Source organism: Sphingobacterium cavernae (assembly GCF_008520265.1).
Taxonomy (GTDB): Bacteria; Bacteroidota; Bacteroidia; order Sphingobacteriales; family Sphingobacteriaceae; genus Sphingobacterium; species Sphingobacterium cavernae.
The window spans coordinates 57,672-173,014 of the sequence record NZ_VIQM01000054.1 but is presented as its reverse complement, the minus strand read 5'-3'; the positions used below and the strand labels follow the sequence as shown (position 1 = coordinate 173,014).

The 115,343-nt window shown below is 35.7% G+C and carries 88 protein-coding genes, 1 tRNA gene and 3 pseudogenes (2 of these 92 cut by a window edge); 49 read left to right on the top strand and 43 right to left on the bottom strand.

All coding sequences use genetic code 11. The features are described 5' to 3' along the window. The 8 genes from FLS47_RS11150 to FLS47_RS11115 form a co-directional block, all read right to left on the bottom strand. Positions 1 to 672, bottom strand: partial view of a family 20 glycosylhydrolase gene (locus FLS47_RS11150; RefSeq protein WP_223225242.1) — the 5' end (the start) only. Its footprint begins 1,284 nt before the window's first position; only the first 672 of its 1,956 coding nucleotides appear in the window; its start codon is at positions 670 to 672; its stop codon lies off the left edge, out of view. Continuing rightward, positions 620 to 1,852: an AGE family epimerase/isomerase gene (locus FLS47_RS11145; protein WP_149914443.1), complete on the bottom strand. Its 1,233-nt coding sequence runs from the start codon at positions 1,850 to 1,852 to the stop codon at positions 620 to 622. The genes FLS47_RS11150 and FLS47_RS11145 overlap by 53 nt, the downstream gene beginning before the upstream one ends. Position 1,853: 1 nt before the next feature. Beyond that, positions 1,854 to 3,923, bottom strand: a complete 2,070-nt coding sequence (locus FLS47_RS11140) for a GDSL-type esterase/lipase family protein (RefSeq protein WP_149914442.1) — start codon at positions 3,921 to 3,923, stop codon at positions 1,854 to 1,856. Then, positions 3,907 to 5,133, bottom strand: a complete 1,227-nt coding sequence (locus FLS47_RS11135; RefSeq protein WP_149914441.1) for an MFS transporter — start codon at positions 5,131 to 5,133, stop codon at positions 3,907 to 3,909. The genes FLS47_RS11140 and FLS47_RS11135 overlap by 17 nt, the downstream gene beginning before the upstream one ends. Before the next feature lie 21 nt (positions 5,134 to 5,154). Continuing rightward, positions 5,155 to 6,279: a hypothetical protein gene (locus FLS47_RS11130; protein ID WP_149914440.1), complete on the bottom strand. Its 1,125-nt coding sequence runs from the start codon at positions 6,277 to 6,279 to the stop codon at positions 5,155 to 5,157. Continuing rightward, entirely contained in the window at positions 6,279 to 7,202 is a 924-nt protein-coding gene (locus FLS47_RS11125) for a dihydrodipicolinate synthase family protein (RefSeq protein WP_149914439.1), read from the bottom strand. The genes FLS47_RS11130 and FLS47_RS11125 overlap by 1 nt, the downstream gene beginning before the upstream one ends. Positions 7,203 to 7,281: 79 nt before the next feature. Beyond that, positions 7,282 to 8,859, bottom strand: coding sequence for a RagB/SusD family nutrient uptake outer membrane protein (locus FLS47_RS11120; RefSeq protein ID WP_149914438.1), 1,578 nt, complete (start codon positions 8,857 to 8,859; stop codon positions 7,282 to 7,284). Between the two features lie 10 nt (positions 8,860 to 8,869). Next, positions 8,870 to 12,133 carry a SusC/RagA family TonB-linked outer membrane protein gene (locus tag FLS47_RS11115; protein ID WP_149914437.1) on the bottom strand — a complete coding sequence of 1,088 codons (3,264 nt, stop codon included), beginning with the start codon at positions 12,131 to 12,133 and terminating at the stop codon, positions 8,870 to 8,872. Positions 12,134 to 12,266: 133 nt separating this feature from the next. Between FLS47_RS11115 and FLS47_RS11110 the strand changes: the two genes are divergently transcribed. From FLS47_RS11110 to FLS47_RS11090, 5 genes are all read left to right on the top strand, one after another. Continuing rightward, on the top strand, positions 12,267 to 12,980 hold the full coding sequence (locus FLS47_RS11110) for a FadR/GntR family transcriptional regulator (protein WP_149914436.1): 714 nt from the start codon (positions 12,267 to 12,269) through the stop codon (positions 12,978 to 12,980). A 156-nt stretch (positions 12,981 to 13,136) separates the two neighbouring features. Then, complete coding sequence (locus FLS47_RS11105; protein WP_149914435.1) at positions 13,137 to 14,228, top strand: MBL fold metallo-hydrolase; 1,092 nt, start codon at positions 13,137 to 13,139, stop codon at positions 14,226 to 14,228. Between the two features lie 95 nt (positions 14,229 to 14,323). Then, on the top strand, positions 14,324 to 14,911 hold the full coding sequence (locus FLS47_RS11100; protein WP_149914434.1) for a YceI family protein: 588 nt from the start codon (positions 14,324 to 14,326) through the stop codon (positions 14,909 to 14,911). A gap of 134 nt (positions 14,912 to 15,045) precedes the next feature. Beyond that, a complete protein-coding gene (locus tag FLS47_RS11095; RefSeq protein WP_149914433.1) occupies positions 15,046 to 17,190 on the top strand; it encodes an FUSC family protein in 2,145 nt (714 codons plus the stop codon). Beyond that, positions 17,190 to 18,164 carry a YpdA family putative bacillithiol disulfide reductase gene (locus FLS47_RS11090; protein WP_223225241.1) on the top strand — a complete coding sequence of 325 codons (975 nt, stop codon included), beginning with the start codon at positions 17,190 to 17,192 and terminating at the stop codon, positions 18,162 to 18,164. Before FLS47_RS11095 ends, FLS47_RS11090 begins: the two co-directional genes overlap by 1 nt. Here FLS47_RS11090 and FLS47_RS11085 read toward each other — a convergent pair. Further along, the gene (locus FLS47_RS11085; RefSeq protein WP_149914432.1) at positions 18,161 to 18,769 is read right to left on the bottom strand and encodes a TetR/AcrR family transcriptional regulator; all 609 of its coding nucleotides are present in this window, start codon (positions 18,767 to 18,769) and stop codon (positions 18,161 to 18,163) included. The genes FLS47_RS11090 and FLS47_RS11085 overlap by 4 nt on opposite strands. Positions 18,770 to 18,885: 116 nt before the next feature. Between FLS47_RS11085 and murB the strand changes: the two genes are divergently transcribed. From murB to FLS47_RS11070, 3 genes are all read left to right on the top strand, one after another. Next, positions 18,886 to 19,896, top strand: coding sequence for a UDP-N-acetylmuramate dehydrogenase (gene murB, locus FLS47_RS11080; RefSeq protein ID WP_149914431.1), 1,011 nt, complete (start codon positions 18,886 to 18,888; stop codon positions 19,894 to 19,896). A gap of 223 nt (positions 19,897 to 20,119) precedes the next feature. After that, positions 20,120 to 20,626 carry an RNA polymerase sigma factor gene (locus FLS47_RS11075; RefSeq protein ID WP_149914430.1) on the top strand — a complete coding sequence of 169 codons (507 nt, stop codon included), beginning with the start codon at positions 20,120 to 20,122 and terminating at the stop codon, positions 20,624 to 20,626. Between the two features lie 21 nt (positions 20,627 to 20,647). Continuing rightward, positions 20,648 to 20,890 (top strand): cytochrome b5 domain-containing protein, encoded by a 243-nt coding sequence (locus tag FLS47_RS11070; RefSeq protein ID WP_149914429.1) that lies wholly within the window; start codon positions 20,648 to 20,650, stop codon positions 20,888 to 20,890. Here FLS47_RS11070 and FLS47_RS11065 read toward each other — a convergent pair. The 4 genes and pseudogenes from FLS47_RS11065 to FLS47_RS11050 form a co-directional block, all read right to left on the bottom strand. Continuing rightward, positions 20,884 to 22,005, bottom strand: a pseudogene (locus FLS47_RS11065) (IS1634 family transposase); the annotation flags it as partial. The gene FLS47_RS11070 and the pseudogene FLS47_RS11065 sit on opposite strands and share 7 nt — an antisense overlap. 177 nt (positions 22,006 to 22,182) lie before the next feature. After that, complete coding sequence (locus tag FLS47_RS11060; protein ID WP_149914427.1) at positions 22,183 to 23,028, bottom strand: IS3 family transposase; 846 nt, start codon at positions 23,026 to 23,028, stop codon at positions 22,183 to 22,185. Next, the gene (locus FLS47_RS11055) at positions 23,025 to 23,303 is read right to left on the bottom strand and encodes a transposase (protein ID WP_149914426.1); all 279 of its coding nucleotides are present in this window, start codon (positions 23,301 to 23,303) and stop codon (positions 23,025 to 23,027) included. Before FLS47_RS11055 ends, FLS47_RS11060 begins: the two co-directional genes overlap by 4 nt. 53 nt (positions 23,304 to 23,356) lie before the next feature. Further along, positions 23,357 to 23,776 (bottom strand): annotated as a pseudogene (locus FLS47_RS11050) (IS1634 family transposase); the annotation flags it as partial. Positions 23,777 to 23,888: 112 nt separating this feature from the next. On the opposite strand from FLS47_RS11050, the pseudogene FLS47_RS18550 reads away from it, so the two are divergent. Both FLS47_RS18550 and FLS47_RS11040 read left to right on the top strand, forming a co-directional pair. Further along, a pseudogene (locus tag FLS47_RS18550) lies at positions 23,889 to 23,981 on the top strand (RNA polymerase sigma factor); the annotation flags it as partial. 21 nt (positions 23,982 to 24,002) lie between these two features. Further along, complete coding sequence (locus tag FLS47_RS11040; protein ID WP_149914424.1) at positions 24,003 to 24,245, top strand: cytochrome b5 domain-containing protein; 243 nt, start codon at positions 24,003 to 24,005, stop codon at positions 24,243 to 24,245. A 34-nt stretch (positions 24,246 to 24,279) separates the two neighbouring features. Here FLS47_RS11040 and FLS47_RS11035 read toward each other — a convergent pair whose 3' ends face one another. From FLS47_RS11035 to guaB, 7 genes are all read right to left on the bottom strand, one after another. Then, complete coding sequence (locus FLS47_RS11035) at positions 24,280 to 25,194, bottom strand: PfkB family carbohydrate kinase (protein ID WP_149914423.1); 915 nt, start codon at positions 25,192 to 25,194, stop codon at positions 24,280 to 24,282. 59 nt (positions 25,195 to 25,253) lie between these two features. Next, a tRNA-Asn gene (locus FLS47_RS11030) sits at positions 25,254 to 25,327 on the bottom strand. Positions 25,328 to 25,447: 120 nt separating this feature from the next. Further along, positions 25,448 to 27,142, bottom strand: a complete 1,695-nt coding sequence (gene asnB, locus FLS47_RS11025; protein WP_149914422.1) for an asparagine synthase B — start codon at positions 27,140 to 27,142, stop codon at positions 25,448 to 25,450. A 239-nt stretch (positions 27,143 to 27,381) separates the two neighbouring features. Continuing rightward, entirely contained in the window at positions 27,382 to 27,936 is a 555-nt protein-coding gene (locus FLS47_RS11020) for a hypothetical protein (RefSeq protein WP_149914421.1), read from the bottom strand. 70 nt (positions 27,937 to 28,006) lie between these two features. Then, positions 28,007 to 30,583, bottom strand: coding sequence for a phosphoenolpyruvate carboxylase (locus tag FLS47_RS11015; RefSeq protein WP_149914420.1), 2,577 nt, complete (start codon positions 30,581 to 30,583; stop codon positions 28,007 to 28,009). A gap of 174 nt (positions 30,584 to 30,757) precedes the next feature. Next, positions 30,758 to 30,874: a 30S ribosomal protein THX gene (locus tag FLS47_RS11010; protein ID WP_149914419.1), complete on the bottom strand. Its 117-nt coding sequence runs from the start codon at positions 30,872 to 30,874 to the stop codon at positions 30,758 to 30,760. A 126-nt stretch (positions 30,875 to 31,000) separates the two neighbouring features. Then, the gene (guaB, locus tag FLS47_RS11005; protein WP_149914418.1) at positions 31,001 to 32,476 is read right to left on the bottom strand and encodes an IMP dehydrogenase; all 1,476 of its coding nucleotides are present in this window, start codon (positions 32,474 to 32,476) and stop codon (positions 31,001 to 31,003) included. 307 nt (positions 32,477 to 32,783) lie between these two features. On the opposite strand from guaB, the gene FLS47_RS11000 reads away from it, so the two are divergent. The 5 genes from FLS47_RS11000 (at position 32,784) to FLS47_RS10980 (ending at position 38,665) form a co-directional block, all read left to right on the top strand. Next, entirely contained in the window at positions 32,784 to 33,260 is a 477-nt protein-coding gene (locus tag FLS47_RS11000) for a hypothetical protein (RefSeq protein ID WP_149914417.1), read from the top strand. A gap of 217 nt (positions 33,261 to 33,477) precedes the next feature. After that, positions 33,478 to 36,465: a protein translocase subunit SecDF gene (secDF, locus tag FLS47_RS10995; RefSeq protein ID WP_149914416.1), complete on the top strand. Its 2,988-nt coding sequence runs from the start codon at positions 33,478 to 33,480 to the stop codon at positions 36,463 to 36,465. A 133-nt stretch (positions 36,466 to 36,598) separates the two neighbouring features. Beyond that, positions 36,599 to 37,231 carry a peroxiredoxin family protein gene (locus tag FLS47_RS10990; protein ID WP_223225240.1) on the top strand — a complete coding sequence of 211 codons (633 nt, stop codon included), beginning with the start codon at positions 36,599 to 36,601 and terminating at the stop codon, positions 37,229 to 37,231. A 4-nt stretch (positions 37,232 to 37,235) separates the two neighbouring features. Continuing rightward, positions 37,236 to 38,234 carry a type I glyceraldehyde-3-phosphate dehydrogenase gene (gene gap, locus FLS47_RS10985; RefSeq protein ID WP_188347416.1) on the top strand — a complete coding sequence of 333 codons (999 nt, stop codon included), beginning with the start codon at positions 37,236 to 37,238 and terminating at the stop codon, positions 38,232 to 38,234. Beyond that, entirely contained in the window at positions 38,231 to 38,665 is a 435-nt protein-coding gene (locus tag FLS47_RS10980; protein ID WP_149914414.1) for a GNAT family N-acetyltransferase, read from the top strand. The genes gap and FLS47_RS10980 overlap by 4 nt, the downstream gene beginning before the upstream one ends. Positions 38,666 to 39,047: 382 nt before the next feature. On the opposite strand, the gene FLS47_RS10975 is transcribed toward FLS47_RS10980, so the two are convergent. From FLS47_RS10975 to proS, 4 genes are all read right to left on the bottom strand, one after another. Further along, on the bottom strand, positions 39,048 to 39,830 hold the full coding sequence (locus FLS47_RS10975; RefSeq protein WP_149914413.1) for a TIGR02757 family protein: 783 nt from the start codon (positions 39,828 to 39,830) through the stop codon (positions 39,048 to 39,050). 1 nt (position 39,831) lies between these two features. Beyond that, complete coding sequence (locus tag FLS47_RS10970; protein ID WP_149914412.1) at positions 39,832 to 40,659, bottom strand: DUF3658 domain-containing protein; 828 nt, start codon at positions 40,657 to 40,659, stop codon at positions 39,832 to 39,834. 9 nt (positions 40,660 to 40,668) lie between these two features. Continuing rightward, positions 40,669 to 41,442: an NAD-dependent epimerase/dehydratase family protein gene (locus FLS47_RS10965; RefSeq protein ID WP_149914411.1), complete on the bottom strand. Its 774-nt coding sequence runs from the start codon at positions 41,440 to 41,442 to the stop codon at positions 40,669 to 40,671. 97 nt (positions 41,443 to 41,539) lie between these two features. Next, positions 41,540 to 43,012, bottom strand: a complete 1,473-nt coding sequence (gene proS / locus FLS47_RS10960) for a proline--tRNA ligase (RefSeq protein WP_149914410.1) — start codon at positions 43,010 to 43,012, stop codon at positions 41,540 to 41,542. Between the two features lie 171 nt (positions 43,013 to 43,183). Between proS and FLS47_RS10955 the strand changes: the two genes are divergently transcribed. The 3 genes from FLS47_RS10955 to FLS47_RS10945 all read left to right on the top strand — a co-directional run bounded on the left by FLS47_RS10955 (position 43,184) and on the right by FLS47_RS10945 (position 46,779). After that, on the top strand, positions 43,184 to 44,455 hold the full coding sequence (locus FLS47_RS10955) for a hypothetical protein (protein WP_149914409.1): 1,272 nt from the start codon (positions 43,184 to 43,186) through the stop codon (positions 44,453 to 44,455). Positions 44,456 to 44,522: 67 nt separating this feature from the next. Next, a complete protein-coding gene (locus tag FLS47_RS10950) occupies positions 44,523 to 46,082 on the top strand; it encodes a hypothetical protein (RefSeq protein ID WP_149914408.1) in 1,560 nt (519 codons plus the stop codon). Positions 46,083 to 46,182: 100 nt separating this feature from the next. Further along, positions 46,183 to 46,779: a DUF4126 domain-containing protein gene (locus FLS47_RS10945; protein ID WP_149914407.1), complete on the top strand. Its 597-nt coding sequence runs from the start codon at positions 46,183 to 46,185 to the stop codon at positions 46,777 to 46,779. Here the strand turns inward: FLS47_RS10945 and FLS47_RS10940 are convergent. Beyond that, complete coding sequence (locus tag FLS47_RS10940) at positions 46,776 to 48,560, bottom strand: ABC transporter ATP-binding protein (RefSeq protein WP_149914406.1); 1,785 nt, start codon at positions 48,558 to 48,560, stop codon at positions 46,776 to 46,778. The genes FLS47_RS10945 and FLS47_RS10940 overlap by 4 nt on opposite strands. A gap of 45 nt (positions 48,561 to 48,605) precedes the next feature. Continuing rightward, positions 48,606 to 49,367: a DeoR/GlpR family DNA-binding transcription regulator gene (locus tag FLS47_RS10935; RefSeq protein WP_149914405.1), complete on the bottom strand. Its 762-nt coding sequence runs from the start codon at positions 49,365 to 49,367 to the stop codon at positions 48,606 to 48,608. 127 nt (positions 49,368 to 49,494) lie between these two features. Between FLS47_RS10935 and FLS47_RS10930 the strand changes: the two genes are divergently transcribed. The 9 genes from FLS47_RS10930 (at position 49,495) to glpT (ending at position 64,067) form a co-directional block, all read left to right on the top strand. Then, a complete protein-coding gene (locus tag FLS47_RS10930; RefSeq protein WP_149914404.1) occupies positions 49,495 to 51,060 on the top strand; it encodes a glycerol-3-phosphate dehydrogenase/oxidase in 1,566 nt (521 codons plus the stop codon). A 32-nt stretch (positions 51,061 to 51,092) separates the two neighbouring features. Further along, complete coding sequence (glpK, locus tag FLS47_RS10925; RefSeq protein ID WP_149914403.1) at positions 51,093 to 52,595, top strand: glycerol kinase GlpK; 1,503 nt, start codon at positions 51,093 to 51,095, stop codon at positions 52,593 to 52,595. A gap of 26 nt (positions 52,596 to 52,621) precedes the next feature. Further along, positions 52,622 to 53,347: an MIP/aquaporin family protein gene (locus FLS47_RS10920; RefSeq protein WP_149914402.1), complete on the top strand. Its 726-nt coding sequence runs from the start codon at positions 52,622 to 52,624 to the stop codon at positions 53,345 to 53,347. Between the two features lie 123 nt (positions 53,348 to 53,470). Beyond that, positions 53,471 to 56,704 carry a SusC/RagA family TonB-linked outer membrane protein gene (locus tag FLS47_RS10915; protein WP_223225239.1) on the top strand — a complete coding sequence of 1,078 codons (3,234 nt, stop codon included), beginning with the start codon at positions 53,471 to 53,473 and terminating at the stop codon, positions 56,702 to 56,704. 17 nt (positions 56,705 to 56,721) lie between these two features. Then, positions 56,722 to 58,155, top strand: a complete 1,434-nt coding sequence (locus FLS47_RS10910) for a SusD/RagB family nutrient-binding outer membrane lipoprotein (RefSeq protein ID WP_149914401.1) — start codon at positions 56,722 to 56,724, stop codon at positions 58,153 to 58,155. Positions 58,156 to 58,165: 10 nt separating this feature from the next. Beyond that, entirely contained in the window at positions 58,166 to 59,731 is a 1,566-nt protein-coding gene (locus tag FLS47_RS10905; RefSeq protein ID WP_149914400.1) for a DUF5689 domain-containing protein, read from the top strand. 336 nt (positions 59,732 to 60,067) lie between these two features. Then, positions 60,068 to 61,771 (top strand): calcineurin-like phosphoesterase C-terminal domain-containing protein, encoded by a 1,704-nt coding sequence (locus FLS47_RS10900; protein WP_394349525.1) that lies wholly within the window; start codon positions 60,068 to 60,070, stop codon positions 61,769 to 61,771. A gap of 44 nt (positions 61,772 to 61,815) precedes the next feature. After that, on the top strand, positions 61,816 to 62,724 hold the full coding sequence (locus tag FLS47_RS10895; protein ID WP_149914398.1) for a glycerophosphodiester phosphodiesterase family protein: 909 nt from the start codon (positions 61,816 to 61,818) through the stop codon (positions 62,722 to 62,724). A gap of 2 nt (positions 62,725 to 62,726) precedes the next feature. Next, on the top strand, positions 62,727 to 64,067 hold the full coding sequence (gene glpT, locus FLS47_RS10890) for a glycerol-3-phosphate transporter (protein ID WP_149914397.1): 1,341 nt from the start codon (positions 62,727 to 62,729) through the stop codon (positions 64,065 to 64,067). Positions 64,068 to 64,298: 231 nt separating this feature from the next. On the opposite strand, the gene FLS47_RS10885 is transcribed toward glpT, so the two are convergent. Beyond that, positions 64,299 to 65,117 carry a mechanosensitive ion channel family protein gene (locus tag FLS47_RS10885; RefSeq protein WP_149914396.1) on the bottom strand — a complete coding sequence of 273 codons (819 nt, stop codon included), beginning with the start codon at positions 65,115 to 65,117 and terminating at the stop codon, positions 64,299 to 64,301. 85 nt (positions 65,118 to 65,202) lie between these two features. On the opposite strand from FLS47_RS10885, the gene FLS47_RS10880 reads away from it, so the two are divergent. From FLS47_RS10880 to asnA, 3 genes are all read left to right on the top strand, one after another. Further along, positions 65,203 to 66,372: a cysteine desulfurase family protein gene (locus tag FLS47_RS10880; RefSeq protein WP_149914395.1), complete on the top strand. Its 1,170-nt coding sequence runs from the start codon at positions 65,203 to 65,205 to the stop codon at positions 66,370 to 66,372. Positions 66,373 to 66,456: 84 nt separating this feature from the next. Beyond that, on the top strand, positions 66,457 to 66,783 hold the full coding sequence (locus FLS47_RS10875; RefSeq protein ID WP_149914394.1) for a HesB/IscA family protein: 327 nt from the start codon (positions 66,457 to 66,459) through the stop codon (positions 66,781 to 66,783). A 155-nt stretch (positions 66,784 to 66,938) separates the two neighbouring features. Continuing rightward, positions 66,939 to 67,943: an aspartate--ammonia ligase gene (asnA, locus tag FLS47_RS10870; protein WP_149914393.1), complete on the top strand. Its 1,005-nt coding sequence runs from the start codon at positions 66,939 to 66,941 to the stop codon at positions 67,941 to 67,943. 29 nt (positions 67,944 to 67,972) lie between these two features. Here the strand turns inward: asnA and FLS47_RS10865 are convergent, their stop codons facing one another. The 4 genes from FLS47_RS10865 to FLS47_RS10850 all read right to left on the bottom strand — a co-directional run bounded on the left by FLS47_RS10865 (position 67,973) and on the right by FLS47_RS10850 (position 76,028). Beyond that, the gene (locus tag FLS47_RS10865) at positions 67,973 to 69,481 is read right to left on the bottom strand and encodes a bifunctional GNAT family N-acetyltransferase/carbon-nitrogen hydrolase family protein (RefSeq protein ID WP_149914392.1); all 1,509 of its coding nucleotides are present in this window, start codon (positions 69,479 to 69,481) and stop codon (positions 67,973 to 67,975) included. A gap of 122 nt (positions 69,482 to 69,603) precedes the next feature. After that, a complete protein-coding gene (locus FLS47_RS10860; protein WP_149914391.1) occupies positions 69,604 to 72,084 on the bottom strand; it encodes a glutaminase family protein in 2,481 nt (826 codons plus the stop codon). Positions 72,085 to 72,120: 36 nt separating this feature from the next. Then, positions 72,121 to 73,953 carry a glycoside hydrolase family 2 protein gene (locus FLS47_RS10855; RefSeq protein ID WP_149914390.1) on the bottom strand — a complete coding sequence of 611 codons (1,833 nt, stop codon included), beginning with the start codon at positions 73,951 to 73,953 and terminating at the stop codon, positions 72,121 to 72,123. A 29-nt stretch (positions 73,954 to 73,982) separates the two neighbouring features. Further along, positions 73,983 to 76,028: a beta-L-arabinofuranosidase domain-containing protein gene (locus FLS47_RS10850; RefSeq protein ID WP_149914389.1), complete on the bottom strand. Its 2,046-nt coding sequence runs from the start codon at positions 76,026 to 76,028 to the stop codon at positions 73,983 to 73,985. A gap of 226 nt (positions 76,029 to 76,254) precedes the next feature. Between FLS47_RS10850 and FLS47_RS10845 the strand changes: the two genes are divergently transcribed. Then, positions 76,255 to 79,395, top strand: a complete 3,141-nt coding sequence (locus FLS47_RS10845) for a ligand-binding sensor domain-containing protein (RefSeq protein ID WP_149914388.1) — start codon at positions 76,255 to 76,257, stop codon at positions 79,393 to 79,395. A 3-nt stretch (positions 79,396 to 79,398) separates the two neighbouring features. Beyond that, on the top strand, positions 79,399 to 80,184 hold the full coding sequence (locus tag FLS47_RS10840; protein WP_149914387.1) for a response regulator transcription factor: 786 nt from the start codon (positions 79,399 to 79,401) through the stop codon (positions 80,182 to 80,184). Positions 80,185 to 80,200: 16 nt separating this feature from the next. Here FLS47_RS10840 and FLS47_RS10835 read toward each other — a convergent pair whose 3' ends face one another. Then, positions 80,201 to 81,565 (bottom strand): glycoside hydrolase family 76 protein, encoded by a 1,365-nt coding sequence (locus tag FLS47_RS10835; RefSeq protein WP_223225238.1) that lies wholly within the window; start codon positions 81,563 to 81,565, stop codon positions 80,201 to 80,203. Positions 81,566 to 82,016: 451 nt separating this feature from the next. Here FLS47_RS10835 and FLS47_RS10830 point away from each other — a divergent pair, with 451 nt between their 5' ends. From FLS47_RS10830 to FLS47_RS10815, 4 genes are read left to right on the top strand one after another with little or no spacing between them, the layout of a single operon-like run. After that, positions 82,017 to 83,462: an IPT/TIG domain-containing protein gene (locus tag FLS47_RS10830; protein WP_188347415.1), complete on the top strand. Its 1,446-nt coding sequence runs from the start codon at positions 82,017 to 82,019 to the stop codon at positions 83,460 to 83,462. A 60-nt stretch (positions 83,463 to 83,522) separates the two neighbouring features. Further along, a complete protein-coding gene (locus tag FLS47_RS10825; RefSeq protein ID WP_149914385.1) occupies positions 83,523 to 86,645 on the top strand; it encodes a SusC/RagA family TonB-linked outer membrane protein in 3,123 nt (1,040 codons plus the stop codon). A gap of 11 nt (positions 86,646 to 86,656) precedes the next feature. Beyond that, on the top strand, positions 86,657 to 88,708 hold the full coding sequence (locus FLS47_RS10820) for a RagB/SusD family nutrient uptake outer membrane protein (RefSeq protein WP_149914384.1): 2,052 nt from the start codon (positions 86,657 to 86,659) through the stop codon (positions 88,706 to 88,708). Between the two features lie 11 nt (positions 88,709 to 88,719). After that, positions 88,720 to 89,703: a DUF4973 domain-containing protein gene (locus tag FLS47_RS10815; protein ID WP_149914383.1), complete on the top strand. Its 984-nt coding sequence runs from the start codon at positions 88,720 to 88,722 to the stop codon at positions 89,701 to 89,703. 70 nt (positions 89,704 to 89,773) lie between these two features. Here the strand turns inward: FLS47_RS10815 and FLS47_RS10810 are convergent, their stop codons facing one another. Then, entirely contained in the window at positions 89,774 to 90,115 is a 342-nt protein-coding gene (locus tag FLS47_RS10810) for a DUF3467 domain-containing protein (RefSeq protein ID WP_149914382.1), read from the bottom strand. A gap of 24 nt (positions 90,116 to 90,139) precedes the next feature. Next, a complete protein-coding gene (locus tag FLS47_RS10805; protein WP_149914381.1) occupies positions 90,140 to 91,255 on the bottom strand; it encodes a M42 family metallopeptidase in 1,116 nt (371 codons plus the stop codon). Between the two features lie 126 nt (positions 91,256 to 91,381). Between FLS47_RS10805 and lgt the strand changes: the two genes are divergently transcribed. Both lgt and FLS47_RS10795 read left to right on the top strand, forming a co-directional pair. Continuing rightward, positions 91,382 to 92,218 (top strand): prolipoprotein diacylglyceryl transferase, encoded by an 837-nt coding sequence (gene lgt / locus FLS47_RS10800; protein ID WP_149914380.1) that lies wholly within the window; start codon positions 91,382 to 91,384, stop codon positions 92,216 to 92,218. 48 nt (positions 92,219 to 92,266) lie between these two features. Continuing rightward, a complete protein-coding gene (locus FLS47_RS10795; RefSeq protein WP_149914379.1) occupies positions 92,267 to 93,469 on the top strand; it encodes a multidrug effflux MFS transporter in 1,203 nt (400 codons plus the stop codon). 9 nt (positions 93,470 to 93,478) lie between these two features. On the opposite strand, the gene aroQ is transcribed toward FLS47_RS10795, so the two are convergent. After that, positions 93,479 to 93,895 carry a type II 3-dehydroquinate dehydratase gene (aroQ, locus tag FLS47_RS10790; RefSeq protein WP_149914378.1) on the bottom strand — a complete coding sequence of 139 codons (417 nt, stop codon included), beginning with the start codon at positions 93,893 to 93,895 and terminating at the stop codon, positions 93,479 to 93,481. A gap of 36 nt (positions 93,896 to 93,931) precedes the next feature. After that, positions 93,932 to 95,377, bottom strand: coding sequence for a gliding motility protein RemB (locus tag FLS47_RS10785; RefSeq protein WP_223225237.1), 1,446 nt, complete (start codon positions 95,375 to 95,377; stop codon positions 93,932 to 93,934). A gap of 584 nt (positions 95,378 to 95,961) precedes the next feature. Here FLS47_RS10785 and murI point away from each other — a divergent pair. After that, complete coding sequence (murI, locus tag FLS47_RS10780) at positions 95,962 to 96,786, top strand: glutamate racemase (RefSeq protein WP_149914376.1); 825 nt, start codon at positions 95,962 to 95,964, stop codon at positions 96,784 to 96,786. Positions 96,787 to 96,814: 28 nt separating this feature from the next. On the opposite strand, the gene FLS47_RS10775 is transcribed toward murI, so the two are convergent. Together FLS47_RS10775 and FLS47_RS10770 are read right to left on the bottom strand one after the other, a co-directional pair. Next, positions 96,815 to 97,231: a SufE family protein gene (locus tag FLS47_RS10775; RefSeq protein ID WP_149914375.1), complete on the bottom strand. Its 417-nt coding sequence runs from the start codon at positions 97,229 to 97,231 to the stop codon at positions 96,815 to 96,817. Position 97,232: 1 nt separating this feature from the next. Next, positions 97,233 to 98,456 carry an aminotransferase class V-fold PLP-dependent enzyme gene (locus FLS47_RS10770; protein WP_149914374.1) on the bottom strand — a complete coding sequence of 408 codons (1,224 nt, stop codon included), beginning with the start codon at positions 98,454 to 98,456 and terminating at the stop codon, positions 97,233 to 97,235. A 155-nt stretch (positions 98,457 to 98,611) separates the two neighbouring features. Here FLS47_RS10770 and FLS47_RS10765 point away from each other — a divergent pair, with 155 nt between their 5' ends. The 5 genes from FLS47_RS10765 to FLS47_RS10745 all read left to right on the top strand — a co-directional run bounded on the left by FLS47_RS10765 (position 98,612) and on the right by FLS47_RS10745 (position 104,752). Then, on the top strand, positions 98,612 to 99,625 hold the full coding sequence (locus tag FLS47_RS10765) for an acyl-ACP desaturase (protein WP_223225236.1): 1,014 nt from the start codon (positions 98,612 to 98,614) through the stop codon (positions 99,623 to 99,625). A gap of 343 nt (positions 99,626 to 99,968) precedes the next feature. After that, positions 99,969 to 101,279: an NAD(P)/FAD-dependent oxidoreductase gene (locus FLS47_RS10760; protein ID WP_149914373.1), complete on the top strand. Its 1,311-nt coding sequence runs from the start codon at positions 99,969 to 99,971 to the stop codon at positions 101,277 to 101,279. A 101-nt stretch (positions 101,280 to 101,380) separates the two neighbouring features. Beyond that, positions 101,381 to 103,042, top strand: a complete 1,662-nt coding sequence (locus FLS47_RS10755) for a DNA polymerase/3'-5' exonuclease PolX (protein ID WP_149914372.1) — start codon at positions 101,381 to 101,383, stop codon at positions 103,040 to 103,042. Positions 103,043 to 103,051: 9 nt separating this feature from the next. Then, on the top strand, positions 103,052 to 104,026 hold the full coding sequence (locus FLS47_RS10750; protein WP_149914371.1) for a 2-hydroxyacid dehydrogenase: 975 nt from the start codon (positions 103,052 to 103,054) through the stop codon (positions 104,024 to 104,026). An 18-nt stretch (positions 104,027 to 104,044) separates the two neighbouring features. Then, positions 104,045 to 104,752, top strand: coding sequence for a 3-keto-disaccharide hydrolase (locus tag FLS47_RS10745; RefSeq protein ID WP_149914370.1), 708 nt, complete (start codon positions 104,045 to 104,047; stop codon positions 104,750 to 104,752). Between the two features lie 46 nt (positions 104,753 to 104,798). Here the strand turns inward: FLS47_RS10745 and FLS47_RS10740 are convergent, their stop codons facing one another. Further along, complete coding sequence (locus tag FLS47_RS10740) at positions 104,799 to 106,268, bottom strand: glycoside hydrolase family 130 protein (RefSeq protein ID WP_149914369.1); 1,470 nt, start codon at positions 106,266 to 106,268, stop codon at positions 104,799 to 104,801. A gap of 154 nt (positions 106,269 to 106,422) precedes the next feature. Between FLS47_RS10740 and FLS47_RS10735 the strand changes: the two genes are divergently transcribed. After that, a complete protein-coding gene (locus tag FLS47_RS10735; RefSeq protein ID WP_149914368.1) occupies positions 106,423 to 106,773 on the top strand; it encodes a bleomycin resistance protein in 351 nt (116 codons plus the stop codon). 4 nt (positions 106,774 to 106,777) lie between these two features. Here FLS47_RS10735 and FLS47_RS10730 read toward each other — a convergent pair whose 3' ends face one another. Together FLS47_RS10730 and fabV are read right to left on the bottom strand one after the other, a co-directional pair. Next, a complete protein-coding gene (locus FLS47_RS10730) occupies positions 106,778 to 109,312 on the bottom strand; it encodes a TlpA family protein disulfide reductase (RefSeq protein ID WP_149914367.1) in 2,535 nt (844 codons plus the stop codon). A 151-nt stretch (positions 109,313 to 109,463) separates the two neighbouring features. After that, positions 109,464 to 110,666 carry an enoyl-ACP reductase FabV gene (fabV, locus tag FLS47_RS10725; RefSeq protein ID WP_149914366.1) on the bottom strand — a complete coding sequence of 401 codons (1,203 nt, stop codon included), beginning with the start codon at positions 110,664 to 110,666 and terminating at the stop codon, positions 109,464 to 109,466. Between the two features lie 167 nt (positions 110,667 to 110,833). Here fabV and FLS47_RS10720 point away from each other — a divergent pair, with 167 nt between their 5' ends. Continuing rightward, entirely contained in the window at positions 110,834 to 111,241 is a 408-nt protein-coding gene (locus FLS47_RS10720; protein ID WP_188347413.1) for an RDD family protein, read from the top strand. A gap of 40 nt (positions 111,242 to 111,281) precedes the next feature. On the opposite strand, the gene FLS47_RS10715 is transcribed toward FLS47_RS10720, so the two are convergent. Beyond that, entirely contained in the window at positions 111,282 to 111,752 is a 471-nt protein-coding gene (locus FLS47_RS10715) for a Dps family protein (protein ID WP_149914364.1), read from the bottom strand. 12 nt (positions 111,753 to 111,764) lie between these two features. Then, a complete protein-coding gene (locus FLS47_RS10710) occupies positions 111,765 to 112,727 on the bottom strand; it encodes an aldo/keto reductase (RefSeq protein WP_149914363.1) in 963 nt (320 codons plus the stop codon). 77 nt (positions 112,728 to 112,804) lie between these two features. Between FLS47_RS10710 and FLS47_RS10705 the strand changes: the two genes are divergently transcribed. The 3 genes in view from FLS47_RS10705 to FLS47_RS10695 are tightly spaced (at most 47 nt apart) and all read left to right on the top strand, a layout consistent with a single transcriptional unit that may run on beyond the window. Beyond that, a complete protein-coding gene (locus tag FLS47_RS10705) occupies positions 112,805 to 114,562 on the top strand; it encodes an RluA family pseudouridine synthase (RefSeq protein WP_223225235.1) in 1,758 nt (585 codons plus the stop codon). A gap of 47 nt (positions 114,563 to 114,609) precedes the next feature. After that, positions 114,610 to 115,182, top strand: a complete 573-nt coding sequence (locus FLS47_RS10700) for a Crp/Fnr family transcriptional regulator (protein ID WP_149914362.1) — start codon at positions 114,610 to 114,612, stop codon at positions 115,180 to 115,182. Positions 115,183 to 115,189: 7 nt separating this feature from the next. Beyond that, a protein-coding gene (locus tag FLS47_RS10695; protein ID WP_149914361.1) for a pentapeptide repeat-containing protein crosses the window boundary here: on the top strand, positions 115,190 to 115,343 show its start. 413 nt of this gene lie beyond the right edge of the window; only the first 154 of its 567 coding nucleotides appear in the window; its start codon is at positions 115,190 to 115,192; its stop codon lies off the right edge, out of view.

Sequence of the window (115,343 nt, the reverse complement as noted above, 5' to 3'; positions counted from 1 at the left end):
TAAATCTTTGAAATCTTGCTTCGAGTAATACTGACCTTTCCATCGTGTCATTACTGAAGCATCTGTCAAGCCTGGATATTTGTCACTTTGCAATCGCCAAGCAATATCTTCAGTAAAATGAAAATGTAGCACGTTCAACTTGTATTGTGCCATGACATCAATTTGCTCTTTGATCATATCCACAGGTTGGAAATTACGACCGACATCAATCAAATAAGCACGCCATGAAAAAGCCGGCTCATCTTGAATGCTAGCAAATTGAATCTTATGATTCAATACCGAAAATTGTTTTAAGGTTTGAAGTCCATAAAAAATTCCAGCAGCAGTTTTTGCCGTAACATTAATTTCATTACTGCTAATTAGCAAGTTATAACCTTCATCTTTACCTTTTAAATTAGGTTGAATATTTAAAGTAACGGTTGGAATTCGTTTTTTTAGCGGTTTATTTACAATATTTATACCCCAAGATTTAAAAATATTCTTCAGAATTTCGTGCTCAGACGTAAGCGATGAATTGGTCCTTTTAATGTAAACACCATTACTCAAATCCAAGTTTTCTTGTCCCCAAACAGCATGAATAGGCTTGGGGATAATGTTATCTTGTGCTTTTGCAACTCTACTAGTTGCCGTCCAAACAATTACTAGTACAAGTAGATTTATTGCTTTCATCATTATTCAAATATTTCTTTAATAGCATATAACAATACCATTCCTGACGAGGCAAATGAAATGGGCCTTTAAATAAATTACCTTTAGCAGTTTGCGCTACGGAACCATCTCTATGCAAATAGCCAAACCATTCGCCATTTTCTTTATCATGAAAATGTTTATAGGCGTATTCGTGGATTTGTTTGTGCATTGCGGCATATTTCTCATCTTTTGTGATTTCATAAGCGAATAAAGTTGCGATGATAGTCTCATTCTGTGGCCACCAGAATTTCATGTCTTGCCAATATTCCTGCACAGGTTTATCATACACATCTTTGAAATATAAAATACCACCATGCTCAGCGTCCCAGCCTCGCTCCCACATGTAATCCAGCATACGACAGCCAAGATCAATTAACTTCATATCGCTTTTTCGATGTTTTGCCTCATGAAGGATAAACCAAGCGCCTTCTATTGCATGCCCTGGATTCAATGTACGTGCATCGATATGATCAATTATTTCCCCATCTAACCCCACTTGTTCCATCACACAACGGATATCATCTTTTACAAAGTACTTTTCGATACGTTCGATACAGTACGTTATTGTCTCCTCACAGCGATCATCACCTATTGACTCGCGGAGTTGCTGTGATGTATTCAACATAATCATTGGAATACCTATCCCTTGAGTCGGTCTAGTTGATTCAAATTTAGGTTCCATTTGCTTTTCGCCATATAGGTAAGAAAGACAAGTTCCAAAAATTTTTCGCGCCAAATCAGCCGCTTCTACATTTCCTGAAGCTTTAGCATATGCTGCAAAAGCAATGACCGCGAACGTTTCGGAGAAAAAATATCGACGCATACGTATTGGATTTCCTTCTCTATCCACGTGAAAATACATTTTTCCGTTCTCGGCAAAACACTTGTTTTTCAAAAAATCATAACCAATTTTCGCACCATCCAACCATTCTTGTTTTGGTTCAACTGTGTTATACAAAGTAGCTAGCAACCAACATGCACGCCCTTGAATCCAAACCGCTTTGTCTGTATCGATCAAGGTTCCATCTGCATCGCGCATAAGCAGATATCCTCCATGTTCCAAATCATATGAACGTGGGAACCAAAATGGAACGGTATCTTCAAGAAGTTGGTTTTGGTAAAACTTTGCCAAATCTTTTAAATGTTCATCTGTATATTTCATCTCAATCAATTTTTAAATTAAAGGTGGACACAGGTACTGCTGTATCACTTATTAAATTTCCAGTTGTAAATGGCGAATAGCCATATTGGATGTTAATCACATCGTTTAGAATGGGAATTCTCAATGTATTGCCTTCTACACGTGCCGAGCGAACCTCAAGTATAGTACCGTAAACTTCAACAACTTGTAAATCATTGATAGAATCACCATTTGAAAGTTTTAAAGTCTTACAATGATCAAATTCAATAACAATTTCGTTGTCAGCTTTTCTATACGAAATAGGCTGAGGCGAATCAGCAACAATATTTTCATGGTAAGTATGCTGACGTATCAAATTGGCTAATCGCTTTCCAATTATTAATTTATTCTTCGGATGCACATCTGTCAGATGCCCAACGTCAGAACTAATTGCCATATAGCAATTAGAAATATCATTACTAAGCAAACGTTGCGAATCACGAAATACCGACCAAGAAGGTCTATTCATACTAGAGAGTTGCACAAAATAAAATGGTAGATCTTTTCTAAAAACATTACGCCATGATTCTACCATTGTTTTGAACAAGTGTGCATGATGCTCGATATTGTGCGCATTGCTCTCGCCTTGATACCACAGAACACCATTGATTTTTGTATCCTTCCATTTAGTAATTCCAGCTTCGAAATTATAGGCAGGATCGTAAGGGTGACGCTGATGTTTCGTTTTCGAAGCTTCCATATTTTTAGCCCCACGTTCACGACAAAAGTCTTGCACAAAATCAGAAGTTTTCCAAGTATGAATATAAGTCGCAAGTAGATTGTCATGCTCTAAAACCGATCGTGGAATCCAAGATTCTGTATTAGATCCACCTACCGAAATATCAATAATTCCAATGGGAACTTGCTGTGATTTATATAACTCGACAGCTGTCATATACGCTATTGCGGAAAAATTTTGCACAGCGTCTTTAGAAGATTTTTGCCAATTTCCGGAGAAATATTGCAACTCATTAACTTTATCCAATTGCTCTGCATCCCAAACAATATTGGAGGTTTCAATCAAATTTTTATTCTTAAAAACTCTTATTTTTTCAAATGATTGCACCTTATTCAAAATAGAATCCGCACCTAAAGCGTGTTGTAACTCAAAAGCCATATTTGACTGACCTGAAGACAAATAAACATCTCCAAATAACACATCAGTTAATTCAATTTTCGATTTCGTTGTGCGTACTTTGATGCTAAAAGGTCCTCCTGCCGATTGAGCAGGAAGATCTATTTCCCAATTCCCAATTCCATTAGAGATAGTGTGGTATTTTTTGTTTTTAAATTCGATAGTTACAGTTTCATTCGCAGAAGCTTTGCCTCTAATTTTATTGATTACTTTGCGTTGCAATACCATATGATTTCCAAATGTCTCATGCAGCGATAAGGCTTGCTGAATAGGTTTTATATATGGCGCAACATTTTCTGCGATTAATTGCGCTCCTCTACTATTTGGATGCAAATAATCATCAAATAGATCAATACGTGCTGCCAATACAGAATGATTATCAATCAGAGTAGCATTTTGCGCTTTTGCTATTTGCGGAATCAATGCTTGAATTTGATCAAACCAATCTCGCGTTCCTGATAAAAATCGACGATGTCCACTAAAAATTGGTGTCATCGTACAGATGAATACTTCAGCTTTTGGATTGATTTTCCTAAAATTTTTTATCAACTGACTATAATCACCTAAAAATTCATTCTTATAATTTGGCCAATTTCTCGGATCCGTATCATTCAAACCTAAAGCAATAACGATTACATCAGGTCTAAAAGATAAAGCCTTAGTATAAGCTTTGGTTTTGTGGTAAGGATTATGTCCCTTTCTTAACAATGTAGCACCGGAATGTCCAAAATTACCAACCACAAATCCTGATCCCAACAACTTTTGCAATTGTGCGGGATAATTATGTGTTGAATCACTTATACCATACCCTTCAGTGACCGAATCGCCAATAAAAGCTACACGCTTTTGCGCTTTGATAGGTAAAACCAAAGAACAAAAGCTAATTAAAAGCAAGGTAATTTTAACTAGGTTGCTCATTGTATTTAGGACGTAAAACAGATAATTGTATAATCAAGACTACAAACACAATAACAGCTAATAGCGCAAAATCAGAACCTAGATTACCTTCGTCAGCAGAAGCTCCTAGTAAATTAGTAATATATGCCCCAGCAAAGACGCCAACCATGTTCATAATCCCGTAAGCTGTCGCACGATATTTGGCAGATACAAATTGGCAAAGAATAGGCATATTATTCGCATCAAACATCCCAAAACCAAATCCAAACATCAGTCCTGCGCCAACAATTGCCCAAATCGTAGTCCCATAACCAATAAGAAATACGGCAGGAATTGTTAATGCCAAACCTATTGCACTGGTATATATACGACCTCTAATATTTTTTTGAACCCACTTATCCGAAAGAATACCACCGAAAATTACGCCTACAAATGATGAAAATGCGATAGTAATTGTAGATAATGGACCTGCTTTTTCCATTGGAATATTAAGATTGTCGGCAAATAATGTTGGCAACCAGTTTTTCGTAGCCCATCCTGGTAAACTTGGAACTGCGAAATACAAAAGGATTACCCAGAAAGCGATATTGCTAAATAGAATCGGTATACCTTTTAACACGGAAGTGCGATCTTCGGTAATTTTTTCTAGTTTTACGCGAGCTTGTGTCTCGAAAAGTGTAAATACTAAGATTAATGCATAGACAATTCCTACTAAACCAAATAAAATAAACGTGTTCTGCCAAGAGTAATTGGATGCAACAGTAGCTCCAAATCCTCCCAAAGCTTGTCCAAAATACAAGCCTGTCATATGAATACCTACAGCTAATGATCTGGATTTGTCACTGTGATAATCAGCAATCAACGACAATCCTGCAGGAATATATATAGCTTCACTAACGCCCATTACTGCGCGCAGCGCATACAATTGGTCGTACGAAGTCGCAAAGCCCATCAAAAGCGTAACACCTGACCAAACGAATAGACTAGAAATAATCAACCATTTTCTATTCAATTTATCAGCCAATACCCCAGCAACTGGACTCATACAGCCGTATATCCATAAGAATACAGCCATTAGATTGCCAAATACCGCAGCACTTTCAAGCGACACAATATCCATCGCCATAGCTGGACGCATAGTCGATAAAATTTGTCTATCCATATAGTTGAGTAGTGCGACAAACCAAAGTAAGCCGACTACGACCCAAGGATATATTTTACTATTTTTCATAATCAAGGTTTATATGGTCTTTTATTTAATCTTACCCATTAAGATTTGATTGGTTCGAACTCCCGCTCGCACTTCACCGCTTGGAATAATTATGTTACCATTTTTGATAATTGCTGTCGTAGTCACTGGACTTTCTCCTTGCAGTTTATTTGAAGATTTCCAAATTTTGTCTGCTAGATTATAAGTCCATACATTCTTAGAAAATCCTGGATGCGAACGTTGCATATTATTCTTTTTCACTATAAGTTCAGTCTTTTTATTATCGTCAGATTCTAAATTTATAGCACCGATTAATTCTTCTACTTGATGAAAAATGTGGGCATTGTCGCCTCCTATCACTATCAAGTTACCATTGTAAAAACCTCCTGTTCCAGCAGCTAAAGCCTCTGGCAATCTATCTAAAAGTGTTATTTTTTTGGAAGACAGGTTTAATTCGAATACCTCATCGTACATATCACTTTTAGCATTCGTATTCCTTTTGCGCCCACCTATGATATAGATATTTTCTTTTTCATCAGAAGTAATGACAGCATGAGTCAGAGGTTTTGCTAATTCAGCAAATTCTTCCCAATTGGAATTAGCTTCCTCAAACTTTAATCTATATACTTTATTCGAAACTAAATCTGCATTCTCCCCGCCCACAAAATATATGTATTCATTTACTCGAGCGACACCACCATTGGTTAGTTGCTTTGGTAATAATGGTAACTGAACACGTTGAAAAGAATCATTCTCTAAAAAATACCGATACACATCAGCAGTGGCTGTTCCATTTCTTTCTCCACCAACAGAATATATTGAATTTCCAACAGAAATATTAGCGGCATACGCCACACTGTCGCCAAATGACTGCGTATTAGAAACTGTAAAGCCATTATTGTGATCTTGGGTATAGAGGTAAACATCTTTGCTGTATACCTTTTGACCTCCATCCCATGGCATTCCATTAGGAAAGTTTGCTCCGCCAGCAACTACCAATACATCTCCGATAATACCTGTAACTGGCCCTGCTACGCCAATGTGTTCCTTATTATCGACTCCCACAGGCAATTTGCCCGCAATGGTCCAATCTATTTCCAAATTAGTTTCCTTCATATCACATGCCGATACAACCACACAACAAAGCATCCAACCAAGACGACTCATTAGAATTTTGATTTAAAAGTTTCGAAGTCCAAAGTCGCAACATCATCTTTAAATTTTTCAAATGTTTCTGCGCTCATATTTGCTATCGGCAGTCTAAATTCACCACAATCAACGCCGATCAATTTCATATATGCCTTGCCTGTAGCAATTCCACCATACTTACCCAACAAAAGAATCATATCAATTGATTTTTGTTGTAAAGCATTTGCCTCTAGCAAATTACCTTCTTGATAAGCTTTCATTAAATCGTGGTACAATGGTGCTGCATAATTGTAGGTACTTCCGACTGCACCAGTACAACCTAAGACCAATGATGACAACATATTCTCATCTCTACCCCAAAGCATATTGTATTTTCCATTCTCAAAGTTCATACACGACAAGAAATCCATAAAATCTTCGTGTGTATATTTTATTCCTGAGAAGGTTGGAATTTTTCCATCGATTTCTTTCAACAAATCATACATTGCATAATTGCCTCCTGTTAACACAGGAATGTGGTAATAATAGAATGCTGTATTCGGAGCTACGGATGCAATTTCTGCACAACATTTAGCTAATTGGACGACATTTGCAGGCTTAAAATAGTATGGCGATGTAAATGATATAGCATCCGCACCAGCTTCTTCAGATATTCGAGCTAATTCTTTACATTCTTTGATATTGGTTCCTCCCAAGAACATCATCAACGCGAAATCCCCATCTTCTTTGGTTAGGCTTGTCCACGCTCTCAACACCTTAACTTTCTCATCGAAAGTCAAAGAAACACCTTCACCCGTAGAACCACATATAAATGCGCCAGTTACACCATTGGACTTAAGGAGTTGATAGTATGAAGGAATTATATCCAAATTCAACTCTCCAACCTCATTCATTGGAGTAAACGGTGCTGCAATTAAGCCATCAATTTTTTTGTTATTCATATTTATTTAGTCTTTAACATATCCAAAGGCAATATGTCATACATAACAAATATATAACATACTGCCTAACTTACAAAGTTTATGTACCAGAATAACCTGGATTTTGGTCACCTGTTAATGTTGGGTCTGCCGCCATAGTACCAATATCTACTGGCCACAATATCTTGTGCTTTTGTCCTTCTACATTATCCAATACACCCAGTAATGGAATATCTTTACGAAATACTAAAGGTTGTCCATTTGCGTCTTGCATTCTTCTTAAGTCATACCAACGTTTACCTTCAAATACAAATTCCTTTGAACGTTCTCGAAATATTGCAAGCTCATTTGATTCGAAATTCCCATGTACAAACTGCGGTGCTGTTCCATTGTAAGCCCTATTACGTACGAGCATAATTTCATTGGTAGGATCTTCTCCCAATTTATTTTTGATTTCTGCTAATAATAGATGAGCGTCAGACAGTCTATAAACTGGATAATCATCGGCGTAAGTACGCACGCCATTAACAAAAGTTCCTAAGAATTTACGCAATACAGCGGCGCGGTTAGCATCTTTATTGAGATTTAAAAATGTAGTGTTCTTACGTTGATCATTTTGATCATAAGTGTCATACAAATCGATTTTATACTCATAACGTATCAGTGTTCCACTTGACGCAATCTGCAATGGATCATTCGATACTGCTACGCCATTGTGATCAACAAAACCCGTTAAGTTATCAGATTGTTGATATATAAAATTAGCAACTAAGCCATTGGTCGCCTCACCTACCTGATAGCGAATTGCAAAAATAATCTCTGCGTTCCCTTTTGAAGCAGGAACACTGGATGAATTGAATACATTTGCAAAATTACTCTGCAAAGTAAATCTTGGTATTACAGATTCCACCGCAGCTTTGGCTGTTTGTAAATCCGCAGATACATTTGAAGGTGCTGTTCCATCAATGTTTACCTTAGCTGACCACAAATAAACTTCTGTTTTTAGCATTTGTGTAGCTGCTAGCGACCATTGTCCTTTTTGTGCTTTGATCGTGTAATCGTTATTGAACGATTGTGTAGACTTATCAATATCTGCTTTGATAAAGTCTAAGGTTTCTTTTTCTGTTTTCGTTCTTGGTGTATAAGCCTCTTCAGCAGAACTTGGTGTATTGATAGCAACTTTCGGTTCTGTAACAAGTGGCACTCGACCATACGTACGGAACAAATGAAAGTAATAAAAAGCACGCAATCCATATGCTTGACCTAAGAAATATCCCTTTTGGTCATCTGCTAGGTAGGTTGAATTCTCAACTTGATAGATAAAATTATTGATCTGAAAAATTTGAGAATATAAACCCGCCCAAGAACTGTATCCTGGTGAACTCTCACGTATATCTTGTGTGATTAGACCTTGTGAATTTAAAGTAGAAGTCCCCGTAAATCCAGTACCTGTTTTAAATGTTCCTCCTCTAATTTCACCTAAATTCCATATGGTATTTTGAGCGCTTCGCAATTGTGCGTGTAAACCAATCATTGCGCCATTTACTTGATCAGCATTTTTCCAAAAGCTTCCACTAGCGAAATAATCTTCAGGAGCAAGATCTAATTCAAATTGATTACAACTTGTGTTTATTAAAAATGCAGAAGCTATAGCGATTGATAAAAATATTTTTCTCATGGTAATAATCTTAAAATATTAATTGTACACCTAAAATAACAGTTCGTGGTAATGGATAACCTCCACCTCCTTGACCTACACTTCCACTCTCAGCAGAGAATAAAGTATTCTTTGTCCAATAGTGTAGATTTTGACCTGTCAACGAAACATTTAATGCTTCTAACCTACTTTTTTGTAGCAATGAGCTTGGCAATTTATAGGCTATCGATATTTCTCTAAAAGCTAAATAATCACCTTTGTTGTAGAACATACTGCTTTCACGACTTGTATTATTTTTGAAATTTTGGTCTGCCCAGTAATATGTTGGATATTTAGCATTTGGATTTTCTAATGACCAAGTATCATATACGTAGTTTGTAGTATTAAATGTTCCTTGCATCATTCCTGCAAACCACACCTTTGGTCCGTCGTAGGCAACAAATCCTAAAGCATAATCAAATCGTGCACTTAAACTCAAATCTTTCCATCTTGTATTTAAACCAAAACCGCCAGTCCAACGTGGTACAGTTCTACCCTGGTATACACGATCATTGGAGTTAATTATGCCGTCGCCATTCACATCCTTCCACATAACATCACCCAATGCAATTGGGAAATGTAAATTTTTATCACTAACACTCATCGCAGCATATACATCTGGGTGAACTAATGCTCTTGCACCACCTAGATCTTTTATTTTACTAGCGTAATTATCCAAGTCTTCTTGTGTACGAATTATTCCTTCAGCTTGATAAGCGTATGCTACGTTTGGATCTTGACCTTCTTGATTACCCCCTACCCATATCAACTCTTTTGTCGTTGGATCATACACTTGAAAACCTCCTTGACGATTGTTCTCAACACCATTGTATGGAAGCTTCAAAATTTTGTTTGCATTATAAGCTGTATTCCAATTGAATGAAAGATCATAATTTTGCTGACGAAGAATATTATAATTCAAATCAATCTCCACACCTTGATTTTCCATATCGCCATTATTAGTTGTGATACTTGTAAAACCGGCAGATACAGGTAAAACTAATGTTGCAATCTTATCAGAAGTAGTACGATGATAATACGCAAGCGATAAATCCAGTTTATTTAACAAGCGTGCATCAAATCCTACTTCTTTTGTAATCAAACTTTCCCACTTCAAATTTGGAATACTCAAGCTCGTCATTTGATAGCCAATAGTACCGTCATAAGCTGATGTGCCGTACGCACCTTGTAAAGTGTAATTACCAATTCCACCAACATTACCATTCGCACCATAACTTGCTTTTAACTTCAATGTATTCAGCACATTATCAGAGCTCATGAATTCTTTTGCAAAATCCTCATTGTGAACATTCCATCCTACAGAAATACCAGGAAAAGTTCCCCATCTGTTGTTTAACAAGGTAGAATAACCATCACGACGTGCTGTCAATGTCAATAAATAGCGTTGTGCATAATCATAGTTGATACGACCAAAGAATGAATTAATGCGCTGTCTATTATGATAGGAATCGATTCCACGCATATTAGCATCACTCTTCGTTAATCCTAAATCCATGAAGTCGTCTGTAGGTGCTCCAGATCCAGATGCAGAAAACCCTGTACTATACGCGTCGAAAAATTCCCAACCCAACATAGCAGATACATTATGATTATCAGCTAAAATTTTATCATAGCTTAATACAGCATTGTATGTCTGATTGAAAGATTTATCGTATGATGCCGATGATGAACGTGTTCTTACCCAGTTACCAGGACTAGACATATAATCCTTATTAAATCCTTCGTAACTCGTCTGATTGATAAACCAGTTACCACTTGCTCTTAACTTCAAATTGTCCACTAAATTGACTACAAATGCTTGTGACATGGTAAACTTTTGGTTTAGATTGCGACGAATAAATTTATCATCAGTTACTGCAGGATTTCCGTCTTGCCAATCACGTCCCAACAACAATTCTCCATTTGCATTACGTCCACGCATTGTAGGTGGCGCACCAAGTGCCCTAGTCATATAATTACCTTCGCCATTTGCTTGATCTCTCCATTTGGTATGTGCGAAATTCAGACTTGAATTTGATTCCAACCAGGGTTTGATTTTATAATCACCATTCAAAATATAGGTAAGACGATCATAAAAAGAATTTATAGTAGATCCCTGTTGATAATATTTACCTAAGCTCGAATAATATTTACCCTTATCATTTCCACCTGTGAATGCTAAATTATAATCTTGTGTTACAGGACTTTTTTTCAAGGCATAGTCTGTATAATCAAAATTCGTAAAGATTAATTCACGTCCCGTAACAGGATCTATCATGGTTTGCCAACCTTGCTCTAATAACTCTCGATTTGTATCATCTAAGAACATGGTGCTCCACACAGCTGTATTTACTTTATTACCATCAAGAATATTCCCGTTAGCATCTTTATACAAATTTCCTGTTCCAAATGGCCCAACTGAGGTTAATTGATTCAAAGTGTTAGGTAAATATTGACCAGATATTGCAATACCTTTTCTAGACCAATACAAATATTCTTCTGCACTCAAAAATTCAAAAGGAATATTTAGTTTATCCACTCCCGTTTTTGAGCGTAGGGTAATATTAGATAGGCCCTCCTTTCCACGCTTAGTGGTTATCAAAACAACTCCGTTAGCTGCGCGAGCACCATAAATAGCTGTTGCAGAAGCATCTTTCAACACATCAATAGACTCAATATCATCTTGATTGATATCCTGAAAACCAGAACGAATTAATCCATCAACTATGACTAATGGTGAACCTCCGCCTCCATAGGTCGTACCACCTCGCAATACGATATTCGGAACTGCACCAGGTCGTCCAGATGTCTGTTGTACACGTACACCAGGAATGGTACCAGCTAATGCAGATGCAGGGTTCGAACGTACCCCTGTCTCCAGCACTCTTTTATCTAGCCTTGATACAGAACCTGTTAAATTTGATTTCTTAATAGAACCATACCCCAACACATAAACTTCTTCAATTTCTTCGTCATTAACTGATAAGATTACAGTCAAGAAATTTAAATTTTCTACGGATTGAGTTTTTGAAAAGTAGCCGATTGAGCTGATCTTCAGCACATCACCGACTTTCGCAGTGATAGTGAATTCACCACTGCTTCCTGATTTGGTCGTTACTTTCTGACTTTCATTAACAATTGATACTCCCGTTAATGCCTCCCCAAGTTCAGATTGTACCAAACCTTTTAATTCGGTTTGCCCAAAGGCAAAAATTTGCATAAAGCAAAAAGAAAGAAATAATAGAATCTTTCGCATAATTTTTGGTTTTAAAATACAACAATAAAATTATTATGTATTACATAATAAAACAAATGTATAACATAATACTATAATTCCAAATTTTTAATGTAAAAAATTTATATATTTGTTGTTTATTAAGAGATTCATTATGAGTTATTCCACTGCTGATAATAGGGATGTTCTAAAGAACATAGACACTTCGAGTTTAGTAGATAAAGCTGAGCACGCAATTGTTGAATATATCAAAGGCAATAAGCTGAAAGTAGGTGATATATTACCAAAGGAATTAGAACTTACTGAAAAGTTTGGGGTAAGTCGTACTGTAGTTCGTGAAGCACTTTTGCGCCTCAAAAGTATTGGTCTTATAGAATCAAAAAAGCATAAGGGGGCTGTGATTACCAATCCAGATGTTCTTGGATCTTTCAAAAAAGTTTTTCATCCTTCATTATTAGATAATAGCACCTTAAAAGACCTATTTGAAATGCGACTTGCGTTAGAAGTTGGTATAGCTGATTTTATCATCAATAAGATTACGGATCAAGACATCATCGAATTAGAATCCCTCACAGAGGAGATTGTGTCTGGTGATACAGCTTTAGCTTGGAATATAGAGGATGAGAAAAAATTTCACGGAAAACTATACGAAATTTCAGGAAATGGAATGTTATTGGAACTCCAAGAAATGCTGATACCGATTTTTCAATATGTACATCAGTCTGGAATTTTGGATAAGCCTATCATCAAAGGGGAGTTTATTTCCCATAAAGAATTAGTTGAAGTTCTAAAAATGAGAGATGCAGACAAATACCGCAAAGCTATTCGGATACACTTAAATAATCATTTCGCACGCATATTAGCATAAATAAGAAAACCCGTAGGAATAATATTCTACGGGTTTCTTGCTTCTATAAATACTTCCAATCAATTCCAGCTTTCTCTTCCTCTTAATATGACTTTGGGATTAAATAATTTAATCTATTTTAGATTCGTTATGTTAAGAAAAATAATTAAAACCACTATGTTAGTCTTTATACTTCTCCTTGTTATTACCGTTGTAGGAGGATTTCTATATATGCGGTCAGATCGATTTGGCGTGAATGCGGAAGGTGAACGTTTGGCACGTATGCAAAAAGCTCCAAATTATAAAGATGGCGCTTTCGATAATCTAGAATTCACCCCAGCATTAGCTGAGGGCACCTCCTATTCGGATATGCTTCGCGGATTCTTTTTTAGTAAAAAAGTTAGAAATACACCTTCTGTTGCACTCCCTGTAATTAAATCTGATCTAAAAAATCTTCCACTAGATAGTAATTTATATGTGTGGTTTGGGCATTCATCGTATTTCATGCAGTTGGATGGCAAACGAATTTTAGTAGATCCTGTATTTAGTGAATATGCCTCACCTGTCCGTATTAGTGTAAAAGCGTTCCCTTTGACTTACAATTATTCAGCAGATGATTTTACAGAAATAGACATAATGGTGATTACGCATGACCACTGGGATCATTTGGATTATAACACGTTCATGAGTTTGAAAGATAAGGTAAAACATATCGTAACTGGTTTGGGTGTTGCAGCACATTTGGAAAAATGGGGCTATCATGCTAGTCAAATCACCGAACTCTATTGGGGAGAACATGCCAATGTAGATGGACTTAAATTTACTTCTGCTACTGCAAGACATTTCTCCGGACGTACATTTACCCGAAATACGACATTGTGGTCCTCATTTATTTTACAAACTAACTCTAAGAAAATTTACATAGGTGGAGACAGTGGTTATGGGAAACATTTCAAAGATTTAGGTGAAAAATATGGACCTTTTGATTTCGCTATTTTGGAAAATGGACAATACAATCAGATGTGGAAATACATTCATATGATGCCCGAAGAAGTTATTCAAGCATCACACGACCTAAAGGCTACCTACGCCATTCCGGTACATTCTTCCAAATTCCCTTTAGCAAATCACGCTTGGGACGAGCCTCTAATTCGTGTAACTCAGGAAGCCGAAAAACAAAACTTCCCTTTGTTGACACCCAAAATGGGAGAAATCGTATCATTGGACAATTTCAAAAAGTTTCCTAAATGGTGGGAAGGTATTGATTAACCTCAAAACTTATCAATGCAATAATTGTATTTCTTAATATAGATTAAGTTTTGAACTCTTTTAAAAGGTCAACTTTGTCAACAAATCAGAAATACATGAAAACACTATTTAACATTTTATTAGCTTTTGTACTATTTACTAACGTTGCGGTAGCACAAGTAAAATGGTCTGTAGATCCTGCGCACACGAACGCGCGTTTTGAGGTAAAACATTTAGGAATTGCATTTGTAGACGGACAATTCAAAAAATTAGAAGGTAATGTAGAGTCAACTTCTGCTACAGACTTCAACAATTCAAAAATCAATTTCACGATTGATGTAAATAGCATCGATACACGTGTAGAAATGCGTGATGATCACCTGAAATCTGACGATTTCTTCAGTGCAGCGAAATTCCCTACAATGAAATTGGAAAATGCAGTATTAAAAGGCAAAAAAGGAAAATATACGTTGACTGGTGATTTAACAATCCGTGACGTAACGAAAAAAGTAACTTTCAAAGTAGTACAAAACAACGGCATTATTACAGATCCTTGGGGCATGACGAGAGCTGGTTTTACAGCAACTACCTCTATCAATCGTTTCGATTATGGAATTAGTTATGCGGACAAATTACCTACTGGTATATTTGCAGTTGCTACTGAAGTAGAAATCACAATCAACGTTGAAGTTGTAAAAAACTAAATATACTAACTAAACAGGGAAAGCCATCGTATACAAGTACAATGGCTTTTTTGCATTAAAAATATTTCCTTCAGCCAAAAGAAAAAGGTAAATTGTACAGCATAATAAAACAACACATAACACCTCAAAGCCTGATGAAAAAAACACAAGAGTTAAGCAGTTTTTTTTATAGTCAATATTTCGCCGAAGGCATTCGCATCACGCTAGGAACTATCATTCCTGTGATAGTTTGTGCATTTATGGGCGAATTCTTGATGGGTACGTTTATTTCTTTGGGTGCATTAATTGTTGGTTTATCAGACACACCTGGGGCACCGCGACACCGTAAGTGGGGCATGTTTTATTGTACGATTATCGCTATTATAACAATCTTCTCGACTGCTCTCGCAAATGATTACATCTATCTAATGACAGCAGTAATTGCCGTATTCTCATTTGTTTTATCTATGCTTTCGGTTTTCAACACAAGAGCCGCAACCATTGGTATGATGGGTATATTGATAATGCTTATTAATATCGATGCCCAATTTTCATTTGAAAAAGAATTGACTTATCTGGGGCTATTTATAATCGGAGCATTATGGTATATGTTAATTAGCTTTTCGCTAATGCGTGTTAAACCATACAGATTAGCTCAACAAGAGTTATCGGAGACGGTAGTGCAAGTTGCTGATTATTTACGATTGAAAGCTAATTTTTATGATTTAAGAAAAGATGCTGAAGAGAATTATTTAAAACTTATTGAAAAACAAATCGGTGTAAACGAACACCAAGAAAATACACGAGATATTTTATTTCAAAGTAAAAGATCGATAAAGGACACAACAAAGGAAGGTCGCTATTTAACTTTGATATTTAATGAAATGGTCGATCTATTCGAACAAAGCATGACCACTCATTACGATTACAATGAAATCCGCAACAAGTATGCTGAATCGGGAATTCTCACGGAGATAAAAAATATCATAAATAATATCGCACATGAATTAGATAATTTCGCTTACAAACTACATGCGGACAAACGTCCTAAATCACGTTATGATTTTGAAAAGGAGATAGAACATTTACGCCTACGTATCGAAGCATACGATGAAGCAAATAATGTGAATTCTATTCCACTCAAAAAAATTGTAATCAATATCCGTACAATTACAAAACACCTTCAAAATATTTTCAAATACGCAGTTTTTGAATCTGGAGATGTCGCAAAAGAAGAAATTCAACAATCTAATAAATTTGTCAACAGAGATATATTGAATTGGCAAAATTTCAAAGACAACTTGAGTTTACAATCCAGTGTATGTAGGCATGCGCTACGAATGGCTATTGTATTGGCAGGTACATATTTCCTTTTCAATATTTTTAATTATTCGAGTTTCACTACGTATTGGATTCTATTAACGATACTGGTCATCCTCAAGCCTGGATTTGGACTTACCAAGGAAAGGAATTTACAAAGACTTCTTGGTACTATAATCGGTGGTATAATTGGCGGTATTATTTTGATTACTGTACCGGATGTTACTATTCGTTTCGCCATACTTATTGTATTTTTCCTCATTGCCTACAGTCTATTCCGTGTGAATTACATTATGGCGGTCATTTTTATGACGCCTTATGTACTTATTATGTTAAGTTTTACGGGAGTGAATACCTTAGAACTGGCAAAAGAAAGAATTATAGACACCTTTATTGGAGGATCTATTGCCTTTATTTCAAGTTATGTTATTTTCCCAAACTGGGAAAGTTTTCAAATTCGAAAAAATATGTACAGTTTACTTGCGGCAAATTACAATTATTTGGCGCAAGCTATTCAACTTCTTTCCGACAAAAAAATATCCATTATTGATTATAAACTTGCACGTAAAGAAGTGTACATCGCATCTGCAAATATGGGTTCAACTTTCCAAAGGCTTCTTACAGAACCCAAATGGCGCCAGAAAAACACAAAGGATGTCAACAGATTTGTGATATTAAATCATATTTTTTCATCCTACACCGCAACATTGTTGACACAAATTTACAATACAGATTACAAGTATTACACCAATGAGCATGTGAAGCTATTACTGAAATCACTAAATCATTTAGAAAATGCAATTGAAGAGATAGCTTTACCAGAAGATAAAAAAATCGACTATGTTAAATCAATAGAGAAAAATCATTCGGAGCTTACTAACGAAGACACTATATTAATTACCGAACAATTGCAATTTTTGGCTAAAATTTCTGGAGATTTGCAAAAAAATGTATCTACATTAGCTTCCAAAGAGATTTAATGATGAATAGTACAATTTACGATGTTATTATTATTGGTGCTGGGCCTATTGGAATTGCCTGCGGAATCGCTGCAAAAAACAATAATTTATCACATTTAATCATCGAAAAAGGCTGTCTAGTCAATTCTCTATACAATTACCCGATAAACATGACTTTTTTCTCCTCTTCTGAGCGATTGGAGATTGAAGAAATTCCATTTGTCACGACTAATCCTAAACCGAAAAGAGCAGAAGCATTAGAATATTACCGTCGTGTCCACGACAAATATCATTTGAATGCACACCTTTTCGAAGAAGTTCTTACTTGTACTAAAGTTGATGGACTATTCGAAATACATACGAGCAAAGGCACATATCAAGCAAAAAATGTAATCGTTGCAACAGGCTTTTACGATATACCGATGTACTTGAATATTCCTGGTGAAGATTTACCAAAAGTTTCACATTATTATAATGACCCACACTACTATGCAGGACAGCATGTCGTGGTCGTTGGGGCAAGCAATTCATCAATTGATGCAGCTCTAGAAACTTACCGCAAAGGCGCAAAAGTATCTTTGGTTGTCCGTGGAACCGATATAAGTCATCGTGTTAAGTATTGGGTGAGACCAGATATTTTAAACAGAATTGAAGAAGGCGCAATCGATGTTTATTTCCAAAGTCAATTGACAGAAATACGAGAAAGAGAAGTCGTCATCCGTACATTAAATGGCGATAAAACTATCCGGAATGATTTTGTACTAGCACTTACAGGTTATCGACCTAATTTCGAATTACTCAAAAAATTCAATATCAATATACCTGATGTGGACGCGAGGATTCCAGAGCATAATCCCATGACGATGGAAACGAATATAGAAGGTCTTTATCTAGCCGGTGTAGTTTGTGGTGGATTAAATACGCACCTATGGTTTATTGAAAATTCGCGTATACACGCCAAAATGATAGTAAACTCAATATTAGCTAAAGGTTAAGCTTTCAATCCTTGAACAAAAATCGCAGCTAATTTTTTCTGCATTTCTAAGATTTCATCAAACTCACTTTTGTCTGGAATAAAGTCATTTTTAAAGTCCTTCAGCACAGACATTCGCATACCCAAAGTGCTAAAAATAAATATTCTTGCTGTTTCTTCCGCATCAATTGCTTTCAGTTCTTTGGAATCTATTCCACGTTGAAATACCATTTCTATTGCTTTACGTTGACTTTCAAAAGAGTCAATAATTAATTTGTCGAGTTCTGCAGGTAATTCTTTTCGCATCAAAATTGTGTATTCCATTAAGTAGAAATATTTCTTCTTAAAATCCATATTGATGTCCAATACCGTATTAATGCCTTCCAAGACAGTAGAAGTTGCAGCTATTCTGTCTCCCACAAGCAATTGACAATCTTGCATAACATGCTCAAGAACAGCAGCATAAAGACTATTTTTGTCAGGAAAATAATAATACAACAATGCCTTCGAAAAAGATAAGTCTTTTGCAATCTCTGCCATCGTCGTCTTCGCCATTCCGTAATGCGCAAAACGTCGTTTAGCCGTTTCTAAAATTCTCACTCTTTTCTCGTCTGCATTATTAGCCATATTCCAACAATTTTTTTTGGTATTCATTCGCTTGTGCTATCTTTACGGCGAATTAAATGAACTAAATATACTACTTTAATTCATCATTAGCGAGCAAAAAGTCAAATTCGAGAAGCGTGGAAATTCAGAAAAACATTTATTTAAGAGATTACAATACATTTGCCGTGCAAGCTGTAGCATCACAGTTTGTCGATATTCAGGATGAAAGGCAACTTGTTGACTTATATAATTCTGGTATTTTCAAAAATAGATTTTTTGTGCTAGGTGGTGGAAGTAATGTCTTGTTCACTACGGATTTTGAAGGCACAATAATTAAAATCTCAAGTAAAGGAATTCAGCATTTTATTGAAGGTTCAAATATCTATATCACCGCAGCTGGTGGTGAAGTGTGGAATGATTTGATTTGGTATGCTGTCGATCATGATTTTCCAGGAATGGAAAATATGGCTTTAATTCCTGGAACTGTCGGCGCCTCTCCTATCCAAAATATTGGAGCCTATGGCGCTGAGCTCATGGACATCATGTATACTTGTCGTGCTTTTGATACCTTGACCGGAGAATTTAAGACTTTTAATAACAAGGAATGTGGCTTTTCTTACCGTGACAGTATTTTCAAATCAAAATACCGCGGTCGTTATATTATTGTTTCGGTAACTTATAAGCTTAATCTACATACCAAAAGAAATACCTCGTATGGAGCGATCGAAACTGAACTTGCTAAACGAGGAATCCTAAACCCGACTATTAAAGATATTGCTGAAGTTGTTTCTCATATTCGTGTCGAAAAATTGCCCGACCCAAGTACGATAGGAAACGCAGGAAGTTTCTTTAAAAATCCCATTATAAGCAATACCCAATTAGAGGCATTAAAACATTCTCACCCCAACATTGTTAATTATCCAATAGATGAGGAAACAAGTAAAGTCGCAGCGGGCTGGTTAATAGAGCATTGCGGATGGAAAGGCAAAGAAATTGGTGAAGTTGCTATTTGGAAAAATCAAGCCTTGGTAATTACGAATAAAGGAAACGCTACAGGAAATGAAATATATCAGGTTTCACAACAGATCATTGATAGCGTTTTTGATATATTCGATATAAAACTGGAAAGAGAAGTAAATATCCTCTAAGAAAGTTTTCCACATTTCTTAAAAACTTTTTATTATAGCGTTCCAAAAATCGCTATTTAAAATGCCTCTAGGCTATTTTTTAAATTTTTTATTTAATATTAACAAATATTTAATATCTAGCAATAAATTTCTAGCACAGTGTTTGTATAGTTTAAAATGTAACCGTGGTACACGATGTAACATATTGAATACTACTATTTTTTAATTACAAACCTCAAAGGCTATGAAAAGAACAGAGTTTAATACGCTAGTAATCGAACATTCAGATTCATTGAGATCTTATGCAAGAAATTTTACAAGAGATCATGATGATGCTAATGATTTGGTTCAAGATACGTTGCTAAAAGCTGTGACGTATTTCAAAAACTTTAGAGACGGAACTAATCTAAAAGGATGGTTGTACACTATAATGAAGAATACGTTTATAAATAATTATAGACGCATTACCAAATCCAACAGTTTCATTACCAAAGAAGAAGAAATTTCACCAGTAAATTTGGTTCATTCGGCGACTAAAAATCAGGGAGAAAATAAATTTGTATTGGAAGATATAAATTCGGCTCTTTCTGCACTAGCTGAAGATTACTACACACCATTCACGATGTATTTTGAAGGATACAAATACCATGAAATTTCCGAGCACTTAAATATTCCTATTGGAACAGTTAAGACTCGTATCCATGTGGCAAGAAAAGCGATGAAAAAAACACTCTCTACATACAAATACTAATTTGTTTGGTAGTTTTGTAGCATGAGTGATCAAGACTTGACCGTATATACAAAATCGCAGCTAGCTTTACGCAATGGACAAGACAGACCTGAAATTTGGGTTGGATTTAAAGGATATATTTACGATGTATCAGAAAGTAGACTTTGGAAAAAGGGAATGCATTATGAACATTGGGCAGGACAAGATCTGACCGAAGAACTGCAAGATGCACCACATACCGAAACGGTTTTCCTGACTTTGACACTGGGTCACCCAAATCAATGACTTATATTTTCATCTAGTAATGATGCAATTTTTTGTTGCAATGGTGTTATCAATAAAGTTTTATTTAGCGTTTTATTCTTATTTGGTAACCTTATTTTAATGGTTGTAATTGTTTTCGCTATTTCTATAACCTTGTCAACGCTAAGGTCAATTTTTTTTACTTTAATTATTCTTTCTAACTCTTTATATACTTTGTAAGCTACAAAACATATAGCTACATGTGCTTCAATTCTTCTGGGTGTAAAATGAAACATCGGTCGTAATTCGATTGTTCCTTTAGTTACTCGAAAAGCACGTTCTATAACCCATAATCCACAATATTGTTCATAAACCTCAGTAGCGGGGAGATCTGTATTGGTAATATAACTTTTTAGTCCATCCCATTTTTCATCTTCCTTAATCTTCTCTTCGTTAATTTTGACATTTATATCATTTGATAGTTCTAAGAATTTATTGTAGCCTTTTTTATTAACATGGTCTTTGGTTAGTTTGCCTCTACCAAACTCCTTTTTTAGCCTATTTATACCTTTTTCTCTATTATAATGATCTTTTTTTGCTCGCTTTTCCGAATATCCTATAATTATTCGATGATTATTTACTGTGCGCTCGTGAAATACACCTTCTTTTCTCTCTAATGATAATATCCATTCCTTCTCCTTATCCGATACACTTTTTATCCGCCCTCCTAAGATATATTTATAACCAGATGCTTCCAGAAGAGTTAAATTTCGCTTGTTCAATAAACCTGAGTCGGCAACAATAACAAAATCATCTAAATTGTTCTTGCGAATGAAATCATCCACAATGGGAATCATAGTTCTTCCTTCGTATTGTGATCCATTAAAAATCGAATAAGAAAGTGGATAACCATCTCGGCTTACTAATAACCCCAATACTATCTGGGGTTGTGCATGTTTTCCGTCCTTCGAAAATCCCTTTTCTCTTAAATCATCTCCATGATCTGTTTCGAAATATAATGTTGTAACATCATAAAACAGTAAACCGATACTTCCACCTAATATTTTGCGTGTATGTTCTACACTAATTCTTTGAATTTCATCTTCTCTGCTATTATATAGCTTATCCATATATCTATATATCTTTTGATAATGGATTGTGATACTCCCATTTAGTTGGACAACTATTTTCAAACTTAATATATAATCTTCAATTTTTGACTGCACTTGTTGATATTTTTCCTTTTTCAAATCCCCTCCCCAAAGGGATCGAGGGTGTTTGAAAAAGAGGAAAATATTTCATTTATCACCGGCTCAATTTATTGCACTAGCCTTTTACGAGGCCTTTTTTGCAGCATAGAGACTATCTGGAGTCTCATTGTTAATGGAATCATGACGTCGCACCGTGTTATAGAATTGTATATATTCTTTCACTTTCTGATAAAGATCCATCCCTCCATTGGGTGGATTTAGATAGATTTTCTCTCTTTTGAGTGAGCCCCAGAATCTTTCGATATATACATTGTCCAGTGCACGGCCTTTGCCATCCATCGAGATCTGAACTTCAGCATCCTGTAGTGCTTTAACAAAGATACTGGAAGTAAACTGGGAACCCTGATCCGTGTTAAATATTTCTGGCTTTCCATGCGCTGCAATCGTATCAAGCATGATATCTCTGCACCACTCGGCATTCATCGTATTAGAAACTCCCCAGCCCATGATCTTGCGGCTGTAAACGTCGATGATGGCAAACATGTACATAAAACCCCGGAACATGGGGATATAGGTGATGTCAGCCTGCCAAACCTGATTTATTCGTTCTATCTCGAGATTCCTCAGTAGATATGGAAACTTATAATCGGCTTTGTTCGCCCAGCTCAGGTTCTTCTTGGGATATATCGTCTTTAGGTTCATGAGCTTATACAGCCTGCGCACCCGTTTGGAGCTTACCAAATGTCCCAGGTCCTTACGCAGGTGGACTCGCATACGCTCTACGCCGTAAAAAGGACAATCCAGAAACTTGCGGTCTATAGCCTTCATCAATTGCTGGTTGAAGATAGATTCCCCTTTGGGCTTGAAATAATAACTACTATGTGGCAATCCAATCACCTTGCATTGCTGGTGCACACTCATATTCCTGTAGGAAGGGCAAATAAGCCCACGTTTCTCTGATGTGCTCATTTGCCCAAGACTTTTTTTAGGAAATCAACCTGTATCTGTAGCTCTCCGATCTTGGAGTATAATTCTTTCTCCTTGGAGTCATCTTTCCAGGAGGGCTTCTCGGACGTAAACGCAGCTTCTGCATTATCTAGAAATTCCCGCTTCCAAGTATTGATCTGGCTCGCCTGAACTTCGTATTTGGAGGCCAACTCGTGAATGGTTTCCCGTTCCTTAATCGCTTCGATAGCTACTTTAGCCTTGAAGCTTGCACTAAACTTTCTTCGTGATTGTTTCATTTCAAACTGCTAATTTAAACATTTATGCAGTTGTCCAGTATTTGGGGAGTATCATAGATATCCTCATCAAAATGAGCCTTTAAATAAGCTACTGTGCCTGATTTGCTTAAGGGCTGGCTTAATCGAGCTGTAACTAGATGCTTTAAAATGTCGTCGCCTAAATCATTAAAACCGATTGAATTATACACTTTTTCCAAGAGAAGTTGAGTGCCATTGATAAGTACACTTTCGATGTTTGATAAGAAATCATTGACTGCATTCTCTTCTAACTCATCAATATTCGATTGGTCAAATAAATCAATTTCTCCTTTATAGCGTTTAATCCATTGTTTTCCTTTTTGAAATAGTAATTCAACTTCATCAGAATCGCTACTACTACCAATAGTTTTTACTAAATGAGATTTCCCATTACGTTTTTCTAAAATTTGAACGCTGATTACACCACTTGCATTATTTTTTTTACGAACAAACATTATACAATATATAATATTTGCAGCTGGGTCACCCAAAAATCAACAATAAATATTATAAAACCTTATTTTTCAATGAATTAAGAAAATACATAATTAAATGTGTCAAAGTCAGGAGCACTTAAATATTCCTATTGGAACAGTTAAGACTCGTATCCATGTGGCAAGAAAAGCGATGAAAAAAACACTCTCTACATACAAATACTAATTTGTTTGGTAGTTTTGTAGCATGAGTGATCAAGACTTGACCGTATATACAAAATCGCAGCTAGCTTTACGCAATGGACAAGACAGACCTGAAATTTGGGTTGGATTTAAAGGATATATTTACGATGTATCAGAAAGTAGACTTTGGAAAAAGGGAATGCATTATGAACATTGGGCAGGACAAGATCTGACCGAAGAACTGCAAGATGCACCACATACCGAAACGGTTTTTGATAAATTCAAAAAAATAGGGAGAATAGTATAACTATCCTCCCTATTTCATGTATACTGAACACAGATTAACCAATATCAAATTTAGATAATGCTACAAATTGTTGTAAACGTGAAGTGATTTCTTCTTGTGATAAATCCTCTAAACGTGCTGTTCCAAATTTCTCTACACAAAAAGATGCCATTGCCGATCCATAAATAATCGCATTTTTCATATTTGTAAAATTGATTGATTTAACTTTCGCTAAATAACCAATAAATCCACCTGCAAAAGTATCTCCTGCACCAGTAGGATCAAATACATCAGCCAAAGGCAATGCTGGAGCAGAGAAAATTTGGCCTTCGCCAAATAATAAAGCACCGTGCTCACCTTTTTTAATAATTAAGTATTTTGGACCCATTGACAAGATTTTTTCTGAGGCTTTCACCAATGAATATTCCCCAGATAATTGACGTGCTTCTTCATCATTTATCGTCAACACATCAACCTTTTTCAAGACTTTTTTCAAATCCTCTAGCGCTACATCCATCCAAAAATTCATTGTATCAAGCACAACTAACTTTGGCTTATTTTCCAATCGCTCTAACGTATCCAACTGCACTTGTGGTGTCAGGTTACCCAACAATAAATACTCGCAATCTTGGTAAGATGTTGGAATTTTAGGATCAAAATCCGCTAAAACATTTAATTCTGTGATTAATGTATCGCGTGAATTCATATCATTGTGATATTTACCTGACCAAAAGAAAGATTTACCACCAGTTACCACCTCTACACCTTCAACATCAATCCCTTTGGATGTAATGATATCAATATTTTTACCAAAATCATCACCAATAACACTCACCAACTTCACATTGTCATAAAGATAAGATGCTGATAAACCAGCGAAAGTTGCAGCACCACCTATAACCTTATCTGTCTTTCCGAAAGGTGTCTCAATAGCATCGATTGCTACTGTACCTACAATAACTAAACTCATTTAAATTAAGATGAATAGTGTAAACAAAAAAACCGGCAATTAAGCCGGTTTAATTAATGCTCCTGAAGCTGGGCTCGAACCAGCGACCCTCTGATTAACAGTCAGATGCTCTAACCAACTGAGCTATTCAGGAATCATATTAGTAGGTTTCCCTGCCAACGGCACAAAGATAATACATCTATCTAATGATTCAAAAAGAATTTTCAATTTTCTAGTGATCATTATTATAGAAACCTACAAATAATGTAGCATGTTAATTCACTTCTATTTCTGCTTTAGATTTGTCATAACTTTCATTATGTACACTTGCCACTGCACGACCAGAAGGATCATTCAAGTTTTGGAATGATGCATCCCACAACAACGCTTCAGGAGTACTACATGCTACAGATTTCACCGAAGGCACAGTTTTAGCAGCTGCTTCAGATGGGAAATGTGATTCAAAAATTGTACGGTAATAATATTCTTCTTTGTTCTTTGGAGTGTTGATTGGGAATCTTGAGGCAGCTCCTGCAAATTCAGCATCCGATACTTTATTCTCTGCCTGTTCTTTTAACGTATCAATCCAGCTATAGCCTACTCCATCCGAAAACTGTTCTTTTTGACGCCAAGCAATACTTTCTGGTAAGTAATCTTCAAAAGCTTTACGTACAACCCATTTTTCCATACGACCGTTACCAATCATTTTGTCAGCAGGATTCAAACGCATTGCAACATCCATAAATTCTTTATCCAAGAATGGAACACGACCTTCAACACCCCAAGCTGCTAAAGACTTATTTGCACGCAAACAGTCGTATAAATACAACTTTTTCAATTTACGAACAGTTTCTTCGTGGAATTCTTGTGGATTTGGTGCTTTGTGAAAATACAAATACCCACCGAATAACTCATCCGAACCTTCACCTGATAATACCATTTTGATACCCATTGATTTGATGACACGCGACAACAAATACATAGGTGTAGACGCACGTATAGTCGTCACATCATATGTTTCTAAATGATAGATTACATCACGAATCGCATCTAATCCCTCCTGAATAGTGAAGTTGACCTCATGGTGAATTGTACCAATATGATCAGCCGCTTTCTGCGCTGCGATTAAATCTGGAGCACCTTTAAGACCTACAGCGAATGAATGCAGCTGTGGATACCAAGCCTCTTCCTGATCGCCTGATTCAATACGTTTGGAAGCAAATTTCTTTGTGACAGCAGCTATTACGGACGAATCCAAGCCACCAGACAACAATACGCCATAAGGCACATCTGACATCAATTGACGGTGTACAGCGGCCTCTAAAGCATCACGCAATTCATCTATGCTTGTTTCGTTATCTTTTACTGAATCGTATGTTTCCCACTCACGTGAATACCATTTTTGTGGCTCTAAACTTTCTTTGCTGTAAATATAATGTCCCGGAGGAAATTGTTCAATCGTTGTACAAAAACCTTCTAACGATTTCAATTCAGAAGAAACAAAAAACTGTCCTGCATCATCGCGACCATAGTATAATGGAATGATCCCCATATGATCACGCGCTACAAAAAATGAATCTTCTCTTGAATCGTATAATGCAAATCCAAATATACCGTTCAAATCTTCAACGAAACGTGGACCTTTTTCCAAATACAAAGCTAATACAACTTCTGAGTCAGATTGTGTCGCGAAATTATAATGAGGTAATGAATTACGTAATTCTTGGTGGTTATAGATCTCGCCGTTCACTGCTAGCACCACTTTTCCGTCAGGACTATATAAAGGTTGACTACCAGATTTTGGATCAACAATTGCTAAACGCTCATGCGCCAGAATTGCTTTTGACGAACTAAAAATACCAGACCAGTCTGGTCCACGGTGACGAATACGCTTTGACATTTCTAACACCTGGGGTCTTATCTTAGACTCCTCTTGCACTAATTCAAATGCTCCAATAATACCACACATAATTTATATTTTTTCTTTGAGTTATTTCTTAATATTTAACAACACAAAATAACTGCTTTAAAAACAAAAATCATAACATTTTTACATTTTTATTGAAATTTTAACATTTAATAGATGTTTTTTATGAAATTAAAATAATACTATTAGATTTAAGCTATGAAATATGAAAATTTAAAAATTTAACCTACAAAAAAGGCGTCAATTTTATTTGACGCCTTGTTGTAATATTTTTTTAAAGCTTAGTGGTGACCATGAGCTTCTTCTTTACCACCGATTTGAGTATACACTTCTGTTACTGCCTCTAACTGTTCTTTAGCGAATGCTTGAGCATCGACATCTGTATTACGGGATAAGCGTTTTAACTTATCTTTTATTGTAGCCAATTCATGTTGTGCATGATGTACGTAATCAAAATGGTCATGTGCTGCCGTAGCAGTAGAATCCATAGTTGTAGAATCTGATGCTGCATGACCTTGTGGAATTCCTTTGATTGGGAAATCAACTTGCTTAGCAGTAGCTAAAGAATCCAAAGCAGGTAATAATTGCGTATAAAAAGCTTTCACTTTTGACGCAGCCTCTACTGATTTAGCATCTCCTGACTTTTCAGCATATTCTGCAAATTTAACGCCATCTAAAGCAGTCTCACCAATAATTTGAAAGTATGCAAATGCATCACCATCTACTAAAGATGTATGTGTGTATTTCAACTGATTTTCTTTTGCAGTATCATGTACACATGAAGTCATCAATGAACCTGCACAAATAGCCGCAACTAATAAAGTATTAAATTTCATGTTTATTCAATTTATCGAACACAAAAGTATAAAATATATGACAAACTTCTTAAAAGTTTCAGAATTAGTATTATGCTAAATTCCTCCCTGCATTCACCACACCATATATGGTACGACCAATTATCTTTCTATAAATTTCTTGTTGCTCCTCATTTAAATTATTTCCATCAATAGCTCGGATCGCATAATGTTGAATAATTAAAAGCGGCAACACAATCTTTTCTCGCTCCAAAATGGAAGCTCTTTCCACAGGATAATTTTGCATCAACATTTCTGAATTACTCAGTTTCAACAAATATGCTTTTGTTTTTTTGTATTCCTCATGCAACATTGTCCAAAATTCACCAAACTCTTTATCATCTTTCATGTATGCCGTAATGTCAAAATTCGATTTTGTCATAGACATCATACAGTTGTCAATTAACGTGTTGAAGAATCCAGATGTTTGATACAAATTACGAACATAAGACCACATATTATTTTCTTCAGCCCATTCCAACGCACTTCCTACTCCGAAGAAACCAGGAATATTTTGTTTTAGCTGACTCCAAGAAGTCACGAATGAAATTGCGCGTAAATCTTGTAATCTTAACTCTTTGTCCGAATTACGTTTCACCGGCCTACTGCTGATATTGATAGAGGACAACGCTTTTAATGGACTTAATTTTTCCAAATATTTCAAAAACTGTGGATGATTGCGCAACGTCATAAATTTACGATGACTCTCTGCCGCCATATCATCAATCACACTTTTTTGTTTCTCGGTAAGCGTATCACTACTATTTTGTTTGATTTCAGAAATCAATCCTGCATGTAATAATTGCTCTATATTATATTGTGCTGTATCTAACGAACCATATTGACTACTAATCGTTTGTCCTTGAATGGTTAATTGAATGTGTTTGTTTTCAATTTCACCACCCATCGCAGCATAAAAACGTTGAGTCTTACCTCCACCACGTGCTGGAGGACCACCACGACCATCGAAGAACACTAAATCAACATCATATTCACGTGCCAAAGCAGTTAATTCAATTTTAGCTTTGTAAATAGACCAGTTTGCCATCAAATAACCACCATCTTTGGTACTATCAGAGAAACCCAACATGATACTTTGTTTATTTCCTCGTTTTTTAAGATGTGTAGCGTATGCTTTATTGGTGTATAAAGCCTTCATCACACTACGCGCTCTTGACAAGTCATCTACTGTCTCGAATAAAGGAACGAAGTCGATTGTCAACGTATCTTTTTTCCATCCTTGCCACAAGAATAATTGCATCAACCCAAGAATATCAGAAGCTTGTTGGCAGTTTGAAATAATAAAACGCTGTGCTGCACGTTCGCTACCCGATGCTTGAATATCTTTCAGCAAACGAATCACGCCTAATGTATCTTGAACTAATGGATCTGCTTCGCTCGATAACTCAAGATCTTCTTCATTAAACTTGAAAGCTTTTTGTTTGTCTGCCTCTGAGGCGTTTAAATCTTCTGATTTTAAACCTGTTTTAGCATCAAAATTCTCAACTAAATAGCTTACTGTATTTCTCAAAATCGAACTATCCTGACGAATATCTAATGTGGTGAAAAAACAGCCAAATGTATTCACTTTGCGAATCAAATCTTCGACAAGTTCTACGAATAAACCATTATGGTAATTATTCAAGACATCTTTGATATTATTTAGATTCTCTAATATTCTATTCGTTTCATCGACTGGATTTTCAACAGGATTAAAGCTGTTATTGTACAATAATTCTTGCAAATTATCCAAATACTGCTCTACTCCTCGGAACGTAATTCTTCTTTTGACAACTCTAAAATCACGATAATAGCATCTAAAAAGTATAGTACGCAACATTGTCGCAACTTTCCTGGTGCTTTCTACCGTCACGTTAGGGTTTCCATCTCGATCCCCTCCTGGCCAAAAACCCAATTCTATTAATTGCTTCACTTCGTCAGAAGATAGCTCCAACTCATTATCAATCTTGGATTGAATACTCGAAGTAACTTTATAAAAAACATTTTCCAAATACCAAGCTAAACTTGCTGCCTCATCAACAGGAGTTGGTTTTTGCTTTTTAATAAATGGTGTTTTACCCAGTTGTTGCAATAGCAAATTGATATTTGGTATATCATTATTTTTAATTGCTTCAATCAAGTCATTGATTATACCTAACACTTCACCAGGATAAAATTGAGTTGGATGCGCAGTCAACACCAAACGCACTGAAAAATCTTTCAATTTCTCTGCTATACGTTTCTTTAACTTCGGATCCATTTGCGCCAATTTGAAAAGCGAATCCAAACCCGCTGTTTCATCCGTTTTACCTAATGCCTGAAAAGAAGAATCTTCAATCGCATCAAATAATACAACTTGTCTTTCAATATATTGGACTATACGAAACAATAAATCAATACGATCATTCTCTTGTACGTACTGCTCATATTGACCAAAAAAACTATCAATAATATGTTCGGGTGCAAGATGTTGCTCCACACCTTTTTCACAGTGTGCCGCAAAAAATGGCAACAATGTACCTGTATGCTTTACTCTTTGAAATGGAAGTGTTAAAAATAAACTTTTAAATAGATCGAATCTCGTTAAAACCTCATTTTCAAATACGACTTGCTTTTGACTTAATTTCATTATGACTGTTTTAATATCTTGGTGTAGGTATAATTTATACTATTTAGCTCCAAATGTATATAAAATTTATATTTTTTAAAGCTTTTTTTTACGAAAATAAAATTAAAACACAAGTTTTAATGTAAAATTATAATAATCTAGAAACAAGAAAGCAACCTTTAAAAGGTTGCTTTCTTATTCGGATTTCTTAGCGTCATCTTTATTTCGCGAACCCGTTTTACCCGGCCGCTTCTTTCCATAAGAACCCATTATAATTTTTCCACGCGTTGTCTTTTTATCTCCTTTTCCCATAGTAAAATTGAATTAGTGATTATAAACTGATTACTTATTCAACTAATTTAAAAATATTCACCCACAAAACAAATAAAGCCTAGATAAATTCTAGGCTTTATAAAAATATTTGTAAATAAACTAATATTATCCTCTACTATTGTAGTTCGGCGCTTCTTTAGTTATTTGAATGTTGTGAGGATGAGATTCTCTCAAACCCGCACCTGTAATACGTACAAATTGTGCTTCTTTTAGCTTTTCGATGCTTGCGGCACCGCAGTAGCCCATCGATGCTCTCAAACCACCAATGTATTGGTAAACTACCTCAGCTAAAGTGCCTTTATATGGCACTCGACCTACAATTCCTTCAGGAACTAATTTCTTAATATCAGCCTCTACATCTTGGAAATAACGATCCTTTGAACCTTTTTCCATCGCTTCTACAGATCCCATACCACGGTACGATTTGAATTTACGACCTTCTAATAAGATCGTTTCACCTGGAGCTTCTTCCACCCCAGCGAACAACGAACCAGCCATAATTGTATCTGCTCCTGCCGCAATCGCTTTCGCAATATCACCAGTTTGTTTGATACCACCGTCAGCAATCAATGGAACACCTGTCCCTTTTAAAGCTTTAGCTACCTCATATACTGCATATAATTGTGGAACACCTACACCAGCGATAATACGTGTAGTACAGATAGAACCAGGACCAATCCCCACTTTAACACCATCTGCCCCTGCATCAGCTAATGCCTTTGCTGCAACTCCAGTAGCAATATTACCAACGATTACTTGTAAATTTGGAAATTTTGATTTTACTTCTTTTAATTTATTTATTACCCCTAACGAATGTCCATGAGCCGTATCTATGGTAACCACATCAACGCCTGCTGCTACTAAAGCTGTCACACGATCTATAGTGTCCGCAGTCACGCCAACCGCTGCGCCTACTAATAAACGACCATGCTCATCCTTAGCTGCATTAGGATAATGTTTGTATTTTTGAATATCCTTGAAAGTTATCAACCCCTTCAATACGTTATTCTCATCGACTACAGGTAATTTCTCAATTTTATGATTTTGCAAAATTTCTTCTGCTTTAACTAAATCTGTACCAATTGGAGCAACAACTAAATTATCTTTAGTCATCAATTCCTTGATCGCTCTTGACATATCTTTTTGGAAGCGCAGGTCACGATTGGTAACAATCCCAACCAAACGACCTTCAGCATCAATCACTGGGATACCACCAATCTTATGCTCCTTCATGATACTAAAAGCATCACCAACGGTTGCGTTTTCCAATAATGTAACTGGATCTTGAATCATACCGCTTTCTGAGCGCTTAACTTTACGTACTTCAGCCGCTTGTTGCTCAATAGTCATATTTTTATGCAACATACCGATTCCGCCAGCTTGCGCAATCGCAATAGCCAAATCAGATTCAGTTACAGTATCCATTGCAGCAGACACTAAAGGAATATTTAATTTGATTTTGCGCGTAAGATAAGTACTAGTATCTACGTCTCTAGGTAATATTTCTGAATAAGCTGGTATTAATAATACGTCGTCATAAGTAAGACCTTCAGCTACGAATTTTTGTGGATCTAATTGCATGGCAAATACCTTTCTTGGGTTTTCTATTTGCCAGACAAAGATACAAAATTATTTTATAATTGCTAATATATTATATACCACGCATCCTAATTAACAAAAAAATAATATTCAAATGACATGCTCGTGTTTATTCCATTTCAAAATGGATTTAATAGCTTAAAAATACCCAATTCTAAAATATTCTTATTAAGCAAATAAGAATACATCGACTGAAGAATATTTGGCAACATATTTGCTTATTCTCAATAAAAATAACACGAACTCAGGATTAACCTTAGGTTCTTTCTAAAAACAAAAGTTATAGATTATGAAAAAACTATTTTTACCCCTAATCGCAATTGTTGCATTAACTGTAGGAGCTAACGAAGCTAAAGCACAGACACCTTTCAAGTCAGCATTAGGTGTTGTATTTGATGGAAATGATGGCTCGAACGTTGGAGTTCAGTTTAAAACAGCTTTACAAGGTCCTCAAGCACTTCAATTACAAGCAGCATTTAATAATAAATGGGTTTCATTAGGTGCAGATTGGCAATACGAAAGACCTATTAATGGTGCTGAAGGTCTTCACTGGTATGCTGGTGTCGGAGCACAAGTTGGTTTTTGGTCAGGTGACGGAGATGGTCACACATTAATCGGTCTTCGTCCGCAAGTAGGTCTAGAATATAAAATCCCTACAATCCCGATCGCATTGCATTTAGATTATAAACCATATTTAGGTTTAAATCACGATACTGGATTCCATGGCGATGGATTTACATTTGGTGTTAAATATGTTTTAAGATAATAAAACATTTATTTAAAAGGGAATCCTAGGATTCCCTTTTATAATTTTTTTCTCTTTTTCTCTTTTGATAACTATATAGCCCTTACATAGTTAATCTTATATTTCAATTATTCTCTTTCTCTATTTTTTTTATACCTTTGCGAATCTTGGTAAATATTTTTATCATTACATCGTAATAAAAACATAAACTATATCAAATTAATAGACGATTAAGAAAATGCAGAGCAAAGGGCTGATTAAATTTTTGGTAGCCGTACTGACAGTAGCCTGTCTTTATGCGTTATCATTTACATTTGTAACTAGGAAAGTAGAGCGTGATGCACAAGCATACGCTGGTGGAGATATCACCAAAGAAAAAGCATATTTAGATTCTATCGCTGGTGAAGTAGTATATAATTTAGGCGTAGCTAAATTTACCTACAGAGAATGTAAAGCACAAGAGTTGCCACTAGGTCTAGACCTAAAGGGTGGTATGAACGTAACAATGGAAATTTCATTGGATGAGTTGATTCGTAACTTAGCGAATAACACTAAAGATGAAAAATTCAATACAGCGTTAAACACTGCAATTCAAAAGAGCAAATCATCAAACAAATCAGTTGTTGATTTATTTATCGATGAATATAAAGCAACAGGTGCTTCTGCATCATTAGCTTCATTTTTCGCAACTAAAGATAATTCAACATTTATCAACAATAGCAGCTCAGAAGCTGACGTTAAGAAATTCTTACAAGTTGAAGCTGATAACGCAATCCAAAACTCATTTAAAGTATTGCGTACACGTATTGATAAATTTGGTGTTGCATCTCCAAACATTCAAATTCAACAAGGTACTAACCGTATTTTAATTGAATTACCGGGTGTTAACGATGCGGATCGTGTGCGTAAATTATTACAAGGTTCTGCAAAATTAGAATTCTTCGAAACTTACAATAATGTAGAAGTTCACGGTGTTTTGAATAGTATCAACACTACATTAGCGACTTCTTTAAAATCGACAGACAAGGAAGTAGCGAAAACAGATTCTACAGTAGCTGACACTACGAAAAAAGAAAAACTATTAGCTAACCTTGGAGGCAATAAATCTGCATCATCTGATTCATCAGCAGCTCTTGCAAATTTAACAGCACAAAATCCACTATTCAGTGTATTATACCCTGCTGTATACCAAGGACCAACAGGACAACCAGAATTAATTCCTGGACCACTTGTAGGGTCAGCAGCTTTAAAAGATACAGCTAAGGTTAATGCATATTTTGCTAGACCTGAAGTTAAAGCATTGATTCCTGCTAACCTTAAATTACTTTGGGCTGTAAAACCAGAATCTAATGCTGAATCATTATCATTATATGCTATCAAAGTTGGTGCAGGTGAGACAGGTTCTGTATTATCTGGCGATGTTATTACTGATGCTAGAGATGAATTTGACCCACAAACAAATTCTCCTGTAGTAAGTATGAAAATGAATTCATACGGTGCTAAAGAATGGCGTAGAGTAACTGCTAAAGCAGCACAAAAGAAAGAGGCTATTGCAATTGTACTAGATAATGTAGTATACTCAGCCCCTACTGTACAAACTGAAATCGCAGGCGGTAATTCTTCTATTTCTGGAAACTTCACTATTGAAGACACTAAAGATTTAGCAAACGTATTGAAGTCTGGTCGTCTACCGACTACGGCGAAAATCGTAGAAGAAGCAATCGTAGGTCCTTCATTGGGTCAAGCAGCTATTGACGCAGGTCTTAACTCATCTCTTATTGCTGTAGTTGTTGTAATGTTATTTATGGTTGCTTATTACAACCGTGCGGGATGGGCTGCTAACATTGCCGTTATTTTCAACGTATTCTTCTTGATGGGTATTTTGGCTTCGCTGAATGCTGTATTGACTTTACCAGGTATTGCGGGTATCGTATTGACAATGGGTACTGCAGTAGATGCTAACGTACTTATATACGAGCGTATTCGTGAAGAAATCCGTAATGGCAAAAACATTAAGCAAGCTATAGAAGAAGGTTACAAGCACGCGATGTCTTCCATCTTAGACTCACAAATTACTACGTTTTTAGTTGGTGTTGTATTATTCTTCTTTGGATCTGGACCTATCTTAGGTTTTGCTACAACATTAATGGTTGGTATTATTACATCATTATTCACTTCAATCTTTATTTCTCGCTTGATTTTCGAATTCATGTTGACAAGAGAAATGAAAGTAAGCGTTTCTTACCCTTGGTCAGCTAACACTTTACTTGGTGCTAATTATCAGTTTATTAAAAAACGTAAAGTTTATTACATCATATCTTTAGTAGCAGTAGCTATTTCATTGATATCTATATTCACAAAGGGATTCTCGTTAGGGGTAGATTTTCAAGGTGGACGTACATATACTGTTCGTTATGATCAAAATGTTAACTTAGAAGATGTTCGTAAGAACTTAGATGAGGTATTTCAATCTTCTACAGAGGTTAAAACTTTTGGTAGCTCGAATCAAGTACGTGTAACGACTACTTACCATATCGAAGAGACTTCAGATGAAGCGGATGCGGAAGTATTAGCGAAACTAAACTCTGGATTATCTAAAGTATCTGGTAATAACTACGAAATCCTTTCTTCACAGAAAGTAGGTCCTTCGATTGCATCAGATATTACAGAAAGAGCAGGATGGTCAGCGGTTATTGCTATTTTAATTATCGCTGTATACATCTTAGTTCGTTTCCACAAATGGCAATATTCAGCAGGAGCTGCTATCGCGACAATACATGATGGTTTGATCTTGTTAGGATTGTTCTCTATTCTTGACGGTATCGTTCCATTCTCATTGGATATTGATCAACACTTTGTAGCGGCATTCCTTACGGTACTGGGTTACTCTGTGAATGATACAGTGGTTGTGTTTGACCGTATCCGTGAAGATATCAACAAATCCGCTGGCTTACACAAAAGCTTTGGTGAAGTTATCAATAACGCGATTAACACTACTTTAAGCCGTACGATTATCACATCATTAACACTTATTTTCGTGTTAGTTGTATTATTTATTTTTGGTGGTGAAGTTATCCGAGGATTTGCATTTGCTATCTTAGTTGGTATCGTTGTAGGTACATACTCATCTATTATGTTGGCAGCGCCATCTGTATATGATTTAGGTAAAAACAACGCTAATATTGCTAAACCAAGAACAGCAGAAGCTAAAGTTGTAACTCCGTAATTAGGAGATTCTATAAACGAAAACGGGCTATCCAAAAGGTAGCCCGTTTTCGTTTATCACAAATTCATCATAAATAAACTGTAATCCATCAAGACAATATATTTTTTATAGATTTGCGTAAATAACTATTTATATGAAAAAATTGATGCTTTCAACTCTACTACTTAGCACTGTACTTGGATTTTCGAGTTGCTCAAATTCTTCTAATTCGAACACTAATGCGAGTGAAAACGTAGAAAATCATGATGGTCACGATCATGCAGGACACGATCACAGTGCGCACAACCATAGCCCTTCTCAATCAGAACAACAACAAAAAATTGAGGAACTATCTCAAAAATCCCCAGCTCAAATTCTACCTGAATTCAAATTCTATAAAGTAAAATCCGGTATTTCTTTTACAAATCAAGATATTCCAAAAGGAAAAAAAACGGCATTTATTTTATTTGATCCAAACTGTGGACACTGTCAAGTAGAAGCAGGTCAATTAGGCAAAAACTACGATAAACTTAAGAACATCAACATCTATTTCGTTTCCATGAACGATCCTGCTTTGATGGCTAACTTCCTAGATACTTTTGGTAAAGAATTAGGTGGTAAACCAAATGTGGAAGTATTATACGACAGAAATCAAGATTTCATCCAAAAAATACATGTTCCAAAGCAATTCCCTGCGAACTATGTCTATACAGCTGAAGGAAAGTTGCAATCGCATTGGGATGGCGAGAAAAAAATCGATTTTATTATAACAGAATACACTAAATAAGTTGATGAGAATAGCAATAAATGGTTTTGGGCGAATTGGAAGACATACGCTTCGCAATTTGCTCAAAAGAAATTTGCAAAATATTGATGTTGTTGCTATTAATGATTTAACAAGCACATCTACCCTAGCGCATTTGTTTAAGTATGATTCCGTTCACGGACCGTTCGAAGGTGAGGTCACGTTTGATGAAAACCATCTTTATATCGATGCGCACAAAATTTTGGTTACCCAGGAAAAAAGTCCAATAGATTTACCTTGGCAATATCTTCAAGTAGATGTTGTGGTTGAATCTACAGGACATTTTACAACGAAAGAAAAAGCTTCTCAACATATTTCTGCTGGAGCGAAACAAGTTATAATTTCTGCACCCTCACCAGACAGAGAAATTCCAACAGTCGTACTTGGAATCAATGATTCAGACTTTGATTGGACAGCACCAATTTTTTCGAACGCATCTTGTACAACTAATAACGTTGCTCCTTTGGTCAAAATTTTGGATGAAAATTGGGGAATAAAAGACGGATATATCACGACAGTACACTCGATGACAGGTGATCAAAATTTGCATGATGCCCCTCATCGCGATTTACGTCGTGCACGCGCAGCATCATCATCGATTATTCCGACAAGCACGGGAGCTGCTAAAGCTATTACAAATGTATTTTCGCATTTGGAAGGAAAGTTGGGCGGTGCTGGCATTCGTGTACCGGTGTTGAATGGTTCATTGACCGATTTCACCTGTACATTGCGAGAGCAAACTACAGTAGAAGAAATTAATGCCAAATTCAAAGCTGCTTCAATGCACGAATTGAAACAGGTATTATACTACACAGAAGACCCAATAGTTTCAGTTGATATAATTAACAATCCGTATTCCTGTGTTTTTGATGCGCAATTGACGTCAATTGTAGGCGGGCTTGTAAAAGTCGTAGGTTGGTATGATAATGAATTTGGGTATTCGAATAGATTGGTGGACATATTACAAAAATTGAGTCAGCGATGATCCGTTTTATTACGACCGAAGATACTATTCCCCTACGCTCATCCGTGCTTAGAAATGGACTGCCTATCAAAGAATCTTATTTTGATGGGGACAATGATCCTTCAACATTCCACTTAGGCTTCTTTACCGAAGAGAATCAGCTAGTCTGTATTTTGACGTGTAAAAAAGATAACCACGGTAAATTACCTAAGGACGCATATCGTCTGAGAGGTATGGCTACACACCCTGATCATCGACGCAAAGGTTATGCAGCACAACTGTTGCATGCAGCCATCGTGCATATCAAAACCCAACTGCATGTTGATTATTTGTGGTTTAATGCCCGTGTCGATGCATTTCCTTTCTACGAAAGCCATGGTTTTGAATTTATGTCTGAGGAATTTGATATACCCACAGCAGGACCGCATCGCGAAATGTTTAAACTGCTTTAATTTGAAGCTTGTATTTTCTTAATTGATTTTTGTAGAAAATATAAAACAGTTAGAAATACGAGAATTGATAAAGCAAAAATATACAATTTGTATTCTTGATAAAATTCAGGAAAATACCGAATTAAGGATTTCCGAATAATAGATTCTGTGGATCGTGCAACAACGATAAACGTAATAAATAAAGGTATCTCAAATTTTTTAGGAAAATAGCTAGAAGTAATATTGAGCATACTCCATGTAAAATGAAAACATAACAAAATACCCCCTATTACTTGGATGCAATGCATAATTGTGCTTTCGTGCATGCTAAACAGCAAATTATTCACTACAATTAGTAGAAGACTTAACACAAAACACAAAGGTGATTTCAGCATAATTTCAATTACATTTCTTTTTCAACACCTAATCCAAATAAAGCAAAATCGTATTTAACAGGGTCGGTTTTATCTAAAATTAATAAATTATCCGTTAATTCTAGTGCTGCCTTCCATTGTAATTTTTCGGATAAAATTAAATGAAATTTACGTGCCACACGCTCCACATGTACATCGCAAGGACAAACCAATTGTGATGGTGCAATTCTATTCCATATTCCAAAATCAACACCCTTATTATCTACGCGAACCATCCAGCGCAAAAACATATTTAATCGCTTACAAGTAGACTTTTGAGCAGGAGAACTCACATGTTTTTTTGTTCGTAAAGGAAAATCAGGTAAAGAAAAGAAATAGAGTTTGAATTCATTCAAAGATTTTTCTATCGAAATTTCAGTCGATTTCACATTCTCCTGCCCTATTAAGAAAGCTTCTTCCAAGGAATCAAAACGACTGTAGTGATAACGAAAGAATTCTACAAAATAAAGCAGATCCGTATCATTGAACGTACGATGTTTAAAGCCTAATAAAGATCTCAAATCTTCCTCCTTGTGATTCATAATAAAATCATATGGACTTCCGCCCATTCGCTCGATCAGCTCTTTACACTTATTAATAATGGTTTTTCGTTGTCCCCAAGCTAATATCGATGCGATAAAGCCCATAATCTCTATATCCCGCTTCTTACTAAATAGATGCGGAATACAAATCGGATCATTCGCTATAAAATTGGGTTGATTGTACTCAACAACCTTGTTATCTAAAAACTCTTTAAGATTAAAATCTGACATTTTATTTTGCTAAAGCCACTTCAAATATATGTCCATTTCGCTGACCATGCTCTTGATTTCGCATTTGCAACTGACCATCATAGCATAGTTGCTTCAATCTTTCTATTAAAAAATAATCTCCTATTCCATTTGAATTATATCCATTATACATATTACCCATGGTTAATCCAATTACTTTGAAGGAAAACTGAAAATCAGGAATACAGTGTGCTATTAATATTTCATCAAAATATGTAATATCCGATTCTTCTATCTGGTTTTGATTATTTAAAATTCTCAAATTGGAGTTGTTTCTTAAAAACTTCTCCCAACTTTTTTCAAAAAATAGCTTTTCATTATTAGTTATTAATCTAAAATATTGTTTTGCAAGTTGTATGTTCTCCGATGTACAGACATACAATGAAAACAATTTTACATTATATCCTTTATGGCTATTAAAAGGAATATTTTGCCAATCGACTGTGTAAATAGTAATATTTATATCCTTCAAAAAATTTAATATAGCTGCTTTCCATATGTATTCATTACCGTCATCACCTAACCAGATAAAGATAGAATCTCCTGAAGTTATCTCACTTAATTTTACAGCGATATCTTTGCCATTTATTTCCCTGTGAAAATAAAAATCAGTTTCTTGAAAAAATTCTTCAAACCAATTAATACGTTCATTAATTCCTCTTAATGTCTTTAAATCATACAAAGGACCTAATACTAATGTATCTAATAAAGTAATTAATTTAATATTCTCATTTGAAAAATCAATAACATCGCTAATCATTAAATTATTTGATGAATTTTCTCCACAAACGATATGATATTCTTTTGCCATATTATTAAGTTAAAAATTTAACGGTGATTGATGCTTAAAACTATATTTTAATTCCTTAATAATAAGACTACCATCAACTATTTTTTGAAATGAATTCTCAGAATTGAATGATAAGGGTAAGTCAAATCCATATTTTTTAGCGGATGCTAAAATAACTTCTTTTTTAGAAGGATGTTCTGGAGCCACGAGGTTATAAATTGGATGATGCAAATCTGATTCAAATCCCTTTGTGATTAACGTCACTACATCATCTACGTGAATAAAATTCGCGGGTTGATCGCCTGTCGCACAGTTACGGTTCGCAAAATACTTAGCAAAGATTCTATTTTTACCAAATAACCCACCTAGGCGATAAATATGTGAATTTGTCAACTCTACCTTTTGCTCTGCGACTAATAAGCGATCATTCAAATCTTCTTTACAATCTTCATTGAAAATCCCATCCCTATCAGGATAAATTCCTATTGAACTCAAATATATTTGCTTTCGAAATTTTAGGTTAGCGAGGTATTGTCGAACATGTTCAAAACGATTAGATATTTCTTCGACAGAATTCTTAGAACTAGCAGGAACACTGTTTAATATATAATCAAAGTTAGTTAGGAATTCAGAAATAGAAACCTGTTCATCGAAATTCACAATCGCAACATCTAAACCTAATGAAGTAAGATATTCTTTCTTTTCAGCAGATGTACAAGTAACATATACTTCCCAACCTTTTTCTGTATAATATTTCGCTACCTCTTCTCCTAACCAACCACAGCCCAAAATCAATATTCTCATCTAGCTAATTTAAACAAAAAGAGCAAAGAAATTAATCTTTGCTCTCTCGCCTAGTAAAATTTTGAATTTTTATATTCTAATTTTTACTTAATAAAAATTAATATGCTTTTGCAAATAACACTCTTCCTTTGGAAGGTTTTCCAGTGAAAATACATACGCCATCTTCTTCTTGAAAATCCAATGGAATACAACGTGAAGTTGCTTTTGTTTCTTCTTTCACACGCTTCTCTGTTTCTGGCGTACCATCCCAGTGACAAGACACAAAACCACCTTTATTTTCCAATACCTCTTTAAACTCTTCGTATGAGTTTACTTCAGTAATATGTGAATCACGGAAATTCAATGCTTTTTGGAAAATATTCTCTTGGATTTCATCCAATAATGCCACAATATGGCTACCCAAACCTTCTTGAGAAACCGTTTCTTTTGTTTGTGTATCACGACGTGCTAACTCCACCGTACCATTTTGCATATCACGCGAACCAATTGCAACGCGCAAAGGCACACCTTTCAATTCCCATTCTGCAAATTTGAAGCCTGGACGCTGCGTATCACGATCGTCATATTTCACTGAGATATCTTGTCCTTTTAATTCTGCATTCAATTTATGTACGAAAGCATCGATATTCGCTTTTTCTTCTTCAGTTTTGAAAATTGGAACGATTACAACTTGTATCGGAGCTAATTTTGGAGGTAAAACTAAACCTTGATCGTCTGAGTGCGCCATAATCAATGCACCCATCAATCGTGTAGATACACCCCATGAAGTTGCCCATACGTACTCTTGCTTACCTTCTTTTGATGTAAATTTCACATCAAATGCTTTCGCGAAGTTTTGACCTAAGAAATGTGACGTACCAGCTTGCAATGCTTTACCATCCTGCATCAATGCCTCGATAGTATAAGTGTCAAGAGCACCCGCGAAGCGTTCTGATTCTGTTTTACGACCACGAATAACTGGAACAGCTAATGTTTTCTCCGCAAACTCCGAATACACATCCAACATTTGTTGTGCTTCAGCGACTGCTTCTTCCGAAGTAGCATGCGCTGTATGTCCTTCTTGCCATAAAAATTCCGCCGTACGTAAAAATAAACGAGTACGCATTTCCCAACGCACCACATTCGCCCATTGGTTGACCAAAATAGGTAAATCTCTATATGATTCTATCCATCCTCTGTATGTATTCCAAATGATTGTCTCGGAAGTCGGACGAACAATAAGTTCTTCTTCTAATTTTGCATCTTCGTCAACAATGATATTACCGTTACCATCATTTTTAAGGCGGTAGTGTGTTACCACTGCACATTCCGTCGCAAAACCTTCAACATGAGAAGCTTCTTTGGAGAAAAATGACTTGGGAATAAACAAAGGAAAATACGCATTACTATGTCCTGTTTCTTTGAAACGCTTATCCAAAATAGCTTGCATACGCTCCCAAATAGCATAACCATAAGGTTTGATCACCATACAACCTCTCACCGCAGAATACTCTGCCAAATCCGCCTTGATAACCAGATCATTATACCATTGTGAATAATCTTCACTACGACTTGTTATTCCTTTACTCATTTGCTTATACTATGACTTATAATCAGAAAATATATGTTAAAAAAGTATATATTCTCGTGCTGTAAAAATTTATTTATATTTTTGATTAAGGGTATTAAACCTTTGCTAAAATTCGCGTCTAAGATAATAAAAAGACGTTGATTATCTACAACAACTAGCGAGAAAGATATTATGAAAACGAATAGATTAGTATTTGGTAGTTTGGCATTAACGATAGCTGTGGCTATTAGTTCTTGTTCGACAAGTAAGCAAATCGCTTACAAGGACGACATGTACAACAATCGCCAAGCGAATGTTGATCAGCCGTATCAAAGTCCGGATTATTATTATACGGACGAACAATATGCACAGCAAAATAACGATTATTATGCAGACGAATACTCTGATGAAGAATATTACGAGGATGATTATAGTGACTTAGAATATGCAAATCGTATTAATAGATTTTATTATTCATCTCCTGGATTTTCTTATTACGATCCTTTCTTTGATCCGTGGTACGGGTATAATTTAGGTTATGGAGGCTTTGGATTAGGATGGTCTAATTGGGGTTGGGGTTCTCGCTGGTCAATGGGTTTTGGCTGGGGTTATCCGTATTCTCACTTTGGATATAATTGGGGTTGGGGTAATCCATATTACTCATACGGCTACGGTTGGGGACATCCTTTTGGATATGGTTCGTTTTGGGGGCATAACTCCTACTACAATGCATGGGGACACCCATACTACGGCTATGGCTATGGAGGAGGTATAGGTAGTGGATACACTTCACGTTCTACATATGCATCCGTACGTTCTACTAATCGTGGACTATACGACTCACGCTCCAGCAGCAGATCGACAGACCGCAGAACAAATAATTCTGTATCGCGCAGTGTAAGTAGAGATAATAGTGGTAGAATTGTTACAGGTTCCAGAGTTTCTTCAAGAAATAATGAGGGTACAACTCGTGGTACTTCTTCACGAAGCGTATCCGATAGAACTAATAATACAAATAATAGAGGTACTGTACAAAGAGGAACTTCATCACGTAGTGTATCTGATAGATCGACTAATGCTAGCGAAAACAGAGGAATTATCAATCGTGGGACTAATACTACTGAAAGAGGTACATCTTCAAGATCACAAGGCAGAACAACTACTTCTCCAGAGAGATCTGTACGCCCTAGTACAACACAGCCTAGCACTAGATCAACAACAACTGACAGAAGCGTAAGACCTAGCTCTAGCTCTTCATCGAATGGTAATAGCAGAGGATCATCATATACTCCTCCAAGTTCTTCTTCTAGTAGCAGTAGAAGCTCATCGTCATCTTCGTCTGTTGGCAGTTCTTCATCAAGAGGTTCTTCTTCATCGATGGGAAGTAGTTCAGGCTCATCATCAAGAAGCTCAGGTTCGAGCTCAAGCTCATCAGGCTCAAGTTCGCGTTCGTCAAGAAGATAATAGGTATTTACACATATTTGCCAGTCTAAAAAGACTGGCATTTCTATAAAGTTTTGACTATATATTTATGAATATTAAAAAAATTATACTTTCTGTTTTTGTTTCAAGTGCCTTCTGGGGATATGCACAAGCACAATCAGTAGACGATGTGGTAACATTTTCTAAAGATGACAATCCAGCCTCGGCGCGTATAAAGGGTATGGGGAATGTACAAACTTCTCTAGGTGGTGACGTTACAGCTATCAATGGAAACCCAGCAGGACTTGGCTTTTTTAGTCAATCAGATATATCTATTACGTTTGATTATTTGCAAAACTCGAACAAAACAAATTTTCTTGGCACGGATTCAAAGAGTAATAAAGGAAATTTCGGCGTGACACAAGCAGGTATTGTTTTTAATTTTCCCAATCGAAATCAAATTGCTGGTTATTCTGGCTGGCAGAATTTTAACATGGGGCTTAGCTATAATAAAAAGCAAAATTTTAATAATTCATTAGTTTATAGCGGTGTAAATAATGAAACTTCTTACGTCAATAATTTAGCCGATTTGATGCATGATGATAATGGCTTCAGAGATGACTTTTATAATTCTTATTTGGTAGAAAATTTTGCATCGCCATCAGGTCGATATTTTCCCTTAGCAGAAGAAGGTTATGACAAAGATCAATTAAATGATGTGTTGACAAAAGGTTCACATAGTAATTCTGCTATTGCTTTTGGAGGAAATTATAATAACAAATTTTATATAGGTGCTACTTTGGGTCTTTCGTTCTTTAAATATGAAAAAAGTAAAATTTTTGAAGAAAATGGACTAACAAAATTAGCCATAGATGTAGCCAAAGATAACCCTAACTCCGATTTTGCAGACCCTACACATCCAGACTATATCAAATTTGGGGATAAAAGTTACCAACTTTTGGATGATTACTCGCAAATCAATGAAGGATCAGGAGTAGATTTTAAATTGGGAATGATTTATAAACCAACTACAGATTGGAATATTGGTTTGACAATCACTACCCCAACTTGGCTGTCCATTTCGGAGACAACTAATGCTTTCACTGATGTTAACTTTTTCCCTGATTTAAATTCAAACGATTACTTTCATAAGTACGAATCAGATCTTTATTCCAGTGATCAAGACTATAACATTACTACACCTTGGAAATTTGCTCTTGGTGCTACAAAGTTTTTCGGTAGAGGAATGATTAGTGCAGAGATGGAATATTTGACTTATAATACAGCGAGATATGCTAATCCATCGAGATTTAATTCTTTTAATGGCATTAATAATGATATCAAAGATGTGTTAAAAGGTGCAGCAAATGTACGTATAGGTGGCGAATACTTAATTAATAATATTCTGAGTGGACGAGCAGGATTCAATTACTTCGGCAATCCTTATAAATATGCTGAAGAGTCAAATGTGAATGGAAGTATTGGTCTAGGTGTGAAATTAACCAGTAGCTTATACATGGATTTTGCGTTAGTACATCAAGTTAACACATACAGTGTCGCACCTTATGTATTAAGTGACTTTTGGTACGACAGAGGTAGTTACGAACCTATTGCAGATTTAAAACATCAACGCACAAATGCTGTCTTAACAATCGGCGCTAAATTTTAGATTAAAAAATATACTGTTGTAAGAGAGTGAGAGATATGTCTTTCACTCTTTTTATTTTATTTCCTCTAGAATAGTACATTTAATTAAAAATAGAATTCGGATGGAACAAATTGGACCTTACATACTTAGTCTATTTATCGGTATAGGTTTAGCTGCGGCTACGGGCTTTCGCGTCTTCCTGCCGCTATTCTTCGTCAGTTTGGCTTCGTATTTCCAATGGATTCCACTACAAGAAAATTGGAATTGGTTAGCATCGTTACCAGCATTGATTTTACTCGGTAGTGCAATGGTTTTCGAAGTATTAGCTTATTATATTCCTTTTATTGACAATTTATTAGATTCTATAGCGATACCACTCTCCGCTATCGCTGGCACGTTATTGTTTTCATCCCAATTTACTGAATCCAACGACATACTAAAATGGGGATTAGGGATAATAGCTGGAGGAGGTACAGCCGCCACAATTAGTTCCGCACTATCGGCATTCAGAGTGGCATCGACATCCACAACAGGTGGATTAGGCAATTCTGTAGTGTCCACTGTTGAAAATACAGGTGCAACAGTAATGAGTGTTTTAGCTATATTTCTACCCCTATTAGCACTACTATTCACCGTAATTTTAATGTATTATTTTATACGATTTGGTAAACGAATGTGGAGTAAGATTTTCGTAAAAGACTTGAAATCCGAATCCTAATTATCTTGCATACTTTTTGTGATCTTATCAATATTCAAACTATTGGCCATAGCCGAAAATATGCGATGGTAAGTTCCTTTTTGATCATACAAATCTTCGTGTGTGCCATCTTCAACCACCCTACCCTTTTCCATGACAATAATGTGCGAAGCATCTATAATTTGAGATATAGAATGCGAAACTATAACCACAGTTCTACCGACTTTGATAGCATCCAAACTATTTTTTATTTGTTCGGTTGCGATTGCATCCAAATTCGCTGTTGGTTCGTCCAAAAATATTATTGGAGGATTTTTTAGAAACATTCGCGCTATTGCAATTCGCTGTTGCTGACCTCCAGACAATAAATGCGCTTCAGAATCATAGCCTTTTGGCAATTCTAGGATCTGCTCGTGTATATATGCTTTTTTCGCTGCTTCAACAACTTCTTCAAGTGACGCTGAAATCTTTCCATAACGGATATTATCTGCTATAGATCCTTTAAAAATATGATTCTTTTGTAAGACCAATCCAATATTGTCTCTCAAAAACTTCGTATCGTATTCTCTTAATTCTACTCCATCCAAGAAAATAGCGCCTGAGGAAGGGTAATAAAATTTGTCTAATACATTAATAACTGTACTTTTTCCGGCACCGCTAAGACCTACCAAAGCAGTTATTTGATTTGGTTCTATACGCATCGACACATTATGTAATGCTGAAGTTCCATTTGGATAGTCAAAATTCACGTTTCGCATTTCGATAGCCCCGACAATTTTTGTTGGACGATAGTTTCCTGATAATTCTTTTTGATCATCTGCTTTTAAAATATCAAAAAAGCTTTCGGAATAAATTAACGCATCATTTACCTCATCGTAGATACGATGCAATTGACGAATTGGTGCAGAAACATTATTAAACAACATAATATGAAACATAATAGCACCTAAAGTCATTTGCTCATTAAGAACAAAATATGCCGTAAGAATGATAACTAAAACAATACCTATCTGCTCAATAAAGCTTTTGAAACTGTCGAAAATATAACTTGTTTTACGCGTAGACATTTGATTTTCGGTCATGTCATACTGGATTTTTTGGTGACGCTTCGCCTCTTCACCTTCACGTACAAATGACTTAATAACCGTAATAGAATCGATAAGATTTATGATTTGATTGCTTTTATTTTCTCTATAGAAACGCATATTTCTTCGAAATCCCGAAAGTTTTGAAGCTTGCAATTGTGAAATATAGAAATAAATAGGCACTGTAATCAACCCGATCAATCCTACATAGAAGTTTGCAAGAAACATAAAAACCAATGCCACAATTGCCGTTGTAAATAACGGTAGAATATCTATAAAGAAATTCTGAACCAAACGTGTTAGAGAACTAATTCCAGCGTCAATCCGTGTTTGCAATTTTCCAGACTCATTATTTTCTGCCGTGTAAAACGCCATTCTATAGGTCAATATTTTTTCAACTATAGTTTGTGAAATATCACGCGCTATCATTATTTTCAATTTTTCGCCATAGAATTTTTGACCAAATTGCACCAATGAATAGATTATTTCCTTCCCTAGAAGAATGATCGAAATGATACCTATAATATGCATCCCCTCGCGCAATGGTGTTTGTGAGACGAGAAGATCACTAATTTTGTCTACAGTGAATTTTAATACAAAGGCATTGATCTGAGCAGCAAAAGATCCGACCACTGTCAATCCTAAAGTTAGAAAAATAAGGTGTTTGTATGGTTTAACAAACGGAAGAATATTTCGGTATAATGCACTTATTGTCATACGATAGTTATAACAATAAGTTTTTGCATTTGTTTACGCTATATATTATTTAGCAACAATTGTTTGTATTCCTAAAGAGTCAAATAATTCTTGAAAAGATGGGGGAATCTCATTACTAATTATCACATCGATATTAGAAAAATCTGCAATCTTACCAAAGCTTTTTCGGCTGAATTTGCTTGAATCAGCTAGCACAATTACTTGTTGCGCCACGGCTATCATTTTTTGATTCAATAAAGCTTCTTGCGCACTTGTCGTCGAAATCCCATATTCCAAATCAATACCATCCACACCTAAAAATAATTTGGAACAAAAAAACTGTTCCAATGTATGCATCGCATATTGTCCAGTCACTGACGATGAAGTATGTCTGACCGTCCCTCCCAATTGGATAACCTCTACATTGGTATGTTTTATTAATTCGAAAGTAACGTTTAATGCAGATGTGACCACTGTTAAATGACCGTGTGGAACTATTTCTCGTGCAAAAAATTGCGTAGTCGTACCCGAACCAATGATTATAGAATCATTGGGGGTAATGAAATTTGCTGCAGCTTTTGCAATACTACGTTTTTCATTTTCGTGTATTTTTTCTTTTTCAATGACAGACCTATCGGTCTGATAGGGGTTTTGTTTTGTTACGCCTCCGTGCGTACGATACACCAGACCTGAATCTTCCAAGAATTGCAAATCCTTTCGTATTGTTACGGATGACACACTTAAGGTTTCGCATAGTTCTACCACAGAGACGTGCCCCTTTTTATTTACTTCCTTGATAATGTGCTGATGACGTTCGACGTTATTCATAATAATCTAAATTATCAATTTATTTCAAAACGAAAGCAAAAGAAAAAATATTTTTCCTTTTCTTTCGTTTATTTACGTTTTTTAGTAATTTTACGCGATAACCAAAACATTTTTACATCTATTCAAAATGAAATTCACCAGAAACGAAGCTATAAGAAGCATTGCGAGCACTCAAGAATGGGACATTACTATAATCGGTGGTGGTGCTACAGGCCTTGGTATAGCAGTCGATGCCGCATCCAGAGGTTATAAAACTTTACTTATTGAAAAGTACGATTTTGCAAAAGGTACTTCCAGCAAAAGCACAAAATTAGTACATGGTGGTGTTCGCTACTTATCGAATGGCGACGTGAAGTTGGTTATGTCTGCGCTAAAAGAGAGAGGATTAATTTTTAAAAATGCACCTCATGTTTCTTTTGTTCAAAGCTTCGTAATTCCTTCCTACAATTTCTTTGGCAAAATGAAGTTTTTGATAGGATTAAAATTATACGATTGGTTGGCCGGAAAACTTCGCATTGGAAAATCCACATTATTGAGCAAGGCAGAGGTTATCGAAAAATTGCCAAAAGTAAAACAGAAAAATCTTATCGGTGGTATTCAATATTATGATGGCCAATTTGATGATGCGCGCCTAGCGCTAAATCTTGGCCAAACAGCATTTGAAAACGGCGCTGTAGTATTGAATTATGCCGAAGCATCTGCTATTACCAAAGATGCTCAGGGAAAAGTGACAGGTATCGAATTTATTGAAAGAGAATCAAATAAAAAATACAGCATCAAATCCAAATCTGTAATTAATGCTACAGGTATTTTCGTTGATGACATTTTGAAGCTTGATGTTGCTGCACACAAAAACTTAGTGAGACCGAGTCAAGGTGCACATATCGTTATTGACAAAAAATTCTTAGGAAATGTCGATGCATTGATGATTCCTGAAACAAGTGATGGTCGTGTATTATTTGGTGTGCCTTGGCATGGCAAAGTTTTATTAGGAACGACAGACACACCATTAAATGAGCATCAGATCGAACCTCGTCCATTGGAAGAAGAAATTGAGTTTATATTAAATACCGCTAATGCCTATTTGGACAATGCGCCAACACGCAACGATGTCTTGAGTGTTTTCGCTGGATTGAGACCATTGGCTGCACCTACAGACAAAGATAGCAACAGCACGAAAGAAATTTCACGTGATCATAAATTAATCAAAAGTACTTCAGGTCTTGTAACGATTACTGGTGGAAAATGGACTACATACCGTAAAATGGCTGAAGAGACTGTAGATATGGCTATCTCTGTGGGCGGTTTGCAACCAAAGATATGTGCTACTACGACCCTACAGATTCATGGTTATTCAACAGAAAGACGCGATGGTCATTGGCAAGTTTATGGTTCTGATACAGAGGAGATTCAAAAATTAGTAAAAACTGATTCCTCATTAGGAAATAAGCTTCATCCAAATTTTGATTTCATTGAAGCCGAAGTAGTCTGGGCTAGCAGAAATGAGATGATCTATAATATTGAAGATTTTTTAGCACGAAGAATACGTTTTCTTTTATTGGATGCAAAAGCATCATTACAAGCTGCTCCACGAGTAGCTGCATTGATGGCTGCTGAGCTGCATAAGGATGAAAATTGGATTAAGTCACAGCTAGAAATGTATAGTGCACTCGTGAAAAGCTACACACTATAAATAAAATTGTAACTCTATAAACTAAATTTGATATGAAAAAGGAATTTATTCTTTCCTTGGATCAGGGTACAACGAGCTCAAGAGCTATCTTATTCAACCACAATGGGGAGATTGTGGAAGTAGCTCAAAAAGAGTTTAAACAAATTTATCCGAAATCGGGTTGGGTGGAGCATGATGCGCAAGAAATTTGGTCTACGCAGCTTGCTGTCATGACCGAAGTTATTGCCAAAGCGAATGTAAAGCTGGACTCTATAAAAGGTATTGGCATTACTAATCAGCGAGAAACAACGGTTGTCTGGCACCGCAAAACTGGAAAACCAATTTGCAATGCCATAGTATGGCAAGACAGACGCACGGCCGAATATTGCAAATCCATCGCAGAAAAAGGCTTGGCCACATTAATTCAAGAAAAAACGGGCTTATTAATCGACTCTTATTTTTCAGCTTCCAAAATTAACTGGATTCTTGAAAACGTAGATGGAGCTCGAACAATGGCTGAAAATGGCGATTTAGCATTTGGAACAATTGATTCTTGGTTAGTTTATAATCTGACAAATGGCGAAAAACACGTCACGGATGTATCGAATGCATCACGCACTTTACTTCTAAATATAAATACATTAGAATGGGATCAAGAGCTTTTGGACATATTTGAAATTCCAAAATCAATGTTGCCACAAGTCGCAAGTAGTTCTGAACTATTTGGCCATACCTCCTTGGAAATTGGAAATGTGAATATTCCGATTGCAGGTATTGCTGGTGACCAACAAGCTGCACTTTTTGGTCAATTGTGTACAGAAGAAGGCATGGTGAAAAACACGTACGGCACAGGTTGTTTCCTTCTAATGAATATTGGAAATAAGCCAGTAATTTCAAAAAATAAACTGGTTACTACTGTGGGTTGGAAGATTGGGGACGATGTAAAATATGCCTTGGAAGGAAGTATTTTCATCGGAGGCGCAGTAGTACAATGGCTTCGTGATGAATTAGGTATTATCAAAAAATCTTCCGACGTAGAAGCATTAGCAACAAGTGTTCCCGATACGAATGGTGTATATCTAGTTCCCGCCTTTTCAGGCTTAGGTGCTCCTCATTGGAATGCTAATGCGCGAGGAACTATCGTGGGATTATCACGTGGTTCAAAAGATGCTCATATAGCTCGTGCCTCGCTGGAAAGTATAGCTTATCAAACTCATGATATCTTAAAAGCTATGGAAAATGATTCCCAAAACAAGATTCAAGAGCTTCGTGTAGACGGCGGTGCGACGAACAATAATTTTTTAATGCAATTTCAAGCAGATATTGTACAGACAAAAGTAATTCGTCCGGCAGTTACCGAAACAACAGCAATGGGCGCCGCATTTTTAGCTGGTTTAGCAGTAGGATTTTGGAAAGATTTAGATGAATTAAAGTCGTTGTGGAAAGAAGACAAAGTTTTTGAATACACAGAAAATTCAGCTAAAAATGAAACGTTACTGAAAGAATGGAAAAGAGCTACTGAAACAGCGAAATTCTGGGCAAATTATAACGATTAAGACCTTCTTATTAAAACTCTAAAATTATGGAACCTATTTTAGCTGAATTCATTGGTACTGCAGTGATGATCCTCTTGGGGGGAGGAGTTGTTGCCAATGTCGTTTTAAATAAAACAAAAGGCAACAATTCGGGCTGGATTGTAATTACAACAGCTTGGGCAGTCGCTGTATTTGTTGGTGTGACTATCGCTGGACCTTATAGTGGTGCGCACCTCAATTGTGCAGTTACCCTTTCTGTATTATTGATGGGCGAACTTAGTTTTGGTACGGCATTGAGTTATATGGCGGCACAACTGGTTGGAGCCATGTTGGGTGCTTTTGTTGTTTGGTCAGTGTATAAAGATCATTTTGATGTCACTGAAGATGCCGGCGCAAAACAAGCTGTTTTTTGCACAGCACCTGCGATCAAAAATCTTCCGAGAAATTTATTGAGTGAAATCGTAGGTACTTTTGTACTTATTTTTACCATTTTACATTTTCAGGATGCTACATTAGATACCACTACTCCTATTGGTTTAGGATCAATTGGGGCACTTCCTGTTGCATTTTTAGTATGGGCAATTGGACTTTCGTTAGGCGGAACTACTGGCTATGCGATCAATCCTGCAAGAGATTTAGGTCCCCGTATTATTCATGCTCTTCTACCTATTAAGAATAAAGCAACTTTTAATTTAGAATATGCTTGGGTTCCAGTGCTAGGTCCATTCATAGGATCTGCTCTTGCGTCAGTATTGTATATTTTAATTTATTAAAAACAAAAAGTGAAATAAAACCACAAAAACCTATTAAAAACATATGATTATTATGAGTTTAATATTGAGTTAACATTGACTTAATATTAGCTCTGCAATTTAGCAACGAAAAATCACACACCTATGTTAAATAAAATTAAATGGAGAAATGGGCACAAACCATTTCAGACCAAACTTATTTGGCTTGCACTACTTTCTAGTCCATTTGTTGGAACCATTCATGCTTCAGCATTCAATGCAGAAAAAGCCTTTATGGTACAACAAACCATAAAAGTGACAGGAAAGGTAATAGATGCAAATGACAATCAACCTTTATCCAATGTATCTATCCAAGTGAATGGCAAGGCAGCAACGTCTACAAAAGTGGATGGGTCATTTGCATTGGATATTCCTGTTGGAGCAGACGTTAGATTTAACTTGATTGGTTACGAATCTAATGTTCAAAAATTCAACTCTGCAGCAGATAATATTACAGTAAGACTAACAGAATCATCCACTGGCATCGAAGAAGTAATTGTAACTGCTCTAGGTATTAAAAGAGAACAGAAAGCACTTGGATACGCTGCTACTGAATTAAAAGGTGAACAATTAACAGATGCGATTTCAAATAACTGGACAGATGCATTATCTGGAAAAGTTGCCGGAGTTAATCTAGTACGTTCAGGTGGTGGACCTGCTGGGTCGAACAAAATCATTTTGCGCGGTGAAAATAACTTGACGGGTGACAACAACGCGTTAATCGTAGTAGATGGAATCGTAGTAAGTTCAAGTTCAGCTCAAATGACTGGAACTGGCCATGGAGCTTATCTTTCTGGAGATTCACCTGCGGATTATGGATCGGGATTATCCGACATAAACCCGGAAGATATAGAAAATATTACGGTATTAAAAGGACCGAATGCAACCGCACTATATGGACAGCGTGGTGCAAATGGTGCGATTATCATCACCACAAAATCAGGAAAAAACAGAAAAGGAGTTGGTGTCACTGTGACTTCCAATTCAACTATCGAATCTATCTCTAGATGGCCAGATTATCAATATGAATATGGTCAAGGTGTTGAAGGCGCAAATTACTACTCTTATAATGCATCACCTGATGGTGCGAGTACCAGAAGCACTAGTTCAGCTTGGGGACCGAAATTTGATGGTCAAATGTATTACCAATTTGATCCAGTTACACAAACAAGAGGTACGGAAAGAACCCCATGGGTACCTTATCCTAATGCTAGAAAAGAATTTTTCGATACAGGAAGAACATTTACAAATTCTGTCACTTTAGATGGTGGTAACGATAAAACGAACATGCGCTTTTCGTATACTAACCTGAATAACAAATGGATAATACCAAACACAGGTTACGATAGAAATACTGTATCTGTCAATGCTAGTCATAAAGTAACTGATAAATTGAAAATTCAAACGCGTATTAATTATAAACAAAACAAAAGTGATAATTTACCTTCAACAGGATACAATAATCAATCTTTGATGTATTGGAATATCTTCTGGATGCCTAATGCACCTTTGGATTGGTTGAAGAATTATTGGATGAATGGACAAGAAAATGAATTACAAAATTACCCTTTCAGTTCTTACCCTGATAATCCTTACTTAATCTCCTATGAAATGCTAAACAAAAACAATAGGCATGGCATAACAGGTAATGTAGAGGTGACGTATGAGTTTTCGAAAAACTTGAACATTATGGCTCGTACCAATTTGGATTTAGGAATGGAAAGACGTTCACAGCAACGTCCTTTTGATACAGAGAAATTCAAAAAAGGTATGTATAGAACGCAGTCTATCTTTAATCAAGAGTCTGGTGCGGACTTAATGATTAATTACAACAAAGATTTAAATAAAGATATTAAAACTAGTTTTTCAGTAGGAACTAGTACTATTCGTAATGAAAGAAATCAGCAAAGAAATTATGCCGATTCACTAGCAGTTCCAGGCAACTATACTTTAGCGAATGCCGCTGGATTAGTTGTAACTTCGCCTTTAGAGGACCGCTTAGTATTGAATAGCTGGTTTGGTATCGGAACTTTCTCATTCAGAGATTATGTATTTGTGGATGTTTCGGCTAGAAATGACTGGAATAGTGCATTGGCAACACCATTAAGAAAAGGTAACTCATCCTTCTTCTATCCTTCTGCCAACTTGAGTTTAATCCTTAATGAAATGTTCGAATTACCTAAAGCCATCTCATTTTGGAAATTACGCTCTTCCATTGCTAGTGTAGGTAGTGGTGGTATGAAAGCTTACTTGACTTCATACACATATAATCCAGAAATCACATTCCCCGGTGGTGCTTCTAATCCTACTTCAATTCCAAATACAAAATTAGAGCCATTGCGCACTAACAGTTTTGAAATTGGTACAGATATGAGGTTGTTGAAAAACAGATTTACATTAGGATTCACTTATTACCAAGGCAACACGTATAATCAACACTTACAAGCTACGACAGACAGAGCGTCAGGTTATAGCACAATATTATTGAATGCAGGTCAAATCCGTAATAGTGGTATCGAAATAGAAGCTGCGGCAACAGCATTGCAAAAAAAGGATTTTCAATGGAAAATAAATGGTACATATTCAGCCAACCGCAACAAAGTGATCGAGTTGACGGATATATTACCAAATATTATTCTACAAAATGGTCCAGGTAGTAGAGGAGCTATAATTGCTTATGTAGGTGGTAGCATGGGTGACTTGTATGGTAGAGGTTATTTACGCTCACCAAATGGTGACATTATTTACGAAAATGGTATTCCTCAATTAGGTGCGGAAATGCAATATATAGGCAATACAAATCCTGAATGGAGGGCAAGTATCAACAATGAATTCCGCTACAAACAATTTAGAGCTAGTTTCTTGTTTGATGCACAAGTAGGCGCGGTTGCATATTCTCTAACAGCTGCAAATCTTGCAAACCAAGGTAAAACTAAAAATACGCTTCCTGGTCGTTACAATGGTATTATCGGCAAAGGTGTAATTGATAATGGAGATGGTACATTCAGACCAAATGACTATATAGCTGAAAATATTTGGGACTATTACAACGCACACCTAGGCAATGACAATGTCGAAGGTACAAGTTATTCAACCGATTTCTTAAAATTACGTGAAGCGCGTCTTGACTATTCTTTATCACCAAAACAGTTGAGCAAAATTGGTTTAACTAGAGCAACAGTAGGTGTCTTTGGAAGAGATCTGTTCATGTGGACAGCTTGGCCAGTATTTGATCCAGAATTCGGAACCTTAGGTGCTTCGGATATCAATAAAGGATTTGAATTAGGGCAAATGCCTTCTACACGTACATTTGGTCTAAACATAGTTATTGGTATTTAATTGAAGAAAGGAAAAACATGAAAAAAGTAAATATAATCTTATCATTTGTTTTATTACTTGGATTTTCGTCTTGTAATAAAAACTTTGAAGAAATAAATACTAATCCAAATGGATTGTCAGAAGTTACGCCAAGCAATTTATTGGCTCCGGCATTAAAGAAATCTGTGGAATACAGTATGAACAGAAGCCAAGCTGTAACCAACGAATTAATGCAAGTTACTGTAAACATGGGTGACAGTGATGGTAAAATTTTCAGATATGACATTCGTGCTAACGTAGCAGATTATATGTGGAATAATGCTTATGTGCAACTAAATAATTTTAGAGACATATATAACCTAGCTGAACAACAAGGAGATAAATCCTTTATGGGCATTTCATTGATTTGTCAAGCTTGGTTGTTTTCTATATTGACAGATACATATGGAGATATTCCATTTACAGATGCTTTACAAGGTAAACAAAACAATGTTACACCAACATTTGATCCTCAAATGGATGTATATATAGGTATATCAAAAGCTTTGGACACTGCGAATGTTTATTTGCAAGGTGCAACAAATATACCAAGCTCGAGTGATCCTATCTATCAAGGAAATGTAGCATCATGGCGTAAATTTGGTAATTCGCTACACTTACGATTATTATTAAGAGTAGCTCATAAATCTGAATTAAATGCGAAAAATAAAATCAAACAGATGGTAGATGAATTGTCTACTAATTATCCATTGATAAATAGTACTGAAGAATCGGCGATTTTAAGATGGACAGGTGTGTCACCATATGTTTCCCCTTTCGCAACTTGGCGACCAGGCGACTGGTATGGCCCTAAACTATCAACCTTCTTTGTTGACAATTTGAATGAATGGTCTGACCCACGAATTCAAAAGTGGGCTTCACTTTGGGATGGCGAGTATGCTGGAGTACCTAGTGGGTATCCGATTGGTAGTAACCCTCAAGGTAAATCAGCCTTCCCTACTACACTCATGAGTGAACCATTATTAGGAAATATTTTGAATTACGCCGAATTACAATTTATTCTCGCCGAAGCGGCAGCAAAAGGTTATACCAGCAAATCTGCACAAACGTATTATGAAAGAGGAATAAAAAGTGCAATTGAAATGTGGGGGTTTACTCTATCAGACAATTATCTAACTGGAGAACATATAATCTGGAATGAGGAAGCTGATCTTTCCACAAAAATGAAATTAATACACCAACAAAAGTATTATGCACTTTTCTTCACAGATTTACAATCTTGGTTTGAATATAGACGTACAGGATTACCTGAATTACCAATATTATCAGGCCATTTAAATGATAGAAAAATGCCTGCTCGACTAAATTATCCGGTATATGTACAGTCCGCAAATAAAGAAAACTACAATATTGCAGTACAACGTCAAGGACAAGATGATATCAACACTTTAGTTTGGTGGCAAAAACCATAAATTCTAGATTATGAAAAGCATAATGAATATAATCAACATAAAAAAAGCTCTTTTTGGCATCATGGCCAGTATAGCCCTTTTTTCTTCTTGTGATAATAAAGAGGATAACTATATCGGTGAATTTAGTCCATATATCGCTATTGAAGATATTAGAGCATTATATAGAGGAAGCGAAGTCAAATTGACGAGTGATAAAATTAGCTATGCAAAAAAAATATACGGTGTAGTAGTCTCAGATCACTCTGATAGTAATTTACCAGATGATATTGTTATTATCCAACAAGACAAAAGAAATCGAACACGAGGTATCGCTTTTAAAATGTCAAATGCTGCAATTTTTGTTCCTGGAGATTCACTGGTGATCAACATTCAAGATAAATCACTTAATAAAGATGGTTTCTTGTATCTAGATGGTATATCTGAAACTGATATTGAAAAAGTCTCAAGTGGTCACAGATTCACTGTTAGAAATACTAATGCTGGTACACTTAACCAACAACCAAATGATTTCGAAAGTACAGTCATCAAAATCATTGGTGGTGAAATGTATCCAAGACCTGCTGCACAAGAAACTTTGAGTGGTAGTAAAGTAATGATTAATGGTGCAGACACCGTAAATATTGTTACGCTTTCATCAGCAAATTTTGCCAATGAAATTTTACCTAGAAATATTAATGTGACAGGTATTCCGCTCGGTACAAAAAGTGATATGAATAAATTTGACATATTCCCTAGACACTTAAGAGATATTGAAGATATTTCCGATCCAGAGGTACCAGAATATATAGGCGCAAATCCAGTGATAATTACAGGTTATATGAATGATCCAAGTGGTGGAGATGGTAATTATGAATACATTCAATTAAAAGCTAATGTTGATATTAATTTTAATGAGGTTCCATTTTCTCTTGTATTAAGCACCAATGCAGGCGCTGCTCAACCAAATCCAGGAGCTGCCCCAGGTGCAGGATGGGCTACAGGTGGTGGACGAACCTATAAATTTAATATAACTGAAGGGTCCGTAAAAAAAGGAGATTACTTCTATGTAGGTGGGCATCAACGTCGTATCAATGGACCAAATTCAACATCTATATCAAGTGCAAATTGGGCTAGATATATTCAGTACTCCAATACACCTGGTGATGGATTAGGTAATGCAAGTTCAGGTTTGCTTCCAAACTCTGGTAACGCTGGTGGTATGGCTGTGTTTATCGGAGTAAACGTTACTGAAAAATCAGTACCTATTGATGTAGTCTGGTTTGGAGGTAATGGTACTGCAACAATTATCGATGTCGAGAATGAAAAGGGCTATCGTATTAGTAATAATGATCATTACAAAATCACAAATCCTGATGACAGTTCATTACAACCATTCTTCTCAATGGGAACTAATATGTACAGAATACCACATATTACTCCGACAGATATTGGTGCTTTTGTAAAATTAGGCGGAGTATTTAATACAACTACACGTCAATGGACAACTCCAAGAGGATATACTTTTACAACACTAACTAAGTCTTCAGAATTATCTGAAATTGAAACAGGTGAAGGTGTTACTACTCAAGAAGATTAATAATACATCAACAGCAGTTGAATTGATTTCAACTGCTGTTTTATATTTACTTAAACCTCTAAATAACTCTATTCTACTTTGAAAATTTATACTATTATAGCTTTCTTTCTCATTCATATATTCTCATTAGGATGTAAAAGCCAGTTACCTGACAAGAAAGATATCAACACCTCTATAGGAAGCGACATCCAAATAAAAGAATTTACTTTGTCACCTATCTATTATTTTGACAATAATAGATTAATTACCTTTACTGGTCAAGGATTTAAATCATCTGATAGCATAATACTGAGGAATAAGATAATAGCAGAAGATATAAATTGTGAAATCACAATTTTGAATACTTCAACAATAAAGATTTTAATCCCTAAAGTTATTATTGCTGGTAAATATGAAATCTTTGTTAAAAGAAATAATTCTAGTAAACTACTTGGTGAAACTAACATATTAAAAGCTTTTAATGCTAGTATACCCGAAAAAGCAGGTATGACAATAAAAGGTACTGTATTTTGCGATACAAAAGGCTTGTCCAGTGTAGTTGTTTCTGATGGTGAAACCGTTACAAAAACTGATGAAAACGGCATTTATTACTTACCATCAAACAAAAGAAACGGATATGTCTTTGTGTCTATACCATCGAATTACGAAGTATCTGTCAATAATTCGTTTCCTCAATTTTTCAAATACGTTTCGAATAACAATCACGTCACAGAGCTAATTGATTTCGAATTATCAGCGACAAACAATGCTGATCATGTTATGGCATTTTTAGCAGATATGCATCTAGCCAATCGTAATAACGATATTTCACAATTCAACAAAGGATTTAGAGTTGATATAAATAAGCTAGCAAAAGAAACACATGCACAAAACAAAAAATTCTATGCCATGACATTAGGAGATCAGACATGGGATATATATTGGTATGAAAATAATTTTGGTCTTCAAGAATTCAAAAATCAAATTAAAGATTTTGATTTCCCAATATTCCATGTGATGGGAAATCATGACAATGACCCATATATTTCAAATGATTTTCTTGCAGAAAATAAATATAGAAATACACTTGGTCCCACATATTACTCTTTTAATATTGGAAATATTCACTATATAGTATTAGATAATAATGTATGGGTGAATGCTGGCGCAAATACTGGTGTGATAGGTGATAGAAACTACAAATCCACGTTAACTCAGAACCAAATGAAATGGCTGAAAGAGGATTTGGCAATGATCGAAGATAAATCCACACCAGTAGTAGTTGCTATGCATATACCTTATTATTCAATCCCTGATTCAGAAAATAAGTTTTCAACCAAATTAACTAATGCAGCAGAATTTGAGAGCATCATGGCAGAGTTTACTAATGTTAAAATAATGTCTGGACACACTCATATCAATTCGACAATAGTAAATGAGAATAATAAAATAAACGAATATAATATTGCTTCTGTTAGTGCAACATGGTGGTGGACAGGGAAAGATGGATATGCGGACAACCATATTTGTAAAGATGGAAGCCCAGGTGGATATGGCGTTTTAGAGAATTCAGGTAAAAATCAAAAATTCTATTACAAAAGCATAGGTTTTGCAAAAGAATACCAATTCCGAACCTATGATCTAAATAATGTTCATATTACATCTGAAAAATATACTCAACATGCCAATGATAGCTTTAAAGCCAAAGTACCTGAATATGCGAGAGAATATACAAAATCGAATACGGCAAATGAAGTCTTATTGAATATCTGGGGATATAACCCAAATTGGAAAATCACGATCAAAGAAAATAATAAGGATTTGGTTATAAATCGTGTGATGAAATATGATCCGCTACATATCATTTCATATCCTATGAAAAGACTGAATGTAAATGCAAATCCGACTTCATCATTTGTCACTTTCAATACTTCACATATGTTTATGACTAAGGCATCATCTCCTACTTCTACTTTAGAAATAACTGTTGAAGATGATTTTGGTAACATTTATAAAGAAACTATGATCAGACCAAAAATCTTTTCAACATCAATGAGATGAAAAATTAAACATTCAATAATTCATTATTTTTGAAATTATATTTTATGCATAAAACTTGTAAATTATCATTGGCAGTTATAGCGGCATTTGTACTTAATCATTCATGTGCGTTGAAGAAATCAATTAATATAGAACCCTCCTTCCCTACTTTCGCCTACGAAGGGCACAGAGGTGCGCGCGGATTATATCCTGAAAACTCTACAGGAGCAATGAAAATTGCTATTGATTTGCCAATAGTGACTACTTTAGAAATGGATTGCCATATCACGAAAGATAAAAAAGTTGTGGTTTATCATGATGATTACTTAAATCCAAAATTCGTCACGTATGCTGATGGTAAAGAGCTTACTGGAAAAGATAATAAAGGACTGATTTACGATTATACCTACGACCAATTACAACAATTTGACATAGGTTTAAAAGGTAATGTAGATTTCCCACAACAGAAAAAAACAGCAACAAAAATTGACTTATTATCGGATTTAATCGATGAGTCTGAAAAATATGCTAACTCTAAAGGCAGAAAGATGTTTTATAACATCGAAACGAAGAGTAACGAAAAAAAAGATAATAAAGCTCACCCAGAGCCAAAAGAATTTTCTGACTTATTGGTAAAAATAGTTTTAGACAAAGGAATTGCGTCTCGCACGGTAATCCAATCTTTTGATAAGCGTACGATTCAATATATTAATAAGCAATACCCAACTATTCGTACGTCATATTTGGTAGATGCAAAAAATACCAAAACGCCAGAAGAATTGGTTGAGGATTTGGGTTTTAAACCTTTTATCATCAGTCCTAATTATAAAATTGTGACTACAGATTTTGTGACTCAGGCACACCAGTTAGGAATCAAAATTATCCCTTGGACAGTGAATACAAAAGAAGAGATCGAAGCGCTAAAAGCTTTGAAAGTTGATGGAATTATTTCTGATTATCCTAATTTATTCTAGATATGTTTAATATTTTCAAACCCGCTGCCCATAAAAACCCACTACCGGAAAGCCGCATCGATCCTGAATACAAAAAATTAAGAATTCAAGTTTTCACAGGTATATTCTTTGGATACGCAGCCTATTATTTTGTACGTAAGAACTTCTCCTTCGCGGTCAAAGATTTACAAGATGTGCTTGGGTATTCGAAGGCTGAATTAGGTATAGCGATGTCTGCAATTTCCATTGCATATGGACTAAGCAAGTTTTTGATGGGAAATGTTTCAGATAGATCCAATGCCCGTTATTTCTTAGCAGCAGGACTTATCTTATCCTCATTGACGATGATTTTTATGGGATTCTCTCCTTTGGCGACATCTTCTGTGGGAATTATGTTTGCCTTACTCTTTATCAATGGATGGGTACAAGGAATGGGTTGGCCAGCATGTGGACGCGTAGTGGTGCATTGGTTCTCGATAAAAGAAAGAGGTACTACAATGTCAATTTGGAATTTAGCACACAATGTTGGAGGATTTTTAGTTGGTCCCTTGACAATTTTAGGTGTCGAATTATTCCTAGATTGGGAAGCAAGATTATATTTCCCAGGTCTTGCAGCGTTGGCTGTTGCTTTATTATCAATCTTATTGGTTAGAGATACACCACAATCCTGTGGTCTTCCTCCTATCGAAGAATACAAGAATGACTACCCAAAAACTTACGAAGCAAGTCAAGAGAAAGAATTCACTGCTAAAGAAATCTTTTTCAAATATGTCTTCAACAATAAATTGTTGTGGTTTATTGCTATCGCTAATGCTTTTGTTTATTTGGTACGAAATGGTATTGTAAATTGGGCACCTACATTTTTACAAGAAGCGAAGAATTTTACAGCATCTGAGGCTACTTGGTCAGCATCTTTCTATGAATTGGCTGCTATTCCAGGAACAATTTTGTGTGGCGTAATGAGTGACAAACTGTTTGGTGGTCGTCGTGCTCCAGTGACTATCATTTATATGTTCTTTACATTTATCGCCGTATTGGTGTACTGGCTAGCGCCTGGCGACAGCCAATGGGTAGTTAATATTGCATTATGGGCAATTGGATTTTTGATCTATGGACCAGTAATGCTTATCGGAGTGCAAGCATTGGATTTAGTACCTAAAAAAGCTGCGGGTACTGCTGCGGGATTAACTGGTTTATTTGGTTATTTTATCGGCGATTTATTAGCAAACGCTGCTCTAGGAGCTGTTGTTGATTTCGGTGGTTGGAACGGCGCTTTTGAACTTATTCTAGCGGCATGCGTGTTGGCTATTATATTTACAGCATTCACCTGGAAACAAGAAAAAACTTTCCTTAGCGGAAGATAATAGCTGAATTAAACCCTAAACCAAAAAGTCTTGTGAACGATTCACAAGACTTTTTGTTATTTTAGTGTAGGCAATAATTTAAAAAAGGATGAAAAAGCAGTTTTTTAAAATATTAAACAACATCAACAAGTCCATTCTGCCAAAGTACAGTAAACTTGATCCTTCCAAATTGACTAAATTTCAACAAGCAATTTTAGCCTATCGCTACTATGTGCTTACCAATTCGCTGGATTAGTTCTCACTATTAATTATTTTCAAGCTATTTGTTGGAAATACTACATTCTCACCATCGAATACCTCCTGCAGTCTTTCCGCTAAATCAGTTTTCACAGCCCAAAAACTTCCTCTTGGCGTCCAAACATGTATCAACAATTCAATACCACCATCTTTCAAATCACCAATTTGTACCACAGGAGCGGGATTATTTGCTATACGTTCATCGGATGAAATTACTTTTAAAATTGTCTCTCTTGCTATTTTGACATTCGCGTCGTACGATACCAAAAGTGTGAACGCAACTCTTCTATTTGTAATTTTAGTAAAATTCTTGATTACTGAATTCGCCAAAGTACCATTTGGACTGAATATACGTATACCATCATCATCAATTAATGTCGTATACAGAAGGTCAATTTTTTCTACTGTGCCACTCGAACCATTGGCACTATTAATAGCATCCCCCACTTCAAAAGGTCTGAACAAAAGGATTAGTACGCCTCCAGCAAAATTCGATAAACTTCCTTGTAAAGCCATACCCACTGCCAAACCAAAGGCCGATAATGCAGCTATGAAAGAAGTTGTTTGAATTCCTACTGTACTGGCAACGGTTAATATGAGTAAAGCATATAGAACAAATTTTAATAAACTTGCGACAAATCCTCTTATTGAAATATCAATATTACGTTTTTCAAATCTGGAGTTGATTATGCGTAAAATTAACTTTATTGCATAGCGGCCAACGATTAAGATTAAAATAGCTGCTATTACATCAGGTACTTTTAATACCAAAACATCTATTAATTTTTCAATTCTTCCCTCAAAGTTTTCCATATAATTTCAATTTTTAAGTCACAATATCTACAAAATATCCAACTTTTCAAATGATATATCTTTAGTTTTTAGATAACTTTAGCCTATGATTTATTTGGATAATAACGCTACCACAAGAATTGATGATGAAGTTCTGAATACGATGCTACCTTTTCTCAGAGAAGAATATGGAAATGCCTCTAGTCTTCAGCACAAAATGGGTAGAACTGCACATCAAGCCATTGAAAAATCACGACAAAGTATTGCAAAATCAATCGGTGCTAATCCAAAAGAAATTTTCTTCACATCAGGAGCTACAGAAGCAATTAACACAGTACTTCGAGGTGTATTCGCACGTTATCAACGTATTGGAAAACACATAATTTCGGCCAAGACAGAACATAAAGCTGTACTTTCTACACTGGAAATATTAGAGAAGAACGGTGCAGAAATTACTTACTTACCAATAGATCATAACGGAAACATCAATTTAGATGATTTAGAAGAAGTAATCCGAACAGATACGATTTTAATATGTCTCATGCACGCTAATAATGAGACTGGAGTCGTACATCCAATTGAAGACATCGCTGAAATAGCAACTAAAAAAAATGTGTTGCTCTTTAGTGATACTACGCAGGCCATCGGAAAGATACATACCAATTATGAAAAGTCTGGTGTAGATATTTGCTGTTTTAGCGCGCATAAATTACATGGTCCAAAAGGAATAGGCGCACTCTATGTGTGTCGAAAATCTCGTCCAATACAAATCGAGCCACTTATCACAGGTGGTAAACAAGAAAATAGTTTTAGAGGTGGAACTTACAATACCGCAGCAATTGCTGGTATGGGAAAAGCTTTTGAAATCGCAAATCCTCAAGATTTAGAAGATTTAGGCACTCTTCGAGATTATTTCGAAGATAGAATATATAATGAAATCGAAGACATTGCAATCCATGCAAAGCAAGCAACTCGTCTAAATAACACCAGTAATATTGTTTTCAAACACGTGAAAAGTGCTGAGCTAATGCCAAAATTAACTAATATAGCTGTATCATCAGGTTCTGCCTGCGTTTCGGGGGATCGCGATCCATCACATGTATTGACCGCTATGGGTATTTCAGCAGAAGACGCACTTTGTAGCATCCGTTTTTCACTTTCAAAATATACAACAAAAGAGGATTTAGACAGCACAATAGTTGAATTAAAATCCGCTGTAGCAAAGATTCGCAACGAATCTCCTATTTGGCAGATGTATAAAGCAAATTTGCTCTAATATTGTGACAAAATTCATACTTTTTGTAGTTGTGTGTTGCAATTTATTTACGAACTTTGTCCTAATCTTAAAAGATTAACAATTATGGTAACGGTTACAGAGAAAGCGAAAGAGCGAATTCAAAAAATAATGACAGACGAAAACTACGACGAAAACTATTTCGTACGTGTGGCTGTAGTTAGCGGTGGCTGTTCGGGTCTTTCTTACGATTTGAAGTTTGATAACGAGGAAAAAAAAGGCGACCAATTTTTTGAAGACAATGGTGTTAAAATCTGTTTAGATATCAAATCATACTTATATCTAGCAGGAACAGAATTAGACTATTCAGATGGTTTAGACGGAAAAGGATTTGAATTCCACAATCCCAATGCATCCAGAACTTGTGCATGTGGCGAAAGTTTCTCCGTTTAAGCAGTGATCTACTTGAAAATACAAAAGAGCTGCACATGCAGCTCTTTTGTATTATAATATTATTAAAAAAAACTTTTATATGTTATTATTTTAATGAAAATGTGTACATTTCATTACATTTATCACAGAATAATAACCAGTTATATATACAATTAATGGGCAGAGAATTATTACAACGCGAACAAGCTATTACGTTTGTAAAGGATACCTTTTCAACATATCTAAAACAAGCATTAAACCTAACACCCATTTCTTCACCTTTGATCGTACTTGACGGTACTGGAATCAATGACGACTTAAACGGGATTGAAAGACCTGTTTCTTTTCCGATCAAATCTCTGAATGAGCAACGCGCCGTGGTGGTACATTCCTTAGCAAAATGGAAACGTGTTCGTTTAAAAGAACTTGAATTAGAAGCTGGCGAAGGTATTATTACGGATATGCGTGCATTACGTCCAGACGAAGATTATTCACCGATTCATTCTATTTATGTAGATCAATGGGATTGGGAAAAAGTTATCCTTCCTGAAAATAGAAATTTAGCCTTTCTAAAGCAGACCGTAAATGCGATTTACAATTCGATGGTTCAAACAGAAAAACAAGTCGAGGCAAAATACCCACATCTTAAAGCTATTCTTCCGCAAGAAATAACTTTTATTTCATCCGAAGAATTATTAAAAAAATACCCAGATTTTACACCAAAAGAAAGAGAAAATGCAATCGCTAAAGAATTTGGTGCGGTATTCTTGTATGGAATTGGTGGTGTATTGTCAAATGGTTTCGCACACGATGGCAGAGCGGCGGATTATGATGATTGGAGTACCGACAACGAAGATGGTTACCAAGGCTTGAATGGCGATATTTTGATTTGGAATCCAATATTGAATAGCGCTTTTGAATTGTCTTCTATGGGTATTCGCGTAAATAAAGATGCGTTACAAAGACAATTAGAAATAAGACATTGTACAGATAGAGCACAATTGTCCTTTCACCAAATGTTGTTGAACAATCAATTAACAGAATCCATTGGTGGCGGAATTGGTCAATCTCGAGTATGTATGTTCATGCTTAAATTATCCCACATTGGCGAAGTCCAAGTTAGTATTTGGGATGACCACAAAAAGCAAATTTTAGCAGAAGAAAATATAAGTTTATTATAACAAGAAAGAGCTGGTTTTCCAGCTCTTTCTTATTTCAATAAATTCACTTCATACAAATCTTTCCTTCTATCTTTCAAAATCTTCACGGTACCATATTCGTGCAGATCACGTAAAGCATATAAATCTACGTCAGCTATTAATACCATTTCGGTATTTGGCGTGGCTTCCGCTTTAATAGCATTATTAGGAAAAGCAAAATCCGAAGGTGTAAACACCGCAGATTGCGAATATTGAATATCCATATTATTTACCCGTGGCAAATTGCCCACCGAACCAGCAATAGCGACGTAACATTCATTCTCAATGGCTCGAGCTTGCGCACAATGACGTACCCGAATATATCCATTTTGTGTATCAGTCATAAAGGGAACGAACAAAATCTGCATGCCTTGATCCGCTAATATTCGGCTCAATTCTGGAAATTCTACATCATAACAAATCAACATCCCAATCTTACCACAATCCGTATCAAAAACTTTGACCTCACTCCCACCTACCATACCATAATATTTGAATTCGTTAGGTGTGATGTGCACCTTCCGGTATTGATCTGTATGTCCATTGCGGTGACACAAATAACTTACATTATACAATTTTCCACGTTCGTACAACGGCATTGAACCTGCAATAATATTGACATTGTACGATACCGCAAATTGTGTTAGCTTCTGCTTAATTTCCTTGGTATGTTCCGCCAACTTTTCCATTGCCATCCGTTCTGGCATATCATTATAAGGACTCATCAACGGAGAATTAAAAAACTCCGGAAACATCACAAAATCAGCTCCATAATCTGAAACTGAATCCACGAAAAATTCTACCTGATCATAGAATTCTTGCAAATTTTTGAATGATCGCATTTGCCATTGCACTAATCCCAAACGAATGGTTTGTTTGGAAGCAGAATTGGAACGGGCATCAGGTTCATAATAAATATTATTCCATTCCAACAGCGTGGCAAATTCCATAGATTCTGCATCTTCTGGCAAGTAATTTTTCAGAATTTTCTTGACATGGAAATCATTTGAAAGTTGAAAAGTCAAGGTGGGATCAAATATCTCTTTACGCTTTACCTTTTCAATATATACACGCGGACTCATGTCCTGCGCATAGTTATAATAATTCGGAATTCTTCCACCAGCGACAATACTCTTTAAATTCATTTGTTCGCACAATTCCTTACGCGAATCGTACAAGCGTCGCCCAAGACGCAATGAACGGTATTCAGGATGTACGAAAACTTCTATACCATATAAGGTATCACCTTCATAATCGTGTTTCGAAAACTTTCCGTCATCGATGATTTCATAGTAGGAATCGTATATGTTATTTTTTTTTGAATGAAGAATGATAGATAATGCACATGCCACCACATGTCCATTTACTTCTACACACAATTGTCCCTCTGGAAACACATCAATCAGATCCACAATATTTTCACGTGTCCATATGTCTCCTTGGCCTTGATACGCCTCGGTCATAGATTTTTTCAAATCCGAATAATCTTTCTTCGAAAGCAACCTAACTTTAATATCCATAAAATTTCAGCTTTAAGTCTATTAAATATACGCAAATCTGATACCATAATAATCAGTACAGTCATCAAAAAAGCCCTATCAAACTTTTGATAAGGCTGTCTATTTTAATTGTTATTATGTAATTATTTCAACTTATTGATTTTTTCTTCTAGCATTTTGATAAAGTATCCACCAACTACTGATCTAGCTTTGAATCCAGAGCGTGTGGGTTTGTCAGTATATACCCAATCTGACATAGGAACACGATCCGTGGTTTCATGCATAAATTTGTATACTGGAGAAATAAATTCTTGAAATGTTGCTTTGTCGTCAGCTAAAGTAGCAGACCACACTATCCAATCTGTCTTTGTATAGGTTCTTCTATTGTCGAGTGGCAAACCATATTGATTTTGTTTGGTCAAATAATAGTTTACTTCTGTTTTGAATATGGATTTGTCAAAAATATTCATGTCTAATAACTTATCCCATACCAAATTGTATTTTTGACTCCATGTGCCGGATTTATCAAAAGTCAACTTGTAATGATCGCCATCAGCAGCCATGTTTTTCCATTGCGAAGCCATGTCTCTTGCTATTCCAATATACTTTTTAGCAACATCAGACTTTCCAAGCATTTCTGCCAAATAGCCGTATGACGCAATAGCTACAATTGCTTTAACAGATAAGTTCGCATTATGTGCAAAATGCCCAGCGAAGTCGTCCGTACACAATTGATTGTCTGGATCTAATCCGTGCTCCACTAGATAATCCGTCCAAGTCGTGAGCACATCCCAATGCCTTGCTGCGTAATTAGCATTCTTCTCCATGCAAGCAATAGCATAGGTCAAAATCAACATATTTCCAGATTCTTCTACAGGCATATCGCCACCATATGTTTGACCATTACCAATCGGATAGGTGCCTATATCGTGCGCGGCAAATGGCTTGGTCCAACGTTTACTTTCGCTGTAGTAAAAGATATGATTCAACAATCCTTTAGCTAATTCGGGATTATAATACAAATATAAAGGAGCTGAAGGATAAGTTACATCCACAGTTCCTATTGACCCGTTACTGTCATTTTCTTTCGAAAGCAATAACAAATCGCCATTAGGAGCTTGTACCAACTTATGTGCTGCAATTGACTGACGATAAGCTAATGCAGACAAAGCAGCATATTCACTACCTCCAGTGCGTAATGCAGTATCCCACAATTCAGCATCAAACTTATCACAAGCTGATTTTAGTTTTGAAAACTGTTTGTCTGCTAATTCAAATTGCTTTTCTATAGTACTGTTTTCATTACGATTCCAATATGGACGCAGGTTTTTACCAAAATATTGGATGGAATAAATATCATCATAACCTAGCATAATTTTATCTGCATACTTGTCTGACCCCGAAAAGTTTTGGGTGAGTACTAATTGGCTTCCATTTTGTGCAGATTGAATTGAAGTACCTTTCAGAAATTGTTCGCGCAGATTGGCTCCGTTTCCTATAGCGGATTTAGTCTTGTTAGCATCTGCTGCCATATAGAAATATCCCCAATCAATTCGGATATGATCTCCTTTTTTGCCTAATACGTCTTGGCTTTTGCTACCAGTTTTTACATACTGCAAATTGCCAGATTTGTAATGCGAGCTTAATGATTCCTGCAATGGCGAGTCAAGCGCCCAATTAGAAGATGCTTCAAAATATAATTGTACATCATGTTTTCTACCATCTCGCGACATAATTTCGTAGCTGATATAGTTTACCGGTCTTGAAACAAGTTCTAAGTCCGTCAACAATAAAGGTGCAATGAAAGAGAGCTTCAAATCTATTGGACCACATTCAAATTGATAATGTGTTTGTGTAGCTTGTACATCAACAGATTTTTGCCTTGCTGCATTTGTAAAAGAGATAGTATTTTTACGTTCTGTAAACATTCCGAAATCAAAATAACCATTAGCTACTCTATTGTAACAATAACCAGCAATTATATTCTTACCTTTTTTTAAAGTTTTAACGACTTCCTCAGGCAACTTAACTCTACGATTTTTACCCGTTGCTTGTCCAGTATTGGCCACTTCAATCCCATTCACATACATGATTGCATCATCGTCATGCGTAAATTCGATATAGACGGGCTTCCCATTCAAGTCTTCCTTCAAAATTACTTCACGTCTTACCCAAATCTTAGGCTCTTGCCAATCAGTTTTTGAATTAGGTTCAGTATCTAAAGTACCGTATGGTGCAGCACCTAATTTCCAATTCGTGTCCGAAAAATTGATTTGTGTCCAATCTTTAGAAGGTTCTGTAAAAGTATATTTTGCAGACCATGATTCATGTTCAGCCATTTTTGCTATTGGCTCGAGTTCTATTTCTTCTTTTCCCAGAAAACGGTAAGCTACCCCATCTACTTTAATTACTCCTAAAAGTGGAAAAGCTTTGTCCGTCCAATGGCGAACCGCATCATCATACAAATTATCAGTATATGACCAAGCACTTGTATTAGGATCTATAGTGATCAATGGAAATGCTGGTGCGCGCAAATCATTTTTAACCTGTGATTGTTGTGCTATCAGATTGGTAGCACAACAAATCAACAAGGCGAAAAAAGTAATTTTACTTTTTAATTTCATAGTGTGTGTAGATATTAAAACACTTTATTTATAGAATTAGTGTGAATACAATTTACGATGTACCTTATCTAACTCAGCTTCAGAAATCTTAATTACTTTACGATCATATGTCATCAATCCATTAGTTTCTACCTCTACATCCGTAGTTTGTGTGTATACAGCTGCCGACAACCCCATAGGAATCAGTTTATCTAATTTGTAGATCAGTTCTTGATATCTTTTAAGTAACTCTTCCTTACTTTTAAAGCTTTGATAACCCCAATTGTCTTTTTGCTGCCAAGTATGGCCATCAACGGGTAATCCTAATCCTCCAAATTCACCTAGAGCTAATATAAATTCTGAACCAAAAACTGCGGGGTCTGGACTCGCTGCGTCAGGATAGTTGTGTATATCCAAAATATGTCCAGTATACATGAAGTTACCTCCACTTGCACTATTTGTTAGTCTAGAATCATCAAAAGCCATTGTCCATTCGGTTATTTCTTTTGTTTTAAATTGCCCCCACGCTTCATTGAAAGGCACCCATACGACGATACTTGGATAATTGTGTAATGTTTCCATAATCGTTTTCCATTCTTTGCGGAAATACCCTTCCGACTCAGCTGAACGATTTTTGTCTCTTAGATCACCAGAAATTTTACCAGGTTGCATGTCCCAACTATTCCCACCTAAATCACCACTAGGCATATCTTGCCATACAAGCATTCCGATACTATCACAGTGGCGGTACCAACGTGCTGGCTCTACTTTAATATGTTTACGAATCATGTTAAAGCCCATTTCTTTTGTCTTAATTACATCAAATTTCAGCGCTTCATCTGATGGCGCTGTGTGTAATCCATCCGGCCACCAACCTTGATCCAATGGCCCATATTGAAACACGAACTTGTTATTCAACATCATACGTTGAATTCCATTTTTGTCTTTTTCCATTGAAATTTTGCGCATCGCAAAATAGCTCTTCGTTTTGTCTATTACTTTACCATTGCGAATCAATTGTATATCCAAGTCATACAATTTTGGATTAGAAGGAGACCAAGCTTCGAGGTTTGGAACATGAATATCCACCGTAGTATTTGCATCCAATACTTGTGCCTTGATTTGTTTTTTACCATCCAATACGGCCACCTTTATTTGATCACCTGCTTGACTACCCTCTACATTCGCTTCGAAAGTCAGTTTGCCTACATCAAATTGTGGTGTCTGTTTAGTATTAGCGATATATGTGCGAGGAACACTTTCTAACCAAACTGTCTGCCAAATACCTGTAACAGGTGTATACCAAATACCGTGTGGATTTTTTATTTGCTTTCCACGAGGCTGCGGCCCATCATCCGTTGGATCCCATACACGAATAACAACATCTTGCTTAGCGCCTTTTTTCACAAATTTGGTGATGTCCATAGAGAAGGAATTAAATCCACCTTCGTGTCTTCCAACCAAACTATTGTTGACATAAACGTCACATTGCCAATCCACCGCACCAAAATGCAATAGAATATTATCCTTATTTACATTTTTATCAATTGAGATTGTTCTTTGATACCACAATGCTTTATCTTTACCTACCTCTTTTCCAACACCAGATAATGCGGATTCCACAGCAAATGGCACTAGAATCTGACCTTCCCAAGTTTCAGGAAAATCTTTTCTATCTGCTGCTGTAATGGCATAATTCCACAAACCATTAAGATTTTGCCAATTATTTTCACGGACCAACATAGGACGTGGATATTCTGGGTGTGGCTGTTGTGCCGTAACTTTTTCTCCCCAAGGAGTTAAAATTTTAGAACCAGCAGGTTTCCAATCTTGGGCAAAATTAAGCTGGCTAGCCAGCATGAGACATGCTATAAAAATCTTTCTTTTCATCAAATAAATATTATTAGGTTTATTATATTTTAATTTACTACAGGAAATGCGGAAATACGCAAACGTGCCGCCCCCATTGGTATAAGCTCAACAACTTGTTCCTTGGTATCTACAACAAGCGGACTTAAAGGAAGAACTCCAGTAAGCCCATGCCGATCAATCAACCATTCTTTTAGCTGTTTGGCTTTTATCGTAATAGATATAGGCACTGCATTCGCCTCGAATGGAAAAGAATCTTTCGGCCAGTCTTTCTTAATTACTTTTAAATTTTCTGGACGTTCTAATTCACTTTTTACGACACCATAATTCCAATCGCTAGCAGGCAATATTTCATACGAAGGCCATTTTGAGGGATCAGCATCCTCTTGCCACTTTGAATCACCAATAGCTGAAGCCTTACTATCTTTCTCTATATATTCTTCCTTAATTTTTAAGGAATACGTGAGCGGTCCACGCATGATACTAACCGCATTTTTATTCTCTTCCCATACTTTCACGCGTACGGCCATCGGTAATATTAACTCAACTTTGTCTCCACTATTCCACTGACGATCTATCTTGAAATATTTAGCTCCACGTGCAACATTGTATTTTTTGCCATTCACTATTACTTCCGCTTGATTAGCCCATTCAGGTATACGTAAGTAAAATGGAAATTTTATATTCTTATGTTTGGTATTAATTTCAAAAGCAATAGCTTCCTCAAAAGGGTAGTTGGAAGTTTGTTTAATGCTTACCTCGCCTTTGTTTCCGACTTTCACATCAGCGACTGAAGCTGCATACAATACCGCAGCGACACCATTGTCATTGGTAGCCATATACAAATGCTCTGCATAATAAGGCCAACCTTGACTATGGTTATGCTGACAACACCTAGAACTGAATGGATTCATCATCAAGAATGGACCACTATTATCAATACCTGGCGCATGATTTTTGCTGTCGCTAACAGTCATGTTAGGACTAGTAATATAACGCAAAGCCCTGAAATCAGCTGTTACAGCAGCAGGATATGTATTGAAAGCCACTTCTTCAGCATGATCAGCCCAAAAAGGATCGCCAGTGATACCTAATAAAATTTCATTTGAAGCCATCTGCTCCACCATTCCACAGGTTTCTACGCCTTGTCGTGGATCGGTATATCCAGGGCGTGCGTTTTCATCAGCACCAAACATACCTCCTGGTACTTGACCGAATACCTCACGTACAAAATGAAAATTATCATATGTCGCTTTTAAATGCTTGATATCATGACTTTTCAGATAATATGTCGCTGGCTCTCTAAAACTCTGCGCCACATTCACATTATGCCAATTCGGTAAATCTCTATGCTTTGTCCAATCAGCCGTATTGCGGTGAATTTTATCAGCCAATTCCATCAGCCATTCATTACCTTCTGTACGATTATACAACCAAAAGATTGATAGTAAATTGTCACCTCCGCGCGGATGTTCCCAATAATCTTTTAGTAAAAAACTATCTGGAAGCTTCTGTTGCCATCTAAAATAATTGGTCATTAATGTCAATACTCTTTCGTCGCCGCTGTGTTCGTAGTAAGATTGAAGACACCACAGCATAATCATATTTCCCCAAAGGTCAGGCTTATTATTTCTTAATATCAATGGACCGAAGTATCCATCTGATCGTTGACTTTGAATCGCTGCTTCCAACCAGATTTTAGACTCCTCAATGATTTTTGGGTCTTTTAATATATATCCCAAGTGGGCATATCCCTTAAGCCAATAGGGCACCTCTTCCCATCCATGATCCCCAGTTCCATCTTTACTCAACCAAGCGTTATTCTTTTTGGATAACCAGGCACTTATTTCTCCCAAATTACCCGTCAAACCATCCTTTTGTAGTTCCAAATATCGTCCCAACCAACCTCCGGGACGTATGTTACCTACCGGTAGTTTGAGTAATAAATTCTGTTTTAATGGCAATCTATTGTTTATATAATAAGCATTCTTGGAGCCTACAGGCAATTCTTGAACACTCGTAATCGTCTCTCGCTGTGCAGATACTTTGCTCAATCCAAAACCTAATATGAGTGCAAGAAATAAATGCTTTGTCATGGTGTAGATAGATTTTAATTTATTAATAATTGATTATCCCAAATATAGAACGCTTACTTTTAAACAAAACTTCAAATTATCTCAAAATCATATCTTTTTGTATCATTCCTTTGATTATCTAATGGTAAGATAGTGAAAGATAAAATGTTTATCTATTTTTAGGGCAATAGGTTATATTTGAAAGTATAACATTCTACCAATATAAACCAACAAGGCTCGTAAGTTCATGAATAAAATAGATTCTTGGCTAATCCTTATGTTATTTTTCGTATTGCCCACACAGCAATATGCGCAGCCTTATTATTTCAATCATTATCAAATAAACGATGGACTTTCCAACAATACTGTCATTTGCAACATGCAAGATAGTTTTGGGTTTTTGTGGCTTGGAACTAAAGATGGATTGGATAGGTTTGATGGAAATAATTTCAAACATTTTGATATTCGAAATCACGTCCTCAATACTGTTGCAAATAATATCATATCACTAATAGAAGATAATGAAAAAAAAATATGGATAGGTACTGATCAGGGAATCTATATATATAATCCAATACACGAAACATTCGCTCTTTTAAGTGAAGAGTTTGCCAATGCTGATGTACCCGTAATCAAAAAAGATTCAAAAAATAATATCTGGTTTATAGCTAACCAAAGTCTATATTTTTATAATTATTCAAAAAAAAATACGACAAAAATAAATGTAGATGAAAATAATATCTCCGCATTATTCTGTTCGAAGGAGGATAAATTATATTATGGCACATTCAATGGAAAAATCTGTCTAGTTGAAAAATTCCGTTCAACCACACTTATCGATTTAGAACAAAAACATGGGCCTAAAGATTGGTTTGTTATTCAAAAAATTATTAAAAATGAAAAGGGTAATTTAATATTTGGAACTTCGAAAGCTGGAGTTGGTTCCGTCTCAAAAGATAATACCGTCACGTGGTTATTAGGCATTAAACAGCTAAAACAATATCTGTATGTACGGGATATTCTTCAGATGAATGAGCAAGAATATTGGTTCGCGACTGAATCAGGTTTATTTATATACAATATAGAAACCAAAAACTTCATAAATATCAAGAAAGCAGAAAATAATCCTTGGGGAATTTCGGATAATGCTATTTATAATATATTGAAGGATAAAGATGGAGGGATTTGGTTAGGCACCTATTTTGGGGGGATAAACTATTATCATAAGAATAATAATCTTATCGAAAAGTTTATGTCAAAAACTCAAGGCGGCAATTTATTAGGCACTGTCGTCCGTGGTATCAATAAAGATAAGAACGGAAATATTTGGTTAGGAACCGAGAATGGAGGTCTTAGTAAACTAAATCCAATCACTCGTCATATCGAAAATTATAATATTGAAAATGCAGGTCTCTCCGACAACAATATCCACGGACTTCTTCCGTATGAAGAAAATATACTTCTTGGAGCATTTGTATACGGCATGGATATTTTTAATACCCAATCCAAAAAAGTTATCTATCACACAGAATACGATGCTAATTCAGCTTCCTCGCTAAAAAGCAACTTTCTATACGACATTAAAAAAAGTAAATCTGGTGAAATTTTAATTGCTACTACACGAGGGCATTATACGTTTGATATTACAAACAAATCATTCAGTCCTATCACTAAGGTGCCCACAGAAATGTCATACACTACCCTTTTAGAAGATAGCAAAGGTTACATCTGGTTAGGTACTTGGAGAAACGGATTGTACATGTATCATCCAAGTAAAAATATTATAAAGCATTTTGCTCACGAACCTAATAACCCGAATTCACTCCCGAATAACAAAGTAAACTCCATATTTGAAGATTCAAATGGAAAAATATGGATAGCAACAGAAGGCGGGTTGGGAAAAATTATTCTGAATAAGAATATTGAATTTGATTTTCAGAATCCTGATATTAAACTGCCTAGTAAGATTGTATTTGCCGTTTTAGAGGATAAGCATAAAAATATTTGGATTACAACTTCTAAAGGTTTAATTCGATATAATCAAGGTACGAATAACACACGGTTATTCAATATAGAGTCTGGATTGCCATCAATTCAATTCAATTACAATTCATCGTATGATGATGGAGCAGGAAAGTTCTATTTTGGAACTATCAATGGAATGATTCGATTTGAACCCGAAAAGCTAAATCAGATAAAATACAATTCTAATACGCCTATTTATATCACCAGATTAACTGTTAATAATAAAGAAATAAATCAAAACGACGCAGATTCCGTTTTGAAAAAATCCATCCTATTTACAGATGAAATAATTCTCAAATACAATGAGTCCTCTTTTAATTTGGACTTCACAGCGCTACTATATGATTCCCCAAATGCAATTAAATATAGCTATAAATTGCACGGTGTTAATAAGGACTGGGTAACAACTAATGGCTCCACGAGCGCACATTTTACCAAACTCCTACCTGGTAATTATGATTTCATCGTCAAAGCAGAAGATCCAAATGGAATACCTTTCTCAAGTGAACGCAAACTAAGAATTAAAATCTTACCGCCAATATGGGCGAGTATACCCGCATTTGTCTTATATTGCGTTATTATTGTTTGTCTCATATTGTTTATAGCTTATCATTTCAATGAGCGTATAAAACAAAAGAATAAAGAACATCTATTGACCATACAAAATCTCCGCGAACAAGAACTTTATCAATCTAAAATAGATTTTTATACAGATGTGGTTCATGAGATTCGTACCCCATTGACTCTTATTAAAGCTCCTTTGGAAAAATTGATTGATAAAATTCCATCAAACCCAATTACAGATAAACTGCTAAAGAATATTCAAAACAATACTGAACGTCTTATTTCGTTGAGCAATCAACTTTTAGATTTCAGAAAAGTAGAAACCAAAGGATTCAAATTTCATTTTGAATTGAAGGACATCAGTGCGTCTACACAGGAATATGTAGATAATTACAAGGTGACTTTAGACTCACAACATAAGAAATTAAGTAGTAATATAGAGCCTAATATTACGTGTGATATTGATCTCGAAGCCTATGAGATTATATGCAACAACCTACTGAACAACGCATTAAAGTATTCTTACAAAACAATTAAAGTGAATTTACAAAAAGATTCTGTTAATAGTGCATTAATACTTTCTATTAAAAATGATGGTATTCTGATCAAGGAAGTAGATAGAGAATATATATTTGAACCTTTTAACCGACTGAAACACAGCAAGAGCATTCCAGGTAGCGGGCTTGGGCTATCATTGGCGCAATCGCTCGCCATCAAACTAAATGGCATCATCAGTTATACTATAGATAACGAAAATCTTAATACCTTTACCTTGCGACTACCTTTAAACCAAACTTAGTTTATGAATGCTAAAGCTAACCTATTACTCATTGACGATCATGCTGAATTGCTTGAATTCATAGCAGATGATTTGATGGAGGTCTACCATATCACCAAAGCCACTAATGGTTTGGAAGCGTATGCATTATTTGAGCAAGAAAATTTTGATCTCATTATTAGCGATATTATGATGCCTGATATGGATGGATTCGAGTTTTGCGCGAAGGTCAAAGGAAATATAAATTTAGCACACATTCCTATTATTCTTTTGACAGCTAAAAATACAATTGAATCCAAAATAAAAGGCCTTGAATATGGTGCCGATGCTTATGTTGAAAAACCATTTTCGTTAGCTTTTTTACGGGCACAAATAACAAGTTTGCTCAACAATAGAACACGAGTACGGGAATTCTTTTTTAAAAATCCAACCTCACAAATACAACAAATTGGGCAGAACCAAAGCGATAAGGAGTTTCTGATAAAAATAGAAGAAATAATTATTCAAAATATTGACAATCCACAGTTTAATGTAGATAAAATGGCAGACATCCTGTGTATGAGTAGACCAACACTGTATAGAAAAATAAATATGGTGTCAAGTCTATCACCCAATGAACTGATTAATTTAACAAGGTTGCGTCGATCAGCTGAACTATTAGCTCAAGGAAAACTTAAAATATATGAGATTTCGAATCTCCTAGGTTACAGCTCTGCACAACATTTTTCACGAAACTTTCAAAAACAATTTGGGATAAGTCCAAGTGAATTTCAAAATAAACAAAATAACAAGGACATCCCAGACATCTAAGATATCCTTATTGAATTTAATTTTTTTGGTGAATCATGTGATCAAATAATGCCCACTGTGTAGCAAATGAAAAAACAAACATTCCTTCAATATTATTTTTTGTTTTGTCTGTGTTCCATCCACCTAATAAATCCGTTGGTAGCAATCCATTATAAAGGAAATTTGAATGCGCGTATTCCAGATTATTTCTAAATGACTTAATATATTGATGAGCTGATGTATCAACACGTGCGTAATCCATATAACCTCTTAAAAGAACTGTATTGAACCAATTACTAAAGCCATCATATGGAAATGTATAATAATTCTGTACTTGTTCATCTAGTTTAGCGAATGAAGAAAAACTAGCTATAGCCAGTTTTTTTGCATCTTCTATATAATCTTTACGTTTGGTGACACGATATAAATCCGCTGCACCAGAGAGCATTGTACCCGAATTATAAGTATAGGATCTACCTATAGGTTTTAATAATTTAGTATGTGCTCTGTATTTTACACCATTTATTTCTTCATACACAATAGAACAATCTGGTGTACAATCTCCCATCATGTCGTCATATACTCCCCTTGAATTTAATAGATTGCGTTTTTGCCAATCATAAACTTTCCTCGCAAAATCCAGATAATAATTCTCCTTGGCTACTAATTTTGACTTGCGCGTTTTTTGATCTTTTATATCTATATAATTATGCGTGATTTTATCTTTTTTGCCTTTATAAATTTCATGAAGCCACACTAATGGACTCACCATAGGTCCATTACTACACGCATGCTTTGTAACATATCCTGGTCCCCAAGGTATACCGCCATGTTCATTTCCATTTGCATCAAATGTAGCATCCCATCCGTCTAATACATAGGCTGTCAAGTATTCAGCTTTCTCCAAGTATTTATCATTTTTTGTCAAATGATAAGAGTCTAATAACTCACGAACTAACCACATCTGATCGTCATAAACATTATAAATTCCTGTTACTCTTGCCTCACCTTTTTTATTTACTCTATCGACAGCATATACACTCCATGTTTTGGTTTGAGTGAATGATGTAAGTTCAAAAGTTCCTAAATAATAATCGGCATTGTCGTACAATTTTTCTAATAACTTTTCATACTTCTTTATAGCTTGGATATCCTGTTGTTTAACGTGCTTAAGCGATTTTAAAACTGCATTAACAGACTCTATAGCAGCAGAATACATCCAAACACTAGCCTTTTCATCAGTTCGATTCATTGTATATGGATTATAGAATCTATACATAGTAGAAGAATCTGGGGTAAAGTAATATTTCATCGCATTATCAATTAAATTCATGCTCCTTTGTACATCTTCGCTCGCTACTTTATGAATATTTCTCGAAATAGCAGATGCATTTACATGCATACATATTGTGCTACATGCTATAACAACAAAAAAACACGCGTACGATAAATAACGGAATTGGAAAATTTTCATTTTAGTCTATATATAATTAGCTTTTAAAATTCACAGGTCTCGACTTAAATAATAAGTGGCTATTATCCAAGCTTTTTGAAAGTTATAAATTAAAACCGCTATTGTAAAATATATGAGACAAATTGAATATTTAATGAGATAAATTGACATCCGATGGATTTTTTTATCAACTAACTTTGAGTAATCAATTATAAAATAAATCATTCGCAACATTTAGGAAATCGTTTTAGCAATATTCATCAAATTTAAATAGTACAATAATAAGGTGAAATTAGATGCTAGAAGCATATAGATTATTTTGATCATATATGCATTAAAAGTTGCTATAAGCAAAAGATAACATCTGCCTAAAATAATATTAACAGCCAACTAATCGCTTATGAGAAATAAACTTACATTAAGTTCAAACCTACGCCTACAGTATTTGTTATGGATGATTCCAGCAATATTTTTAGGAATATGGTCGTGTAAATCGGATGAAAAAACAATAGATTCCGCTTTGCCTTTTGATCCAAAACACCCCGTAGTTGTTTCGGATTTTCAACCTAAGACTGGAGGAGCTGGTCAACGTCTGGTTATTTATGGAAAAAATTTTGGGAATGACCCATCTATCATTTCTGTAATAATTGGCGGTCAATCTGCTATTGTTATCAGTGCTCAAGGAGAATCCATCTATTGTTTAGTGCCTACAAAAGCCTACGAAGGAGATATAGAAGTTCGTGTTGGTGAAGAACAATTGCCAATTATCGGAAAGGCAAATGAAAAATTTCTTTATCAGCGAAAAATGATTGTGTCTACCGTTGTAGGGTATAGAAATGAACGTGGAGACGAGCCGTGGAGGGATGGAAAATTCAAAGATCCAGACCAAAATAAAATGGCGAGTGGATTCTGGGAACCCTCACACATGAAATTTGATCCTAAAAATCCAAAACATTTGTATGTTACTTTTGATAATAATAATGGGTTATACCTGCTCAATTTTCAGGATAGCGTAGTTACTAAAATAAGGTCCAATTTTAACAGACCACGTAGTATAGATTTCACGGCTGAAGGGGATCACATGATTATTTCAGAAGACCGAGGGGGAGAAAATGATGGGGCTACTACACTATTATCTCGTGCTAGAAATTTCTTGGATACTGAAATATTAACGCGTTATCGTCAATGCAACGGTGCTACTGTACATCCCATTAATGGAGAAATGTATTTTAACAGTTATGAAAAAGGTCAATTTTTCAGATTTGATATGAATAAATATTTTTCTCAAGGATTGGAACAAAAAGACTATGAAACATTATTTTTTGTGCATGATCCGCAGTGGGAATTTAAAACATTTATACATCCTACAGGTAACTATGCTTATATCGTTGTTATTAATCAACATTACATCCTGCGTATAGATTACAATTGGGAAAAGAAACAATTTAATCAGCCTTATTTAGTCTGTGGACAATTAAGAGCTGCAGGCTATAATGACGGTATTGGTGCTACTGTAAGACTTAATGAACCATATCAAGGTGTTTTCGTTAAAAATGAAGACTACGCTGCAGTGGGCAAGCCGGATGAATACGATTTCTATTTTACAGATCAGATGAATCACGCTATTCGTAAGCTAACACCAGAAGGTATAGTGTCTACTTTTGCTGGTCGAGGAAGTTCAAGCCTGAATGCTAACCCTTGGGGCTATGTCGATGGAGACTTAAGATTAGAGGCGCGTTTTGACAGACCTACCGGAATCGCATACAATGAAACTGAAAAAGCATTTTATATTGGTGATCGTGCGAACAGACGCTTCAGAAAGATTGCTTTGGAAGGTGATAATTAGTCTAACCAAATAGTATTGTAATAATCAACAAAATCACAACCTTAGTAATAGAATGGAATTATGAATAAATTCTTACTAACCTGTATTTTACTTCTTAGCGTCATCAATTCGTCGCTAGCGCAGGAAATAGTTGAAGTAACGGGTATTGTACTCGATGCACAGAAAAATCCATTACCAGGTATAAGTGTCCATGTATTAGACGCTCCTGGTCTTGGTACGATCACAGATAATAAAGGTGTCTATAAAATTAAAGCCGAACGTTATAAGAAATTAGTTTTTAGATCTGTAGGATTTCAGACTCAAGAAGTAGTTATCAAAGAAGATTTAACACTGAATATAACATTAGTAGAAAAAGAGTCCAGCGTATTAGAGGAAGTTGTAGTTACGGGTACAGGCAATCAAACGAAACTTACGCTCACCGGTGCGGTGACTACAGTGAACGTAGATGATTTAAAATCAAATCCTACATCCAGTCTTTCTAATGCTTTAGCAGGTAATGTCGCTGGTGTCATGGCTATGATGCAGTCAGGTCAACCGGGTAGAAATATTTCTGAATTCTGGATTCGTGGTATTTCTACGTTTGGAGGTGGTTCATCCGCATTAGTACTAGTAGACAATATCGAACGTAATATCAATGACATCAATATAGAAGATATTGAATCGTTCTCCGTTTTGAAAGATGCTGCTGTAACTGCTATATACGGTTCAAGAGGCGCAAATGGTGTTATCTTAATTACTACAAAGCGTGGGAAAGAAGGTAAAATAAACATCAATTTCAAAAACGAAACAATTTATAATACAAGGACAATTACCCCAGAATTTGAGGATGGGTTTACCTATGCTAACCTTTTGAATGAGGCAAGAATCACACGAAATTTCGAACCTGTGTATCAGCCAGAAGAATTAGAAATATTACGATTAGGTCTCGATCCTGACCTCTATCCAAATGTTGATTGGCAAGCTAAGCTTTTGAATGATGGTGCTATGACACACCGTGCAAATTTAAATATGAGTGGTGGTGGCTCAACAGCACGCTACTTTGTGTCAGGAAGCTACGTCGACGAAGGTGGTATGTATAAAATCGATGAAAGTTTGAAAAAAGATTACAATACCAATGCCAATTACAAACGATGGAACTACCGACTAAATACGGATATGAATGTCACGAGCTCGACAATTCTAAAAGTCGGAGTTGCAGGATCATTAGGCTTGCGCAATAGTCCTGGTATTGGTGACATTGATTTTTGGGGTTCGCTATTCGGATACTCTCCTATTAGTATGCCTATTACGTATTCCAATGGACGTATACCAGCAGTTGGTGAAGGTAATAGAACAAATCCATGGGTAATGGCTACACAAACGGGCTATAATGAAAACTGGACGAATAATATCCAGATTAATGTAACTGCTGAACAAAATTTAGATTTTATCACACAAGGATTACGCGGTCGTGGAATTTTTGGATACGATACACATAACAATAATAATATAAGAAGAATCAAATGGCCTGAGCAATGGCGTGCAGATAGAGCACGTAATGTCAACAATGGAGAAATCATTTATTATAAAGTATCTGATCCAAGGGAAATGACACAATTAGGCTCTGGATATGGCAATAGAAGAGAATTTTTAGACTTTATGTTTAACTATGATCGTGTTTTTAATGGACACAATATCGGTGCTGTTGCAAGATTTACACGCGATGCACTTGTAGAGACAGTAAATTATGAAAGTGTGTTAGAAAATGGGGTGGTCGTAAACAGGAATTATAGTAATGACATTAAGAATGGTTTAGCACGTAAAAATGAAGCGTTAGCTGGTCGAGTGACATACAATTATCGAAACCGCTATTTCACAGATTTCAATTTTGGATACACGGGTTCTGAAAACTTTGCTAGAGGCAATCAATATGGTTTCTTTCCTGCCGTTTCTTTTGCATGGAATATTTCGGAAGAAAAAATATTCAAAGAAAACGCTGAATGGATGAATTTGCTTAAAGTAAGATTTTCATATGGTAAAACAGGAAATGACCAATTAATGAATAGAGAACGTTTTCCATATCTATACGATATCGGAGGAGCTGGAGGCTACCAATGGGCAGATTTTGGTTCAACCAGAAGTTTTGGAGGATTGCGGTATTCTCAAGTGGCTTCACCTTATGTATCATGGGAAGTCTCATTGAAGCAAAATCTTGGATTCGACATCAACTTATTTAACAATAAATTCGAAAGCTCCATAGAACTATTTGATGAAGAACGAACTGGCATTTATATGCCTAGAAACTTTCTTCCAGAAATTGTAGGATTGGAAAGTATACCTAGGGCAAACGTTGGAGCGGTGAGTTCAAAAGGATTTGAAGGAAGATTTAGTTATAAACAAAAAATAGGTGAAGTAAATGTTACCGCTAGAGGGAATATTACCTACAGCAAAAACAAAATATTAGAAAGAGACGAAGAGAACAATGTCTATCCCTACCAAAATTCAGAAGGTTTTCGCGTGGATCAAGCCAAAGGTTTAATTGCATTGGGATTATTTAAGGATTACGACGATATCAGAAATAGTCCTACACAGACTTTTGGGGCATATCAACCTGGAGATATAAAATACAAAGATGTAAATGGAGATGGTATTATTGACAATGGTGATATCGTAGCGATTGGCGCTACCAGAAGACCAAATCTAATCTACGGATTGGGCTCTTCCTTCCAATGGAAAGGAATAGACATTAATATGCATATCCAAGGAGCTGGAAAATCTACGTTTTCTACGTATGGTAAAACAGTTTATGCATTTAGCGAAGGAGAATGGGGTCAAGTGATGAAAGGTGTCATGGGAGATAATCGTTGGATTTCGGCAGATATTTCTGGAGATCCATCCACAGAGGATCCTAATGCTTCCTACCCAAGATTGAGCTTTGGAGCATTCCCAAACAATTTTAGAGAATCTACATTTTGGTTAAGAAATGGTCAATACTTAAGGCTTAAAAATATTGATATTGGCTTTTCTTTACCTAAGAGTTTTACAAATAGAATCAAGACCAATAACATTAGATTGTTCTTAGCTGGCCACAATTTGATGACTTGGTCTAATTTCAAACTTTGGGATCCAGAATTAGCAACACCACGAGGTGAGGATTATCCCCTACCTAAATCTGTGACTTTCGGTATTAATATTAATCTGTAAAAGTAAAAGCAATGCGAAAATATATATATTATTTGCCAATACTGGTCGTATTAGTCGGTATTAGTTCTTGTCGAAAAGGCTATTTAGAATCTGACGCTCTATTCAAAGATAGAATGACGATGGAAAAAGTCTTTGAAAGTAAAAATTATTCTGAAGAATGGCTAGCCCACATATTCGAAGAATTCAAAGGTATCAATGCCGATGTTGCAAGTAAAGGTTTGACGCCGCACAATTTTTCGGATGATATGTACTATGGTGATAGGGACAGAGATTATGATCCATCTAAAAATGAACTATCGTACAATATGTTCAAAATGGGACAATATTCAGAAAATGACAAGCAAGGAACTTGGACACAATCGTATCGCGGCATAAGAAATGCCACCACGTTTATTCATAATATTCATGTAAATAAAGAAATGTCTGCAGATGAAATCGAAGACTATCGGGGACAAGCGAGATTTGCGCGAGCATATCTATATTGGTTGCTGCTTCGCAAATATGGACCTATTCCTTTACTTCCTGATGATGGGCTAGATTATACAGACAGCTATGATGACTTGGCAACACCTAGAAGTACTTACGAAGAATGTGCGGAATACATCAGTACTGAAATGCTACAAGCAGCAAAAGAAATGGAAAAATTAGGTGTCGGACGAGGACAAGATGCTTCTGCACGTCCTACAGTCGGTGCAGCATTAGCAACACGTGCCAAAGCATTATTATATGCAGCAAGTCCTATGGCTAATGGTAATAACACTGCTTTTGCGGCAAAACTAATAGATCACAACGGAAAGAGATTATTGTCAGCTGATTATCAAGAAGCAAAGTGGGCTAAAGCTGCTGCGGCCGCGCGTGACGTAATGGAACTTGGTGTTTATAACTTGTATACTGTACCTGTGCAGTTGACTGGCAATGATGCAACTATAGTTCCACCAAATGATGGCAATTTCGCAACTAAAAATTGGCCTTTGGGCTGGGCAAATATAGACCCTGCGAAATCCTATGCGCAGGTGTTCGATGGTACACTCGTCGCATCTGGTAATCCCGAAATAATATTTACAAGAGGAAACAATCAAGGTTCTGAAGATATAAGAGCAATGGTAGCGCATTCCCTACCGAGGTCTGCTACCGGTTGGAATACGCATGGTCTTACGCAAAAATTAGTAGACGCCTATTCTATGAATGACGGTTCCGATATTCCTGGGAAGGATAAAGAAATTGGCCGTGGTAATGGCTCTAACCGCCTAACAGGTTACGTCAGTGCGGATGATGTTTCAGCGCAACGTTATCGTCCTCTACTCGCGGGAGTTTCCTTACAATATGCAAATAGAGAACCTCGATTCTATGCTTCGGTAGCGTTTAATGGCAGTTTCTGGACACTATTAAATGAGTCACAAGAGCGTAATCGCAATCAGCAAGTGTTTTATTATCGTGAAGATAACAGAGGAAATGGATTCAACTCTTCAAACGCTTATTGGTTACGGACTGGTTTTGGGATTAAAAAATATGTGCATCCCAGTGATACTTACGAGGGCGGAAACGCAGATCGCATAATTAATAAAACAGAACCAGCTATCCGTTATGCAGATATTCTATTGATGTATGCCGAAGCATTGAACGAATTAGACGGGTCGCATACTATTCCATCATGGAAAGGTACGACTTATTCCTTATCTCGGGATATCTCTGAAATGCAGAAAGGTATTCATCCGGTACGCATTCGTGCGGGAGTACCGGATTACGCGTCTGCAATTTATTCAAACAAAGATGAATTAAGAAAAAAATTGAAAAGAGAAAGATTTATTGAATTAGTAGCAGAAGGTCAACGTTATTACGATTTGCGTCGTTGGTTAGATGCTGCAGAAGAAGAATCATTACCAGTATATGGTTGCAATATATTGATGAATGCAGGAAATAGAGATTTATTTCATACGCCTGTAGCTACATGGGTCTTAAAAAATACTTTTGCGGATAAGATGTGGTTTTGGCCAATTAAGCATTCGGAGTTGAAGAGAAACAAAAAACTTACTCAAAATCCAGGCTGGACGTATAACGATTAGAAGTATATCTCATGAAAAAGAATTATATAAAATATCTAGTAATGGCATTATTGTTTGCTAATACTTCATGCAATGATGAATGGAAGGATGAACAATACGAAAATTTCATTTCATTCAAAGCACCTCTGAGCACGCAAAGTGGTGTGTCAGACATTTATGTGCGCTATCGTGATAACGAAAAAACAAGTTTTAAACTGCCTGTAATAGTTAGTGGATCTAATACAAACTCACAGAATATTTCTGTTAAAATTGATGTCGATCGCGATAGTTTGGACATTCTTAATTATGAGAGATTTCAGAATAGAACTGATTTCTACTACAGAATGTTGCCAAATGAATATTTCAGTTTCAATCAGACACTTGATATTAAATCAGGTGAAGATGTTGGGCTTTTAAATATTGATTTTACGTTGAAAAATATAAATTTAGTTGAAAAGTGGGTACTACCACTTACTATTGTCGAAGGTTCGTCTTCCTATATCCCACATCCGCGCAAGCATTATAAAAAAGCATTGTTAAGGATTAATCCATTTAACAATTTCTCTGGTACATATGGAGGTACAGCATTGAGAACTTTTATGGATGGAGCGGAAAATGAAACTTCGATTGTGAAGAGTGAAATTAAGAGTTACGTTGTTGATGAAAATACAATTTTCTTTTATGCGGGAGCTATTGATGAAGAAAGACAAGACAGACAAAATTATAAAATATATGCACGCTTCAATGATAGTGGCGGTGTAGAATTATATGCTGATAATCCACTGTTAAACCTTAGAGTTAATAAGGATTTGAGTTATACGGTTAGTCAAATGATTGAGCCAAACTATCCCTATTTATTAAGAAAAACTATTACAATTAATAATATTGATTACAATTTCACGGACTACACGATGATACCTAATATTAACATTCAATATGTTGTAAAAGGTACATTAAGTCTTCAACGTGTTTTGAATACACAGATTCCAGATGAGGATCAAGCCATCCAATGGTAAAGCTTTAAAAGTTTAGTATGTTGATTTAATAAGAAAGCCCTATCAAAAATTTTGATAGGGCTTAAATTTTTTATGCTTCGCCTTTAGGATGCAAATCCAATGGATAAGGAAAATCTTTAGACACGGGCTCTACTTGTTGATTTTGAGCTGCAGCTTTCAACTGCGCTTCGAAACGCACCAAATTATCTTGCAAAGCACCTAACAAACGTGCAGCGTGTTCTGGTGTTAAGATAATTCTAGACTTCACTTTTGCCTTAGGAACACCTGGCATCACACGAATAAAATCTAATACAAATTCTGTATTAGAATGTGTAATAATCGCTAAGTTAGAATAAATTCCTTCAGCTGTTTCTTCTGATAATTCTATACTTAATTCGTTGTTTTCTGGATTGTTTTGATTTTTATCACTCATCTCTATTCTATTTTTAAATCTTTTTTATTTCGTAAAACTTCTAAAATCTTGTCCATCTTCGATTGTCAACAATGTCTCGTAGATCAAACGAATCACATTATCTACATCTTCTTTATGTACCATTTCTACCGTGGTATGCATATAACGCAAAGGTAATGAAATCAATGCAGAAGGTACTCCCCCATTTGAATAAGCAAATGCATCGGTATCTGTCCCCGTAAATCTTGAGGAAGCTTGACGTTGGAATGGGATATCGTTCTTTTGTGCTACGTCTATCAATTGACGATTCAAGTTGATTTGTACAGCTGGTGCATAAGATACTACAGGACCTTTACCACAAGCTAAATCTCCTTGAGTAATCTTGTTGATCATCGGTGTTTGCGTATCGTGCGTTACATCCGTTACGATAGCTACATTAGGTTTTATCCAATCCGCAATCATTTCAGCACCTCGAAGCCCAATTTCTTCTTGTACAGAATTCACAATGTACAAGCCGAAAGGTAACTTCTGCTTATTCTCTTTTAATAAACGTGCGACCTCAGCAATCATAAATCCACCTGCGCGATTGTCCAAAGCACGACCTACATAATAACGATCATTCAAAATCATGAATTCGTCTTCATACGTCACTACAGAACCTACGTGAATTCCTAGAGCTTCTACCTCTTCTTTCGATGTACACCCACAGTCCAAAAAGATATTCTTTAGATTCGGTGATTCTTCTTTCTCACCTGAACGTGTATGTATTGCTGGCCATCCGAAAACAGCTTTCACCATACCATTATCCGTATGTATATTTACACGCTTAGAAGGTGCTATTTGATGGTCAGAGCCACCATTACGAATCACGTAGATAAGACCATCTTTTGTGATGTAATTTACAAACCAAGAAATCTCATCGGCATGCGCTTCGATAACAACTTTATATTTTGCTTTTGGATTGATTATCCCTACTGCAGTACCATAGTTATCAATATATGTTTCATCCACAAAAGGTTTCAAATAATCCAACCAAAGGCGTTGACCTTCCCATTCAAATCCCGTTGGCGAGGGATTATTTATATATTTTTCAAAGAATTTTACCGACTCTTTGGTTACAACAGGTTGATGTTTTACTTCTTTACTACTCTTCTTTGCCATGTCTACTATTTGTTTTCGTACAAAATAAAAAATAATTATTCTATTCCAAAAAATAAACAGATTCTTATTTGACAATAACATTTAAATGATTTTTAGTTTTATATTTACAGCTTTAAACAATCATTTATGGATTTTATTTATAATGTTATTCATTGGTCTGGTGCTGAAAATATTTTCACTATTGGATCTTTTGGAATCCGTTATTATTCGATGTGCTGGTTGCTGGCATTTGTTGTTTCCTACATCTTGATGTTGCAAGTTTTTAAGAAAGAAGGCAAAACACAGGATGACTTAGATAAACTAACAATTTATATATTTTTAGGTACAATTTTAGGCGCTAGAATTGGTCATTGTCTATTCTATGAATTTGATTATTATAGCCAAAATCCTTTGGAAATACTTTTACCATTCAGTAAACGTTCAGGAAGCTGGGAGTTTACAGGATTTGCAGGATTAGCTTCGCACGGAGGAGCAATCGGTATTTTGACTGCACTATATTTATACGCTAAGAAAACGAAAACCAATTTTGTATGGATAGCCGACAGATTGGTATTAGTTGTCCCTATTGCGGGAGCTTTTATTCGTATCGGAAATTTCTTCAATTCAGAAATCATTGGTAAAGCAGCTGACGCAAGTCTTCCTTGGGCAGTTGTATTTACACAGATAGACACTGTACCACGTCACCCAGGTCAACTTTATGAAGCTGTAGGCTATATAATCTTATTTTTCATTCTTTGGGCGATATACAAGAAAAACCAGAACCCAAAGCAAGGATTGTTATTTGGCATATTCCTTGTATGTTTGTTTAGTATCCGATTCTTTGTTGAGTTTTTCAAAGAGAATCAAGAAGCATTCGAGGATAGTATGTTCATTAATATGGGGCAATTGCTGAGCATACCATTTATACTCGCTGGACTTTATTTAATATTTAGACCAGCCACCACTGCAAAAAGTAAAAAATAACACAGCATACGAAGCCTCTTAAATAAATAAGAGGCTTTTTAAATTCTTATGAAGACAAATAGAAAAATTATTTTGCTCATCCTTGGGCTATTATCTGCTATCGGCCCATTTTCCATTGATATGTATCTTCCGGCTTTTGACACGATCGCTGGAGATTTTAATACAAACATTGAGAAAGTTCAATTATCACTTACATCTTTCTTCATAGGTATCGCAATAGGTCAATTAATCTATGGTCCATTGTTGGACAAATACGGGCGTAAGAAACCGCTAATGGTTGGATTAGGCATCTACGTTGTCACATCTATTCTCTGTGTGTTCACTCCAGATGTCGATAGCCTAATTTTATTACGCTTCGCGCAAGCATTAGGATCTTGTGCGGGCATGGTTGCTTCACGCGCTATGGTGCAAGATTATTACCAAGGAAAAGAAGCTGCGCGCGTATTCAGTCTGTTGATGTTGGTTATCGCAATTTCGCCAATTCTCGCGCCTTCTGCTGGTGCTTTTTTGTTGGACTACTTCGATTGGCATTATATATTTATCGCTTTGTTCGCCATTGGATTTGTGATATTAATATCAACCATATTCATGCTCCCAGAAAGTTATGCTGGAAATAAAAACTTTTCTTTAGCACCAAAGTCTATTGTTTCGCAATATTTTCAGGTATTTACGAATCAAACATTTATATTTTATTGTCTAGTCGCTTCCACAGCCTCAGCTGGACTTTATGCGTATTTAGCAGGATCTTCCTACGTATTGCAAGACTTGTATGGTCTTAGCAAAAAGGAATATGGATTGGCTTTTGCCTTTGTGGCTTCAGCACTAATCATATCCACGCAGTTGAATCGAGTATTTTTGAAAAAATGGTCTATGCAGCAAATCTGTGTTGTGGCAAATATCGGGCAAGTTCTTGTTGGACTATTAATGCTGGTAAGCTTATGGACAGATATGATTACTTTCCCTGTTATATTGGGATTAACATTTGGATACTTAATGTTTCAAGGATTTATATTCCCCAATGCCTCTGCTATGGCAATGGCTCCTTTCAGAATAAGTGCAGGAAGTGCTTCCGCATTATTGGGATTTTTGCAAATGGGTTTGGGTGCGCTGAGTTCAGGGTTGGTAAGTATATTTCATAATAATACGCCACAACCGATGCTCCTAGCAATGTGCATATGTGCGGTACTATCTTTGGTACTTCATATTGTAAAAAGAAATTTAAAAGACGACAAAAAAGAGGCCTTATTATAAGCCTCTTTTTTATTTTAAACTTTCGATTCCTAATCGGTAACTATCTAAGCCAAAGCCTAATATTACGCCTTTACAATTCTTCGAAAGATATGAATGATGTCGAAAGGCTTCTCGCTGATGAACATTTGAAATATGTACTTCCACCACAGGCGTTTTAATCGCTGCAATAGCATCTCCAATCGCTATAGAAGTATGTGTATAAGCACCAGCATTCAATACTATGCCATCAAAGTCAAATCCCACTTCATGTAATTTATCGATAATAGTGCCTTCTGAATTACTTTGATAATACGACAAATCTACATCAGCGAAGCGTTCTTTCAAAGACTTAAAATATTCTTCAAATGACTGATCACCATAAATACTTTTTTCACGAACACCTAATAGATTTAAATTAGGACCATTTAATACCAATATTTTCTTCATATTATAGATTAATGATTAAATATAGATATTCAGTTTTTAAATATCACCATAAAAATTTCGGAAACTCGAACGTAGTCCAAAATTGATTACTCCAGATTTTTGAGTAGCATCGCCCTCAATCTTTCTATACCGCTGTGTATAGCCAAACTCTAATCGTAAATTATACTTTGGATTTAATACATAAGACGCTCTTAAATCAGCAAAGTACAAATTGTTCTTCACTCCTTGTCCAATTGAGTTACCATACATATTAGGTATTGTTTTATAAGATTGGAAAATATCCCCCCCCATGTTTGTTTCAGTATCTGGATCTGTGCCAAAAGTACTAACAATACCTTTTCCAGAAAATTCAAAACGATTCCAAGAATAATGAGCTGTACCTACAAACTCTTTAAAATTTGCACCACGTGGATGTGCTAATGGTTCTCCATTATTACTGTAATTTGAAATCGATGCAAAATGTTGATATGTATATGGTCGTACTAAATTGTATTCTGTCAAGAAATGTAAGTTACGAACCCCAAATATATCAAATCCTCTTACGCCAAACTGTGCCCCCCATTTATTATGCGCATAGCCATTTCCTGCAAAAAACTCTTTTGCTGTAAATTCACCTAACAAAAATTGTCCATAAGCAGTTACGTTATTAAGCACCTTATACTTAGCATTTAAACCTAAAAACATTTTATCTGGAGAAGTACGGTTATTATTTTCTACTGGTCTAAAGATCACCCCAGGATTTAAATAATTAAAATCAAATCCTCTATGCCCAGCTTGATTGCGATTTGACCAAACAACTGATTGAAAAAATCCAACGGACAATCTATTAGTTGCATTATAATCAATAAATTGAAATGCCCCATATTTAATACCATCTCCAAATCTTCCACCTGAATTCAAGGAATCGATTCGTGGATTCATAGGGTCATTCATATAAGCCCATATTGAAGTGTATTGCACATTACCTATTTCACCTGTAAACTTTAAATGTGTGTAATTAGATGAAAAATCCGATAACAGTAATGATCGATAACCATCACCAATATGGTTTTTATCAAATGCAGCAGTTACTTGAAAATAAGGACTAAAGTCATACGTTAAACTAGCGGTAGCATACATCCAATCTTTTATTTTCTTATTCCTGTCTTTTGATGACGATTGCCCAGGTACTACACCCGTCTCTGCAATATACTCATCAAGATATTTTGCAAATACAGCCTGATTTTCAAAAATCGCAGTATGAAAAGTAAATTTATCTTTGATTGTTAATCCCGCCTGCAAACCTCTTGTGTTCATCCATGTGGTACGCTTTTCTGGATCTACTACTTCAGAACCAATTTGAAAATCTGGTAAGAAATCTAAATAAAATGTGTGATCCTCTTTTTCAACATCTACCAAATGTTCATTAAACAATTTACGCATAATCCAATTTGATGATAAAGTTTGATTCGCGTTCTCTAAAGAATCCTTTCTATTCAACATTTCGTTTTTAAACAAGAATGGTTTAGAAGCAGTATGATATCTAGAATTTGTGTTATACAATATATTATTGTATTTTTGAGATTGATCAAACGAATAGGTTTGATCAACAACTTGAGCGCTAGAAAACAGCGAGTTACAAATAAAAATTAAACTAAAAAAATATTTTAAAACGGTATAAAAAAAAGTAGACCTCATATCAAATATAAAAAAAATACAATAAAATACAATAATTATAGATTCAATAATGTATTTTAAAAGAAATATTTATACTTGAAAGCTAAATTCATGCCAAATTTGCAATGTAAATTACATATATTGATAAACAACATACACATGTTATTGTAAATCATTCATTTTAATAATAATAATTTTTATAATTTTCGTCTAAAACGGTTAGCTAAATACTATTATTTAAAAACTATTAAAAATTTTCTTAGATGCTGAGGAATTAACAATCACAGAATAATAAGGCATGCTAACTAGGTGTATATTTAATCGATTTGGCAAATATTTATCAAAATCACATAAAGAAAAGCCATATTTGTAAAAGATTTGAATGAATCTGATCCGTATAATCATTTTATATGCAAACACAAGGACCGATTGGCATTTTTGATTCTGGCTATGGCGGCTTAACCGTTTTTAAAGAGATTCACAATAAATTACCACAATACGACTATATCTATCTTGGCGACAACGCACGCGTGCCTTATGGTACACGTTCGTTCGATACAGTTTATGAATTTACCAAAGAATGTGTTTTTAAGCTTTTTGATTTAGAATGCAACCTTGTTATCCTTGCCTGTAATACTGCTTCTGCAAAAGCATTACGAAGTATACAACAAAATGATTTGCCGGAAGGCAAAAAAGTATTGGGTGTGATTCGTCCTACGACCGAATCTATTCATGAATACACGAACACTAATAACATTGGTATTTTAGCCACGCAAGGTACTGTCTTATCCCAATCCTATTTAATAGAAATCGAAAAGCTTCATCCTGAAATTCAAGTTTATCAACATGCTTGTCCATTTTGGGTTCCCTTAGTAGAAAATAACGAAATTAATAGCGAAGGAGCACATTATTTCATCCAAAAGGATGTAAATGAATTATTAAGTCAGTCAACAAATATTGACATTATAGTATTGGCTTGTACGCACTACCCTATTCTGTATCCAATCATTCGAAAATACACACCAGACCATATTCAAATATTAGCACAAGGTGAATTAGTGGCTGATAGTTTAGTTGATTATTTAAATCGACATCCTGAAGTAAAAGAAAAATGCAGTGAAGGTGGGAATTTAGAATTTTACACAACAGATAATCCGAAAGATTTTTCAGATAAAGCATATATATTTTTCGGAAAAAATCTTGAAGCTAAACATATCAAAGTAGATAAAAAATAAAGCGATTCCAGTGGAATCGCTTTATTTTTTATCTGTTCTGCAAGGCTATTGCATACAATTTCATTTGCTTAACCATAGACAAAAGTCCATTAGCACGTGTCGGTGATAGATGCTCTTTCAAGCCTATTTGATCAATGAAGTATAAATCTGCATCCGCTATTTCCTTAGGTGTGTGACCTGATAGGACCTTTACCATTAGACTCACCAAACCTTTGGTAATAATAGCATCAGAATCGGCTTTAAAAATAACTTTACCATCAACCAATTCTGGATACAACCATACTTTGGATTGACAACCTTTGATTATGAATTGATCTGTTTTGTATTGCTCGTCTATTAAATCCACTTCCTTACCCAACTGGATGATGTATTCGTATTTCTCCATCCAATCGCCATAGAAAGCAAAATCTTCGATTAATTCGTCTTGTATTTCGTTTATTGTCATTTTATAAAAGCATTTTTAATGCGCGTGTCAAACCCGCGATAAAATTATCCACATCTTCTTTGGTATTGTACACCGCCAAACTTGCACGTACTGTACCTGGAATCTGAAATTGATCCATAACAGGCTGTGCACAATGATGTCCCGTACGCACAGCTATTCCCAATTTATCCAAAATCACACCAATGTCGTATGGATGCACGCCATCCACCACAAAAGATAGCACTGATGATTTCTTCGCGGCTTCACCTATGATTCTTACACCTGAAATATCTTTGATTTTCGCAGTGGCGTAGGCCAACAAATCGTCTTCGTAAGCTTTGATATTGTCAATACCTAATTCATTGATGTAATCAATCGCGGCAGCTAAACAAATACCGGCTTCGATATTTGGCGTACCTGCTTCAAATTTGAAAGGCAATTCGTTATAAGTCGTCTTTTCAAAAGTTACATCCTTAATCATATCGCCACCACCTTGATATGGAGGCATTGCATTCAACAAGTCTTTTTTACCATAAAGCACACCTACGCCTGTTGGCGCATACATTTTGTGTCCCGAAAAAGCCAAAAAGTCTACATCCAACTCTTGAACATCGATCGCGATATGCTGAATTGCTTGTGCTGCGTCTACAAAGACAGGCACATTTTTAGCGTGCGCCAATTCAATAATTTCTTTGATAGGGTTGATCGTACCAAGAGAATTCGAGACATACGTTACAGAAACTAACTTCGTCTTGTCTGATAATAAATTTTTGTAATCCTCCATATTCAACTCACCCTTTTCATTCATCGGAATGACACGGAGCACTGCACCTTTTTCTTCGCATAGCATTTGCCAAGGCACTATATTTGAGTGATGCTCCATCGCTGAAATGATGATTTCGTCACCTTCATGAATGAAAGCTTTACCATAACAAGAAGCTACCAAATTGATACTATCGGTTGTTCCTTTTGTGATAATTATTTCAAAATCTTCTTTCGCATTGATAAACTCTTGCACCTTGCGACGTGTCAACTCAAACGCATCAGTAGAAATCTGACTCAAATAATGTACACCACGATGCACATTCGAATTCATATCCGAATAATAATTCGTGATAGCATCAATGACAACTTTTGGCTTTTGCGTGGTTGCACCGTTATCCAAGTAAACCAATGGTTTACCATTCACCTCTCTTTTCAGAAGAGGAAAATCAGCACGTATCTTTTGTATATCGAAATTTTCCAATTTATAATCCAAATTTTCGTTACAAAGGTAATACATATCGAAGCAAAACACGTGGTTTAAATGTATTCTTTTAGTAAAAGATGCGGATAAAATGATGTTAATGTGCAACTATACGCCTGAATTTTTTATTAATTTCCAAACACTATTTTAATTTTATGCCTACCTTTGTAGTAATTATGCAAGAACAACCATTAAATATTCCAGAGGGATCTAGGAAAGAAGTAATGACTTATTTGGAGCCATTCATGCTCAACGAAATGAGTGAATACTTAAAGCCTGTCGAAGAAATGTGGCAACCAGCTGATTTTCTTCCAGATTCATCTAGAAGTACTTTCTTCGAAGAAGTTCGAGATTTACAAGAAAGTGCAAAAGAGCTTCCCTATGATTTAGTCGCAGTTTTAATTGGTGACACGATTACAGAAGAAGCATTGCCTACCTATGAGTCTTGGTTGACTATGGTAGAAGATGTTGATAAAAACGAACAAGGTGGATGGATGAAGTGGGTACGTGCATGGACTGCAGAAGAAAACAGACACGGAGATTTATTGAACAAATATCTTTATTTATCGGGTAGAATCAATATGCGTGAATTCGAAATGAGTACGCAACATTTGATCGCTGATGGTTTTGATATTGGCACGGGAGCAGATCCCTACCGTAATTTTATTTACACTTCTTTCCAAGAGATTGCTACAAACGTTTCGCATAGACGTGTTGCAGGTATTTCCAAAAAAAGTGGCGATAAATTATTAGCAAAAATGTGTGGTGTTATCGCTGCAGATGAGGCTCGTCACGCCAAAGCATACATGTCATTTATCTCAAAAGCATTTGAAGTCGACCCTAGTGAAGTAATGTTGGCTTTTGAAGATATGATGCGTAAGAAAATTGTTATGCCAGCTCACTTTTTGAGACAATCTGGCGAAGCAAAAGGTGGTACTTTTGCCCATTTCTCAGATGCTGCGCAACGTTTGAATGTGTATACGGCTATTGACTATGTCGATATTTTGAAAGAATTAATCGCTGAATGGAAAATTGATCAAGTATCGGGACTTAATGAACAAGGCGAAAAAGCACGTGATTATCTCATGAAACTGCCAGATCGTTTGCTTCGTTTAGCTGACAGAATCAAAGTTCCTGAACTGGAATACAAATTCAAATGGATTTACTAAAATTGAATTTCTAAAGGATATTGAAACGCTCTAGCTATAGAGCGTTTTTTATTTTGTTACAACTTCCAAAGCACTTCAACACAAGCGTAAAAAATAAATAAATTACAATAAATATAGAATTCAACGGTTAAACTATTGAAGATTTACCACGTCCTAATATAAAATGTGTATAAATTACACTAAGATAACATTGTATATACAACCAAAAACGGCTTTATAATGCTATTATAGTGCATTTTACATAATTTATACCGCAAACTATTAATAAAATAATATTGAAATATATTATTTTTTTAGGATATTTGTATTTCAAATTTTACAGAAAAACAAACAAACTAGCGATATGTTATTAAATCGTTCTGAACGTTCTTTCCCGCGCATTATCATAATTGGTGGTGGATTTGGTGGTGTCGAAGTAGCAAGAAAATTAAAAGATAAAGAAGTAGAAGTTTTATTAATCGATCGTAACAACTTCCATACGTTCCAACCTTTGATGTACCAAGTCGCAACAGGTACACTTGCAGCGGATTCCATCTCCTTCCCTATTCGCAAGATGTTTAAAAACCAAGAGAATTTTAAATTTCGCCTAGCGGATGTATTGCACATTGATAAAGACAAGAAGGAAGTTCATACATCTGTAGGAACATATGATTACGACTATTTAGTAATCGCTTCAGGAGCAACAAGTAACTTTTTTGGCAACCAAGAAGTAGAGAAAAACTCACTTCCAATGAAAAGTATTCAAGAAGCTTTGAATATCAGAAGCTATGTGTTGCAAAACCTAGAAAAAGCAGTACTGTTGAAAAACGCTTCAGATCGTGCTCCATATTTGAATTTTGTGATTGTAGGTGGTGGTCCAACAGGTGTGGAATTATCTGGTGCTATCGCTGAAATTCAACTTCACGTGTTGAAAAAAGATTATCCTGAATTATCAGTAAACGAAATGAAAGTTTATTTGGTTGAAGGCACAAGTAAAATATTAGGTGCCCTTTCGGAAAAATCATCTCGAGATTCAGAGAGATATTTGAAAGAATTGGGTGTGACTGTATTGACTGACACGCAAGTTACGGGTTACGATGGAGATACGATTACATTTAATAATGGACAAAGTATCACTACAAAAACCGTGATTTGGGGTGCTGGTGTGAAAGGTCAATTTCCAGGCGGTATTGATGCTTCGATCATCGAAAGAGGTAACCGCATCCGTACAAATGGTCAATGTCAGGTAGAAAACATGGATGGCGTGTATGCTATTGGTGACGTAGCGGCTATGATTACTGATGAAACGCCACGAGGGCTTCCTGGTGTAGCTCCAGCAGCGCAGCAACAAGGTACATATGTAGCCAAACATATCATCAACATTCTTTCGAATAAACCAAATACAGAAGATTTCAAATATTTTGACAAAGGTTCGATGGCGACTATTGGTCGTAACAGAGCTGTTGTTGATTTAGGTAAATTACACATGAATGGCTTTATTGCTTGGATGACGTGGATGTTTGTACACTTAATGTCTATATTCGGATTCCGAAATAAACTAGTTACATTTGTAAACTGGACAATTAAGTTTATGACTAAAAACTCTGGTGTACGTCTTATCGTAGATAAATACGAAAGACCTGCAGATAAAGAAAAAGCGCAGATACAAGCGTAATTTTGACCCTATATTAAATCAAACAATAAGTACAAATGTCGGTAATGAAAATTGCCGACATTTTTTTATTTAGTACTTTTGATAATAAAACAATACTTACTATGGATAATAAAACGATCGCACGCGCATTCAAACTTTGTGGACAATTGATGGAACTTTATAACGCAAATCCATTTCGGACAAAAGCAATGGCTAGTGCTTCGTTCAAAATAGATAAACTCCCCTTCTCTGCGGCTACAGCTTCGCTTGAAGAACTGAGTACGCAACAAGGAATTGGGAAAAGCACAGCTGAAAAAATCAAGCAAGTCATTACTTCGGAATCTTTTCCAGAGTTAGATGAGCTCATTTCCAAAACGCCAGCAGGCATATTGGAAATGCTTAAAATTAAAGGTCTTGGACCCAAGAAAATTCAAATTATTTGGAATGATTTAGAAATTGAATCTGTTGGTGAATTGTATTATGCGTGCAATGAAAACAGATTGATCGAAGCCAAAGGATTTGGGTTAAAAACACAAGAAGATATTAAAAAATCCATAGAATTTGCGATGGACAATCAAGGATGGTTCTTGTATGCTAAAACCTTACCTTTTGCAGAGAAAACTTTCGCTTCGCTAAAAGCAAGTTTGTCGGGATTTGATTTGAGTTTTACAGGTGAGTTCCGTCGAAAATGTGAAGTTTTGCAACGTGTTGAATTAATCACAAATGCACCTCTGTCTACTCTGGAAAAAGCCATTATAGATTTAAAATTTGAATCACAGATTGAAATCAAAGACAATACCATTTCTTTTGTGGATGAAAATGCTTGCCCATTTTTAGTGTTTTCCGCAGATGATAACTTCGCGCAAGAATTACTTTTAAAGACAGGCTCCCCTGAGCATATCTCACTTCTAAAAGAGATTGCTTCAGAAATACCAAACGGGGCTGATGAAAAATCCATTTATGAACGCTTGGGTTTGGCGTATATCGAACCTGATCTTCGTGAAGGATTAGATGAGGTATCGTTAGCAAAGTCGAATACTTTACCTCAACTTATTACTTTTGATGATCTGAAAGGGACATTGCACAATCACTCTACCTATTCCGATGGTGTACATACTTTAGCTGAGATGGCGCGCTATTGCAAAGAAGAGTTGGGCTTGGAATATTTGGGAATTTGTGATCACTCCAAAACAGCAGTGTATGCCAATGGTTTGCCAGTAGAACGTTTGGAACAGCAGTGGGCTGAAATAGATGCGTTAAATCAAAAAATGGCTCCGTTCAAAATATTTAAAGGTATTGAGTCAGATATTTTATCCGATGGATCTTTAGATTATTCGGACGAAATATTAGCAAAATTTGACTTTGTGGTTGCTTCTGTTCACAGCAATTTGAAAATGGACGAAGCAAAAGCTACAGCACGTTTGCTAAAAGCTATTGAAAATCCCTATACGACTATTTTAGGACACCCAACCGGAAGATTATTGCTTTCGAGAGCTGGTTATCCATTGGATTTCAAAAAAATCATAGATGCTTGTGCAGCAAATAACGTCGTAATTGAGATTAATGCAAATCCTTTACGTTTGGATTTGGATTGGAGATGGCATCGTTACGCTGTAGAAAAAGGTGTATTATTATCAATTAATCCAGATGCGCACCGTACAGAAGGTCTTTTAGATATGCATTATGGTGTATTTGTAGGACGCAAAGGTGGACTATCCGCAGATAAATGTTTGAATGCATTTTCGTTAGAGCAAATAACCGCATATTTCAATAGTAAAAAATAACATAAGATCATGAAAGTATATATATCACGTAATATTCCATCGGATGCGATTGAAGTTTTGAAAGAATATGGTCTTGAAGTTGCGATTAACTCAGAAAACAAGAAGATTACGCAACAAGAGCTAATTGATGCTTGCCAAAGTGTCGATTTGCTATTAAACGTTGGCCACGCTAACTTAGATAAATATTTTTTAGAATCATGCAAACACTTGAAAGGAATTGCATTGGTAAGTGTAGGTTACGACCATGTGGATTTAGAAACGGCAACAGCACTGGAAATTCCGGTTTCCAATACCCCCGATGTATTGAGCGGAGCAACTGCTGATGTTGCATTTTTATTGATGTTAGCCGTATCCAGAAAAGCATTTTATCGCGCGAATGAAGTGCGTGAAGGAAAATGGAAAGATTTTGAATTTATGCAAGATTTGGGAGTCGAGCTAAATGGAAAAACATTAGGAATTTATGGTTTAGGACGAATTGGGTTAGAATTAGCTAAGAAAGCAAAAGCGGCCTACAATATGAATATTATTTATTACAACCGCAGCCGAAACTTAGACGCAGAACAAACTGTGGATGCCAAATATGTGAACTTTGATGATTTACTGACGCAGTCTGATGTGATTTCTGCGCATACCAATCTTTCTGCAGAGACGCAATATCGCTTTAATAAAGATGCTTTTCAACGCATGAAAAAAACAGCAATCTTTATTAATACAGCGCGCGGAAAAGTACATCAAGAACAGGACTTATTAGAAGCTTTACAACAAGGCGAAATTTGGGGTGCAGGACTAGATGTCACTGATCCCGAGCCGATGTCACCAAACAATCCGCTATTGCAATTGCCGAATGTCTGTGCCCTACCGCATATTGGCTCTGCAACAATAGAGACACGTACGCAAATGGCTATTATGGCTGCCAACAATCTTATCGCTGCTAAAAATGGAAATAAGATGATGCAAATTGTGAATAAAGAAGTATATTCATAAGACACAATCTTAAACTTTATGAAATACATCACCTACCTGCTGCTCTTTTCAGCGATTTTTTACAGTTGCTCATCGCAGACGGAACCAAATACTCTGTCCGAAGAAGAACAAAAAGAAGGATGGAAACTTTTGTTTAATGGAAAAAATTTAGAAGGTTGGCATTTGTATAATAATCGTATACCAACATCACCTTGGGTTGTCGCAAATGGATACATCTATTGTGACCCTAATAGTGAAGCGGATAGAATTGATTTGGTTACGAATGAAGAATATGAAAACTACGAATTAAAGTTTGAATGGAAATTAGAGAAAGAAGGTAATAGTGGTGTATTTATTAACGTAAAAGAAGACACATCAATTGCACAAACTTATTTCTCTGGACCTGAATATCAGCTTTTGGAAGATTCGCATATGGATTTTGACCTTCCACTTAAGAAATCTGGCTGTTTATATAATTTTACGCCACAATTAAACTCCGCACGTACTAAAATCCAAGGAAATTGGAACGAATCTCGTATTGTACAAAAAGATGGCAAAATAGAATTTTATTTGAATGGACAACAAACTGCCAAAATGGATTTCAACACGCAAGAATGGAAAACAATAGTTTCAAAATCCAATTTTAAAGATTACCCGCATTTCGGAAAATATACAAAAGGTCATATCTCACTTCAAGATTGGTCACGTGGTGTTTCTTTTCGAAGTATCAAGCTAAAAGAATTATAAACATATAGCGGAGAATTATGCTTCCGCTATATGTTTTATCCAAATATTATGGATTGCGCAATAATTCCTCTAAAAGATCATCCAAATTAATAGTAGCATAGGTCGAAGAATGATCGGACATCGCATAAGGGATAATTAAATGTCCGTTATGTACTATTTGACCACATGAATAAACTACATTCGGCACATAACCTTCTCTTTCTTCTTGATTCGGGTACAATAATGGCTCATGTAACCTACCAATTATCTTCGTAGGATCTTCCAAATCCAGCAAACTCACACCAATACTGTATTGTCTCATCGGACCTACACTATGTGTCAACACGAGCCAACCATATTTCGTTTCAATCGGTGAACCACAATTGCCTATCTGAATAAACTCCCAATGGTATTGTGGTTCCCGCAATAGAAAAACTTCATTGTGCCAGTTAATCATGTCTTCGGAAAAAGCAATGTAATTGTTCTCCCCATCTACACGGCATAGCATTGCATACTTCCCATTAATCTTCCTTGGGAAGACTGCGGCTCCCTTATTTGCGATTTTGCCATTAATGGGCTGCACTTTGAAGGTGATGAAATCTTTCGTCGATAACAATTTTGGCATAATACTCAATCCATCGTAAGCCGTATAAGTGGCAAAATAGGTGGAATTCCCATTTTTGTGATCAAACTTCAAAAATCGCGCATCCTCTATCCCATTTTTCTCGGTATCTGAAATTGGAAAAATTACTCTTTCTGAAATGGATGTGTCCAAGGAATAAGTGATTTGATAATGGGATGAAGCCAACCAAAGAATGTGATTTAAGAATTGATTATAAATCGCATTATCCCCATATTCTGCCATCAGTTCTCGAATAAACCGTCTTAACTCCTCATAAACGAATTTCTCCGGGAAATTTTGAAGCACAATATTGTGAAATTCTTCATCTACAGCATCTATATTGGACAACTTTTCGAAAAAATCCTTTTTAAAATATTCGTGATTTTTGAATTGCTTTGGCTTTTCGAGTAAACGTCCAACCTCATCCAAATGAATATCTAAGTTTTCATCAATTATCCCCGACCGAAAAACCAACGAAGACACATGTCCTTCTCCTGTAGCTCTAAAACTTAGTATTATTCGCTTTTGACCAGCCTCCAATTGCGTTTGGTCAGGAGACTCAACGATAGAAGGATTGAAAAATGCAGCGGATTCTATGGAATATTCCATCGTAAAATATGCGCCTATAAGCAATTTTTGCCGATGGCTATACGAATAATTTAGTATTTCATCCCCCAATGGCGATTCCATACAACGCTTAAAATTGCGTTCCCAAATATCAACAACACTACGATGTCGACTCGAGAAATTTCGCAGAAGCTGATTTAATGCGATGTCAGTCTCTGATTTAGTCAGCGAAAGCACACGTTTTATTACCTTAACTTTACGTTCATCATTGATATTAAAATACCTTGCGAGTACACGACTAGAGTCTGGCCTAAAGTAAATATTCTTGCGTATTAATCTAATCCCCATAATTACTATTTTTCATTTTTTTATAACATTCAAAATGAGGTTTTGTTAGAAACAAAACTCAAATTCCATCATAATTTTTATTTAAAAACTATAAGGTAGATTTTTATATATTTAATTACTAAAGTGATTATAGTAACGTTTTAAAAAGAATAGTATGTTGACTGCTATTAACCCAAAGTTACCCATGCGGAACAAAGAGGCTACAAAAGAATTCTATATTGTGAAATTAGGGTTTACGGAAATTGCTGATTATGGAGATTATATAATATTGAAGAAAGACAGTATAGAAATACATTTCTTTTTATTCAAAGATCTAGATCCATTGAACAATTATGGTCAAGTCTATATCCGTACTAACGAAATTCAAAATTTCTATCAAGCATTGTTAGGGGATCAAATACCAATTCATCCCAATGGTCATCTAGAAACAAAACCATGGGGACAAATTGAATTTTCATTGCTTGACCCGGACTACACCTTACTCACTTTTGGGCAAGGATTATAAAGTCTTATTCTAACAATTTTTCTATTTCCTTTACTAAAGCGTTTAAATTGCTAGGTCTCGGAGCTTGATTATTTACCAAACCTCCTTCTTTGTCGAATATCATATAAGTTGGAAATCCATTAATCTCTAATCTTCTTTCAACCATAGACTGTTGTTCCGATGGCAGATTATAATGTATAACATTTGCACCTTCAAGATTTTTGGCTTTAATAAAATTTTCCCATGCTGCCTTCGGTGTACTATTTGCCATATAGATAAATACGACATCCTTATCCGCCACAGCCATTTTCGCTGCTGGAGCATATTCCATTTCTGCCACACAAGGACCACACCAAGTACCCCAGAAATCCATATACACCACTTTACCTTTGTGGGGAGCCAAGATCTCTGCAATTATCTTGTCCGCATCTTTTGCTTCTTTCAGATGATCTGTATTTTTGAGATTATCTGCATATTTAAGTTCACCAGAAGCTATTTTTTTCAATTTTTCGTTCTCGAGAACAATTTGTGATTTTAAAAATTGATTACTGATAGATTTGGTCAAGTCTTTCAAATTTTTATCTGATAATGGAATTGGTCTATTTTTGAATAAACTTAGTATATTTTCTGACAAAAATAGATTCTTAACAACTTCCGGCGCAATATTTTCATATGCTTCTATATGACGCACAACTTGAAATTCTTGTGAAATTGCATTGTCAATTAATTCACTAGATTCGGCAACCAAACTAGAATATCTCTTTACAATAGATGAGTCTTGCTTAATAAAATTACTAAACTCAATGGAGTCTTGATCAGATATCGTTTTTAAAATTTTTCTCAGATTGAGAGCTGCATATTTCTTCAATTCTGCATTAGCTTCTATATCGCCGTTATTGATTAATTTTACAACAATTTCATCATGATAAAGAACGTCATTACCTATATCCAAAAATCTGCTCTGATAATCCAAATAATCTCTTAAAAAAATCTGATTATCGCGTATAAGACTTATTGGCACAACATTGTGATCGAAGAAATTGTTTTTGACTGTATTTATGTATTTTTCAGAAAATTTTTCTTTGGTCTGATAATTCAATTGAAACTTTTTCTGCATTAAATCTCTAGCTATAGTATAATCGGTTTCCTTATTGATAAAGTACTTCGAACGATTAGACAAATTATTTTGATTCAAAAAATCTAAATTTATCTTTCTTAAACTATCCAATTGTGCTAATTTCAGATACAAATATGAGGTATCTTTCAGTGATCGTTCATAATTATTTTTAGCTTGCCAAGCTTGAGTTGTCTTTGGGTAAATATTGTTTCCAGATGTGTAATTCTTATGTTTTACTAACTCATTATGAAAACGTGCATTCTTTCCTTGAAAAATAGTCTCACCTGTAGACAAATCTTTGTATAAAAAGTATTTTTCGCCAGGAGTTAAAACATCTGTAATATTTGACCTTCTCCAATCGATAAATACTTGTGAAGTATTATACAATGGAACCTTAACTGTAAAAAAGCCGTACTCATCTACATCGCCATAAAAATTTTCAGCCTCACCATTTAACCAATTATTCACGCCAACTGAAAATGGATCTGTTGAATTATTATTACGGATATATCCAGAAATGATAGCCGTATCTAATTTTGAAAACTTTGAGTCATAGAAAGAAGATGTATCTTTTCCTGAATAACTTGGCAGGAATTTGTCGACTTTAGTATAAGTTACTTTGTCGATTATAATTTTCTTATCTATAACTTTTATATGTATTGGTTTATATTTCTTCTTATCAAAGAAAGTTACTTTAAAACCATCTGCCCTTTTTTCAACAGTATTATAAAAAGCTGTTTGCCCTTCTATCAATGCAAATTCTTCAAAAAATCCGTATTTCCAATCATTAGACTTGGAGTCATAGTAATTGCCGATGAAATCATATACTGCAGGAAATGGTCCTTCTTTTGAATAAAAATGGGGTTTCATATCGTACACCATTTTTAACGAATTCTTGTTTGGAGATAGGTATAATAATCGCTTAATACCATTGTGCTCCACCAATGTGCGGTATTCATTATTGAGTTTATATTTACCAAACCATCTTATATTCCATATATCGCTTCCTATTTGCAAAGAGTTACTATCAAAAACCAGTTTCTGTTTAAGATCTTTGCTGTTCAACCAATTGTTTCTTGTAAGGGATGATTCTTCAATCTTTATATAGTCTATATCTGGATCGCGATCAAACTGAGTACATAAAATGGTATCTTTACGTGTACTAATTTTCACGTTCCGTTGTGGACCAGCATTTTCTAGAAACTCATAGACGATATTATTTGGAGCATCCAATGCCAATAAAATCTTACCATCAATCTTTTCTACTGATCTTACTTTATAGATTTGATAGAAACTTTCAATATAATCTTCCCCAATTTCAAACCCATTCCAATCACCTGGTTTATCCACTTTGAATTGCCAATATCCTTGTAAATCTTTTGGAATTTGCGCATTTATTTGATGACTTAAAAACACAAATACGAGTAACAGAAGTTTTCTCATAATATAAAATTGATTAGTATATTAAATATAAGGAGAAATTTTTCCAGTAACACTAATCATACAAGGTATTTAACAGCATGTTAACATATTAAAACACAAAAGGTCAATAACAATATGTTACTGACCTTTTGCAAATAATTTATTATCGAAATTATCCTTCGATACTTGGTACGTTAACTACTTCGTTTGAATCTGCTTCGTAGTTTACTTCAGGGAAGTTAAAACCGAACAAGTGGAAAAACTCATCACGGTAACCTTTGATATCTGAAATTTCTTCTAGATTTTCGGTAGTTGTCTGCTTCCACAATTTAGCCACTTCTTCTTGTACATCTTCGCGCATTTCCCAATCGTCCACGCGGATACGGCCTTTTCCATCTACAGCAACTTCGCCATCCGTAGTGTACAAGCGCTCCGCAAACAAACGTTGCATTTGCTCGATTGTACCTTCGTGAATACCTTTTTCTTTCATCACTTTATACAACAATGAAATATACAAAGGAACAACTGGAATAGCGGATGAGGATTGTGTAACCAATGCCTTGTTAACAGAAACATAAGATACACCATTAAGATCAGCTAAAAGATCATTCAATGCAGGAACAGTACCTTCCAAATCATCTTTTGCACGACCAATCGTACCATTACGGTAGATTGGATATGTCAATTCAGGGCCAATATAGGAATATGCAACAGTTTTAACACCTTCTGCTAATACGCCAGCAGCTTTCAATTCTTCGATCCAGAATTTCCAGTCTTCACCACCCATTACAGCTACTGTATTCGCGATATCTTCATCATTCTCAATTGGATTAATGGTTATATCAGATACAACACCCGAGTGGAAATCTACTGTTTTATCCGTAAATGGCACACCAATAGGCTTCAAAACTGAAGCATGAGCCACACCCGTTTTAGGATGCGTACGACGTGGAGATGCTAATGAATACACAACTAAATCCACCTGTCCTAAATCTTGTTTTATCAATTCGATAGTTTTCGCTTTCACATCGTCTGAGAATGCGTCACCATTGATACTTTTTGCATAAAGACCTGCTGCATGCGCTTCCTTTTCGAAAGCAGCAGAATTGTACCATCCTGCAGTACCAGGTTTGCCTGGTGCAGCTGGTTTTTCGAAAAATACACCAATTGTCGCTGCATCAGATCCGAATGCCGCTGAAATACGCGATGCCAAACCGAAGCCTGTAGAGGCGCCAATCACTAGCACTTTCTTAGGTCCATTAGCAATTTTTCCTTTTGATTTTACATACTCGATTTGGTTTTTGATATTTTGCGCCGTTCCTTCCGGATGTGACGTCAAACATATAAAACCTCTTACACGTGGTTGAATAATCATATTATATTGTTGTAAGGTTATTTACAAATTAATGAAGCTACAAATTAACGGAATTTTGGGGGATTATGCTATTTAAATTTATCACCACCTATGAAATTAAATACATTAACTTAATAGAAAGTTACTATGTTAGATTTACAAATCTTATTAATATAAAACCTAAATATATGGAAGAAATACAAGAAGAATGCGAATTTCCCACTTTGCTAACCAGAATTCAATCTAGTGTCATTGACTTTGGTGTTATTATGATCTTAATTTTTGTATTTTCTCAAATCAGCGATTCAATGAACTTTCCTGATTGGCTACGAGGTTTTGCTTTACTATTTGTTTTCATTTTATATGAACCAACTTTACAAACTTTAGGTGGTACAATTGGAAATAGAATCAAAGGAATTAATGTCCGAAAGAATGAAGATTTGGATAGTAAAATTAATTTTTTTCAGGCATTTATTCGTTTTATAGTAAAGGTACTTTTGGGATGGATTTCATTTTTAACGATACATAATGATGACAGAAGACGTGCGCTGCACGATATGGCTGCAGGCACTGTAATGATAGAAGCGAAAAAATAAAACTATTTACAATAGAAAAGAGAGGATGTACCTCTCTTTTCTATTGTAAATGCGCTCTTAGCATCCAAGCTGTTTTTTCATGCGTTTCCATAATGCCGACTAAGAAATCTTCCGTTCCAGCATCGCCATGTTTTTCAACTGTTTCTATATTTCCGCGAATAGAAATGATAATACTTTCGAAATCATTCAATAGTGCTTTGATATAACTTTGGCTATCATTTTTTGCTGGTTTTTCCTCTGAAAGTTGCGTTAGATCCAAAAATTCTTTTAAAGAACCTACAGCATAATGCCCAATGGCACGTACGCGTTCTGCAATTTCATCGATAGTTTCAGCCAAAGCATCATAAATTGTTTCGAAAAATAAATGTTGCGCATGAAAATCTGGACCTACAACATTCCAATGTGCATTTCTAGCTTTTGTATATAACACGTTATGATCTGCTAACAATTTATTTAAAATCTCTGCAACAGCTGCAGTATCCTTCTCTTTTATTCCAATATTTGTTTTCATAATGTATAACTTTTAATATGTACTTGCTTCATTTAATTTTTGAATATCTTCATCAGCCAATTTGATATAGAGCGCATCAACAAAGGCATCTGTATGCTCAAACTTCGTCGCACTAGCAATTGGTGCTGTAATGGATGGTTGAGCCAATAACCAAGCCAAAGCAATAGCCGAAGGTGAAACATTATATTGTTCGGCAAGTTCCTGTTGTGCCGCAACAATTCTTCTTCCGCGATCATTCCAATATTTGTCTTGAATTCCCTTCCCGCGAACAGATTGGTTAAAGTCTTCTTTGGACTGATATTTCCCACTCAAAAAACCGCTCGCCAAAGAATAATATGGAATAACAGCTATCTGCTTTTCCAATGCTAATTTTTGGTAAAGATTTTCAAATTTTGCACGATCGAATAAATTGTATTCAGGCTGCAAAGAAATGTAACTTGGTAAACTCTTTGCCGTCGCCAAGTCCAAACTTTCCACTAAACGCTCTGGACTGATATTCGAAGCACCTATATAACGCACCTTGCCTTCCTTGACTAAATCCTCATATGCGCGCAAAGTCTCTTCAATAGGCGTCACCTCGTCATCATAGTGCGTTTGATATACATCGATATAGTCGGTTTGGAAACGACGAAGCGAATGTTCCACTTGCTCTTTGATATATGCACCTTGCACGTTGAATTTTGATTCATAACCAAACCTTCCGCCAACTTTTGTCATCAAAACGACTTTGTCACGACCTCCTTTTTTCGAAAGCCAATTACCAATAATGGCTTCGGACTCCCCTCCCGTGTTACCTTTCACCCAATGGGAATAATTATTGGACGTATCAATCGCATTAAAACCATTGTCAATAAAATCATCCAGAATTTCAAAAGAATCTTGCTCATCTAATGTCCATCCAAATACATTTCCACCAAAAATTAAAGGGATTATTTGTAAGTCTGATTGTCCAAATTGTACTTTCTCAAATGCCATAAGTAGTTGCTTTAACAGCTCTAATTTAGCCATTATCATACCCAAAATACAATACTTCAAGACATAAAATTGTCATAATGAAAAACCCATTTTCAATAGTTCAGCAATGGATTTTTCTTAGTAATTTTGTGGTTCAACAAATGACAACAATGGCTTCGAGCACTCCATTTTTACATACATTCCGACGAGATATTACTTCCATTGCAAAACCCGAAAAATTCACATTCCCTTTTTGCTACGAACCGCATCCGCTTAGCGTCATTGCCGCTGAGGAAGTTCAGCAGTATTTAGAGACGCAGCAAGACTTTGACCACAATTTTGGATTGAATGATGGTCAAGAAGGGTTAGTAATTGGTAAAATGTTTGGCGTTTTGGTTGTGGAGGACAAAGAAGGAAAATTGAATTACCTCGCGGCTTGTTCCGGAAAACTTGCCGGCACAAATCAACACCGCTATTTTATTCCGCCGATTTTTGATATGCTCGATCCGGAAGGATTTTTCTTACTCGAAGAAGCAACTATCAATGCGTTAAATCGCGAAATTGAAAAATTGGAGAGAAATCCAAAGATTGCAGAATTAAAACAGCAAGCCGAACTTTGCAAAAAGCAAAATGAGCAAGATCTCGCGGAAGCACGCGCCTTACACAAAAAGAATAAAGCCGAACGTAAATCCACTCGTACTGCACAAAAAGAAGTGTTAGACGCAGATACTTATCAAGAATTAGAACAAGATTTAATCAAACAAAGTTACCGTGACCAGCACGAATACGATGTGTTGAAAATCACTTGCAAAAATAGATTAGCTGCTATAGAAAATGAGCTGAATCTGTTGATTCAAGAGATAGAAGAAAAGAAAGAAAGTAGAAAATCTAAATCATCAAATCTGCAAAATAGATTGTTTGATCAATACCATTTCTTAAATGCTAAAGGTGAAACACTTGCGGTGTTGGATATTTTTGAAGAAGCTATAAAAATGTTGCCACCTGCAGGCGCAGGCGAATGTGCTGCGCCTAAATTATTACAGTATGCTTATCTCCATAATCTAAAACCTATTTGCTTAGCAGAATTTTGGTGGGGTGCTCCTCTGGGTTCAGAGGTTCGTAAGCACAAATATTTCTACCCTTCTTGCCGCGGTAAATGTGAACCAATCTTGGGACATATGCTACAAGGGTTGGACGTTGATCCGAACCCAATGTTAGAAAATCCAGCCTCTGATGTCGATATCGAAATTATTTACGAAGATGACGATATTATTGTGGTAAACAAGCCCGCAGAGTTTCTTTCTGTTCCAGGAATAAATGTCCAAGATAGTGTGCAAACACGTATTCTGACAAGAAATCCAGAAATAACAGGTCCCGTCATCATTCACAGATTGGATATGTCGACTTCGGGAATTTTGGTTATTGCAAAAAACAAGGAAGCCCATCAATTTATACAAGATCAGTTTATACAGCATACCATTCAAAAGCGTTATACGGCATTATTAGATGGCATTATTACACCAGAAGAAGGACTAATTGATTTGCCTTTGCGTGTTGATTTAGAAGATAGACCACGACAAGTTGTTTGCTACGAGTACGGAAAACCTGCCCAAACAAAATTCAACGTCGTAGCAATTGAAAATGGTAAAACAAGAATTCACTATTTTCCACTTACCGGAAGAACGCATCAATTGCGAGTGCATTCCGCGCACAACAAAGGATTGAATACGCCGATTGTAGGTGATGATTTGTATGGAAAAAGAGCTGATAGATTACATCTTCACGCAGGATACATTCAATTTGTACATCCCACGACAAAGCAAATAATTGAATTTGAAGTAGCAGACCCGTTTTAATTTATAGGATTTTTCCTAAATTGTAAAGGAATTATTTTAAACTAAAAATGGACATCCTCAAACAAGTCTACCAACATCCGCTATTTGAAGCATCAGATTTTGAGTTAATTGCACAAGCACATCAAAAAATCACAGCCCATAAGGGAGAATTGTTACTCTCAAAAGGAAAAATTCAAGATGAATATTATATCATCGAGTCGGGATTAGTTCGTGCTTATTTGTACGATTATGAAGGCAATGAAATCACAACAGACTTTAAAGGAAATAATGAAGTCGTAATTGATGTAGCATCGATTTTCCCAAGAGTGCCCTCCCAAGAATACATTCAATGTTTGACGGATTGCAGTTTATACAAGATTAGTTATGACGATTTTCAAGAATTGTTTCACAAAATACCCGCTATGCGCGAATGGGGGCGCGCTTGGATGTCTTATGAATTATATTTGAGCAAAAAACGAGCAACAGAAATTATCACCGAGCCTGCTTCCAAACGGTATTTGCAATTAATTCAGGAGAAACCACAGATCATCAAACAAGCACCATTAAAACATATTGCAACTTATCTAGGTATTACGGACACTTCATTGAGTCGTATTCGCAAAGAAGTGGCTTATTTATAAATTTTGAATGAACTTAATAGAAGATAAATCATTTCAGAAAATAGACTTTCAAAAAGAAAGCATTGAAATTGCAGAATATGAATATTGCCGATTTGAACACTGCAATTTTGAAGCTACAGTATTAAACGGAATAAAATTCATTGACTGCACTTTTGAGAATT

What these genes read in the sequence shown, in the direction of transcription:
- FLS47_RS11145 (WP_149914443.1), bottom strand. Translation starts at nt 1,852, where the DNA reads ATGAAATATACAGATGAACATTTAAAAGATTTGGCAAAGTTTTACCAA.
- FLS47_RS11140 (WP_149914442.1), bottom strand. Translation starts at nt 3,923, where the DNA reads ATGAGCAACCTAGTTAAAATTACCTTGCTTTTAATTAGCTTTTGTTCT.
- FLS47_RS11135 (WP_149914441.1), bottom strand. Translation starts at nt 5,133, where the DNA reads ATGAAAAATAGTAAAATATATCCTTGGGTCGTAGTCGGCTTACTTTGG.
- FLS47_RS11130 (WP_149914440.1), bottom strand. Translation starts at nt 6,279, where the DNA reads ATGAGTCGTCTTGGTTGGATGCTTTGTTGTGTGGTTGTATCGGCATGT.
- FLS47_RS11125 (WP_149914439.1), bottom strand. Translation starts at nt 7,202, where the DNA reads ATGAATAACAAAAAAATTGATGGCTTAATTGCAGCACCGTTTACTCCA.
- FLS47_RS11120 (WP_149914438.1), bottom strand. Translation starts at nt 8,859, where the DNA reads ATGAGAAAAATATTTTTATCAATCGCTATAGCTTCTGCATTTTTAATA.
- FLS47_RS11115 (WP_149914437.1), bottom strand. Translation starts at nt 12,133, where the DNA reads ATGCGAAAGATTCTATTATTTCTTTCTTTTTGCTTTATGCAAATTTTT.
- FLS47_RS11110 (WP_149914436.1), top strand. Translation starts at nt 12,267, where the DNA reads ATGAGTTATTCCACTGCTGATAATAGGGATGTTCTAAAGAACATAGAC.
- FLS47_RS11105 (WP_149914435.1), top strand. Translation starts at nt 13,137, where the DNA reads ATGTTAGTCTTTATACTTCTCCTTGTTATTACCGTTGTAGGAGGATTT.
- FLS47_RS11100 (WP_149914434.1), top strand. Translation starts at nt 14,324, where the DNA reads ATGAAAACACTATTTAACATTTTATTAGCTTTTGTACTATTTACTAAC.
- FLS47_RS11095 (WP_149914433.1), top strand. Translation starts at nt 15,046, where the DNA reads ATGAAAAAAACACAAGAGTTAAGCAGTTTTTTTTATAGTCAATATTTC.
- FLS47_RS11090 (WP_223225241.1), top strand. Translation starts at nt 17,190, where the DNA reads ATGATGAATAGTACAATTTACGATGTTATTATTATTGGTGCTGGGCCT.
- FLS47_RS11085 (WP_149914432.1), bottom strand. Translation starts at nt 18,769, where the DNA reads ATGGCTAATAATGCAGACGAGAAAAGAGTGAGAATTTTAGAAACGGCT.
- FLS47_RS11075 (WP_149914430.1), top strand. Translation starts at nt 20,120, where the DNA reads ATGAAAAGAACAGAGTTTAATACGCTAGTAATCGAACATTCAGATTCA.
- FLS47_RS11070 (WP_149914429.1), top strand. Translation starts at nt 20,648, where the DNA reads ATGAGTGATCAAGACTTGACCGTATATACAAAATCGCAGCTAGCTTTA.
- FLS47_RS11060 (WP_149914427.1), bottom strand. Translation starts at nt 23,028, where the DNA reads ATGAGCACATCAGAGAAACGTGGGCTTATTTGCCCTTCCTACAGGAAT.
- FLS47_RS11055 (WP_149914426.1), bottom strand. Translation starts at nt 23,303, where the DNA reads ATGAAACAATCACGAAGAAAGTTTAGTGCAAGCTTCAAGGCTAAAGTA.
- FLS47_RS11040 (WP_149914424.1), top strand. Translation starts at nt 24,003, where the DNA reads ATGAGTGATCAAGACTTGACCGTATATACAAAATCGCAGCTAGCTTTA.
- FLS47_RS11035 (WP_149914423.1), bottom strand. Translation starts at nt 25,194, where the DNA reads ATGAGTTTAGTTATTGTAGGTACAGTAGCAATCGATGCTATTGAGACA.
- asnB (WP_149914422.1), bottom strand. Translation starts at nt 27,142, where the DNA reads ATGTGTGGTATTATTGGAGCATTTGAATTAGTGCAAGAGGAGTCTAAG.
- FLS47_RS11020 (WP_149914421.1), bottom strand. Translation starts at nt 27,936, where the DNA reads ATGAAATTTAATACTTTATTAGTTGCGGCTATTTGTGCAGGTTCATTG.
- FLS47_RS11015 (WP_149914420.1), bottom strand. Translation starts at nt 30,583, where the DNA reads ATGAAATTAAGTCAAAAGCAAGTCGTATTTGAAAATGAGGTTTTAACG.
- FLS47_RS11010 (WP_149914419.1), bottom strand. Translation starts at nt 30,874, where the DNA reads ATGGGAAAAGGAGATAAAAAGACAACGCGTGGAAAAATTATAATGGGT.
- guaB (WP_149914418.1), bottom strand. Translation starts at nt 32,476, where the DNA reads ATGCAATTAGATCCACAAAAATTCGTAGCTGAAGGTCTTACTTATGAC.
- FLS47_RS11000 (WP_149914417.1), top strand. Translation starts at nt 32,784, where the DNA reads ATGAAAAAACTATTTTTACCCCTAATCGCAATTGTTGCATTAACTGTA.
- secDF (WP_149914416.1), top strand. Translation starts at nt 33,478, where the DNA reads ATGCAGAGCAAAGGGCTGATTAAATTTTTGGTAGCCGTACTGACAGTA.
- FLS47_RS10990 (WP_223225240.1), top strand. Translation starts at nt 36,599, where the DNA reads ATGAAAAAATTGATGCTTTCAACTCTACTACTTAGCACTGTACTTGGA.
- gap (WP_188347416.1), top strand. Translation starts at nt 37,236, where the DNA reads ATGAGAATAGCAATAAATGGTTTTGGGCGAATTGGAAGACATACGCTT.
- FLS47_RS10980 (WP_149914414.1), top strand. Translation starts at nt 38,231, where the DNA reads ATGATCCGTTTTATTACGACCGAAGATACTATTCCCCTACGCTCATCC.
- FLS47_RS10975 (WP_149914413.1), bottom strand. Translation starts at nt 39,830, where the DNA reads ATGTCAGATTTTAATCTTAAAGAGTTTTTAGATAACAAGGTTGTTGAG.
- FLS47_RS10970 (WP_149914412.1), bottom strand. Translation starts at nt 40,659, where the DNA reads ATGGCAAAAGAATATCATATCGTTTGTGGAGAAAATTCATCAAATAAT.
- FLS47_RS10965 (WP_149914411.1), bottom strand. Translation starts at nt 41,442, where the DNA reads ATGAGAATATTGATTTTGGGCTGTGGTTGGTTAGGAGAAGAGGTAGCG.
- proS (WP_149914410.1), bottom strand. Translation starts at nt 43,012, where the DNA reads ATGAGTAAAGGAATAACAAGTCGTAGTGAAGATTATTCACAATGGTAT.
- FLS47_RS10955 (WP_149914409.1), top strand. Translation starts at nt 43,184, where the DNA reads ATGAAAACGAATAGATTAGTATTTGGTAGTTTGGCATTAACGATAGCT.
- FLS47_RS10950 (WP_149914408.1), top strand. Translation starts at nt 44,523, where the DNA reads ATGAATATTAAAAAAATTATACTTTCTGTTTTTGTTTCAAGTGCCTTC.
- FLS47_RS10945 (WP_149914407.1), top strand. Translation starts at nt 46,183, where the DNA reads ATGGAACAAATTGGACCTTACATACTTAGTCTATTTATCGGTATAGGT.
- FLS47_RS10940 (WP_149914406.1), bottom strand. Translation starts at nt 48,560, where the DNA reads ATGACAATAAGTGCATTATACCGAAATATTCTTCCGTTTGTTAAACCA.
- FLS47_RS10935 (WP_149914405.1), bottom strand. Translation starts at nt 49,367, where the DNA reads ATGAATAACGTCGAACGTCATCAGCACATTATCAAGGAAGTAAATAAA.
- FLS47_RS10930 (WP_149914404.1), top strand. Translation starts at nt 49,495, where the DNA reads ATGAAATTCACCAGAAACGAAGCTATAAGAAGCATTGCGAGCACTCAA.
- glpK (WP_149914403.1), top strand. Translation starts at nt 51,093, where the DNA reads ATGAAAAAGGAATTTATTCTTTCCTTGGATCAGGGTACAACGAGCTCA.
- FLS47_RS10920 (WP_149914402.1), top strand. Translation starts at nt 52,622, where the DNA reads ATGGAACCTATTTTAGCTGAATTCATTGGTACTGCAGTGATGATCCTC.
- FLS47_RS10915 (WP_223225239.1), top strand. Translation starts at nt 53,471, where the DNA reads ATGTTAAATAAAATTAAATGGAGAAATGGGCACAAACCATTTCAGACC.
- FLS47_RS10910 (WP_149914401.1), top strand. Translation starts at nt 56,722, where the DNA reads ATGAAAAAAGTAAATATAATCTTATCATTTGTTTTATTACTTGGATTT.
- FLS47_RS10905 (WP_149914400.1), top strand. Translation starts at nt 58,166, where the DNA reads ATGAAAAGCATAATGAATATAATCAACATAAAAAAAGCTCTTTTTGGC.
- FLS47_RS10895 (WP_149914398.1), top strand. Translation starts at nt 61,816, where the DNA reads ATGCATAAAACTTGTAAATTATCATTGGCAGTTATAGCGGCATTTGTA.
- glpT (WP_149914397.1), top strand. Translation starts at nt 62,727, where the DNA reads ATGTTTAATATTTTCAAACCCGCTGCCCATAAAAACCCACTACCGGAA.
- FLS47_RS10885 (WP_149914396.1), bottom strand. Translation starts at nt 65,117, where the DNA reads ATGGAAAACTTTGAGGGAAGAATTGAAAAATTAATAGATGTTTTGGTA.
- FLS47_RS10880 (WP_149914395.1), top strand. Translation starts at nt 65,203, where the DNA reads ATGATTTATTTGGATAATAACGCTACCACAAGAATTGATGATGAAGTT.
- FLS47_RS10875 (WP_149914394.1), top strand. Translation starts at nt 66,457, where the DNA reads ATGGTAACGGTTACAGAGAAAGCGAAAGAGCGAATTCAAAAAATAATG.
- asnA (WP_149914393.1), top strand. Translation starts at nt 66,939, where the DNA reads ATGGGCAGAGAATTATTACAACGCGAACAAGCTATTACGTTTGTAAAG.
- FLS47_RS10865 (WP_149914392.1), bottom strand. Translation starts at nt 69,481, where the DNA reads ATGGATATTAAAGTTAGGTTGCTTTCGAAGAAAGATTATTCGGATTTG.
- FLS47_RS10860 (WP_149914391.1), bottom strand. Translation starts at nt 72,084, where the DNA reads ATGAAATTAAAAAGTAAAATTACTTTTTTCGCCTTGTTGATTTGTTGT.
- FLS47_RS10855 (WP_149914390.1), bottom strand. Translation starts at nt 73,953, where the DNA reads ATGAAAAGAAAGATTTTTATAGCATGTCTCATGCTGGCTAGCCAGCTT.
- FLS47_RS10850 (WP_149914389.1), bottom strand. Translation starts at nt 76,028, where the DNA reads ATGACAAAGCATTTATTTCTTGCACTCATATTAGGTTTTGGATTGAGC.
- FLS47_RS10845 (WP_149914388.1), top strand. Translation starts at nt 76,255, where the DNA reads ATGAATAAAATAGATTCTTGGCTAATCCTTATGTTATTTTTCGTATTG.
- FLS47_RS10840 (WP_149914387.1), top strand. Translation starts at nt 79,399, where the DNA reads ATGAATGCTAAAGCTAACCTATTACTCATTGACGATCATGCTGAATTG.
- FLS47_RS10835 (WP_223225238.1), bottom strand. Translation starts at nt 81,565, where the DNA reads ATGCATGTAAATGCATCTGCTATTTCGAGAAATATTCATAAAGTAGCG.
- FLS47_RS10830 (WP_188347415.1), top strand. Translation starts at nt 82,017, where the DNA reads ATGAGAAATAAACTTACATTAAGTTCAAACCTACGCCTACAGTATTTG.
- FLS47_RS10825 (WP_149914385.1), top strand. Translation starts at nt 83,523, where the DNA reads ATGAATAAATTCTTACTAACCTGTATTTTACTTCTTAGCGTCATCAAT.
- FLS47_RS10820 (WP_149914384.1), top strand. Translation starts at nt 86,657, where the DNA reads ATGCGAAAATATATATATTATTTGCCAATACTGGTCGTATTAGTCGGT.
- FLS47_RS10815 (WP_149914383.1), top strand. Translation starts at nt 88,720, where the DNA reads ATGAAAAAGAATTATATAAAATATCTAGTAATGGCATTATTGTTTGCT.
- FLS47_RS10810 (WP_149914382.1), bottom strand. Translation starts at nt 90,115, where the DNA reads ATGAGTGATAAAAATCAAAACAATCCAGAAAACAACGAATTAAGTATA.
- FLS47_RS10805 (WP_149914381.1), bottom strand. Translation starts at nt 91,255, where the DNA reads ATGGCAAAGAAGAGTAGTAAAGAAGTAAAACATCAACCTGTTGTAACC.
- lgt (WP_149914380.1), top strand. Translation starts at nt 91,382, where the DNA reads ATGGATTTTATTTATAATGTTATTCATTGGTCTGGTGCTGAAAATATT.
- FLS47_RS10795 (WP_149914379.1), top strand. Translation starts at nt 92,267, where the DNA reads ATGAAGACAAATAGAAAAATTATTTTGCTCATCCTTGGGCTATTATCT.
- aroQ (WP_149914378.1), bottom strand. Translation starts at nt 93,895, where the DNA reads ATGAAGAAAATATTGGTATTAAATGGTCCTAATTTAAATCTATTAGGT.
- FLS47_RS10785 (WP_223225237.1), bottom strand. Translation starts at nt 95,377, where the DNA reads ATGTTGAATAGAAAGGATTCTTTAGAGAACGCGAATCAAACTTTATCA.
- murI (WP_149914376.1), top strand. Translation starts at nt 95,962, where the DNA reads ATGCAAACACAAGGACCGATTGGCATTTTTGATTCTGGCTATGGCGGC.
- FLS47_RS10775 (WP_149914375.1), bottom strand. Translation starts at nt 97,231, where the DNA reads ATGACAATAAACGAAATACAAGACGAATTAATCGAAGATTTTGCTTTC.
- FLS47_RS10765 (WP_223225236.1), top strand. Translation starts at nt 98,612, where the DNA reads ATGCCTACCTTTGTAGTAATTATGCAAGAACAACCATTAAATATTCCA.
- FLS47_RS10760 (WP_149914373.1), top strand. Translation starts at nt 99,969, where the DNA reads ATGTTATTAAATCGTTCTGAACGTTCTTTCCCGCGCATTATCATAATT.
- FLS47_RS10755 (WP_149914372.1), top strand. Translation starts at nt 101,381, where the DNA reads ATGGATAATAAAACGATCGCACGCGCATTCAAACTTTGTGGACAATTG.
- FLS47_RS10750 (WP_149914371.1), top strand. Translation starts at nt 103,052, where the DNA reads ATGAAAGTATATATATCACGTAATATTCCATCGGATGCGATTGAAGTT.
- FLS47_RS10745 (WP_149914370.1), top strand. Translation starts at nt 104,045, where the DNA reads ATGAAATACATCACCTACCTGCTGCTCTTTTCAGCGATTTTTTACAGT.
- FLS47_RS10740 (WP_149914369.1), bottom strand. Translation starts at nt 106,268, where the DNA reads ATGGGGATTAGATTAATACGCAAGAATATTTACTTTAGGCCAGACTCT.
- FLS47_RS10735 (WP_149914368.1), top strand. Translation starts at nt 106,423, where the DNA reads ATGTTGACTGCTATTAACCCAAAGTTACCCATGCGGAACAAAGAGGCT.
- FLS47_RS10730 (WP_149914367.1), bottom strand. Translation starts at nt 109,312, where the DNA reads ATGAGAAAACTTCTGTTACTCGTATTTGTGTTTTTAAGTCATCAAATA.
- fabV (WP_149914366.1), bottom strand. Translation starts at nt 110,666, where the DNA reads ATGATTATTCAACCACGTGTAAGAGGTTTTATATGTTTGACGTCACAT.
- FLS47_RS10720 (WP_188347413.1), top strand. Translation starts at nt 110,834, where the DNA reads ATGGAAGAAATACAAGAAGAATGCGAATTTCCCACTTTGCTAACCAGA.
- FLS47_RS10715 (WP_149914364.1), bottom strand. Translation starts at nt 111,752, where the DNA reads ATGAAAACAAATATTGGAATAAAAGAGAAGGATACTGCAGCTGTTGCA.
- FLS47_RS10710 (WP_149914363.1), bottom strand. Translation starts at nt 112,727, where the DNA reads ATGGCATTTGAGAAAGTACAATTTGGACAATCAGACTTACAAATAATC.
- FLS47_RS10705 (WP_223225235.1), top strand. Translation starts at nt 112,805, where the DNA reads ATGAAAAACCCATTTTCAATAGTTCAGCAATGGATTTTTCTTAGTAAT.
- FLS47_RS10700 (WP_149914362.1), top strand. Translation starts at nt 114,610, where the DNA reads ATGGACATCCTCAAACAAGTCTACCAACATCCGCTATTTGAAGCATCA.